We start from the raw sequence: 115,343 nt of genomic DNA, 5'->3' as shown, positions 1-115,343 counted from the left end.
TATTTCTTGTTTCAATTCAAGACCAGTTATATTGCATTCAATGGGAAATTATTAATATGAGCAGGGCGTTTCCCATGCTTTCTAAATTTCAAATAGATAATCAATGAAGAACATGTATGACACTTATTGGGATAATAAATTATCAAAAATTAAACTTTATCATGGGATTGTTGCAGCAGATAACCTTGTATTTCGATGTGAGTGGAAATGGTAACTGAGGATCAACTGCGTTCTGAAAGCATAGGTAAGCTCTTTAAAAGGTTTGTTTTCCCCGCAACCATGGGTATTGTAGTGGCTGGTGTACAAACCATTATCGATGGGTATTTCATAGGTAATGGCGTGGGCAGTCAGGGGCTTGCAGCTGTTACTCTGGCTTTTCCCGCAGTAATGTTAATTGTTGCTGTAGCTGTAATGATGGGCATGGGTTCTTCCAGTCTTGTGGCTCTTGAGCTTGGCAGATCGAACAGGGACAAGGCCAGGAATATAGTAGCCAATGTTTTCCCTCTTGTGTTCGTTGTAGCTGCTGTTATCACAATAGCGGGTCTTGCATTTGGTGACTCCCTTTTAAGTTTGTTCGATGCGCCTGTAGTTGTCCAGGATATGGCGAATGATTACATGAGTGCAGTATTCATAGGTTCTGTGTTCTTCCTGCTTGCCATGACTCTTGACCCACTTGTGAGGAACGATGGTTATCCTACAATCGCCATGAACATCATGGTGATTTCCGTATTGACAAACCTGGTCCTTGACTATGTCTTTGTCATGAAAATGGGTATGGGGGTATCCGGAGCAGCCATTGCAACGGTAATAGCATTCGCTCTGAGTGCGGTTCGTTTGACGTTGCATTTCTTTAGCAGCAAAGCAGGTCTGAAAATGAGCCTTAGGAATTTCAGGTTTGAACCGCGAAGCGTGCTGAAGATATTGGAAAGCGGGCTGCCTTCCTTTGCCATGCAGTTATCGTTATCTGTGCTGTTTTTTGCACACAATTTCGTGCTTTTGAAATATGGTTCGGATGCAGATGTATCAGCTTATGGTATCATAGGTTATTCTTTCTCCATATTCTACATGCTGTTCGAGGGGATAGCTATGGGGATGCAGCCGATTATAGGATTCAATTACGGTGCGGGTCTGTATGACAGGGTGTGCAGAACTCTGAAATTTGCCATGATGACATGTGTTGCTGTGGGTACGTTGGGATTTCTGATCTTCTTCATGTTCCCTGAAAAAGTGGTGCAGTTTTTTACCCCAGGTGATCCTTTTCTACTTGGGGTTACTGTAGATGGCATGAGGATATTCGTGCTTTCTTTGCTTGTACAGGGCGTTGTGGTTGTGAACGCCACATACTACCAGTCCATAAACCGGGTCAGGTCTGCTCTTTTCATCCACCTGGGTAAGATCTTTGTATTCCTGCTACCGCTTTTGTTCACATTGCCCATGATATTCGGGGTCAAAGGTGTGTGGTTCGCAACTCCGGCAGCCGATTACCTGATGTTCTTCATAGTGATGGTCATGTTTGCCGAAGAACTGAAGGAGTTACGAGGAGAGAATAAGATGTGTAGCCGTAAGTAATCTGCTACAAAACGACTTGATCTTAACCAGATTCCGCAATATTAATATGTGAAGTCTCTATTTACAACATATCCTTTTTGTGCGGGGGTTGCCCAGCCAGGTCAAAGGCGCAGGGCTTAGGACCCTGTTTCGTAGGAATTCGTGGGTTCGAATCCCACCCCCCGCATACGAAATTTGGGTTGTAACAATGATCTGAATATAACTGATTTTATTCTTGTAGTGAATTTATGAAGAGTAGTATAATGTGAAACTTGTTTTAGTCCAATTCTCAACTTCAATTTATCATTAATTCTACAAGTTCAACAATACTTATGTAGTCCACATTGATCTATTCTTTCAACAAAATCAGAGTCAATAGCTGATGTTGTGTATATTTCCTTTTTGAATATTTACAAATATTGATCGGAAGGTGAGATTTTGCTGATACAGCTAAAGCTATTTCAACAAACTTTAAGCACTTGTTATGCAAAATACAGTCGTCCCCTTTGTGTTTCAGTGGAAAGTAATACTCAGGAGATTTATCCTTTTTAAATTGTTATGTCGAAATAATATAGAATGTAGCTTTTCTACAGAGCCCCTTTTCAGTAAAGATAAAGACATAGCAAGTCTTGAAAGTTAAATTTAGTATTTCCCGTATACATTTTTCCAGGTATCGGCTATTTTAATGAATTCATCGTAACCGTTGTGTTTGATGAATTCTATTGCCTGCTTGTATTTTGCATACTTATATCCTTTTTTTTCGTAGAACTCAATGATGGTCTGGCATGTTGAAGTGTCCGGGCAATCGGCACAGGAATTATAGTTCTTGCTTATGCAGCATACCTTGATCTTGCATTTAGCCTTAGTGATATCGCGCTTATTGTTTTCATATCCGAGCTTACAGCCCTTACACAGTTGTTCTTTCAATAATTTGCATGTTCCACAATATGCACCACAGCAGCCAATTTCTATCAAAGACATTCATCCCACCACTTACTGTTAGACAATTATTTCTCTTAAACATCTTTCTCCTAAAACTTAACTACTTGCAGGATGCATCTATAGTATTCATCAGAAGGGGTTATTCTACATGCTGTTCGGATTTGGTAAGCCAAATGTTAAAGATATGGAAAAGAACAACGATGTAAAGGGATTGATTGAAGCACTTAGTTACGAAAAAGATGTGCAGGTTCGCAGGGAAGCTGCATATGTTCTAGGAAAGATCAAAGACATCTGTGCTGTTGAACCTCTTATCAAGGCCTTAAACGATGAGGACAATTATGTCCGTCGACAGGCTGTGGATGCACTGGGTAATATTGGGGATACCAGGGCAGTAGAGCCTCTTAATAAATCCCTGAGGGATTCCAATAATTATGTCTGCCAGGGAGCTGCAGATGCACTGAAAAAGATAGGGGATAAGAAGGCTACGCAGTAAATGTTTTTATCCCTTTTACAGGTGATTTCACAGATTGATTATGTTGGTTCAGCAAATTTGTATTTAAGCTTCTCATTATACTGAGCACTTTTATTATGATAAATTCTTGTTAATGTAGCAACAATTCTTCAATTTCTTTTATATCACTGTACACTAGTTATGTCATAGTTTTGCTTCCGCAGTCTTTTTTCTAATCAATGACTCCCATTTTCCATCAATTTTTATTATGTTAATTGTTAACATATCTTTTATTTTTAAATAATATGGGCGCAACCCAAGGCATAAAAGCAAAAAATGCCTCAAATTTTCCATTGAAATTAGGGCTTCAAAATTTATCAACAATATCTTATTTATTTGCATATCGGGAATATGTTTTAGATGAAGGAGGTGCAATCCTTTTCTAATTTTCATTAAAAAAGATGTTTTAATACTTTATCATAGTTGATGAAGCTTTATAATCTACTATTTTTCAAATTAGGGTTATATAGTTGCTTTTTAAATGATTTTAAGCCAGGATACTGGTTATGTCTATCTTTGACTTTATATAGGTCTCTTAAATCAAATTTTATCGATCCAGGTATCAAATTATGTGCAAATTTTGGGTTTAAAATATGCGCAAAAATAGACTTTATTCATTAAAAAAGAAGCAAATTGATATTTTTTTGTATAATATCTTTTTATATTTGCTAAAATGCAAATATGGTGTTATATAACACTCAAATTTAAAATTTGAGCTATTATAAGGTATTAAGATGGTAAGTATCTTTATATATCTAAAATCTAATTCCGAACTTGTGCCAAAACTGGCTGTTGACAAAATAGAGATAAATCAGCAAAAATTGATTTGCAATCTCTATGGGCTGTCATTTCCGAAATAGCAGAATATCAGTAATCTTATATGAAGTCCAAAACAAGTCAAATTAATTTGTTTGTGGATAACCCCAATCTCTTCCGTGAAATAAGATGATTTTCTGCAACAAGATGCCCCTTTGGGCATCTGCCCCACCATAATTTCCACGATGGTGGCAGTCTCTTAGAGATATATGAATAATGAATATTAAATGCTAACAGACTTGTTTGGTGTTAATATTCATGGTATATTGAATCAAAAAAGACAATTTCACTGATTTGTATCTTATTGTTAACAGAAAATATTACGATTTTGTTTCAATAAAATGTAATAATTCAACTGAATGGAAAAAGAGGTGTAAAAGTATATGGTAAAACGTTTCTGTAATAAAGTTCTCGAAAGATTTAGCGCTCACAGGTGGGCTAAATCCCGTCATGTGTTACTAATTGCTTTATTGGTTAGTAGTTGCTTCATTTCATTAAAAACTGCTTCCTCTAAAAAATCTAAACTCTCAAAAACTCAAAATAAAGACCATCATTTCAAAAGAATATCATTTTTCCTAATTGGTCTATCATTTTGCTTCATTTGTTTCTCTATAATTGGTGCCGGTCTATCTTCGGCAGCAACCGTATATGTTGGTACAAGCAGCACAAGTGGAACTGTAAACTACCAATGTGACGGAACAAATGACCATGTTGAAATTAACAAAGCTCTCGCATATATAGACGGCCAGGGTGGCGGTACTGTATATTTGAGAGGTCCTAATACATACTGGATAGACAGCACTCTTAACATCGGTGCTAATACAATACTTACAGGTGACTCTACTGCTGAAATTAAACTAGTTGCAAGTGCAGGATGGTCCAGTGAAGTACCTATGATCGCAAACATAGGTACAGATGGCGATATAACAATCACAGGTTTCACTATAGATGGAAACAGTGCTAATCAGGCTGTATCCCTGGGAGCCGGATATTACAATATGATGCTTTTTGATGGCGGCGACAACATCGAAGTTTCTGATATGCGTCTTGAATGGGGATGCGGTGATGGCTTACAGGTAAGAAAAGCCAGTAGCGTAAAATTCACTAACAATGATGTGTATAAGCTAGGTCATGATGCTCTATATGCTATGGGATGCAGCAATGTCGAATTCGCTTACAACACTGTATTCACAAGAACAAATAGTGCATGCAGGTATTCAGATGGTAATACTGATTCCACTATCCATGATAATCTGATCTATGCGTCCAATTCCGGTGATTCTACAGGTCCTGCAATTCAGATAGGAACATCTGCAACTACAAGTCATGTATTTGATGATATTGAAATCTACAACAATCGCATTCACAGTATCAAAGGTGCAGGTATCTGGATGTCTGCAAATTATCAGGATAATGTGATCCATGCTAAGGATGTGTACATTCACCACAACATCTTCACAAATGTTGGACAATACGCTACAAATACTGGTTTTAGTAATGCTGCCATTGTTTTGGGTGACTTTGACAACACTATCATCGAGAACAACGTATTCGATGATGGTGGACATGCTGCCATAAAGTATTTCCTGAGATCCGGAAGGCGTCAGCAACAGACCCAATTCACAACTTACGTCAGAAACAACATTATTATGAACAGTGATGGTGTTTCTTCAGTTACAGGATCAGGTGTGGGTATATGGAATACCAATCCAACTTACTCTAAGTTTGTAGTCCAGAACAACGACATCTACAACAACAAGAATGGTCAAACATATGGCAGCGGTTTTACGATGAGCAACAACCTTAATGTTGATCCGCTATGTGTTGATTCAACAGATTCAAGTGCTGGTTCCCGGGACTATCACCTAGGGAGCAAAGCAGGTCACTATTCAAGCGGAAAGTGGGTAACAGATTCAGTCTCCAGTACGCTTATAGACGCAGGATATTCAAGTTCATCATACAGTAAGGAACCTTCACCTAATGGTGGAGTTGTCAATATCGGCAGATATGGTAACACTGCACAGGCATCCAAGAGTGGCTCGGCAGTTTCAAATGAGATAGATGCTGAACCAGTTGCAAATGCAGGTTCTGATAAAACCGTTACCTTAGGGTCAACTGTCCTCTTCAGTGCAAATTCTTCCAGTGATGATGTGGGAGTATCTTCCTACTCTTGGGACTTTGATGCATCAAATGGCATCACCTCCGAAGCTACCGGTGTGACAGCCACGAAGAAATTTACAACTGCTGGAACATACACTGTGACTCTTATTGTTACTGATACGAGTAACCAAACAGCCACAGATACGGTGAATGTAGTTGTTAGTGAAACAACAAGCACAACAACACCAACAAATACGACAACGGATACAACTTCAGATGAAACTACCTCTACGGGCAGTTCTGTTTCATACTCTCCTACCTATGACAATAGGTTGCGTTCGGATTCAACTAGTACAGTGCTTTCCACTTCAACCTATCTTGACATTGGAGCGACTTCAGCAACTGCCAGAGATGTAATGTTGTTCGATCTCAGTGACTACGACACTACAGATACAATAACTGCGGCTACACTTTCTCTCTATTGGTATTATCCCGCAAGTAAGACACGTACTTCCGATACTGTAGTTGAGGTCTACAGGCCAGTTGCCTGGGATCCAAAGTACGTGAGCTGGAATAATCGTGCTTCTGGTACTGCCTGGAGTACAGCCGGAGGAAACTGGTATGACAAGAACGGTGCTGCTCAGGGTAGTATACCATACGCAACTCTGACCTTCCCGGCAAGCACAGTGCCTGGCAACAAATATTATGATTTCGATGTCACACAGCTTGTGCAGGAATATGTAAGTGGTACTTACGAGAACACTGGTTTCTTCCTCAAGGCAAAGTCTGAAAGTGGTAATTACATTGCATTCTACAGTGCTGAATCTTCAAACACTGCCATGAGGCCAAAGTTGACTATATCATCTACATCAGGAGGTTCAACTTCCTCTGGTGGGTCAACTACTATAGATAGTGTACCTGTTGCCAATGCTGGCTCTGATATGCCTGCAACAGTGGGTTCAGCTGTCAGTTTTGATGGTAGTGCTTCCACTGATGATGTAGGTATAGCTTCATATTCATGGGACTTTAATGCATCAAACGGTATAACATCTGAAGCTACTGGCGCAACACCAAGTTACACATATGCAGCTGCAGGAACATACACTGTGACTCTTACTGTCACAGACACAAGTGGTCAGACAGCCACAGACACAGTTAATGTAGTCGTTAGTGGAACTACAAGCACAACAACACCAACAAATACAACAACAGATACAACTCCAGATGAAACTACCTCTACGGGCAGTTCTGTTTCATACTCTCCTACCTATGACAATAGGTTGCGTTCCGATTCCGCGAGTACAGTGCTTTCCACTTCAACCTATCTTGACGTTGGAGCAAGTTCATCAACTGCCAGAGATGTAATGTTGTTCGATCTCAGCGATTATGATACCACTGATACAATAACTGCGGCTACACTGTCCCTCTACTGGTATTACCCTGCAGGTAAGACACGTACTTCAGATACTGTACTTGAAGTTTACAGGCCAGTTGCCTGGGATCCAAAGTATGTGAGCTGGAATAACCGTGCTTTTGGCACTGCCTGGAGTACAGCTGGAGGAAACTGGTATGACAAGAACGGTGTTGCTCAGGGTAGTACTCCATATGCAACTCTGACCTTCCCTGCAAGTACAGTACCGGGTAACAAATACTATGACTTCGACGTTACTGATCTTGTGCAGCAGTATGTAAGTGGTACTTACGAAAACACTGGTTTCTTCCTCAAGGCAAAGAGCGAGAGCGGTAATTACATTGCTTTCTACAGTGCTGAATCTTCAAACACTGCCATGAGACCAAAGTTGACTATAACCTCTACATCAGGAGGTTCAACTTCCTCTGGTGGTTCAACTACCCCAGATAGTTCAACTACTACAGATATTGTACCTGTTGCCAATGCTGGTTCTGATATGACTGCTACAGTAGGCTCTGCTGTCAGTTTTGATGGCAGTGCTTCCACTGATGCTGTAGGCATAGCTTCATATTCATGGGACTTTAATGCATTAAATGGGATCACTTCTGAAGCCACTGGCGCAACACCGAGTTACACATATACCGCTGCTGGAACATACACTGCGACTCTTACTGTCACAGATACAGCTGGTCAGACAGCAACCGATACAGTAAATGTGGTCGTGAGTGCAGCAACTTCTGCAGATTCTGTTCCTGTTGCCAATGCCGGCTTAGATAAGACTGCCACAGTAGGTTCTTCTGTTAGCTTCGATGGTAGCTCCTCTACTGACGATAAGGGTATAACCTCTTATTCATGGGACTTTGATTCCTCAAATGGTATCACCGCTGAGGCTGCCGGTGTAACGGCCGCAAAGACATTCTCAACTGCAGGAACGTATATTGTGACTCTTACTGTCACAGATACAGCTGGTCAGACCGCGACAGATACAGTAAATGTAGCTGTCAGTGCAACAACAAGCACAACAACCAATACATCTACTTCTACGGGAACTTCGGTTTCATATTCAGCTGTTTATGACAATAGACTGGCTGAGTCTTCTAAGAGTACAGTATATTCCACTTCCACTTACCTTGATGTTGGAAAGTCCTCTAGTAGTAGCAGGGATGTATTGCTGTTCGATCTAAGTAGTTATAAGACAACCGATACGATATCAAAAGCAACACTTTCTCTGTACTGGTATTATCCCGCAAGTAAGACACGTACCTCTGATACTGTAGTTGAGGTCTACAGGCCTGTTGCGTGGGATCCAAAGTACGTGAGCTGGAATAACCGTGCTTCTGGTACTGCTTGGACTACGGCAGGAGGAAACTGGTATGATAAGAATGGTGTTGCTCAGGGTAGCACACCATACGCAACTGTAACCTTCCCGGCAAGCACAGTGCCTGGCAATAAATACTACGACTTTGATGTCACACAGCTTGTGCAGGAATACATCAGTGGCAAGTACTCTAACACTGGTTTCTTCCTCAAGGCAAAGACTGAGAGTGGTAATTACATTTCCTTCTACAGCACTGAATCCTCAACTACTTCCAGAAGGCCGAAGTTAACCATAACTACGTAAAGTAGAGAGAACATCAGGAGCGGAAATCATTTCGCTCCATCTTTTTTTCTAATTTTGCATTTTTTCATTCCAGTATCTGATGTAGGAAGTGTACACTCCATCTATAGGGAAACAGCAGTAGCTGAAGCAACTGGGGCTACACCAACCCATCCCGGAGAAACAACAGTTTCTTTGTCTGTCCAGGTAAATAGTTGATTGATCGATTAGGTGGACCTGTGCATAGTTGCGTTGCAATTTCGATGCATCTATGCCGCTTTTTTTAGCAAAACCATATTGTAACTTTGCTGACAGAAAAACTGATATTTATAAAATGTTTATGGGTATCGATGAAAAAAGAGGATTTTCTCAATTTAAGGGCATGGTTCCAAAATTATGTCAGATCATTTTATTCGGAAGATACTTTTATTTCACAAAACGTTCTTCTTAAGGAAGATCATAGCATCCGGGTCTGTGAAAATGCGTCTATGATTGCGATCTCAGAAGGAATGGATGAAGAAAACTATTATCTTGCCCTTACCATAGCTCTTCTGCATGATATAGGTCGTTTTGAACAGATCAGCAAGTACAGGACATTTAATGACCGCAGGTCTGAGAATCATGCTCTCTTAGGAGTAAAAATATTAAAATCAGAGGGAATCCTTGCATTTGTATCCCCTGAAGAGCAGGAAATAATTCTCACAGCTATCCAGAATCATAATTTAAGAAACATTTCTGCTGAGCTTGATGGGAAAACTCTCGTTCATGCGAGACTTATCAGGGATGCTGACAAGCTTGATATTTATAAGATATTGGACGATTACTACGTCACAAAGACAAAATCCCCAAACCCTGCTATTGATCATGGGTTACCTGATGTTCCAGTTTATTCTCAACATTTGATACAGGACATTTTTAATAACAGGATTGCAAGCACAGATGGCCTCAACTCTTGCAATGATATGAACCTCACCCGGCTTGCTTGGTTATTTGATCTGAATTTCACTGAAACCTTCAGACTTGTTAAGGAAGGGGGTTATATTGAAAAGATTATAAAATCTCTTCCTCAAAACAGTGAAATAGATGCTGTTCGAGTTCATCTGATTAAATATATGGATTCAAGGTTAGAAAATACATAAATTATGAAGAGGTTTTTTGATCCTCTTCAATACTCAAATTATAGGTATCTTCATTTTTATTCACTATCAATTGCTATCGGTAGACCTTGCTTACTGGCCAAGCTCCCTCCTATGTATGCTAAAGTCCCACAGATCAGTCCAATGAAGACTGTGTGTATTAGCGGATTGCCATAGTATTGCCATAGCACTACTGAGCCGAATGATGCTATCAGGCTGGCCACGAATCCCATGGAAGTGCCGCGCTTCCAGTATATGCCGAATATTAAAGGAACAAACACGCAGCATGCAATGACTCCCATACTTGCAGATACAAGAGGTACTATCATTTGTGGTACATCCAGAGCGAAGAATGCTGCTAAAACGATAATAATAACCCCTACTATCCTTGTCATAAGTAGCACCTGCTTGTCAGGCGTATTCGGACTAAGGAATTTCAGGATATCTGATGTCAGAGCTGTTGTTGTAACCAGTACTATAGCACTCATTGTTGACATAGCAGCAGAGATAGCTGCAAGGAGCACTATACCATCAAATCCGGCAGGAAGTAATGATGTTGCAAGGAACGGCACGAGCCCATCCGGGTTTGTCATGAACGGTGCCAGTTGTTCTGAAGTAAATACTCCATATGCCAGTATACCCAGGGAAAATATACAGAGAGCATAAACTGCGATGGATATAGGGCCATATATGCCAGCAAATCTCACTACTCTTTTGTCTTTGGCAGAGAACAGCATTATTAACAAATCTGGCAGTGCTAAGAGTCCGAGACTTATAGCGAATGCATTTCCAAAGCTCTTTTGCCAGGGGACTGCGTTTCCAGTCATACTCAAGACAGCATCAGGGATGTTATTCCATATCGCCATTCCTTGGCCACTGGAAATAAGTCCGCTATACAGTAGTATAGCACCTACAATCATTATAAGTCCCTGTAAGAAACTTATCCATAGAATTGCAGGCAATCCACCAATTGCATAATAGAGCGCAACGATGACAACTGCTAGTATAAGACCCTGAACATATGTTATTCCCAACAGTCCTTGGAATAGATTTCCACAACCTTTGAAGATAGCAACCAGATATACTGTGTACATCACCAGCATAATCCCGGCAAGCAGTACCTTTCCCTCTTGGGAATTATAGCGGCGCTCCAGCAGTTGAGGTACGGTCTTAGCATCATACTGCTGAGCCATGGTCCAGATCTTTGGAGCTATAAGGAATGCGAGGCAGGCAAATGCTACATGGAAGAAAACTGCCCAGATAACCCAGGGAAGGCCGGCAACGAGTCCAAATCCCCCGCCTCCTAAAAATGAAGCTGCACTAAAATAGGCAGCCATGTAAGCTATACCTATAACAGCAGGATACATCACTTGACGATCTGATACTACAAATCCTGAAAAGGTTCCTTGCTTGAGCTTCAGGGACAGCAAAATGATTGCTATTACATATATTACTAGAAGGATCTGATTAATCATGATCTCTCCTCAATATGAAAAAGAATGTAGTTCCCAGCATAACTACGACTGAAACGATCAGGACAAGGTAAGGAAGAGGCATTAAAATGCACTCCTCGCTTCCCCTTTTTTCGTCTTATATCCAATATTCGAAATGTTATTGCTTATCAACATCAAGTGCTATTTTCCTCCTCTAATGTATTCATCAATACTTAAATGTACAGTAAAGTACATCGTAGCTTAAATATGTTACTATTTGCACCTAGGTATTTTAAAAATACGAGTTAATTACCACTTCTTGTCAAAAATGTGGTCACTTGAATGTAAATTCACCAAAAGATTATGATCTATTTACGATTAAGCTCAATCATATCATCAAAGAAAAGTCATTGTAGTTTAGCAGGAACCAGAGACCAAAGATTGCCAGGAATCCTCCGCAGATATAGAGCACTCTTTCATGGGTACGGACAGATATCAGTTCCTTTCCTTTTGAAAAAGATGAGGACACAGCAACTAGAATTCCTGCATCTGCTATCCAGTGGCCTACTATAAAGGCACTTACAGCCATAATGCCTGTCATATATTCCTGAAGGATGAGAGCACTACCAGCAGTTAACCACCATATTATCAATGTAGGGTTCAATATAGAAGTTAGTATTCCAGCAGATACCGGGCCTGAAGTCATGTCTAATTTAGTGGCTGAAGAAATAATATCCGTTCTGGCTGCATCTTTTGCACTTTTGATTATATAGACTCCAAAGAGGAACATCACCAAGCCACCTATTATGGCTATGTATGAGATCATGCTATCACCGATGATGGATACTGCTCCCAAGAGGATAAGCAGAAATATTCCAAGTTCCACCAGGGCATGACCACTGAATACATAAAGGCCTGATTTCCAACCTTTCTTCAGTGAGATTCCAATGGTTGCAAACATCATGGGTCCGGGTATTAGTGCAGCAGATATGCCTATTGTGAATCCAAGAACCAATGCCTTGATAAGTTCGATTATGCCCATCACCAAAATAAGATCAGATACAGCAAATAGATTGCATGTGATATATATACCATTTGAATGGTTTCATTCCATTCATAAATAATACTGATCATATCTCTCCGGTTCTTATTATATATATTACCAGCCATAATCCAAAGAGCGCAGCCATAAGGAAACCAAATACCCCTAGAAGAGGTACACCCCATATATGAGGTTCCATTTTAGTCTGAACAATCATCGATGAACCAACTATTACGGCAGATATCAGCAAGCTTAAGGAGAGACGATTGCTTGCAGCATTTATATCAGAAGAAATCCTTTTTGCACTTTTAGGTTCGATCTCCAGTTTAATATATCCCTTTTCAGCAACATCTAGTATATGGGAGATTTTGGTGGGTGCTTTTTTGAAGACACGTGACCAGTCTAAAATATGGCTGAAAGTGTTGTGTGCAAGTTTTTCTGGACTCAAACGTTGCTTTATTATCTTTTTGCCATAGGATTCTCCAAGCTCGGTTATATTGAAATTAGGATCCATCATCCTTCCGAATCCTTCCACCGTTAATAGAGCTCTTCCTAGTAAAGCCAGGTTAGAGGGTATCTGGACTTGATGTTTTCTGAGAATGCCTGTTAACTCTTCTATTATTACCTTGGTATCCAGGTCTTTAAGAGGTCTGCCGTAATATTTAGTGCGGAAATATTCAACATCTGTCTTGAGGGACCTAATATCTGCATTGTCTCCTAAATATCCCATATCCTGTAAGGTTTCGACAAAAAAGTCTATATCTCCTTTAGTTATAGCTATAAGCTCATCAATAAGCATATTCCTTGTATCGGTAGATAGGTGCCCTACCAATCCAAAGTCAATTAACGCGATCTTGCCATCATCTTTTATTAACATATTCCCTGGATGCAGGTCTGCATGAAAGAACCCATCCTCAAAGACTTGTTTCATAAATGCATCGCCAATTGTAAGGGATATTTTGCTTCTATCAAATCCCCTCTCGTCTAAAATGTCTAAGCAGCTGCTTTTGACTCCTTCAATGTATTCCAGAGTGAGAACTCGGCTGCTGGTATGAGACCAATATATCTTTGGGATAAATATCTCGGTGTTTTTCCGGAAATTGATTGCAAAATGATCTGTATTTCTGCCTTCCTGGGTGTAATCCATTTCGGCATGAATGCTCCGGGACAGCTCGTCAACGATCTCAAGAGGTCTATATAGCCTCAATTCCGGGATATGCTCCTCTGCAAATCCTGCTATGCTGTACATTATCTCGAGGTCTGATTCGATTACTTCTTTAATGCCCGGGCGTTGAACCTTTACAACAACAACATCCCCATTTTTCAATTTTGCTCGGTGAACTTGTCCGATAGATGCAGCAGCAAGAGTCTTTTCTTCAAAGGAGCCAAACAGATCTTCTATTGGAACTCCAAATTCTTCTTCTATGATCCTCTTTGCTTCTTCATATTCAAATGGTGGAACATCATCCTGGAGTTTTGACAGCTCGGTGGCATATTCCTCTGGTATGAGGTCTTGTCGCATACTTAAAAGCTGGCCCAGCTTAATGTAAGTGGTTCCCAGTTCTTCAAATACCATACGTATTCTGGCAGGTTTTGAAACATGGACTTTTTCTTTCCTTGCTTTCCTTCCTAGCCAGGTACGTATGTCTCTATAATTACTCAAGCCAATTTGGTCAACAATATAACCAAACCCATATTTTCGAAGAACTTCGATTATTCTGCTATATCTTTTAAGCATTGAGTAATAATGGAACCTGTGATATGCCATTGTTCATCGCCTTTTTTATTTCTGGAAAATATTTACCGATAATCGAAGATCATTTTCTAATGAATTGTCCTAATTTTGATTAATATGTTAATGTTGACAAGTTAGATTAATATACATTTTCTTTTTGTAAAAAGTTAAAGTCACTGGCTATTAAAGCCAGTGTTTGCATGCTTAATACAATTTTTAATCATATGTCCGATCTCTTCACTTTCTTCTATTGTGATGCCAATACACTATTCCACATATACTCAATATTATAGAAAGCATTATAAATTTACTAATAACCCCAATCTTATCTTCCGACGAGTTATTCTGGTCTTCTGATGAATTTGTCTCTGTAGAATTGGTAGTTGGTGTAAGACTTTGGTCCAGTGGTTTTATTTCATTTTCATCTGTACCATTTTCTGTATCTGATACTTCGCTCAGTATCTCGGTTGTTATATCTGCTGTACTGATAGCAAAAGGTGAGAAACCGGGTGTTTGTGATTCAAAGTACACATATTGGTTATCTTCATCTGTGTTCGTTGTTTTCAGTTCATTCCATACATCGGCATTATACCTGTAAAGCCTGATGTTTTCTTTGCCAATGTTGTTATTTGCCATCCATTCTTTTGATACTTTAAATCCGATGATAATAGGATCAGCAATATTGCTCTCTGTTGCAAAACCGGTTTTTCCCACCCAGATGTTCATATTCTGGTAGATTGCTCCAGGTGCATTACTTTTGGCAAAAGATGATCTGGTCTTCAATACCTCTACAACTGCTGTTATTTTACCGGAGTTCTTCAGGGGTGTGAACTCTATATACCCAACATTGTTATCTTCTTCAGTGAATTCGTATCTAATGTCTTTATCCATGCTGATGAACACTGTCTTTGAGTCCTTTACCAGTACATTTGCAATGTTCTCACCGCTGGTTCCTCCTCCTCCGCTACCACCACCACTGCTTCTTGAAGAACTGGATGATGTGGTCTCTTCTTCTATCTCCTCTTCTTCGTTAGTTATCAATTGTGATTCATTAGTGGTTGTCGAGTTTCCAGGGTTAAGCACATTTATAGAAACTGTGGAATACATGGTTCCTGCGTTCACTTTTATGTTGGTGATACCTTGTACAAGGGCACTGAAATACCCTGTGGAACTATTGATGCTCGCAACAGTGGAATTGCTGCTTTCCCATGTAAAAGGTACATTAAGAGAATTGTTATTTTCATCTGTTGCCAGAGCTTCGAAAGTTGTATTGTTTCCGGTATAGTAAGTTGTTTGTTGTGGTGTGAAATTAAGAGAACTTATTGCACTGGACGCACCACTAACCACTATAGCGCATGGCTGAGGTCCCATTGATACTGATTCTCCTATCACTTTCACAGTATAGCAGCCCACTTCAGGCTCTTCGACTATTACTTGTTCGACGTTGTTTACCGTATCATCTACTACAATCTCCGTGCCATTAGGCTTCACTACAAGGAGTGTGAGATCATTGACAAGCCCTCCGCCTGCAATCTCAGAACCATAGTAATCAGTCCATACAAGTGTGACTTTTAAAGGATTGGAACTGTTGTTTACATAGTAGTTCTTTTCAATGGCATCTCCCGTTTCCAATTCAACGTTGTCTGCAAAATGTATTGATCCGCTGCTGGGATAGAGGGATTCTTTCAGATTCACCAGTCCCCATCCCTGGTTGTAATCAGGTTGCGCTGTAACGTCATTGCCATATTGCCCAGGTTGCAGGTCAGTGGCACCATTTATCAGCGTGGCCTTTAACAGAGCTGCAGAAGGTGTAATGTTCAAATTATCTACATAGTTTTGCCTTATAAGTGCCAGACTGCCAGCAACAATAGGTGTTGCCATACTGGTACCACCCATGAACATGTAATAATTTCGGCATGTATCACCTACTGGCAGCAGCCCCCATCCAGTTCCGCTTGCTACACTGGAGCGAACAGATATTATATTTGTTGCCGGTGCTACTACATCGGGTTTTATCCTCCCGTCATCTGTAGGCCCTCGGCTGCTGAACGCAGCCATTCCATCCGGATCATTTGATAGGTGGTCCGTACTAATAGGTGGGACTGGATAATCTTCCAGCCAGGAGCCTGTTCCATAGGGGATATCATACCCTGGCGTTGGAACTGATCCATGTGGCCGGTTATTTTCAGTCCCTCCTACGGTGATGCAGTTCTTTGCAGTTCCTGGGTATGAAATGGAATCTAGATCAATTATACCATCCTCATTATTGTCCACTCCACTATTGCCTGCAGCAAAGACTATTAGCATGTCCGGATGTGTCCACATGAACTGGTCTACATCTTTTGAATAGACATTGTATTCCCCATCTCCAGTACCGCCCCAGCTATTGGAATGGATGCGTGCTCCAAGTTCGTAGGCGGGTTCAAATAACGAGCTTACATTATCTCCCGGTATGTCCAATACACCATTTGCATAGGCGATAGCCTGGAAGACTAATTGTGATTCTGGTGCTATGCCTTTATAATGTCCATTGGACCATGATCCATTTCCAAGAGCAGAACCTGCAACATGTGTTCCATGGCCTTGCAGATCTTCTGCGCCATCACCTAATACATCCTGGATTGATATTATTCGTCCATAAAAATCAGGATTCATTGAGGCATCATTGACACCGGTGTCAAGACCAGTATCCGCAATTGCTATGATCTGTCCCAGTCCTGTAAGGTTGTAGTTTTCGGTGACGTAAGTAGCATTTATGATCCCTCTGGATATATCGTTGAATACAACGAATGATTCGTATTCTTCTATCCACTTTACATCTTTAATATTAGAAAGAGCTAATATGTTTGAACTTTCGATATTGATATGTATCCTGTCATTATTTGATTCATCCCGTATCGTTCCTCCCAGTGATATTATTTCCTCTGTTACTTTTTCTTTAACACTATCTTTGTCCGAAGACTCAAATAAGGAGACCATAAGTTCTACAGAGGTGTTTTCTTCCATTTCTATTTGGAGGGATGGATCAATTTTATATTCTGGCAGATATTCGCCTATCCATCTTACCTGATCCAGATTTGAAACTATGGATGCAGTGGATTCATTCATTCTTACGATAAATGCATTGTATGGGACATAGTCAAATAACTGCCCACCAGATTCACAGATATCCTGTTTCCATGTATCTTGGACAGTATCATTGAACTGGACTATATAATATTTGTACTGTTCGGGAGATTCTGTCAATACTCTCATAATATCATCAGCTATATTAACGGAATCTGTTGTTTGAATCGTCCCTGTTTTTAGCATTAGATCAGATCGTTCCTGAGAAGTCCTTTCTATTTTGTTTTCAGATAGGTCGTACTGGACAAGGATGAAATTAGGCTGAGTATCTGTTGCATCCGGATCTGTTATATCTGATACGCTATATCTTCGTTTTTCAAAATTATCTGTATCTGCAACAATCCCCGCAGCTGCACAAAACAGAAGCATGTTCAAAAGTATGATGAAAATTATTTTTTTTGTAATCACTTTAATTCCATTCCTGTGTCTATGCAATACAAGAGTGATATAACTAGAAAAATATATTTACTTTTTCATACTAAAGTATTTTTATATACCATTTTGCGAAAATAATAAATTCATAAAAGGGAGTGATTTGGTAATTGCCATAGTCTCCATCGCAATATGTTGCAAGAATAGCAACATTCTTAACCCAAAAGTAAATCATAAGTACTGAATATTCAGACAGCCCTTATACCACTAATAAAATCAATCACTGATCAGCATGAAACTCTACAGCACTAATCTCCAGGCACCTGAGGTGTCTTTTGAAACTGCTCTTATCGCAGGGCAGGCCCCGGACAAAGGCCTATACCTTCCGAGATCGCTTCCTCCTTTGTCAGAGGCAGATCTTGTGTCCCTGAAAAACAAAACATACCCAGAGGTCGCATTTCATGTATTGAGTAAGGTTCTGGAAGGCGAAATAGATGAGCCTTCCCTTAAAGCAATAACATTCGATGCTTACAACTATGATGTACCACTGGAAAAGTTAAACGACAACACTTACATTATGCGTCTTGACCGTGGTCCTACTGCTTCCTTTAAGGACTTTGCAGCCCGCCTGATGGCAAGGCTCATGCAATATTATCTCAAAAAAGAGAACAAGCAAATAACCATACTTACAGCTACTTCAGGAGATACCGGAAGTGCAGTTGCTCATGCATTCTATGGACTCGATAATGTAAAGGTCATCGTACTTTTCCCAGAGAAGGAGGTCTCAGACCGTCAGAGGAAGCAGATGACCACTCTCCAGAAGAACATTACTGCAATAGCCATAGATGGTAAATTCGACGATTGTCAGGCTATGGTAAAGAAGGCCTTTTCAGATGAAGAACTTAAAAGCCTTAATCTGTCTTCAGCAAATTCCATAAACATTGGACGTCTCATCCCACAGTCTTTGTACTATATTTATGCATATACAAGGCTTTGCAGTTATCCGGAAGAAATTATCTTCTCAATACCATCAGGCAACTTTGGGAATATGATGGGTTGTGTACTGGCAAAGACCATGGGTCTTCCTGTAAAGAAGATAATAGCTTCTGTAAACGAGAACGATGAAGTGCCTTCATTCTTAAGCAGTGGTGAATATCAGAAGATAGTGCCATCTCTTAATTGTCTCTCAAACGCTATGAATGTAGGTCATCCAAGCAACCTTGCGAGGCTTATTGCTATTTATGGTGGGCAAATGGATGAGCAGGGCAATATAAACAAGATACCGGACATGGAAAAGCTAAGAAATGATATTTATTCCAGTTCAGTGACCGATGAAGAAACAAAGTCCACTATGAGGGAAATTCTGGAGGAGTATAGTATCCTTATTGAACCCCACGGTGCTGTCGGAATAAAAGGATTAACTGATTACAGAAACAAAACACAGGATAACACTCTTGCCGTAACTCTTGAAACTGCCCACCCTGCTAAATTCCCTGGGGAAGTTAGGAAAGTCACAGGTATAGATCCTGAACCCCCGCGCAGTCTTAAAGAAATTGAAGAAAAAGAAGAACAGATGGATTTCCTGGACACTGAATACGTTAAATTCAAGGAATATCTTCTGGCAAAGATTAGATAGGCCCTTATAAGGCCTAAGTCTTTTTTACATTTCAAATCTTGTTATTACTCCATGGAGTTTCTCTGGTGGCAGTTTGTAGTACTGGACAAATGAAGGCGTGATTTTCTTTATCATGGAGAATACCTTCCAGACGGGGTTATTGGTAACAATATCCTCTACGCCATAAAATATTGTTTTTTCTTTGATCCCGGCATTTCTTAAAATCTCTGCCACATCTATAACTTCCATGTACCCCATATCTATTTCAAATACTTTTAGTCCCGGGGCCAGTGTTTCTCCAAAGGAACTTCTCACTCCAAAAGGTTCTTCAAGTGAAGTGATAGAAATAATGATGTTATCTTCATAGATTATTTCATTCTCAAACATTGTATGAGGTATATATTGTGGAATAAAACTTATATTTCTTGCAAAGAAAAGAGCTGTACCCTTTATCTTATTCGTGCTTTCATACATTTGCCTGTAAGTTTGCAGAAACTCATTCAAACGCATTGGCTTTAGGGACTGATAAAGCCTTTTTTGACCTGAAGTATATATCATTATCATACTGAATACAGCAGATGCTATAGTTATTGACCAAATACCTCCATGAGGGATCTTGTAGAAGTTTGATATAAGAAACATCAGATCAACAAAGGTTACGAATGATGAAACTATTGCTTTTGTCCAGTCCTTTCTCAGTCCAAATATCATAATCATCATTATACCAGTGATCGCCATACTTCCGGTTACGGTCAGGCCATAAGCAGCAGCAAGTTTTGTTGATTCTTTGAACTCTCGCATCACTAATAGTACAGAAAGCAGCAACAACCAGTTAACCACACTTATGTATATCTGCGATTTTAATTCGTCTGATGTGTAATCAATCTTGAACATGGGGGCTATTCTAGTAGTAATACCCTGGTACACGATAGAGAACATACCACTGATCATTGCCTGGGATGCAATAACGGTGGCAATGATACTCAGGATCAAAAATGGTACGTAAATAAAGTGTGCTTGCTGGTATATCATTTCAAAGAGTATATTATTTGCTCCGGGATTTCTTATTAGAAATGCTCCCTGTCCCAGATAATTTAGCACCAGTGCAACAAATACAAGCCTCCAGGCCTTCATGATGGGTTCTCTTCCCAGGTGACCCATGTCAGCATATAAAGCTTCACCACCTGTGGCACACAGGATCACTTCAGACAATACAAAGAAACCTGCTAATCCGTTGTGTAATAGAAAATCAACGGCATAATAGGGATTAATGGCTTTGATCACAGATGGGGTATAGATAATTGAAGCAACACCTGAAAGGACAAGCAATGAAAACCACAAAACCATAAGGGGTCCAAACATCCATGCTATTTTTTCAGTACCTTTCTTCTGTATTGAAAAAAGAGCTATTGCAATGATCGCTGCAATTACAATAAGGGTGCTTTGGCTTATTGTTTCTAATCCGGGAATTATCCGTATTCCTTCTACTGCACTCAATATACTTATGGCAGGGGTTATTACGCCATCTCCTAAGAGAAAAGAAATACCCACATATGATAGTATCGTTACTATAGTAACTTGTCTGCCTGATTTCAAGAGGGGAACAAGTATTTCTTTTAATACGATCGTTCCTCCTTCACCTTTCTTTCCAAGACTCATAGCAAGCCAGGAGTATTCAATCGTTACAAGTATTATCAGCGTCCAGACGATCAAAGACAGGACCCCAATTACATGAGAATATGTAATGGGTGTCATAAGAAAAATGACTGCAAGCGTATATATAGGACTTGTTCCGATATCCCCAAAAACAAGTCCCATGGAATTAATTATTCCTCTGGTTTCACTGTTATTTAACACAACTGCATCCCCTATTCTTCAAATTGTATTTTTTTCAAAACTCATTTCACACTTTTATTGGCAAAACTACAAACGGAATACCATCCTTGTACAGTCTTCTCTGTGACGCGAATACTGTATAGTTGTGAAGCCATCTAGTCATCACTGAATCATCTGGGAAGACTATCTGTCCGCCAAAGAATACAGCATTGGGATACTTTTCCAAAATGGTTGGAGCCATTTTTGTGATTTCTTCAACAACATCAGTTCCAACTGCCGTAAAACTTTCGGCATGATATCCATAGGATGTGATCAACTTCACATATTTATCTACACCCTCACTAACTTCAGCTTGGAGTTTTTGGATCTCTTCTACTCCTTTGAACACGCCAGCATCTATTACACCAATTTGTATGAACACATAGTTTTTGTAGGTGCGGTCAAACAGTTTGAATATGCTGGATAAAGCCTGAACTCCCAAGCCATTATAACCGTTTACAAGCAGTACCGCAGTTTTCTCCTGCATATCTACTCTAGTGGGTGTATCATTTTTGATGATATCCATACAATGCGGAGACATGATGAACTTGGCATTCAATTCCTTAATAAGCACTGATGCAGAGTCATAATGACTTCTAATAAAGACTACCACTCCTACAAAAGCTGCAATTATAAAGAGGGTAATCCAGCCACCTTCATGGAATTTTACGATGATTACTGACAACAATATCAAAACTGTTAGGATCAAACCTATGCCATTAATGATAAACTTTCTTTTCCATTCTTTTATTTCCTTTTTCACTTTCCACCAATGGCGTACCATTCCTGCCTGAGACAGAATGAACGTTATGAAAACCGCTATACTATAAAGCACGATAAGAAGTTTGACTGAACCCATTGTAAGAGCAATCATGACCAAAGCTGAAATTCCCATTATTAAAACACCATTTTGTGTCACAAGCCTGTCACTCAGAGTTGCAAATCTGGTAGGTACCCATCTATCCAATGCCATGTTTGCAAGTACTCTTGGCCCGTCTAAAAATCCGGTCTGTGCTGCCACAAACAACAACCCAGCTTCCGATATAAGTGTAGCTACGACAAAATAGTGACCTATAGGTCCCCAGGAACTGGTAATATTTTGAAATAGAACAGCGTTAAGAGTTTTTCCCGGTACTGGGGATACACTATATAATATATATGTAATCATCAGTCCTGCTGCCATGAATGCAAGTGAAATTGCCATAAGGCGCATGGTTCTTTTTGCGGTTTTTACTTTAGGGTCTCTCATCACTGGTACCGCATTACTTACAGCTTCAATTCCAGTGTATGTACCTGCACCCATGCTGTAAGAATGCAGGATGATAAAAAGTAGTCCTGATAGGCCTGCTCCTGATAGTACACTTTTGATATCAGTACTTGTAGCATCTATTACTGTTGGTACCGTTGTAATATGGGTAGCAAGACCATATAATATCAGTATAACATGAGCAATTATAAACAGTGCGAATATAGGTAATAGGAATATAACTGATTCTTTTACTCCTCTCAAATTCAATAGGATGATTACCAAAATAACAAAAAATGCGAATTCTAATTTGAATATATGGAAACTGGTTGGCAGGAAGCTCAACATCGCATCTACTCCGCTTGCTATTGAAATGGCAATTGTGAGCACATAATCTATAAGGAGTGCACAGCCGGATATCATGCCGAGAGACGGTGATAACAGCTTACTTGCAACTAAATATCCACCACCTCCAGTGGGGAATAGTTCAATAATCTGGGAGTAGCTTGTGCTTATTACAAAGATAGTCAATATGATGCTTAGTGCTACAAATATAGCAAGATAAAAATGATTTCCCAATGCCAAATATGCTTCTTCTGGACCATATGAGGCCGATGACATTGCATCAGAACCTAAACCAACCCATGCAAAAAGAGCTATCAGTGAAACTTTATGAAAGATATCAGAATCAAAAGGATTGCGCGGTTTTCCGATAATTAAAGTCTTTAAAGACTTTAATCTACTGATTTGTTCTTCGCTATTTTCCATTCTTATTCCACCCATATTGATTTATAATAATCATAAGAAATAAGCAAATCTAATAACTTGATATAAAATCATATTCAAAATACTCTTTCAACACTAAAAAATAATAAAAACTCAAATCCTCTCCATTTATTTTATAACAGCTTGATAATGTGATATAAGAATTAGATTAAAAACAACTTCTCATGAATACGGAATTTAACTAATCATGCTATGATATTAATATGTTATCCTCTTCGCGATTTAATTGATATTGATAACTTTTAGATATCTACAATACCTCTTTTGTATATATGGTAAACAATTCAGCTAAAATAAACTCTTCAAAGGCCGCTTCTGATATCCTGGATGCAATCTCAAGGGTTCTAAATAAAGCCGCTAGCGTTGAAAAACAACCAGTTGATGTTGGCCATGGTACTCTTCTATTTTCCTCAGAAGTACATATGATAGATATGGCATGGCGTTATCCGGAAGAAAGTATCTCACAAATAGCTTCAAGGCTTGGTGTCACTAAAGGTGCAGTTTCCCAAACCGCAAAAAAGCTGGAAGAAAAAGGTTACATTGAGCGTGTTAATCCTGAAGGGGATAAAAAAACAGTATTTCTCAGACTGACAGAAAAAGGAACGGATGCTTTCCTTTGGCATACTGCTTATCACGAAGTTGTTAATCAGGATATGGTTGAGCAAGTATCAAAGTTTTCCTATAAGGATATTGAAAACCTGCTTTCAATTCTGACCCAAATGGAAATTATGCTTGATAATTGTCCTCTGGTCAGAAAACAAATTAGTGCCCAATTCATTAACAAAAAGTCTGATGAATTATAATTTGATGTGATATGATATATTTCAGTATCAATATCACTCTTTAGTGATTTTCTCAACCAGTACCTTATCAATTCTATTGCCGTCCATGTCCACAACTTCATATCGTAGTCTTTTGAGTTCTATGTGGTCTCCTGTCTTTGGTATTCTTTGTAATACGTACATTATCAATCCGGCAATGGTTCGATAATATCCGTCCTCTTCTTCCGGGAATGAATCTACAGACAAGATCTCTTTCAATTTATCAATAGACATATCTCCGTCTATAAGCCAGGAACCATCTTCTCTTACAACTACGGGTGTTTCCACCGGTTCTCCAAGAGACCGGACATCTCCAACAATGGCTTCAAGGATATCATGTAGTGTAATGATTCCTTGGATACCTCCATACTCATCAGTTATCAGGGCAATATGCACTCCCAGCTCCTTGAACAATTCAAGAAGTTTTAGAACTGAGATTGCTTCAGGTACAAATAGTGGGTTTGTTACATTTTCTTTTATATCAACAGTACCCGATTCCACTATTTTTGCCAGGATATCTTTTACGGATACCATGCCTACGATGTTATCCAGATTCTTTTCGTATGCAGGGAAATAAGATCTGCCGCTTATTATCATCTTCTGCAGGTTTTCTTTGACGGTGTCATCCAAGTCGAGAGCGATAATATCGGTACGATATGTCATCAGTGATTCAACTCTCAGATCTCCAATTTCAAGCACACCTTCTATCATGCTCAGCTCTGCCTCTTCAAATACTCCGGCTTCTGTTCCTTCTTCAAGCATGATTTTGATCTCTTCCTCTGTTACCGGTGGCCCTTTGAGCTTCTGAACTCTCATTATTCGAAGAACCGCTTCAGTCGACACACTAAGAATAATAACTAAAGGCCTTGCTAATGTAGAAAGAAAAAGCATAGGTTTTGCAACCTTGGAGGCAATTGCTTCTGCTTTATTAAGCGCGACCTGTTTTGGGACAAGTTCTCCCAGAATGAGAGTAAGATAAGTGATAATAAGTACTACAAAAGTGATACTAAGTGCATTACTGTAAGGAGCAATAAGTGGATAATTTTTAAGGTAGACTGCGAGACCTTCTGCTACTGTGGCTCCACCAAATGCACCGGCAAGGATGCCTACAAGTGTGATCCCTATCTGTATAGTTGAGAGGAATGGGGTTATCTTAGTGGAGAGTTCAAGTGCAGCTGCTGCCCCTGTGTTTCCTTCCTCTGCTAATTGTTTGAGGCGTGGTCTTTTAGATGAAACAAGGGCAAATTCTGACATAGCAAAGATGCCATTGAGTATGATCAAAACAATGATGGTAACTATCTCAAATGTATAAGACATTTCACATGTATATAATCGGGTTATGATTTAAACCTAATTAATTGAACACCGATCAGATACTTTCTATTTTCCTTGTTCCTTTGTTTTCTTCCCAAACTATGAATCTTCATCCTTGATCCTCTCATAATTTTCAGAGGGAAATAGTATAGTAGCTAAACTTAAATAGTTCAGTATCTATACAATGTATACTTACTGATAATGGAGGATAAATGTCACAATACTTGCTTGAGCCAATGGGTCCATCTGACCAGAAAGCTGTTATAGATATTTTTAATCATTATATAGAGAACAGTTTTGCAGCGTATCCGGAACAGAAGGTGCCATATGAGTTCTTTGGCATGTTCCTCGAGATGTGTAAAAACCACTCTTCAGTTACGGTGAAAGATAGTTATGGCACGCTTCTAGGCTTTGGCATGCTTCGTCCTCATAACCCGATGCCAGCCTTTTCTCACACTGTCGAGATCACATATTTTATAAAACCAGAATTTACTGGCAGAGGTCTTGGTGCACAGATGCTGGAATATCTTACTGCCGAAGGAAAAAGACATGGTGTCTCCATTGTTCTTGCAAGCATTTCCTCACTAAACGAGGGCAGTATACGGTTTCATAAAAACCATGGTTTCACAGAATGTGGAAGATTTCAGGGAATTGCTAAGAAAAAAGGTGTATTCTTCGACATTGTCTGGATGCAGAAAGAGATACGATGAAATAAAGTGCAAACCCTTTTCATGGAGACAAGGATTCAACTATGACTTACAGGATTTCTGAAGGGGATAACAAAAGTGAAATCACTTCCCTCTCCTACTTTGCTTTTTACGGCTATTGTTCCGCCATGCATCTCGACAAGTTCTTTTACTAGAGATAGTCCCAGGCCAGTGCCTCCATATTTTCTGTTTATGGAACCGTCTAGCTGTACAAAAGGCTTGAACAATTTGTTCATATCTTCTTCAGCTATTCCTATGCCTGTATCTTTAACCGTTACCTGAAGGTTGTGCTCATTATCTAAACACATATTTACTGAAACTCTTCCGTCATCGGGAGTAAACTTGATCGCATTAGTTATCAAATGATGAAGTATGGTTTTAAATTTGGATATATCTGCATATATCTCTCTTATATTCGATTCGATATTGAATTCTATTGCTATCCTCTTCTTAAAGGCAATTGAACCTGTAATTCGTTTTATATCGGAGATCAGTTCCGGAACGAAAAAAACAGTTGGTTCGAATTTTGCAGATCCGGTTTCAATTTCAGAGATGTATATCAGGGAGTTTACCTGATCCAGAAGACGTGTTCCACCAGTTTTTATAGCCTCCACATATTTTCTTTGCTTTTCAGTGAGCGAGTTCGCATCACCTTCCAGAAGAATGTCAGAGTAACCCAGTACAAGATTTAATGGAGTGCGTAATTCGTGGCTCACATTAGATAAGAACTCGCTTTTTGTACGTGAAGCGTTCTCAGCAAGTAACTTTGCTTCGACCAGAAGTTTTTCATTATTTCTTTTCTCTGTAACATCACGTAAAGTACCAGCGACTTTAGGAGAATTCGTTTCATCATCGTGAAATATGTGGGCATTCAATGACATTACACGTGTATCTCCCGTGCGTGTCACAAATTCATATTCAAAATCATTGATCTGCCCTAAATGCTTTAATTCATCAAAAATATTATTGGATTCTACTGGATTTTTGTGAAATTCTCTTGAATTATGACCTATAACTTCATCTTCGCTGTACATGCCGATTTTTTTCACGGATGGGCTTATATTGATGACCGTTCCATCCATATCAAGTTCAAAATAAACATCATGGATCTCTTCAAAGATTCGGCGATACTTTCGTTCACTTCCCTTCAGTTTTTCTTCTTTTGTTTTATGCTCTAACGCATTAACAAAGATCTCAGTCACAAATTCTAGCATGTTAATAGTGTTATCCGACAAAATTTTACCATAACTCTTGAAATCAACAACAAGGTATCCTTTTAGATCTCCTTGGTACTTCAATGGCAAAATTACCGCAGACTTTGTTCCGGATTTTAGAAAAGTATCCTTTTCAGGACCATCTAAGGTTTGAACATCATGAATTACAATGGTATCCTGTTTATTGATTTTCTCTTTCCACCAGAAGGATAGTTTTTCTGCATCTATCGGTTGCTGATCAAGGCTAGTTTCTATACCTTCTGCACACCATTCATGTGTCTTTCTGAAGTGTCCACTTGCTTTCGATTTCTTGTAAAGGACTAATCTTGAAGCATTGATTAGATTTCCAATTTCCTGAAAGGATAATTCTATCCCCTGATCTGCCTTTTCAGGTTCAAGATCAATAAATCGTTTTGAGATCATTCCAAGCATTTTCTGAACTTTAATCTCATACTCCAATCGTCTTTCAACCTTCAGGCGGGCTATCAAAATACCGATTTGTGCAGCTATCGTCTCAAGTATAATTTTGGAATTATTTTTTAATTCTTTGTGTTTATGTGAACCTAAAATGATTACTGCTCCTACTTCATCTTTACACTTTATAGGTATAATTGCAATAGCTTGGATGCCTTCATAAGTCAGCGTTATTTCCTCTTTCATTTTGAGTAAGATCAGAGTATGCTCTGTATATGGGCTTTCCCTTAAGAGCAAATTCAGCGAAAGAGGACTTTTTAGGAATATGTTTACCTCTTTCTATTAACCCGGGAGGTACACCTTTATGTGCAATAAGATCAAGATCCTCTGTTGTCTCATTCACTATGAATAGTCCTACGGAGTCAACAATATCAAGTTTGAAAGCATAATCTAAAAGAAGATCTAAGCTTTCCTGTATATTGGTCAAGTTGCTTAAAGCAACTGTCACATCATACTGAAAGTGGATGGGGTCTATAGTATCTGTCTCTCTATCGAGAGTTGGATCTTCCATGGGTTTTTATTTACTATATTTGTATATATATCTTTGCAACTTTTCTCAAAACCTTTCTAGAAAATAGTCCAAGTAAAAAGTTATTAGGTGCAATTATGGGGAAAGTATCTTTCTATCAATTGCTCCCTCGCCGCAAGACCTTAATATAGTGCTCATACATAGAAATTCTATTCAAAGAGGGGACAGGATTTTTGCATTGGCGTGACTGGCACTGATAAATATTTATTAAAGATGTGATAGAATGATAATTGTTGTACATACCACAACAGCGAACATAGATGAAGCTAAGATCATTGCTCATGCACTTGTAGGCAAAGGGCTTGCTGCATGTGTTAATATGCACCCTATCACTTCTATCTATGAATGGAATGGAAATTTAGAAGAAGAAGGAGAGGTAGAACTCTCTATAAAGACGACTTCTCAGATGCTGGAAGATGTTAAGAAAACTATACTCTCGATGCATAGTTACGAACTTCCTGCTCTATTATGGTGGCCGGCAGATGCAGAAGAGAAATATGCTCAGTGGATCGTAAACTCGATATCCGATTCTTGTAAATGCTAAAAATACTCCCAACTTAGTTGGGAGCACTCTGAGCTTCATTTTTTATAAATAGAGTACGCGTTGGGAATGGTATTTCAATACCTTCCTTCGCAAACTCTTCATTAATGCTGCTATTGACCATATCTATCAGTTTAATCTTGTCAGCAGGGTTTCTTATCCACATATAAAGTGCAAAGTCAAGGCTTGAGTCTCCATAATTCTCTAATCGAACTGTGGCAGTAGGATCGTCAAGGACCAAGTCTATATCCTGCATTATTGAGTATAATACTTCTCTTACTTTCTCTACATCAGATCCATAAGCAACACCCATAGTCATTTTTACTACCATGATGGACTGTGGAGAAGTATAGTTAATTATCTTACTATTTGCAATTACACTATTTGGTATGATTATCATGTTGTTGTACAGGTTCATTATCCTTGTAGTTCTTATACCCACTTCGTGTACGATTCCAATCTCACCACTCTCTAGTTCTATCCTATCTCCTCTTTTGAAAGGTTGATCAAAGTATATGGATATCCCTCCAAAAAGCTGTGCAATGGAGTCTTGAGCTGCAAATGCCACAGCAATACCTGCTATTCCTGCAGATGCGAACAGTGGTGTGACATTGATGCCCCAAATTAGGTTTAGTATCGCTAGGATTCCTACAAAAACTATAACTATATTCATTATTCCCTTAAATAAGGGCAATAACTCGTCATCTAATTGTGTTTCTGTTTTACTCGTTATATGTGGGAATACTTTCTCAAACAGTATTTTATTTATTCGAATTAAAGCAACAATCCAGATTACAAAGAGTGCAGTGAGACCTAAGCTATCGATTATGTACTCATAATTGTTTGAGAAATTAGTGTAGTGCAGAGAAAAGGCAGTTCCGGTAATAATTACTGTCAAATACAATGGTTTTCTTAGTGCGGCAATAATTAGATCATCAAATTCAAATTTTGTTTTTGAGGCATAGTACATGAAAACGTTCTTAAAAAGGAAATCTATTATTGCAGCAATAATTATTGATGAGAGAAATATGAAGACGGCCATAGCAAGGCGCGACTCAAGTGAACCTGCTGGCGTACCTAACATATTGTTTAGATAAAGGGAAACCGTATCATTCATTCTATTCAATCCTTAATATTAGGACATAAGGGGATTTTATTATTCAAATACTTGTATATTTGGGTACCAAGTTTTCTCCAGGGCTCTCAAATGACTTTAAGTTCCGTCAGTCTCTCTGGCAGATATCTGTCAGTCACGAAATCAAGACCTTTCCCTGCAAAAGCCTGCTGTTCGGCCTTTTTATTGATCTCAAGCTGCAGATTTATTTGCTCTTTCCAGTAATCTGTAGCAAAACGCGGATCACTGAGTTCGCTTCTCAGTGCACTGACATCTTTGTCAGTCAATTTATCCGTAGATAATTCGTATTCCACAATATCTGAGGGCTGAACTCCCACAAACATTGCTCCAGGCGTTGCCATATGTTCGGAAAGGTGTGCACTTTTGATAGCTCCATAAGCTACAGAAGCAAAAATTCGGTATGACCACGGGTCACCATCAGTAAACACCACCACAGGTAAGGATAGCTCCTCACTCATGCGTTTAATGATGCGGCGAGTGGATCTTGCAGGCTGGCCTTTGAGGTGTACAAGTACTGCATTGTACTTCTCATCAAAGCCATTTTCAATAAGCCGGGCATACATACCACCAGTCTCAACAGCTATAATGAAATCAGCATCATGGTCAAGGAACTCTATGTTTTCTACATTGAACGGTATCTGGTACCCGCTTTCTCCAATATCTTCCTGGCAATGTATCGTTCGGTCTCCCCTTTTTGTTTCCTCTCGAATTCGGATGGGTCCGAACATAGTAGCGCCATCTTCTTCAGGACGCATGTGGAAATATTCTCTCTGCAATCCGGTAATTATTTCCAGATCTTCTATGAGCCTGTCACTTTCAGGCTGCTCCCTGAACTTGGCGATATCCCAATTTTCGGAAATGTAATATAATTCTCTTAATGTGGACCCACGGTTCTGAGAAAGATGGTTCTTGACCAAGAAGTCAACTGTATGTACTGCTTTGAGTAATTGAAAAGCTCCCTTTACGGTTTTTGCACTACGTTCACTTTCCCTGTCGCCATACACCCAGACCTCGGAATCGTCATTATATTCTATATTATTCTTTGTCCTGGTAGGCAGGTTTACAGATGGTACTTCTCCATCCATAAACTGCTTATATATTGTATCTGTCAGGCCGTAAAGACGGTTACTTGCAAGCTCATCATGCTCTTTTTTCTGCTGTGATATTTCCTTTGCCATTCAAACCAACCCCTTTATGGCCTTTGCCCCGGTTACAAGCTCTTCATCAAGTCCTTCTACGATCACTTGGGGGTACTTCTCCGCTTCCACATCCGATAGTGTGTCCACAACATAACTTACAGCCTTTGAAGAACCGGTTGGAAGTGACATCTTCCATACGTAATCAAAATCATTGCCCATGGATATGGTCTTAGGTTCCGGTATAGTTTCCCTTATCTTGAAAGGGACCATATCGTGAACAGTACACTCTACAGTTTTGCCTGAAAAGTTTTTGAGCATAATAGAAACCCTTGCACTTCCATCTCCATTGAGGCTTACCTTCCTGCTCACAAGCAAGTTACCCATTATTTTTGCAACAACAGGATTTATATCAGGTACATCTTTATCCAGTGTTTCAGCAAGTTTCTTTGCCATTTTAGGCAGCACCTTGGTTATAATTATTTCTTTCTCTCTGCGTTTTTTCAAGTTTTCCTGCCTGTTCATATACATATTCAGCTTACGGCCGACTTCCTTTACTGCCAGTTCTATCTCTGCCTTTATTTCAGGAATTTCGGCTATAGCGTCTTTTGATTCGGAGGTGAAAGGTACATTCGTTGATGCAACATGGATTAGTATAGCAACAGGTCCCGTTGGCAGTCCTCCACCAGGCTGGTTGAGTCCATACTGTTTCCATTTTATGGATTCTATGGCATGTGTAGTGACACATCCGCCTTGCTGATACAATAGGGGTACTCTGTTGGCAAAGCGCATAATATCTACGCGATCTTCTTTTTGCAGGTCTCCACCGTATGCAAGCCCCACTTCTACCAAAAAAGGATTTCCGGAGTATACTGATGGTGTCCTGCTGGTAGTTGCGATAAAGTCTACGTTAAACTCTTTTTCAAGGCCTTTGTAGATAAGGTTCTCTCCTATGGGAGAAAGACAATCTGTAGGTGGAGCCATTATCTTCACTTTGCCGAAGGCATCCAGAAGTTTTCTTGCTTGATCTCTGTTTATCTCGTGTGGGTCCATCTCCCCATCAAGGCCCGAAGCCTTACAGATTTCTTCTGCTGTAAGATGGCCTATCTTTGAGAAAGAATATCGCAGAAAAGGTGTCAGTTTTTGCCTTTCAGTATACCGGAGCATCTTCATGAGTGTTCCCAGTTCTATCCCATGAGGGTGTGGAAGTATTTCCTTTGCAGCTACCGGTATCTTATCTGTTGCCCTTTCAAACACGATCTCATTTTTATCCGGTTCTATGAGCTTAATACGTGCATGAGGGTTTACTATGGCCGTTGCTTTGAGATACTCGTTTACTGATTGTCTTCTACCTTTTACATAAGAAGCTTCCATTTCCAGTTCAATACGAGTTCCATGATGCCGATCCCAATCAATTATTTCTTCTTTTAGTATCTCGGGCTCGTTGGTACTGGTGTTGATCATCAGTTCGTAGTAATGTGCAGGCTTCCCTTGTCCTATTTTCGAGATGATCTTAGTGGGATGTCCCGAAGTCAGTTGTGCATAGAGCACAGATGCAGATATGCCTATGCCCTGTTGTCCTCTGCTTTGTTTTAGGGCATGGAACCGTGATCCGTAAAGCAGCTTTGCAAATACCTTCGGTATCTGTTCTTTGACTATACCGGGCCCATTGTCTTCAACAATGATCACGACGCTGTCTTTGTCAGATCTTTCGACCTGCACAAGGATATCAGGCAGGATCTCTGCTTCTTCACAGGCATCAAGTGAGTTATCTACAGCTTCCTTTATAGTTGTTATAAGGCTACGGGGAGCTGAGTCAAATCCGAGAATTTGCCTGTTCTTTTCGAAAAATTCAGCTACACTAATTGACTTTTGATTTTTTGCAAGTTCTTCTGCAATTGGAATATCCATCTATTATCATCCTTATTAAAGCAAGTCAGCTAACGGTATAATCAGTATAAAAAGCACATTATATAAATATGCTCTGCACCATATTTACTTGAGCTCTGCGCCAACGATGGTTTGTGTAGCTGTTACAAATTCGTTTTCTCTAATATTATCAACTATATTGTTCAATGTGCTGAGATCTCCAACATCTACGATCACTACAAAATCATATTCTCCAAAAACGTGATATATGTCCTTGATACCTTCAATACGTTGCAATTCATTGTAAGCTGCCCTTTCCTTTCCAGGCAGTACATTTACCATGGTAACTCCAACTACGGTGATACAACATTCCTCCTTTTATATCTCATATCGTTTTCTCATATCTCGAATATGTATACTAAAATCGAGTATCTGAAATGGTTATGAGATGATTTATTATGAAATAGGGGAACCTGAATAAATATAACTCGGTTAAGATGCGGTAGTTATCATGGTGGGTTGAGCAACTTCTTTTTATTATTACTCTTTCACTTCAGTGTCATCTTTAAGTTGAATCTATCTGTTTTTTTTTTCATGAGTAGCGTATTTCAAATCATGGGTATGCTCAATATTTTAGTTCCATTCTAGCAACTGTATTTCTCTGCAAAGAATGATTTAACTTCCAACTTGCTATTCGAAATTGCAAAATAGAGATGTAAAAAGTGGAGCAGAAATACTTAAGTTGTTATTATTAAATGTTTATAGTTAATTTTATATATAATTAGTATAATTATTATCTTAATGAGCGGGTACCTATTCTTTTATAACAACCCCCACTCCCCAGCCCGCTCATTCTCCACTAAAATTTTCAATATTTTTTAATCTCCTACCTTTTCCTTTATCCTTGTTCTCGTTCTCATAGTTTCTTTTCCCCACAGTACCTCATCATTATGATGACAATAATAATAAGGTATATATACGATTAGTACTTATTTGATTACAGAGCGGGATTCTCCTCTTTCTGACAATAACCCCACTCCCCAGCCCGCTCATACTCCACTTTCATATTCCAAAATATTCCATTTTATGCATGAGATGAACTCAAAGACTATTCATTTTTAGGCTTGCTTTATACACTAGCTAAACTTCTAATAGTATAGCATCGAACTCTTCGTGTTTCAAGCTTTATTCTGATCAAAAAAAGTAGAGTTGAAGCTGTAATCTAAACCCAAATAGTCAAAAATCAAATAACGTTTTTTGTGGCTTCACTTGTGGTCTAGTTTTAGTTTCGTTCTTCTGACTAAACTCTATGTTGTTTTCCTTTTCTTCAGTTCCTTTCTGTTCAGCTGTGATTATATCTGCAAGGTTTGTTTGCTTTTTATCTACTGCAGGACTTTGTTTATCGGGAACTCTGAAAAATGTAACCTCAGTTTCTCCTTTATCTTTTCTGAGTTTCTGTGCATCGTCATAAACCTTTTGGATCTTCTTTGTTATTTTCGATGCACCAGTCATGAATATAAGTTCATCCAAATCAAGTTCTAACTCAGCTACAACTGAAGGTGCGTATTCCTGGTCTTCAAGCAATACGCTGTATATACAGGCTATGTCTGTTGCTGCATAACGCATTGATTCATGACAGTGATCTGCAATCTTTGCTGCAATATTGTTACGCATATTTCTTTTAGCCTTTAATTGTCCCATGCGGCGCCACAGGGAAGGTGGGCTGAACTTCACAAAACCACGTTTAGATTGAGACTTCGAAACAACTGTCCCGCCTGTCATGAGTACACTTGCATACCGCCACATAAGGTAATTCTGTCTTTTTTGAACTCTTCCAAGAAACAGGTCTGCCCGTGAAACATATTCATATCCGTTTTTAATCGACTCTGTGATAACTCCTTCTTCTTTGCCTGCATATTGGATCGGAAGATTTTCATCGATCCAGTGGACCAGATCCTCTGGGCTTTCATCAAGACCGTATGTTGCTTCTATAGCAGCTTTCACATCTGTCCCCTTAAATATCCTTTCCATTACCTTGAAGACTGATTCTTTATTATCTCTCTCTGCAGTTGCAATGTCTGAAATGTTGATCTCGCTTCTTCCCATTGCCACTGCCTGTAGATCATTGATGGCACTGCGCAAATCTCCATCTGCATTTTCAGCTATCTTTTCAATGATTCCAACACCGCACATCAAGCCTTCTTTGAAAGCTATCTGTTTTAGAGCCGGTATTATAGAACGTGTCTGCAATGCATTGAATTTGATCTCCAGGACATTCGATCTGACAGAAGATGGAATTCCATAAGCGTCATTAGCGATCAATACTATAGGCTGGCCCGTAGTTTTTATTATATCTCCAATTGCCTTTGCACCGCCACGGTCGCTTGTTCCATGCATGTTATCTGCTTCATCAAGCACTATAAGCCTCTTTGAAGATATGCCATCTAAGGTGCTCATTCTGGAAGCTGAACCTGCAATTCTTTCTATCACATCAGCTGTGCGTTGGTCACTAGCATTTAGTTCTATAGCTTCCCATTGCATATCTATTGCCAATGCATAGGCTGTTGATGTCTTACCAACACCAGCTGGACCATGGAGGAGCACTGCCTTTTGTTCTGGTGTTCCCTCTAGCCACTGCTGAGCCCATGATCTAAGTTGCCCAGTTGCTGCAGGATTTCCCACTACATCAGTAAGGCTTTTCGGCCTGTACTTTTCAGCCCATTCTTTTGCTATGGTCATTTCATCATATCCAATGAAGGGAAACTAATTAATGTTTTCATCCCTTTGTTGGTTTTGCTTGAATTAATAATTGTAGGTACTTTTCATGTCTCTTCTGAACAATACTGACCTTTTGGAGGTTATTCGTAAAAAAGCTATTCAGAACAGGGCTAGGGTAGCTATTGGCATCAGAGATCCCACTAAAAAGATCATTGCAAATGCAGAAGAAGCCAACGATCAGGGTTTTGCAGAAGTTGTGCTGGTTGGTGATGAGCAGGAGATTTCTTCTTTAGGTACTGACCTTGAGATAGTGGGAACCTCTGAACCCGAAAAAGTAATGGTGGATCTTTTGGTTTCAGGTTATGTTGATGCTGCTGTAAGGGGAACAGCTCGGGCATCAAATACTTTGTCATATCTTAAAAAAACTCTTAAAATGGAAAAATTGCATCGTGTGGCTTTGCTTACCACAGCTGATGGTACTCCTTTTTTCATTGCACCAGTGGGGATAGATGAGGGTGAAGACCTCGCTGATAAGATGGAATTTGCAATACTAGGATCAGAGCACATACGCAGGTTTGGGATTGAGCCTGTAATTGGCTTTCTATCAGGGGGCAGAATGGGCGATGTGGGGCGTAACAGCAGGGTGGATCATACGCTGGCAGATGGGGAGTTCCTATCCAATCGTCTGAATGAAATGGGTATAAAAGCAAAACATTACACCATACTCATTGAAGATGCCATCAAAGAAGCAAATTTCATCATTGCTCCAGATGGTATTTCGGGAAACCTTATCTTCCGTACACTTGTCTTTTTGGGATGTGGTGATGGCATGGGAGCACCTGTTCTGATGGACAAATATGTTTTTGTTGATACTTCAAGGGTAGGGGGGCACTACACTAAGGCCATTATGGTCGCCGGTGCGCTCGCCAATATGAACAAAAGCAAGGGGTGAAACGATGAAAGCAGTGCTAATAGAAGCTGATACTATAGCTTCGGCCTGGTCACGGCTGATATATGAAATTTACACGAATGGGGAAGATCACAAACCGGATTATAATACGCTTACCCGCAGATTACATGCTACTGTTGTCATAAACAATGTGGATGTGGATCAGGTAAACTCTTTTGTGCCATTTGGAGAAAATCTCATCAGAAAGTATAAGGAAGAGCTTACTGAAGAATATGCGGATTGGTATGTATCACTTCCGGATGAAGATAGAAGGAAGTTCGATTATTGCTATGCAAAGCAGCTTTTCCGTTATGGTAAAAAAGCTTATAATACTCTTTCTGAGAATGTCAATAATCTCCGGATTGGCTCAAGAAGGCATGTTGGAGTACTATGGGAGAATGAAGTTCACATCCCAAAATTTGAGGATCAGCCATGCTGGATAGCTTACAAGCTTGAATTACTTAATGAAACTGATGTTCGCCTATACATTCTCTACCGTTCATGGGATGCTTTTGGCGGATTCCCTGCAAACCTGCCTGCTATCGTAGAAGGTATCAAAAAAGTCTTCAGGGAAAAGAACTTGCCTTATAGGATCGAGTCATTGATGGCTACGGGATGGGATACTCATATCTATGAAGCTGATCTGCAGGCTGTGGAAAAGATATTAAAAACCGCAGAACTTTGTCCAAGGTGCGGCAATTTAGCTGCAAAACATGCTTTTATATCTACCACAAAAGGAAGAGTCTGTTCACAGTGTAAATCTAAAATGTAAGATCTACAACGGCTTTTCCATCCTGATTAAATATTTTTTGTTTCACTATTCTTTTATTCTGCTTTTTTCAGTTTCAAAAATATACTCTCTTTACTCTCGAGATTATCCTCTATTTACTTCTTTTGGGTTCCAAATCCAAAATATATATCTAGTATTAGTACGTAAATAAGTATAATTTGATAAATATATTAGAGACGGTGTGATGAAAAGATTAACCATCAGCATGTCTGATGCTCTTTTTGATAAACTGAACCAGGTAGAGAACAAGAGCCTATTCATAAGGAAACTGATTGAAGGTGAACTCCTAAAAGGAATCACCTCCTCTTCAGATAGTACTTACGAGAGCCTGGCGGGAGATATAGAGGATTTGCAGCATGAAATACAATCCATTTCTTCAAGGCTCGTTTCGATTGAACATAAGTTCTCGGGTGTACAGCTTCAGTCCACTGGAACAAGTAATCACGAGTCTTTGAATGCTTCTCCTATAACTTCTCCGGCATTCATGCCTGCAGAAAATGTTGTGGAGGTTTCCAGTACCCCAGCTTCATTAAATGCTTCGGTCAATAGTGCAATATGCACTGAAGTTCCTGGCAATGCAAATGAAGTCAATGTAGCTGCTTTTAGCGATGTTGCAGATATTCAGGTCAATCTATTTGGTCAAGATACTGATAAGGTTCTGCCTGTTCATGGTGATGAAGTACATAATGCGCCGTTCCGCAGTGTTGTAAACGTTGGAATACAAGAAGAACAGGTAGCTGGTCTGGCAGATGCAATCGAAAAGTATACCAGCTCGACAGTAATAGCCTCTGATGCGGCAATTCAGAGTAAGGAGTGTCTCTCTTCCTCAGTTAATTATCCCTCTCCTTCGTTTGTTATGCCTGAGCTATCTGAAGTTTCCACTCCGGCTACGAGTCCTTTCACTGTAGCTTCTCCTGAAGTTCCTGCTGTTTCCACTCCTTCTTTTGTTATGCCTGAATTATCTGAAGTTTCCACTCCAGCTACGAGTCCTTTCACTGTAGCTTCTCCTGAAGTTCCTGCTGTTTCCACTCCTTCTTTTGTTATGCCTGAATTATCTGAAGTTTCCACTCCAGCTACGAGTCCTTTTACTGTAGCTTCTCCTGAAGTTCCTGCTGTTTCCACTCCTTCTTTTGTTATGCCAGAGCTTTCAGAAGCTGGAGGGCATTCTGCCCCATCACCTTTTGAGATGCTTCCTGCCATGTCTGTACCTTCGACAGACAACGATATGCAAATGCCTTCATTTGCTGCTACAAATCTGTCAGCTGAAGGAATCCAAATGCAGCCTCCATCCTTTGTGCAGAAGGAAGTCCATCCTCAGTTTCCTTTTGGATCTGCTACTCCCCAGTCACAGGTTCAGAATAATGATAGTTCTAGGGTCAATACAAACAATATGTCCCAGAACGAACGCCTTCAAGGCAATATTCTCATGTACTTGCCTCATGGCGCTCGGATTAAAAGGTCCATCATCAAAGGACTTGTGTCCAAGAAGTTCACCGCAGAAGAAATCGATGCACAGATAAATCTTATGATCTCAAATCGCTCTTTGCTGGTAGAAGTCGAAGATGGGGTAGAATATCTGCTCAGGCCTTAATGTCAGGATATTTGAGTTCATCTATAATTTATGTCAGATCCGGAAAGTCTAGCACCTGCACATTGAATACATATGCCTCTTTTGCTATCAAGGCATCTTGCACATACATTTTTTCCACAAAAGGTGCAAGTATACATTTTTCCGGCCGTGCCGCAGATACTGCAGATCCCTATCAGTTCCATTGTGATATCTATTGCTCTTTCCGCACATAAATTATCATGCTATGTTTCTACAGACTCTTCTTTTGATTCATATTTGAGATATGCCCGATTCTTCGGGTGAGGTTTCCAATTCTTTCTACCCCTTCCTTAATAGTTTTTAGGGCTTGATAATTTGAATCACTTTCAGGCAGATCCATAAGGAGGATCTCAGACCAACCAAGAACTGATTTCAAAGGTTGACTCATTTCCAGGCATATTTTATTGATTTCATCAAGTGCACGCTTATTTTTTTCAGGTTCCAGTATTTCTTCTTTATATGTAAGCATTCTAATACCGGCATTGATTCGGGCCTGAAGTTCATAATTATCAAATGGTTTCGGTATGTAGTCATCTGCTCCAGCTTCCAAACCTTCGGCGATATCCTTTGGATTATTCTTTGATGTCAAAAGGATTATGTAAAAAGCTTCACGTGCTCTTTTTGAACGTAGTTTCCTGCAAAGCTCCGGACCGTTCATTCCAGGCATCATCCAGTCCAGTATCAATAGCCTTGGAGCATTATCTTTTTGCATGATGGCCCATGCTTCATTTCCATCGGCTGCGGTAATAGCCTCATAACCCCACTTATTGATAACTGCCTGCAGCATAGTGCGTGAGGTAAGCCCATCGTCTGCGATTAGTATTTTCATTTCATACCTCTTTGATGCGATCAGTTAAGAGATCGAACTGCTTTTCAATATCTGGCATGATGCTAACAATCTTATTATATTCGCATTCAATTGCAGCTTTCTCCATTTTTGCAGCAGAGCTGCTCAAAGCCATACCACCAATATTGGCTGAAGCTCCTTTTATATTATGTGCATAAGAACTGATATTGTTAAAATCCCTTCTTTCCACGTACATGCTTAACTCTTTCAGGCATTCTGACATTTCTATCAGATAAATTGCTATCAAATGTCTAGCAAAATTCTCATCATCCATGGTTCTTTTAAAAAGGCCTTCTTTGTCAAATATCAATGGTTCTGGATGTGTCTCCAGAATCAAAGATGCTTCTTCAATTTGTGTTTTTTCCATTTATTATCTTCCTTATCTGCTGTTTTGATGACTGTAAAGCAAAAAGATACTTCACATGTATCTGTTCTTAGTTATACATTCATACATTTGTCAATTTATATATTTATTGTGTCTACTTATCGTGCTTCTCTACTTGGCGTTTATGGTACTCCACAATGTAAATCATAACTCCGATTATTTTCAAGAGAGCCCTATAGATAGTAATTTATAACAGGGTACTCCATCTTTAATGTTAATTTTTAAATTAGCACATATAAATCAAAAAAAGAGCTAAATATGTCCCGTAGTCACATAAAACTACAAGGGCTCCTAAGGTTGCTAAGATTTGAACTTCCATTCTCTGCCGGAGTATGCGTAGTAATGGGGCAAATTTTAGCATTGGGAAGATTTGCATCCTTTTCAGAAACCACATTTGGTTTTTTTTCAGTATTTCTTATTTCAGCTTCAATATTGGTATTAAATGACTATTTTGATGTTGAGACGGATAAACTCAATGCACCTCATCGGCCAATCCCTTCAAATGCTGTTACTCCATCAGAAGCTCTGTTGCTATCTATAATTCTCATGCTATGTGGTATCATCCTGAGTTATTTGATTAGTGTTATAGTGTTATTAGTCTCTTTTATTTTATTGATTGTTGGATTTCTCTATAACAGAACATATAAAAAGAGCGGGTTGCCTGGAAATTTAATGGTTAGTTTTTCTGTCGGGATGACCTTTATTTATGGTGGTGTATCTGTCGGATTGCCCTTTAATAATATTGTCTGGATTTTTGGCTTAATTGCCGCATTAATAGATCTGGGAGAAGAAATTGCTGCCGATGCAATGGATGTACAAGGCGATCTTCTTATCAATTCTAATTCACTGGCAATAAAATATGGAAAACAAGTTGCTATCCAAACTAGCTGTTACATTTTCTTTTTTGTTGTTCTGCTGACATCTATTCCTTTTATACTACGGTGGTTACATGTCATTTATTTGGTTCCAATCGCAATAATGGATGCTTCTATTGCTTATTCATCTTTGAGATTATTGGAATCTAATGATAATAAGGACCCAGGAAATAAGGATTTAGGAAGAAAATATATCCGCTGGATTTATTTGGGTGCAACACTTGGGCTGCTGGTTTTTATATCGATGAGGCTTCTTGAATCTTGAAAATAGATAATTAAAAGCCAGGCTGTCGTATGGAACACTAGGCTCAGGAGTGATTTTTTATATTCATATGAGAATTCGAATGTACAATATTACAAGGAATAAAAAATAGATTATAGTGCAGGTTAAATCCCGCACATCATTCAAAAATAGCACCTTTGCTGGCCGAGCTAACAAGTTTTCTGTATCTTGCGAGGTAGCCAGTGACTTTCTTCTCAGGAGCTTTGAACATAGCTTTTCTTTTTGCCAGTTCTTCCTGGGATACTTTGAGGTCAAGTTTTCTTGCAGGGATGTCTATTTCTATAATGTCTCCGTCCTGCACTAGCGCTATGGGTCCACCTTCCTGCGCTTCAGGAGATATATGACCGATACATGGGCCACGTGTACCACCAGAGAATCTGCCATCAGTAACAAGAGCTACTGATTCTATGAGTCCCATTCCTGCAATTGCAGATGTAGGGGAAAGCATTTCCCTCATTCCCGGGCCACCCTTTGGTCCTTCATAGCGAATTACTACGACATCGCCAGCTTTTATTTTACCAGCCATGATGGCTGACATTGCAGTTTCCTCACTGTCAAAGACCTTTGCAGGACCGCTGTGTTTTAGCATCTTTGGACTGACTGCAGCCTGTTTGACCACTGAACCATCCGGTGCAAGACTTCCTTTAAGTACTGCAATTCCACCCTCTTCATGGAAGGGTGAGTCAAGTGTCTTAATGACCTGTGCATTCATCTTTGGATTAAGGACTACAAAGCCATCCAGGTTCTCACCAACAGTTTTTCCTGTAACTGTCATCTGGTCAAGATGTAATTTTGGTCTAAGCTTTTGCATGATAGCCTGTATGCCCCCCGCCCTGTCAAAGTCCAGCATGTAGTTTATGCCTCCGGGCTTCAGAGATGTAATGTGTGGCGTAGTGCGACTAAGCTTATCAAATGAATCTAGTGTCAGCTGCATTCCAAAAGCATGTGCAATGGCAGGCAAATGCAATGTGGTATTTGTGCTTCCTCCTATTGCCATATCAACCATTATAGCATTCTCAAAGGCTTCCATAGTGATTATCTTGCGGGCAGTGAGCCCTTCCTTGACCATTGCTACTATACGCTCACCGGAGGATTTAGCCAGACGTATCTTCTTCGCATCTACTGCGTGTGCTGTGGCACAACCTGGAAGGCTAAGGCCAAGGGCTTCGGTCATGCATGCCATTGTGTTGGCTGTATACATTCCTGCACATGATCCTGCTCCTGAACATGCACATTCCTCAAGTTGCTGGAGCTTATCATCAGCCATTTTCTCTGAGCGACATGCTCCTACTCCTTCAAAGACAGATATTAGGTCTCTGTACTCGTCATCCACGAATCCTGGCATCATTGGACCACCGGTCACAACAATGGTGGGGATATCAAGTCTTCCAGCAGCCATTAGATGTCCAGGGGTTATTTTGTCACATGCCGTTATCATGACCATTGCATCCAGCTGGTGTCCCTGGAGCACAAGTTCAATGGAATCTTCGATAGCTTCACGGCTTGGAAGGGAATATTTCATCCCTTCGTGACCCATTGCTATCCCATCGCAGATACCGATGGTGTGAAACTCAAAAGGAACTCCTCCTGCACTTCTGATGCCGGCCTTTACTGCTTCTGATAACTTGTCCAGATGAATGTGTCCTGGTATCAGTTCGGTCCATGAGTTGACCACTGCAATGAATGGTCTTTCCATTTCGGCATCTGTCAGGCCTGTTGCCCTGAGCAGAGAACGGTTTGGTGCACGTTCAATTCCTTTTTTGGTCTTATCGCTTCTCATATGATAACCTCATGGTATTGGGTTACAAAGTGAGTAGGTTTATGTGCAAGATATATAAATAGGCAACCAGGTTTATGCATGATAATTTTGATGTGGACACAAATCCCCAATAAATGTCTTCCGAGGAATAATGAAAGCACTTATTATTGATGGTTATGTGGATGAACCAGCCTGTTTTGGCGTTCCTCCTTATATTTCTCCCTATATCAGGTATCTTGCAGGAGCAATGAGGGAGCAGGGAATTCATACGCAGGATATATTCTATTCGGCTATTGATAGCATAAGGATCAACCCCAAATATCATGAAAAGATCATCAAGGAAGCAGATCTTGTTGTAGTCATTGCCGGGATGACCGTACCAGGGAAGTACCTTCGCTCCACACCCATAAACTTACAGGAATTGCATAGTATTATCCGAACTGTAACAGGCGAGGTAGTAATAGGTGGACCTATAAGATTGGGTTTTAGTTCGGAAGGTGGGAAAAAGGCATCTATTCTATCCGGGTTGGGAAATGCCTTTTGTTGTAGGGCAGATGTAGAGGCATTTGTATATGATCTGGTCAGGGATGGGAAGTTAACTGATCCTGCAAATGTAATAGAACGTTTAAGGTCAGTTCAGGAGATCGGAAGATGGGGAACTAAAGGAGCTTTCATTATCCGGCAGCATCCGGATTATCCAAATGTGATGTGCGAGCTTGAGACTTACAGGGGTTGTGGGCGTAAAAAGCATTGTTCTTTCTGTACGGAGCCTTTCTATGGAAAGCCGGCTCATCGGCCTGTGGATGATGTAATTCTCGAGGTTCAGGCCCTGTATCAAGAAGGTTCACGGCATTTTCGCATTGGAAGACAACCTGATCTATTATCTTACCAGTCAAACGATAAGGGGGGAGACTTACCTGTTCCAAATCCCGAAGCAATTGAATCTCTTTATATGGGAATAAGGCAGGTAGCACCTGATCTTCAGGTATTGCACATGGATAATGCAAATCCTGCAACAATAGCTGCTTTCCCCGAGGAGAGCAGGCAGATACTGAGTACTATCGTCAAATATCACACATCAGGGGATGTAGCTGCCATGGGTATGGAAAGTGCTGACCCTGGAGTGATAAAAAGAAATGGCCTTAAGGTATCACCGGATGAGATGTTCAGTGCTATAGAACTTATTAATAAAATAGGAGCAAAAAGAGGGGCAAGTGGTATGCCTGAACTTCTTCCGGGTCTTAATTTCGTGCATGGGCTGATGGGGGAAACAAAAGAAACTTTCAGACTCAATTATGATTTTCTAAAAAAGGTACTTGATTCTGGATTGTTGCTTCGCCGAATCAATATCAGGCAGGTTATGGCTTTTGAGGGAACTCCAATGTTTGGGAATGATGCGGCAGTTGCTAAGCATAAGAAAGAATTCCTGCGATATAAGGAGAAAGTGAGGAAGGAGATCGATCTTCCTATGCTGCGCAAACTGGTTCCTGCAGGGACAATCCTTCGAAATGTGTTACTGGAAGTAAATGACGGAAATACAACTTTCGGACGCCAAATGGGTTCTTATCCTTTACTTATTGGTCTTCCCTCAAATCTAGGAATTGGGCAGTACATGGACGTAACTGTAGTTGATCATGGTTTCCGTTCTATTACTGCAATACCCTACCCAATTGATATTAACAACGCAGAACTGGATCTTTTACAAAGAGTTCCTGGTCTGGGTAAGGTAATGGCAGCGAAGATATTCAGGGAAAGGCCTTATATGGACGCTCAGGAACTAATCAGTAAAACAAGTGTGGGTACTGATATCCTTAAATACATACAACTATAGGTTTAAGTTTTTTTATTTGAAAAGTCGTTTGATATAATCAGTATCTTTGATTATTTTCAGGCTTACAAATCCGCCTACTGCAAGGTTCATGTAGAATGTAATCGCTCTCCATGCCACAACAACTATTCCAAGTAATGAAGAGCCTACAAAGAATGAGAATAGTGTCGAAGCACCAAGTTCGGCAACTCCTCCAGCACCTGGTGTAATGGATACTACCATTATAACCATGAGGACAACTTGAGATGCATAGGCTACAAGAGGTTGAAAATGCTGGTTCAATCCAAGGAGGATTACCGGCAGTACCGAAAAGTCCAGTGCCCATACACAAACAGTGCATATCATACCTACTAATATGCCGTATTTTCCTTCTTTTACAAATATTGCAACACTATCGTGCAAGTGTTCAAGTTCTGTATCAACGCGTTCAAGTATTCTGGGCAACATCGCTTCTTTCTTTTTTCCAATTAATGGAGCAAAGCGATTAACAAGAAAATACATGACCTTACGAGTCTGTTTTGGTTTCCAAAGTCCATATATCAATAGTGAAAACAGGCATAGCAGAACGATCTCGCCTATCATAAGGGCCGCATCGATGCTTGCATTTGCGCCACTACTGGCCAATACTCCTCTCATCACATACAGAGCAATCGGGGCAAGTGATAATATGAGGAGTCCATCCATTAATCTTTCTCCAAGGATCACAGCTGTTGCCTTCCCAAGAGGGATAGCCCTTCTATTTAATAAATGAACACGTAAAGGTTCCCCTGCTACTGCTGCAGGAGTGATAGCTGCTATGAACATGCTTGAAGTTACAATTTCGGTAGCATCTTTGATATTAATGTTGTACCCCAAGGCTTCACACATAGACTTGATCCGGATTCCTTGTAGAAATAATGATAAAATATGCAACATCACTGCTAAAATAATGTATTCACTTTTGATCTGAATTATAGCATCAAAAGTACTGGCATCAAAAGTTAATGCTATTGCCAGAACACCTGATATAAAGCTGATGAGCAGCGATATTAATATCCATTTTTTTAATTTGTTCATATTCGCACAGCTCGAAGGCAATATGAAAAAATATTACGGGCAAATGGTAATACTTTCCTTTACCTTGATCCCTTCTTTTATAATTTGCTTTGGCCATATCCTTACGTCAGAATGTACTGTTGCCCCATCACCTATTATCACATCAGGTCCAATAACCGTTCCATTCTCTAAACTGCAGTTGTTTCCGACTACTGTGCGGTTATCTATGATGCTGCCTGACACATTTGTGTTCTTTCCTATGTTCACATCATTAAATATATAGGATGACAATATCCTGGTGTCATCGTCTATTTTGCAATTGGAACCAATGGTTGTGTAGGGTCCTATAAGTACGTTATCTCCGATCACTGTGTTCTCACCTATTACAATAGGTCCTACTATTGCTGAGTTTGACCCTACTGATACATTATGTCCAAGGTGTAGGGGTCCATTGATGCGGGCATCCTTGGTAGTAAAGCGTCCTTCTATCAGAGTTCCGGGAAGTTCTGCAAGCATCCAGCGCTGTGCTTGCCTATAAGCAGCCGGGCTACCCACGTCTGTCCAGTTACCTCTGGCAAGCAATCCATTAATTCTATCTCCTTTTTTAAGGAGCTTTGGGAAAAGGTCACGTGCAAAATCATATGCCTGATTTTCAGGTATCATATCCAGGACATCTGAATCGCACATGTATATGCCTGTACTTGCAAGGTTACTGAATATCTCTCCAGGTCCTGGTTTTTCCAGAAAGCGATGGATCCTGTTATTAACATCCATGTCTGCAATACCAAATTCTCTCGGATCATCGATGGAAAGGAGTGCGATTGTGACTTTAGCATCCGTACGTTCATGGAAGCGATATAATTCTCTAAGGTTCAGGTTAAGCACATGGTCTCCGCCAAGTACAAGGAAAGGTTCGCCTTTCAAGTACTTCTCGGCATTCTTTACACCACCGGCTGTACCAAGCTTTTGGTCTTCATATACATAATCGATATGAACTCCATATATCCTCCCGTCACCTAATTGCTCTTCGATCTTCTCAGCCATATATCCAAGAGTAATTACAATATCAGTAAATCCTTCATCTGCTAAACGTTCAATAAGATGGACCACAGAAGGTTTGTTGAGTATGGGTATGCTTGGTTTAGGCCGTTCGAATGTCAAAGGGCGAAGCCTGGTTCCTTCCCCACCGCACATGATACACGCTTTCATGTATTTTAGGATGCTTTTTTTTACATATATGTTTGCCGGACCTCTTTACTTTTGTATTTACCTTTTAGTTTTTAAATCACTTTAATGTCATTGATATCCTGGACCACAATCTCTGGTTCACCTTGATATTCCTGAACTTCTCCTGTTACGTACACTTTGCTATTTTCAGAAAGAATAGAAGCAACTTCTTGAGCTCCACTATCCTTGGAAACAAATACTTTTGTTCTATCAGAACCATGTTCCACTTCTAATAACAGATGGCCGCCAGTTTTAGTTAAATGTTCAGATATTACAGTACCTTCTAGGTATACTTTATCTCCTGTTTTTGATGAGGTACTATATTCTGGAATCTGTGTTGTATCATTATAAAAGGCAAAATAAGCTATAGATAACGATAAGAGTACCATCATTAATAGTACTATCATTACTTTTTCTTCTTTCTCTATTGTCGACACCTCATATATGCGGATAAATCTATTTTGAATGGAGGTGTATTATAAATAATAAAAAATATATTTGTCGCATCGAATGCCAAATTACTCGAAAAAGAAGGTAGTAAAGTGTTATTCTTTACTAGCTTTCTCGATAGAAACAACTGTAACATCAAATGTTAAATTCTTGCCGGCAAGTGGGGAGTTAAAGTCCAGTGTTACATTGGAATCTGTGATATCCACTATGGTTGCAACTCCCATTAATGTTCCTACCTGTTTACCAATTTCAGGTACTATGCTTGCGTTTTCAAGGTCTGACTTAGGTACAGGAACAAGATATTCTTCATTATATTCTCCATAGGCTTCATCGGGTGATAACTTCAAAGTTTTCTCCTCGCCTACGGTCATATTAAGTACACCATTCTCAAAACCACTGATAAGTTGCCCTGTTCCTACAACAAATGACATGGGTTCATAGGTCCTGTTTGCATCGTATAGTCCTGCTTCCTTTGCAACATCGATCAACGATGTATCAAAAACAGTACCATTATCAAATTTTCCTACATAGTCCACACTAACATTATCGCCTTTTTCCACCATTTTGGATTGGCCATTATCTGTACAACCACTTGAAAAAGCTATTAGCAATATTATAAGGATTAAACCAATTCTCTTCATTCTCTCACCTCATGTAAATTTGGGAGAAGGAAGGGTTAATATGATAAAAAGTTATTTAAAATTCAAGTCTATTTATTTTATATTTATTCTTGTATTGTACCAGGTTTAAATTCAATGAGACAATAATATATAGTGTATAGAGTAATTCGAAAAGAAAACATCTTCAAGGCAGGATATCCATGAGGGCTATTCTTTTTCAGTTGTTATTAATTTCCATTATTTTTTTAATGACGTTTGTAGGCTACTATGTTTTCTTGCCGCAAGGCCACAGGAAAAAGTTTGAGGGATTGAAGAATTTTAAGGATGAAATCACATCTCCACATGTTTATCCTTATCTTATCCTTGCTGGATTTATCTATTTGCTCATGAAATCTCAGGTTATTTTTTCAATGCAGCCTAAGATGGTATATTTTCCGCAGTTGGCACAATATATTATGCTGCTTGAGGGAAGCAAGGTAAGCTATTTCCAGATGGTTATCAATCCAACACTGACATATGTCAGTGCTTTCATATACTTATGCGGCTTCTCGTATCTGTTAATATTTACTTTTCTTTTACTCATACTCACACGACAGTTCAAAGTTTTGCAGGAATTCTCGATTGCTTTTATTTTAATATACCTTACAGCTTTTCCATTTTATATCTTCGCGCCTGTCAAAGTTACGGGTTATTCCCTTCCTAATGTGGTGCCATTGTTGTACAATCTTGATCCTATCGTCAGAGAAGGGTTAAGTGTAGTCGATCCTCTTCTTGACAATTGTTTTCCCAGTCTGCATGCTGCTTTGTCTGTTATGGCAATGCTCATTGTTGTATTCAGAACGGATTTTAAAAGATTCAAGGTATTTGCCGTTTTAGTAACTCTGGCCATCCAGTTTACTATTTTCTATTTAGGCATACACTGGATAACGGATTTTTTAGCTGGTGCACTTCTTGGTTGTCTTAGCTATTATGCTTCCACCAGGTACGGGCAATACATAGCCAATTACATTCCCTTTTTAGGAAGTAAGAATAGTTAAATTTCCCACATCAAAAGGGTCAAGGTACTAGTAAAAAAATGATTGCAACCATAGGCCAGAAAATGACTTGTGGTTGCATTGCTTTTTATTCAAATACATTCTACGAGTTTCATAGTGTATGGACATCAATTATTTTGTTTCTTCATGTATTCATATCCGATAGCAATTATAGCTATCAGGAGGAATGCCATGATGTATGTCCATATCCTTGATTTTCCGTTTTCAGTGCCTTCCAGTCCAATATCTTCTACATTTGTGTTAGTAGTACTATTGTCAATATCATTATTTACTGCCGCAAGGGCCTTTACGGCTGTAATCGCAAATGGAGAAAATCCTGGTGTCCGAGCTTCGAATATGGAATAACTAGTGGTGTTGTTCTCTAATGTGGTGGGTAATACTTCCCATGCGGTACCGTTATACCTCTGCAGTTTTATGTCGTCGGTGGTAATTCCCATTTCTTGCATCCAAGAATTATTCACCTTGAATTTCACCCGTGCATCCTTTATATTATTGGATGTGGCAAAACCAGCTTTACCTACCCATATGTTGATGTATTTACATATAAGTCCTTCGGGGTTGGTGTTGACAAGCTTTGATCTGTTGTTCAGAACTTCTATAGTCGAGGTGATCTCACCAGAGTTCTTCAGGGAATAGAAACTAACTGACAGGATGTCATTACCTGGTCTTGCAAACTCGTAGGTAACATTAGTATTAATCCTTAGATATTGGTTGTTTACGTCTTTCACTGCGACATTTGCGAGGTCTTCAACACTTGTAGCACCGCCGCCTCCGCCACCGCTACTACTTTTGCTGCTACTACTTCCTCCGCTGCTTCCTCCACTGCTGCTTGAAGAGGATGTTGTTAGGCTAATACTTACTGCTTCACCTTTCAATCCATTTTGATTGTAAGGGACCAGTGTGTAGTTGTATGTTGTGGATTTGTTAAGATTGCTATGTACATATGTTGATCCATTTACAGTTGCAAGCAGAGCTCCATTCTGGCTTATTTGTACACTTGTTGTGTCTTCTGAAGCATCCCATTTAAGCGTGATGGAATTAGCTTTAATGTTTGTTCCTGCAACATTTGAAATAACTGGCAGCTTTAGCGTAGTAGCGGCATCACTTACCTGTGCAGTATTTATATTTCCTGAAGTATCAACAGTTTCGATACCTATGGTATGTTCTGCTCCATTAGTAAGCCCAGTTGCGTTATAATAATTGTTGGTAGTAGTTGTAACGAATGCTCCATCAATATATATCCTCACATTACTAAAGTCCGCATCTGCAGGTTTAGTCCATGTCCAGTATATCCAGCTTGCACCAGCATTAGTTTCATGTAAGTTAGTTACAGTTCCGGGAGCTGTCACGTCTCTAATTTTAGTTGTTGCCTGATCGCTTACAACTGTAGGATTGACGTTCCCGTTAGTATCTACAGTTTGAGTACCAATTGTGTGCACTGTTCCTTCAGCAAAACCTGTTGCATTATATAACTGGCTGGTTGTGGTTGTAATAAATGTTCCATCGATGTAAATCATCACATGGCTAAAATCTGTTGTTGGATTAGTCCAAGTCCAGGTTATCCAGTTTGTTCCGGTAGCGCTCTCTCTAAGGTTCGTTACAGACGCAGCTCCAGTTACTTTTGCAGCATCAAATGTTGTTTCAGCTGCTTGTAGGGTAGTTAATGCCTGGCTTATTTGTGTTTGTGTTGCAGTTGTACTGTCAGCAACAACCTGAGCTGTTGCAATTGCTGCCTTAAAAGTATCTATTGCTGTTTGCGGATACTGTCCAATTCCTGTTCCTGCTACTGCAGCTGCCACTTTTGTATTTGCAGCTGTAATGGCTGCTGTCAATGCAGTTTTATCAACGGATGTGATTCTTGCAGCATCAAATGTTGTTTGAGCTGCTTGCAGGGTAGTTACAGCTTGGTTTATCTGTGTTTGTGTTGCAGTGGTACTGTCAGCAACTGCCTGTGCTGCATTTATTGCTGTTTGGAATGTGTCATATGCTGTTTGAGGATATTGCCCCACTTCCACTCCGACAACAGCTGTTGATATCTTTGTATTAGCAGTTGCAATTGCATTTTCCAAGGCAGTTTTATCCAATCCAATAATGTTGATTTTTATAGGCTTATTTATTGTTTCACCATTAGCTTCTGCATAAAATGTAACTTCATAAGGGCTTTCAGCTGCAGCGCCAGCGGCTGGAGTCCAGCTAAAAGTGTTCGAAGCAAAATGAGCTCCATATGGGATTGTTGCTTCATCAACTGTTATTGTGGCATTAATGTTGTCAGTAGCCACAGTAAAACTCAGTAGATCATTCTCAGTTACTGTTTGATCACCAGTTGTAATTGTGAGTGCCGAGCTTACTCCCGTTGTTATCAAAAAAGAAAATAATATAAAAGCGATACAGACCAATTTACTTAACTTAATTTGCATTTTACCATCCACTCCATGATTTATGGAGTAATTATAGTTGTTTTATTGTTCCGTTGTATTTTCATGGTACCTTACATTAAGTTATATTTAAAATTACTCTAAAATTCTAATGATATTAAATATATTTTTTAAAATATACTTAATTTTAAATTGACATATTCTCATATAAAATAAATATTGGTAGAATCGAAGTTGCACTGAATAGTGTCCTTGTATATTTAAAAAATCAAATTCAAAATGAGTTTTATCGATGAGTAATCATCTGCTACTCATCACGTTCAACTTTATTTTAGGAAAAGGATGGGAGTTTTCTCTCCCACTGTTAAGTAGTGTTTGGTTTAGATATTCACTTCTTTTTGTGTGATCCACAAGAACATGAACATGCGTGATGACCTGCTTCTACTTTTTCTGTTTTCTTGGATTCTGTCTTCTTTTGCTCTTTCATTGTCATTCGTTTCACCTCCAATGTTATGCATTTCAAAATAGCATTAATGTGGCTTAACTGGGTTTGGAGTAGAGTGGTAGGATGATTATGTTAAGCCACTATAATGCCAGAAAACATGTTATATAATTAAAATTATATTAATATTGTGCAAATATGGTGCCTTTGCTATAATATCATGCCGTATGGCAGGTTTTTAGTTGAAGCGAACATCTCTCTCAAAAAGGGCTTATTCATTATGAAAATAGAAATCTTATTGATTGTTACAGTATGTACTAGGTTATATTATACATAGAACACAAAAAAGCAGTAACGGCACAGAATTGTAAAAACTTTTTTTATGGACCGGTCGGGAATTGAACCCGAGGCCTCTACCATGCCAAGGTAGCGATCTTCCCCTGATCTACCGGCCCATATTGAGCAACCTTACTTTACATCATTGAAGATAAAGTTATCGCTAGAAATTTCTATTAAATTGTTCTTCCTCTAAAAACAAACAATGTTCTCCAAATTCAAAGCGAAATGTTAAAGTACCTGTATGCGTATTTGGAGTGTCGCGTGATTAAGCACGTTACTTATCCAAATGGGCCCGTAGCTTAGCTCGGTGGAGCGCACGGCTGATAACCGTGAGGTCCTGCGTTCGAATCGCAGCGGGCCCACTACTTCTAATATGCTGAATACAATTTCTCGTTGTTTTGTTTTATGTATTTATATCATATTCTAGTTGAATGTCTTTTTAATAGAAAATTCATTGTTCTCTTGTAAGGTTATATTCTTCTTCACTTTATAAAAAGGTGCTCATAATAATGAGAAAACCATCTACTCTTTTTATATATAAATAATTTGGAATAAACTTATAACTAAACATTGATTATTACCAATATAATATCTAGAAAATAGTACTACAGTATGATGGCACTATAATGTTCTAGAAAACAGCACTACAGTATGGTGATGCTATGAATAACGGAAAAACGGAACAGATTGGTGAACGCGAATTTGAAATGGTGGAACTCTTACGCAAACTGAATATGAACCGTTCAGTTGCCCTTGTTCTTGCTTGTCTTTCAACAGGTGAAGAGGTCACATCAAGGACCATTGAAAAGAAAGCAGGTCTCAGGCAACCTGAAGTAAGTATTGCAATGAGATATCTTTGCGACAACAATTGGATCGAGGTTCGCGAAGAAAAGAAGACAGAAGGTAAAGGAAGGCCTGTAAAGCTCTACAAACTTGTCGTTCCTTTGGACCACATTATTCAGCGGATCGAAACTGATGTAATGTATCAAAAACTGTCAGTGCTTGAAAGCATCGAAAGGCTCAAAAGCCTGACATAAACCTTTTAGTTTAGCTTTTTGTAGTATCTTATCTACAAAAGGCCTTCTTGAACTTGAAGCTGTTCTTTGATCTGACATTTTCATTACTCTATCGAAGATTTTATGATACATCAGGTCATGAAGGAAACGATTTAATTAACTGTAATTAAACATTATATACGGAGTTTTTCTCTTGGGCACTATCAGCGAGAAAATATTTAGCCGGGCATCAGGTAAGGATGCAAAGGCCGATGATTTTGTTATGGCAAAGATAGACTATGCTATGGCGCATGATGGTACAAGTGTACTTGCGGTTCGCGCTTTTAGAGAGATGGGTATTAGTTCTGTGTGGAATCCATCAAAGATCGTAATACCGTTTGATCATCTTGTACCTGCTAACAATGAGAATACAGCTTCGTTGCATTCTGATATTCGTAAATGGATCTCTGAACAGGGAATAGAGCACTTTTATGACGTGGGCAGTGGCATATGTCATCAGGTGTTGCCAGAACAAGGTTTTGCACTTCCAGGCAAACTCATTGTAGGTGCAGATTCTCATTCATGTACCTATGGGGCATTCGGAGCGTTTGGTACTGGTGTTGGTGCAACTGACATGGCTGAAATATTTGCTACGGGAGAGCTTTGGTTCAAGGTTCCCCAGACAATAAAGGTCACAAGTAAAGGTTCCTTGAGAAAATTTGTAACAGCAAAAGACCTGACTCTGCATATAGTTGGTAAAGTAGGTGCAGACGGTGCTACATACAAAGCAATGGAATTCTATGGTCAGACGATTTCCGATCTTTCAATATCTGGCAGAATGACTTTGAGCAATATGGCAATAGAAATGGGTGCCAAGGCCGGCATAGTTCCTGCGGATAAGGTTACCTTTGATTATCTAAAAGGCAGAGCGGCAGATGACTACGAACCGGTATACGCAGATGAAGACGCAACTTATGTGAAGGAGTTTCATATAAACGCTTCAGATATAGAGCCACAGGTTGCTCTCCCTCATCAGGTCGACAATGTGGTGAGTGTATCTGAAGTTCCGGAAACGAAGGTTGATCAGATCTTTATAGGTACCTGCACCAACGGAAGACTCGAAGATCTGGAGCTTGCTGCGAGTATCCTGAAAGGTGAAAAGGTTGCAGTAAGGACAATTATTATTCCCGCTTCTAGAGAAGTGATGAAAGAGGCTTCAATTAACGGTACGCTTACTACACTGCTTGAGGCAGGAGCTACTGTTGGTATGCCTGGGTGTGGACCATGTCTGGGTGGTCATATGGGTGTTATAGCCCAGGGTGAGGTCTGCTTATCTACAGCTAACCGTAATTTCAGAGGACGCATGGGCTCCGGAGGTTATGTTTATCTAGTATCGCCCGCCACAGCTGCAGCCTCAGCTATCAATGGCTGCATCACCGATCCGCGGGAGTTATGAAAGGAAGTGATTTATTGACAGAAAATATCGACAAACATAGGATACACCATCTGATGGAACACTGGATAGAGCATAATGAAAGCCACGTGAAGAGCTTTAATGAGTGGGGCAGGAAGATCGGAGAAGCCGGCTATGCTGAAGTAGCAGAAAAGATCCTCGAAGCTGCCCAGAAAATGGAAGAATGCACACAAAAGCTACAGCAGGCAAAAGATATTCTCTAACAACTGATAAAAAATTGCAGGTTATCCTGCAATATCTTAACGTTCATTTTTCTCTTTATCTGCCAAGTTCTGCATGGGCTCTGGCAAGATGACCTGCCGCTTGAGCTGCGATAAGTGAGATCTCTCCTGCTAGTACTCCTGCAGCAACGATCTCAGCAAATTTCTTAGAATTGGAACCGGCTGGTTCTCCTGGCCCTTGCACACCCAGAAGTTTCAAGCAATCTTTCTGGCTACCTAGTCCAGTACCTCCTCCCACAGTACCCACAGGTAAAGCTGGCATTGTCACTGAACAATAAAGATCACCACTTTTTGTAACTTCGATTGTTGTAATTGCTGTACTACCCTCTACAACATGGGCTGCATCTTGTCCACATGCTAGGAACAACGCTGCTACTATATTGGCGGAATGTGCATTGAATCCGAGAGCTCCGGCCCTTGCAGATCCCAGCAAATTCTTACGGTAATTAACTTCAGCCATCATTTCGGGCCTACATTTAAGCTTTTCTTCCACAATTTTTGCCGGGATGGTGGTATCGGCTATTACTGTTTTTCCTCTGCCTAGTATCGAATTGATGGCTGCTGGTTTTTTGTCTATGCACATGTTGCCGGAAGTTGATAGGGGTATGGCACCAAACTCATCCTGTATGAGGTGTGTAATAGCTTCAGTTGCGATGGTCACCATGTTCATTCCCATAGCATCTTTAGTGTCGAATACGAATCGCAGGTATACTGTATTTCCTGTAACATAGGGTTCTACAGATAATAACTTGCCAAACCTTGTAGTTCCTTCTGCTTTTTCCTTCATCTGAGCAAAGATGTCTGGTCGTCTTATCCAATCTACAAATTCTTTTGCTTGAACTACGTCCTTAAGTTTAAATACCGGTGCTCTGGTCATTCCTTCGTGGAATATGCGCACATTTGCTCCACCTGAGCCGTAGATGGCCGAACATCCTCTATTGGTGCTTGCCACTAGTGCTCCTTCAGTAGTTGCAAGGGGTAAATAGAAATCCCCCTTGGCAAATTCTCCACTTATTTTTACAGGACCTGCTACTCCGAGAGGTATCTGTACAGCACCGATCATATTTTCGATATTGCGCTTTGTTGCTATCGCAGTATCGAGTGTGCAATGCTGTATATTTTCAAATCTGGTTTTAGTGATCTCTTCTAGAGCATTTCTGCGAATGGATATTGCTGAGTCCACTGTTGTTGCCATTTTTTCGATGTTTCGAAAAGATATCTCTCCTGCAACCACTTTTCGAATAATTTCTTTCTCGCTATTTTCGATTTCTTCTATATCTGGCATGATCTTCACCTTTTGTTCTTTGGAATGAGAGTTATATCTTACAAGATTGTGTTACTTATTGGATGGGTATTCGCGGGTTAACTGCGATGCCTACTTTATACTCATCTCCTGAGTTAAAATAATACTATTGCAGTCTCTGCTATTTCTCTATGCACTAGAAAACTGTTTATTTCTTTTGAACAATATTAAGCCTTGCTTTTGCAACGATAAATCATACAGAATGATTCGATGTTAGTCTAATGAATGGATTGTATACTTCTTTAGTCTCTCTTACAACGCAAAACACTATTTTATATATTATAATGCTAAATATATACATGAATTCATTTGAGTCATTGACGATAGCATTAAAAAGTTACAAATGAAATAACAAATGTGCCTAGACTTTCATAGGTGGTTAAATGGTTAACGCAGATATCAAAGAAAGGGTAAATACGGGTATTCCGGGATTGGATGAGATGCTACGTGGCGGATATTTCAAAGGTACGGCAAACGTGGTGTCTGGTGATTCAGGTACAGGAAAGACAATATTTGGAACTCAGTTTATCCTTGAAGGAGCAAAGAAAGGCGAAAAAGTGATGTGTATAATCACTTCTGAGGAATCAAAGTCCATTGTCAGGGAAATGAATACTTCATTTGGCTGGGAATTAGAAGACTATGTTAAGAAAGGTTTGCTAGTCTTTGTCGATATCACAGACCCAAGTCTGAGGTTACAGAAAAGCGTGGAGATAGCACCATCTGAACTAATCAAGAGTTTTAAGAAACTTGTGGAAAGCAAGATCGAAGAACTTAAGCCTACCAGGATATTTATCGATTCTATTGAAGCTCTATTCCTTGCAATTGAATCCAATTATAAGCTAAGGACACTCATAGATGATGTATTTGGCGTATTCCGGAAGCATGATGTTACTTCTGTTATTACAGTAGGAGCTATGTACGGGCTTGATGAAATGGTGGAATACGGAGCCGATTCGGTTATAAAGTTGGGAAGAATTATTGCAGGAAACAACCTTCAACGATCTATCTATGTTATGAAGATGAGGGGTTCCGGAACTATCAACGAAGTTCGTGTTCTCAATATTAGCGATAGTGGTATGCAGGTTCTTGCTCAATCTCCATATCTGGAATAATTTGAATTAGTTTGTGACTCTATCACACTTTTTTTATTTTACTGTCAATGATTATAACACATACCAGTCGTTATCATTGATAACTTCTTCTTTTTCGTCGATATCTTCTACTAATTTACCAAGAGGTTTGCTAATAGCTTCTGCCAGGTCCTGCAAATAGTCTTTCTGATTGAGGCTTCCGTAGATAAAATTCTTAGCTGGTTGGATGTTCTTCTCTATAGTTTCTATTTTTGGAACTATCGTGACAGGTATAGATGTCATTTCAACAGCTTTTTCCATTGCTGTTCTGAAGTCACCTATACAATATGCTATTCTATATTTGTAATTATTTTTTGTTTTTTCAAGGTAACGTGCAATTCTTTCACTTTCCATCTTGATAAAATCACGCTTTATCTTTGACACATTGCATTTTCCCATCATGAATTGATAATCCATGAATGGGTATTGGGTGTCTAGTTCTCGGGGAGTGATGCCACATGTGCCGAATACTACAATATGCACCAGTTCAGGTTCCAGTATTCCAAAAATCAATCTGTCAAATATTTTGTGCGATGGGCTTTCATGATATGGCTTCTTTTTTGCACAGGGTACAAATATGCAGAAATCCCGGACAGGTGGTTGGTACTCAGTCAGTATCCACTCATTTGCACGCTTCATATCCGGATGATATATGATCATTTCTGTATCAAGAGGTTCTGCAGAACGTTCATTCTCTGGTATAATGGGTTTCAAGATATGATGAGTTCAGAGAAACTATATATATAACTATCGATGTTATGGTTTTGTACAAACTGTACAATTGTTTATGCTTTTACGTAGTTTAATAGAGAGGCACACAATGGCAAGTTCCATTCATGAAATGCTCCGGGCAAACTGTAAATGTGATGATGTGGCAAAATGTGTTCTGGGACTGAAGAATCTGGACTTGCTGGCCTATAAAAAGCTCTTCGAGCAAGGTCCCATGACGGCAGAAGAATTGGGTGATTTTTTGCAGAGGGAGCGAAGTACAGCATATCGTTCATTGCAAAATCTTATCGCTGTTGGCCTGGTTTATAGGGAAACAAAGTCTATTCAGATAGGTGGCTATTATTACGAGTACGTTGCCATTCCACCAATGCAGTTCAAGGAAATGCTTAAACAGAATATACACGATTGGTATAATAAAATGGATAGGCTTCTGGATGACTTTGAGGAAGAGCTTTTAGACTCTGCTTCTAAATAAACTTGGGAAATTTATCTTCAATCTGCAAAGATATATTCTAAAAAAATTTACTTTTTAAGAATTGTTGAAGAATGTGAGTTGGAGCAATTGTTTGACGGGAATTTGAGGGGATTTTTGCTCCTTCCATCACATTCTTCTTGTGCAAACCAATTCGTTTTGTAGCCATGTGGAGGGGCTCAAAGCGCACCACCAATGTCATTCCCGTTTTTCATTGTAGGTAATTAGTATAAAGATTATTTCTTATATATTAATATTTCTACACTTCATGACATACTAATCATCATTATGATGAGGTGCTACCAAGGTGTACATTACTTCTCTTTTAATTACTCTTGTAGTGATTCCATGAAGCGCTCAATCCTCTCCAAAGCTTCAGCTATTTGCTCTTTGGAGGTAGCATATGAACATCTTAGGAAACCTTCCCCGGCTGGTCCAAATACATCTCCCGGGATTGTAACAACTTTTTGTTCATGGAGTAATCTCTCTGCGAACTCTTCGGATGTCAGACCTGTGTTTTTCACAGAGGGAAAAGCATAGAATGCACCTTTTGGCTCATAGCACTCGAGGCCTATTTTATTGAGGCCGCTCACTATTAAGTGCCTCCGACGATCATAGTCTCGAACCATCCTCTGCATTTCTTCGTTGCCATTGCGAAGTGCTTCGATGGCTCCAACCTGTGCGGTTATAGGGGCACAAAGCATACAGTACTGATGTATACGCATCATTGCATTTATTATAGGTAATGGGGCGAGTGCATATGCAAGCCTAAATCCTGTCATAGCGTATGCTTTTGAGAATCCATTCAGAAGAATTGTTCTGTCCTTCATGCCATCTATAGTTGCAAAGCACGTATGTCCTCCATTATAGGTAAGACATTCGTATACCTCATCAGATATTACCATTATGTCATGCTCAGCGACTACTCTGGCAATCTCTTCCAGGTCTTTTCTACCCATTATTGCGCCTGTGGGATTATTGGGGTAATTCATAATAACCGCTTTTGTTCTTGGAGTTATGGCATTTTCCAGATCTTCAGCAGTTAGTTTGAACTGGTTCTCCAGTTTTGTGATCACAGGCACTGCCACACCGCCAGCGAACATTACTGATGGGACATAAGCTACGTAGGCAGGCTGGGGTACTATTATCTCGTCACCTGGGTTTGTTATGGCTCTTATGGCCACATCGAGGGCTTCACTGACTCCAGACATAACCAGGATTTCTGAAGCAGGATCATAATGAATGCCATTCTTGTGAGTATATAACTTTGAGATCTCTTCTCTAAGTTCAATCAGCCCATAATTGGAAGTATATGATGTTTTGCCGGTTTCCAAAGAATGTATGCATGCCTCTCTTATATGCCAAGGTGTCACAAAGTCCGGCTCACCAACACCCAGTGATATAACTCCTTCTATTCCGGATGCAAGATCAAAATATTTTCGTATTCCTGATGGGGGAACTCTCGTCATCACATTTGCCACAAATCTCTCTGAATTGCATTTCTTCTGCATGTTCATCCCTGTCCAGGTATTTTATAACTGTTGTTTATGGAGTCACAAGCAAACGATCGATTTCTTCTTGCTCCTGCAGGATAACTCCATCTTCCTTGTATGTTTTTAGTACAAAGTGAGTAGTAGTATGCTGTACCTGTTCTATCGTTGAGATCTTCTCTGCAACGAAGAATGCAACTTCTTTCATTGTCTTTCCCATCACTGTCAGTGAAAGATCATATTGGCCGGATAATAATCTTACTGAGCGTACTTCAGGGAATTTGTATAATCGCTCAGCTATGGCTTGATATCCTCGATTGCGCTCTAATGTCACTTTCAGTTCGATGATTGCATATACATGCTCATCGCCTGCGAGGTCCCAGTCAATAATGGTTCTGTATTTACGGATAACTCCGGCATTCTCTAATTCCTTGATCCTTTTACTGACTTCTTCTACTGGGATTCCGGTCAGGGTTGCAATCTCTTCATGAGTGACCCTGGCATCTTGTTCCAGACATTCTAATATATGCCTTGTTTCAATATCCATCTCATAAGCAACCCCATGAAATTAGAAAAAAGTAAATGTAAAAAAGGAGTGTGCTCAGCTGAGCAGCACTGCGTTGACCACACCATCCTGTCCAGGACGGCTGGTGATTCTGGCATTACCTATGGGGGTACGAATAACTGAACCTTTTGTCAGGATGTTACGTCTGACGTAGTGCTCATTAGCCTCGTTTCCAACCACAGTTTCAATTGTTGTCTTCTGGGTTTTACCACTTGCATCGGTCACGTTGGCTACATCGCACTGGAGGAGTCTGATTTTGCTGTTGCCACCCATTGTGGAAACCAGCTTTATCTTTACATCATCAAGACGTGTGTCAGCCGGCTCGCGTCCAAGTTCGAACTTTCTCTTTGAGCGGTTAGCCTTTATTTTAGCACCTGTGTACTTTCTTCTTGATCTGCCTTGCCATTTCATAATATGTCCTCTTGAATACGTATATAAGTCGGATGATCTCTGTTAAAGTGAGTTTTTCAACTTAATTAGTTATGGACTTACCTTTACTTGAAGGATTGTATAAGAAGTTTTCGAGTGGTACTTAAATGTCATGCCTATTTTCAGCTGGCAGCATGGAAAGAAGAAAATGTGCTGTATGTTCAAATATCCCTTTTTCTCCTTTATCCAAGCTTTAGTCGGCAATCAATAAATATTTCCTCTACTATTTCCCTTTATGCTCCGCATATTATTTCTTGGCACCGGTGGTTCTCTGCCAACACGTAATCGAAATCCATCTGCAATAATGATCAACAGGGAAGGTGAGCTTTTACTTTTTGATTGCGGAGAGGGTACTCAACAGCAGATGATGCGTGCTAAAACTGGAATGAAAGCTCTTACTTCCATTTTCATAACTCATTTCCATGCCGATCACATGCTTGGTATTCCGGGACTTATACAAACAATGTCTTTTTTAGGAAGAGCAGAACCATTGCGCATATACGGTCCACAAAGGGTGAAGGAATTCGTTAAAATCTTCTCTGAACTTGGTTATTACAAACTTCGCTTCGAACTGGAAGCCATAGAGTTAGTTCCCGGAGATGTTGTTGTTAGGGATGGTTATTGTATCCAGGCAATTGAAACAGATCACAGTGTTCCAAGCCTTGGTTATGCACTGCTGGAAGACTCTCTTAGGGGCAGATTTAATCGTGAAAAAGCCATCTCCCTGGGAGTACCCCCGGGTCCGCTATTTTCAAGGCTTCACAGTGGCATGGATGTTGAGGTCAACGGAAGAATGATACGTTCTGAAGATGTTGTTGGGCGAATAAGGCCAGGTCGAAAAATTGTTTACACTGGTGACACCAGACCATGTGATTCTATTCTTAAGGTCAGTATGGGTGCAGATGTTCTGATACATGACAGTACACTTGCCAGCGATCAGGAAGAATGGGCAAAAGAATCAAAGCACTCTACCGCATTTGAAGCAGCCACTCTTGCAAAAGAAGCAGGAGTCGACCATTTGGTACTAACTCATATTAGCTCCAGATACACAGACGATGTTTCTCCTCTTCTAAGAGAAGCTCAGTCTATATTTGAAAATGTTATAATCGCAGAGGATTTAATGGAGATGGATATTCCTCTGAAAAAATAATGGTGAAGGTTAGATTATTGTCCAATCAAGTCTATTATCATTCTTGTCGTAAAGGGAAACTTCCATTGTCCTGTCTTCTAGGGGTATGATTAGCGCTTTCACTCCGATATATAGGACATCTCCTGGTTGGTAGTTGAATAATTCCGGTTTTGTCCTCCCAAAATATACTCTACCTCCGGATTCAATCTCCTCTACGGTGACACCATACCAGTCACCTTTGTTTATTACATTTATTATCTTACATTCAAATCTGTCTGATTCGCTGATATCTTCCATATGATCACTCAAATTAGAGTTTAATAAAAAAGTGGTATCTCTCAGGAATACATCCGGCTATCCATTGTATTGCCATTCTTTTGGAGCAATTTCCCAACAGATTCCTCAAAATACTTTCCTGTTACTTCTTCCGAGTCTTCTATTATCGCCTGATGTAAAGCAGTTTTCAGAACCTTCTCTACAAGATCTCTTCCGGAGAATCCTTTTGACATTGCAGCGATTTTCTTTACATCCAATCCTGTTACTGGTAATGGGAATGTGGATATGTTTGTTTCAAGTATCTTGATTCTCTCTGCCTCATCAGGTAATACAAACTCTATTTCTTCTTCAAATCTGCTTCTTACTGCGGGATCAAGAGCGTTAGTACGATTAGTAGCTCCAATGGTGCAGATACCTTCTCTTTCTACTATCCCGTCCATCTCAGTAAGTAATGCGTTCACTATCTCTACAACATCTCCTCGCAGTTCTTGGTGGCGCCTATCCAAGGCAATAGCATCCAGTTCATCTATAAATATAATACAAGGAGCCATATCTTCAGCTCTGTCATATAGCTGATGTATCTGTCTTGAGCCCTCTCCCACATATTCTCCTATCATTTGTGTAGCTTTTACGGGAATTATGGGTACATTTGCCTTATTGGCAAGAGCTTTTGCAAGCATTGTTTTGCCAGTGCCGGAAGGTCCGAAGAATAACACATTGCGTGGTGCCCACTTGCCGAACTTTTCCGGTTGTTCCAGATACTTCTCGATCAATTTGCACTTCTGTTTGGCATTATTTTGTCCGATAATATCTTCAAAACTAACGTTACTGTGGAATTCTACTGAAGGCGTGGTAGCATTGTCTTCGTGGACAACGATTGAAGTTTCCATACCTATTACTGATTCTGGAGGCTCTACTTCTTTGATTTTGTACGCAAAATCAGGATACATCCTCTTGTCGAATAGATATTCTCCTTTGCGTGCAATATGTCCGTTCCATTGTTCTCTCGCATAAAACTCAAAAACTCTGGCATCCTCTATTTCCGGATAATCGTCCAATATACTGCTTAAAGGGTATCCTATTGGTTCCAAGACTAGAAGCTCTGCAGTTGATTCTACCGGTTCGAATCCATCTTCTCTATTGTTTTTATGGCTTGTGCGCTGCACTGATCTAACTATGCTCTCAACTCTATTCGTTTTCTAGTTGCACATAAAGATACTTAGAGATATTAAACTTACCCTTATTTTGATCGGTCTTTTTTATCTTAACATATTTGTTTAAAGGAGCAAAAATAATATATTTCTTATTAATATAATATATGTCTGGAATTTTAGTCGATTCTTGTCTCAAGGAGCTCTGAAAACGAATGACTACATGGTCAAAGGAATTTTATATAATGGTTTTAGTGTTTATGTTATCTGCAATGCTACCCTATTCAGGGATAAATGTCAATGCAACACTCAAAATCCAATTGATCTTAATATTCTGCGTTTGTATTTTTGTAATCTATATTTCAGTCAATCATTCCTTTAATATATCCAAAATTGCAGATTCTACTATTTCTGAGTCTCCAGCTTCTCTCGCTCCAGGTATTTCCTCTTGTAGTTCCAGATATGAGCTTCCAGAGATTACTTCTCTTCTCTCACCTCTCTCTGGGACTGATGAGGGTATTTTTGATATATTGCGCCTAATTGGTGAATTAACTGATTGTACAAGGTGTTCAGTCTATGAAGTTCAAGTCACCCCCAAGGTAGTTAAAAGAAAATTCTTCTGGGCAAAAAGCGGAGCAGATGGGGGAAAAGACGTATTCCACAATTCCAATATGAAGATGTTTCCATGGATATTTAGCAACATTAAAAATAAAAAATCTATTTATGTTCACGATATCGAGTCTGTTAAGGAAGAAACTCCTGATATAAAATTGTTGCAAACACAGGTAAATAACTCATTTGTTGTGATGCCACTTCTTGATAAGAGTGATGTTTTTGGTTTTATATTCATTGAGGATTCTCAAAAGATCGTTTCATTAGAGAAAGAACCTTATGATCTCATTTTTTTGTCAGAGATATTGAGATTGGCAATAGTGCAGAAAAAATTCCTAGATGAAATTTCATTATTTAAGAATCTTATTAACAGATCAAATGATTACATTATCGTTATAGATCGAAATACTTCTAAGGTAATAGATGTTAATGAGACTCTTTGTGCTCACACAGGGTATTCAAAATCTGAGTTTATTTCCATGGAATCTGAATCTCTAATGGATATAGTAGGTAACTTCTGGAGTGGAGCTTTCTTTGAAACATGTGGAAGCAGTTATCTTGATGTCGATTCCAGTTTTAAGGCAAAAGATGGAACAAAGACTCCCGTAGAAATAAATGTTACTTTTATAGCACATGATGAAAGTGAATATGTTCTTGCAGTTGCCAGGAACATTGTTGAGCGCAAAGAAAGGGAAATGCTGCTACAAAAGATCAGGGACAGGGTGGAACTTGCTCTGAATGGTGCTGATCTGGGTATGTGGGACTGGGATGTAGCTACTGATGAGCTTGTTTTTAATGCACGCTGGGCTGAAATGCTAGGTTATCACGCTGCTAACCTTCCTCCTAATTTCAAAGCGATTGTTAAAATGATCCACGAGCAGGAGAGGGATGAAGTAATTTCTGTTTTCAGAAGTATCAAGCAGCAATCACCATTCTTTGAGGAAGAATTCAGGATTAATACCAGAAATAATGAGTCAAAATGGCTTCTTGTAAGGGGGAAGGCTACAGAGTTTGATGGAGAAGGCAAAGTCTCGAGACTAACAGGGACCGCTATGGATATTACTGAGCGCAAACTCTCAGAAGATCACCTCAAGCAATATGCGGATAAATTACAGCGATCAAATGAAATGAAAGAGCTATTTACGGATATATTACGCCATGATCTGTTAAATCCGGCAGGAGCTATTAAAGGATATACAGAACTACTGCTCGAAATTGAAAACAATGAGCGCAAAAAGACAATGCTTGAAAGGATACAGAAAAGTGATGACAAACTCATTGATATGATCGATACTGCAGCTAAATTCGCTAAACTTGAGTCTCAGGAAGAGCTTGAATTTTCCGTTATGGATCTGGGTGATCTCCTGTGCAATGTAACTGAAAGCTTGCGGCCTATGTTTGAATCTAAGAAAATGGAAGTTATTATGCGTTTCTCTGGCGCTCATAATTCCTCTGTCAATCACATCGTTGAAGAGGTATTCGCTAATTTTCTTACCAATGCAGTGAAGTACAGTTCTGAGAACACATCCATATTCATTGACATATTTGATGATTCTGGTATGTGGAAAGTAGCTGTCAGCGATCAAGGTGAAGGTATTGCAGATGCTGATAAACCTTATGTTTTTGACAGGTTCAAGAGAGTTACAAAGAAAGGTGTAAAGGGTACGGGTCTTGGTCTTGCTATTGTTAAAAGAATAGCTGAATTGCATAAAGGGGACGTGGGTGTCGAGAATAATCCCGATGGTAAGGGTAGCAGATTCTGGATCATGTTGAAAAAAGCCTGAAATGTATTTCAACAACAGGTTTAAGGCAAATACTTCCTATCAGAGTCTAAACTCTTATAGGAGGCATATTTATTCAACTCGATGAAGTAACTATCACAAGGGCAATAGTTGAGGAATATTTCAAGGTATTTTTGGAATACACTGATGTGGATGTAGCACTGGTAGGAGGGGGTCCAGCAAATCTGGTGGCTGCCAGATATCTTGCTCAGAATGGAATAAAAACGGTGATATTTGAGAAGAAATTATCTATTGGGGGTGGAATGTGGGGGGGAGGCATGATGTTTCCACGGATCGTGGTGCAGGAAGAAGCGAGGAGTATCCTGGAAGATTTCGGTATCCATTATAAGGAATATAAGGAAGGATACTATACTGCAAATTCCATCGAAGCTGTGGGGAAATTGATCTCAGGGGCTATTGATGCCGGTGCTCAGATATTCAATCTTGTGGAGGTAGAAGATGTTATGATCCGTGAGGATGACCGGGTATGTGGTCTTGTCATAAATTGGGCTCCTGTGTCAATGGGAAGATTGGCTGTGGATCCGCTTGCTGTTCGTGCAAAGCTTGTGGTTGATGGTACAGGTCATGATTCTATAGTATGCAGCACCGTGCAGCGCAAAGTGCCGGGATCAAAATTCAAAGGAAAGTCCGTGGTTGGAGAAAAACCAATGTGGGCTGATGTTGGCGAGCGCATGGTCGTGGATGCTACGGGTGAAGTTTATCCTGGCCTTTTAGCAGCAGGTATGGCGGCTACTGCGGTTTCAGGATCTCCCAGGATGGGTCCAATTTTCGGGGGTATGATGCTATCCGGTAAAAAGGTTGCTAGTATTGCTCAGGGTCTCCTGAAACATTGAAAATATGTATGAAACTTTGGCCTCGAAGTGGATATCCTTATCCTTTTCTCAGGACTTGAGAAAGGAAAAGTTTATGTAAGAGAGATACATGTATAGGGTGCTCGTGCTAAGGGCACGTGACACCTACTTCGAGCCGGGGTGGGGTAGCGGTTATCCTGTGGCCCTGTGGAGGCTACGATTCGAGTTCGATTCTCGATCCCGGCCCCATTTTTCAAACATTTTATATCTTACAAGTTATAATTCCTTGAAAAGCACTATTTATTTGATTGGTACTATCATCTTGTATAATATGTATTCTCGATGTTGGCTACTTCAGCAATAGGGGGCCATAAAAATAAACCCCTTCGTTAAAAAAAGTTAGGAGAACTCGTCGAGTTTCAGTTGCTTACGAGGGCAGTTTTCTCCTGGAATGTCCAACGGATATTCACTTGTCAGACATGCTAGGCATAGGTTCTCCTTCTCGATGCCTATTGCGTGGACTAATCCTTCTACACTTAAGTATCCCAGTGAATCGGCGTTGATTACAGCTTCAACACCTGCTATTGTTTTATGGGCTGCTATAAGCTCACTTCTCGTACCCATGTCTATTCCAAAATAACAAGGGGCAACTATTGGCGGGCTGCCAATGCGTGCATGTATCTCTTTTGCACCTGCATTCTTCATCATATCAATAATACGCCTGGAAGTAGTTCCACGTACTATGCTGTCATCTATAAGAACTATCTTTTTGCCCTTTATATTCTCTGAAATGGTATTCATCTTGAGACGTACAGCAGTTTCTCGCATTGCCTGTCCCGGAAGGATAAATGTCCTGCCGATATATCGGTTTTTCATAAGTCCTTCGCTATACTTTATATTTGCCTCGTATGAATATCCTATTGCAGAAGTAATTCCCGAGTCTGGCACAGGTGAAACAATATCTGCTTTAGCAGGATGTTCGCGTGCAAGTTCTTGACCTATCTTCTCACGAACATTATATACCAGTTTTCCATTGATTATGGAATCCGGTCGTGCAAAGTAAACGTATTCAAACACACAATGTGCATGATACTTTTCCTTAACCAGTTGATGGCTCTCAAAGTTATCATTTTTGAAAACTATTAGTTCTCCTGGTTCTACTTCTCTGATTAGCTTTCCATTGAGGGTATCTACTGCAACGCTTTCTGAGGCAACAATATATCCTTTATCAAGCTTCCCTATGCATAATGGCTTAAAACCAAGTGGATCGCGGATTGCATACAACTGATCATCAATAAGGATGGCAAGAGAATATGATCCTATAAGCCTTTTTATCACATTGGAAATTGACTGAATCGGGTCATGGCGCAACAGTTCTTTTACAAGAAGATGTGCAATTACTTCAGTATCGGAACTTGTGATGAATATTCGGCCTTCTAATTCTAGTTCATCCCGCAAGGAACTGTAGTTTGCAAGGTTTCCATTATGAGCTATTGCTATGGTTCCGCTCTTATAATTGACTATAAGAGGCTGGCAGTTTTCTATTTTTGAATCTCCGGTTGTAGAATATCTGACGTGACCTACGCCTACGTTGCCCTTTAGTTCCACTAAGTCTTTCTTTACATATACTTCAGGTACAAGTCCCATACCTTTAATGGATTTAATATGCAACCCATCATGTACTGTAATTCCAGTGGACTCTTGCCCCCTGTGTTGCAAGGCATAAAGGGCATAGTATATTTGAAGAGCGGTGGGGTTGTCTGTAGATGCATGGTCCTGCATCACAACGCCCACAACACCACATTCCTCTTTCATCTATACCCCAAAAGAGAAAATAATATTATTTTTAGAATTTGCACTTACGTTCCCATTTGTAACTTCTCATGCGCGGTGTCCTGCCAAAACCACATGCAGTACACTGCTTTGTATGGATGTTAAGTGATACGCTACCGCAGCGCCTGCATGTAACATGTGTGCGCTTTTGTCTTTTTCCCATTGAGGGAGTACCTTTTGACATTTATCTTCACCTTGTTGAACTTTTTCGTCTCTCAATTTGATTATCGTGATAAATACTATCTGCAAGTTTGCCGTATATCAGGTGAACCTCAGACAGTATCATAGGTTAAATATGTTACGGGGATACGTATACTACGTTGTCACCCCTTATTATTACAGTACCGAGTTTTCTGGTCTCGCCCTCTCTTAGCTCCTCAGCTTCCTCAAGAACAAGGTTCATATGTACATCGTAGCCCTGCAAATTTCCTCTGAACTCGCGGGCGCCTTTCAGTCTCACAATAACAGGTGTGTTCAAAGCATTGTTCAGTATATCAAGAGGTCTGTTTCCCATTTAAAGCCGCCTCATCTTAATAAATCAAAGTATTCCTAAATGATATGTATCAACGGAATGATAGCATTATATTGGTCTCCATTGTGTATAGTCAGATATAAAACTATCGAACATAACGTATTATATTGTTGATCCGATTGACAGGGTAAAGCAGCTGTTGACCATAACGTATTTAGGATATTGTCTATATCTCCTGCTATATTCTTTCTCTTCAGTTTTTCATAAAGATATATCAAATGGTGAACATAATGTCTATTACTCCCGTGGTGCTAACGATTGCAGGTTCTGACTCCGGCGGCGGTGCAGGGATTGAAGCAGATATCAAAACCTTTGCAACTTTGGGAGTACATGGCACATGTGCTATAACTTCTGTCACAGCACAAAACACAAAGGGTGTACTCAGTATCTACGATCTGCCTCCTCATATAATCAGTGAACAGATCAATGCGGTATGTTCTGATATGGATGTCAAATGGGCAAAAACAGGTATGCTCTCCTCTGCTGAGATCATTGAAATCGTGTCAAAAGAGGCAAGATCCAATGGTCTATCTCTTGTGGTAGATCCTGTGATGGCAGCAGAAGCTGGTGGCGATCTTTTACGTAAAGATGCAATAAGAGTACTTAAAGAGAAATTGCTTCCCTTAAGTAAGGTCATAACCCCCAACATCTATGAAGCTCGTACGCTTTCAGGAATTGATATTAAAAGCGTGGACGATGCAAAAAAAGCTGCAAAAATAATGGCCGAATCAGGTGTAGATGTTGTAATTGTCACAGGTGGTCATCTGGATGCATCTGATGTTGTATATGAATCTGCTTCAGATAAATTCACTGTAATACCCGGAAAGTTTTTGGAAGGAGGCACCCACGGTTCAGGATGCACCTATGCTGCTTCAATAACCGCATTTTTATCAAAGGGATATTCTATCGTCGAAGCTGCCATGCTTGCCAAATCCTTTGTAGAAATGTCCATTGTCAGCAGTGTTAAAGTAGGTCATGGCGTGGGTCCTGTGAACCAGATAGGTTCGACCCTTAAAAATGCCCATAGGTATGAAACTCTTCATAATACTATTTCAGCTGCCAATATTCTGGTCTCATGTGGTGAATTCGGAAAACTCATTGCAGAAGTAGGTTGCAATATTGCCATGGGCATTCCTGAAGCTTGTGTAGTTGCAGATGTAGCTGGTGTCAGCGGAAGGATAGTGCGTGTAAGGGGTGTGCCTCATATTGCAGGTAATGTGGAATTCGGAGGCAGCAACCATGTGGCAAGAATGGTTCTTGCAGCTATGCGATTTGATCCTTCTATAAGGGCTGCTATTAATCTAAGGTACTCGGAAAAAGTACTACGCATCTGCAGAGATATGGGACTTTCCATTTCTTCTTTTGATAGAGCTGATGAGCCAGATCACGTCAGTACTATGGATTGGGGCGTGACATTTGCAATTGAGAACTCTTGTTCAACTGCTTTGAAAAAAGTACCTGATATCATATATGATGTCGGTGGAGTTGGTAAAGAGCCTATGATAAGGCTATTTGGAAAAAGTGCTGAAGACGTAGCCCGTAAAACAGTTATGATTGCAGAGTTATATTCCGCTAACAGTGATATTGATCTTAATGGCTGATATTAATGGTACTGGCTTTTGATCTAGAATCCATTAATACCTTGAAAGTTTATCTTTTAAATGGATGAGAACATGCAGGATTTTATTATAATTGGACATAAAGCTGTAACTACAGGTGGTTTTTCGCTCAATGATATGCCTGGCTCTGCAGGAAGGATGGATATTCTTTGCAGATGTATCAATTCGGTATTCTTTTTGTCTCATGACATGAGAAGGGACGTACAGGCACACCTGTTACTTCTGGGTGAGCCGAACTCTCCAAGGCTTATACGTTTCAATGGAGATAAACTACGATATCTGAATCCGGATGAAAGAAGTGCAGGTGCTTTGATAAAAAAAGCATTGGAGCTGGACAACATTTCTTCTCATGAAACTCGCTCTACTCCGGGCGTATGGGTACGTGAAGCCGATCTGTGCACTTTGCTGGATGAGTTTGCCAAGGATGATCGCAAGATATTCTATTTCAGGGAAGATGGTAAAGATATAAGGGATAGTTCTGAAGGGATAAAAGATGGTGTTTTTGTTCTTGGTGACCATCTCGGGCTTACGGAAGATGAAGAGCAGCTTGTACTTGGTATGTCTGCAGGTACTATATCCGTCGGCCCGCTCTCATTGCATGCCGATCATTGTATCATCCTTATACATAATGAACTTGATAGGTTTATAGCCAGTAAAATAGAAAGATAACAGTTTTATGCTGGTTTGGCATTAGAAGACCAGATATAAATTCAGAGTGATCAGATGAGTATATTCGATACCGCTAAGATGATAATCCATGAAGGCCCGATCTGCGACAATTGTATGGGAAGGCAGTTCGCAAAGTTGTCAACTGGCCTTACCAATGCCCAGAGGGGCAATAGCCTTAAAGTGGCTCTTTCAATGGAAGGGCACCGTATTCATAAAGAGGAAGGGGACGATTCCCTTCTTCGGGAACTTGCTCCCAGTTGCAGTTCTGTACGCAAGGTGCTAGGATTGAACGGGGAGGACGAGCGTTGCTGGGTATGTCTTGGTTTGTTCAATGATCTGGAAAAGTGGGCAGATCTTGCCGTTGCTGCACTTGAAGGATTCGAATATTCCAGCTTCCTTGTAGGTACCAAAGTGAGTGGTCTTCTTAGTGAAAATGAGGAGATACTCTGGAGCGAATGCGGTATTTCCCATGCTGAGCAGTTGAAGACTGAAATGAACCGAGAAGTGGGAAAGTTAATCGCAGCCAAGACCGGTAAAGCGGTTGAGTTCGAACAGCCAGAAATCGTTGTGATGCTAGATCTTGCTTCCGAAACATTAAGCCTGCAGGTAAAGTCTCTTTATATCCAGGGCCGCTATAAGAAGCTTGTAAGGGGGATTCCTCAAACAAGGTGGCCATGCCGTAATTGCAAGGGACATGGATGTGAAAAGTGTAATTTTACCGGTAAGCAGTACCCGGAGTCTGTGGACGAGCTGATTAAAAAGGATGTAATTGCTGCAGCATGTGCTTCTGACACGGCATTCCATGGGGCAGGACGTGAAGATATTGATGCACTTATGCTTGGCAGTGGCAGACCATTTGTGGTGGAGGCTATCAATCCCAAAGTTCGTACTATTGATTTGGAACAGCTTCAAGAAAATATTAATTCTTATGCATCCGGCAAGGTGGAAGTAAACGGATTGCAGGTTGTATCAAAGGAAATGGTAGAGAAGTTGAAATCTGCTCATGCGGATAAAGTATATAACCTTAAAGTTACATTCACTGACCCAGTTTCAAAGGAAGAACTAATATCAGCACTGGAAAGTCTTTCAGGTGCAGAGATTCAGCAAAGGACACCCCAACGCGTATCTCACAGAAGGGCTGATCTAACCCGAAAAAGGTATGTGCATGCCATAGAACTTTTAGGATTAGAAGCAGATCATGCGATTGTGAGAGTTAGGTGTGAAGGCGGTCTCTATGTCAAGGAGCTTGTGTCCGGTGATGAAGGGCGGACTGTTCCGAGTCTTACCGGTGTGCTAGGTAAACAAGCAAAAGTTACCGAACTTGATGTAGTGAATGTTGATATTTGAACTATTATCCATTAATCACAATACAACGGAGAAGAATTATGTCACATGGTGAGAGACACTGTACAAGGTACAAATTGAAGAAGACTATAAGGGAAAGAGGAATTTCCCCTGTAAGTAAGGCTATTCAGGAATTCGATAACGGGCAGATGGTACACATCGATATCGATCCAAGCGTCCAAAAAGGAATGCCAAACCCTAAGTTCCAGGGAAGCACAGGTAAAGTACTTGGGCAGAGGGGCAGAGCCTATTTATTACAGGTGAGAGACGGGAACTCTATGAAAGAGGTCATTTCTCTTCCACAGCACCTGAAACCTCAAAAGTGATGGTATTCTTATACCTTCACTGGCAACGCTTTAGCTTATTATCGATAGATATATCTTGATGTTTTAGTATATCAGTATATATTTATCGATATAGAGTTCCATATACTGTAGGATACATTAAGAGTGTATTTAGATGATAGTAAAGAACATTCTAAGTGAAGAACTTCTGACAATCTCAGAGGTCAGGGAGATGCTCAATGAGATCATGGAGGAGCGCCTGAGCAGAGAGGAAGAGCTCCGGTATGAGCTACGCAAAGCTATAAACCATGCGGAGATGTTCTCAAGGATGAGCGCCCAGAAGTCAAGGGAACTCGTTAACAAGCTCATGGAGCTGGAAAAGATGAAGCCAGAGATCGCTGTAAGGATAGCTGATCTGGTTCCTCAGAGCAGGGATGAGCTTAGAACCTTGTATGCAAAGGAAAGGTATACACTTTCCGAAGCAGAGCTGGACTCGATATTGGACCTTGTGAGTGAGGCAGTAGAATAGATTTATATTTGAAAATCTCATTTCTATTTTGATTTTGTACGCAATCATTAGCGGTTAGTTTCACGGAAGTGTTTAGTATGATTACTAGGGGAAAATCACCTGATCGAGAGGATTATGCATGGATCATAGATTACCTGCCTTATGGCAGTAGTGTGGATTCCAAGCCTTCCTATCAGAAAAAACCTATCGTTCAGGCTGTAGGAGAAAAACACTTTGTCCTCATGGAACTGGTGCCAAAGGAAAACGCAGTTCCTCAGATCCAGTCGAGGGTTTACATTGGTGAAGGGGACCGTGATATCATCGATCATGTCAAGCACAGGATTAGTTTCAATGAGCTAAGTCATGGGTCTCAGCTGGAGCTTCCATATATACTTGAACAAATAGTGCTTCTCAATGAGCAGCGTTTTGTAGATTTCTTTAATGATGCTCATCCGATCACCAATCGGTTGCATATGCTGGAGCTACTTCCGGGCATTGGAAAGAAACTCATGTGGGCTATCATTGATGAGCGCAAAAAGGGCGAGTTTACAAGTCTTAAGGAACTACATGGAAGAATAGGGAGCCTGCATTCTCCTCAAAAGATCATATCTAACCGTATAATTGAAGAGCTCAAAGATGATAATATCAAATACAGGCTCTTTACCACACCTATGCGTCGTGCTAAGCAAGAATAAAGGGTGAATAGGTCCTTGGTTCGCAGTATCCTGCGCCATTATGGCATATATGGGGGGCAGCATGACCAGCATTTTCTGGTGGATGAGAGGATACTGGACAGGATAGTTGAGTCTGCGAATATTGCTTCAGGGGAAACTGTTCTGGAAATTGGTGCTGGTATAGGTAATCTCACAGAGCGTTTATTGCCCCTTGCAGCTAAAGTGATAGCAATAGAACTTGATCCTAAGCTTATATCTGTGTTGGAAGACCGTTTCAAGGGTGAGGAAAAACTACAGCTTATTCACGGTGACGTTTTGGAGGTAACATTACCTCCTTTTGATAAAGTGGTTGCAAACCTTCCTTATTCTATCTCTTCTGAAATCACATTCAAATTGTTCAAGCATGATTTTAAGTTGGGTATACTTATGTATCAATATGAGTTCGCCCAGCGCATGGTTGCAAAGCCCGGTTCAGGTGACTATAGCAGATTAACAGTTAACACTGCATACTTTGCAGATGCTTCAGTTATAATGAAGGTTCCAAAAGGTGTTTTTTCGCCTCCTCCTCAAGTAGAGTCTGCAGTTGTGAAGATTTGTCCTCGTCCGGCTCCTTTTGCTGTAACTGACAGAGACTTTTTCCTGAAGTTCGTTACGGCTATTTTTACTAAAAGGAGAAAGAAAATAAGAAATGCTATCCTAGAAAGCAATCACATGCTAGGCATAAGGGATGTTAAGCATGTTGTTTCCAAGCTGCCGGAAGATATGGTGGCATTAAGACCCGAGAACCTGGATCCGGAACAACTTGCTGCATTATCCAATATGATTCTTGCACTGCAGCAGGAGGCATGATGCCCTGCATCACTTACCGAAATGCCTGTGTGGAATTTGTGGATGATGTGTATGAGCCGGCAGAAGACTCCTTTCTTCTTGCAGATGCGGCACTTACTTTTGCAAAAAAGGGTTTCAGAATATTGGAAATAGGTACAGGCACAGGTTTTGTTTCTGCGGTAATACAAGCCAACATGGATGTGGATCTTCTCGCTACAGACATAAATCCACATGCAGTGAAATGCGCCTGTAGTAATGGTGTTTCTACCATCAGAGCAGACATGTTCTCTGCTTTCAAGCCAGTTCAGTGTTTTGATATGATCATTTTCAACCCTCCTTATCTTCCCACTTTAGATGACGATAAGGTTCCTGGGTGGCTCAACTATGCTTTTGATGGTGGTGTTGACGGCACGGAACCCCTACGCAGGTTCCTTGAAGGTGTTTGTCTACACCTTTGTGCTACTGGAACCGTTCTAGTATTGGTTTCCTCACTTACGGGTATTGGGCAGACACAGTCGTGGATGCAAGAAGTTGGTCTTGAAACAGAAATAGTGTCAAGAGAAAAGTGTTTTTTTGAAGAGCTGGTAGTACTGAAGGGCACTTTAAAGAGCAAAAATAAGAATGGCAAATGTGTAAAGTGACCTTTAAAGGTCACATAAAAGTATCTATTAATTCATCTATATGTGCCTGATCTTTGGGCCTGCTGATAAGTTTTCCTTCTTTTAGTATACTAAATCCATCTTCAAGGATGGGTTTTTCTTTCTTGTAAAATACCCCTATGGGAATTTTATCTCCCCATTCCAAAGACCTCTCAAAAGCAGTTATCCTATCATCAGGCACGTATCCTTCTTCATCAAGCCTATACACTCTCTCTGCATACCACTTGAATGTGTTCAGTTTATTAAAAGATACGCAAGGTTGCAGTATATCTACGAGTGCAAAACCCCGATGATTAATCGCTTCCTCCAGGATACCTATCAGATGTTCAATATTTCCTGCATATCCTCTTGCCACAAAGGAGCAGTCTAAGGAAATAGCAAGTGCCAGGGGATTGAGCGGCGTATTAAATACTCCATGTGTCTGGACCTTGGTTTTCATGCCCAGCTCACTTGTAGGGGAAGCCTGGCCCTTAGTAAGGCCATATATCTGGTTATCATGCACTATAGCGGTTATGTTTGGATTGCGTCTGATAGCATGTATTATATGATTACCACCCTCGCCATAGGCATCCCCGTCACCTCCGACCGTCAGGACTGTTAACTCATGGTTGGCTATTTTTGCTCCAGTAGCTGGTGGCAGTGTTCTTCCATGCAGCCCATTAAATGTATTGCATTTCATGTAGTGGGGCAGCTTGCCTGCCTGTCCTATGCCGGATACTATCAGAACTTCATGCGGCTCCTTTCCGAGGTTCACCAGTGCTTTCTTGATGGCTTTAAGTATTCCAAAATTACCGCATCCTGGGCACCATTCAGTTTCGAATTCTAGGTAGTCATCTATTGTGACCATCAGATCACCTTCTTTTCATGCAGGGCACGTATTATATATCCGGGTGTGAAGGGCATACCGTCATACCTCAGCAAATTCATGTCAACAGAAATGTCAGCTTCCGTTTTCAATAATTTTGCAAATTGACCAGTTGCATTGCTTTCCACACATACTGTAGTTCCTTTATTCGATATTATGTCCCTTACAGATCCTTTATCTATCGGGAATATATGAGTGAAATGTACAAGGTTTACGCTTTGTCCTTCTTCGTTCAGAAGATCCACAGTCTCTGTAAGGGGGCCATATGATGATCCCCATCCAATAAGAGTAACATCTGCTTCATGAGGTCCATATACTTCAGGGGGCTCCATCTCCATCTTAAGTCCACTAAATTTCCTCATTCTTTTTTCCATCATGATGATACGGTTCTCAGCAGTCTGGTCAATATGTCCTTCTTCGTTGTGCTCATCGCTGTCGGCAACCACCACATGTTTACTCAGGCCAGGTAGAGCACGGGGTGAAATGCCATCAGGAGTAATGGCATAGCGTTTGTATGTTTCCATAGATACAAGTTCGTCATCAGACAACAAGTGTCTGTCAATTGTGATCTTTGAAAGATCGAACCTTTCACATGTGAATTGGGAGTCTGCAAGGTATTGATCACTCATGATGAATACAGGTATCTGGTACTTGTCAGCCAGGTTGAAAGCCTTGGCTGTAAGGTAAAATGCATCATCCGGGGTCTTAGGTGCAAGTATGCACCGTGGAAATTCTCCTTGTGCTGCATGCAATGCGAACAAAAGATCGCCCTGTTCGGTCATTGTAGGTAGCCCTGTGGCAGGTCCCGGGCGCTGGCCAAGGAATATTACTGCAGAAGTCTCAGTCATACCTGCTAGCCCCAAAGCCTCGGCCATCAGGCAGAACCCGCCCCCTGATGTTGTAGTCATGGCTCTGGCACCGGCAAAGGATGCTCCCAGTACCATATTAAGGGCACTGATCTCATCTTCTGCCTGTTCTACTACCACATTGAACCTGTCTGCATGTGCAGCTACATAATTCATAACTCCAGTGGAAGGAGTCATAGGGTAGGAAGCAAGAAATTGCACGCCTGCCGCAAGTGCACCAAGCCCAACAGCATCATTTCCATCAATGAGCATCATATTTGTTTTTTGGTCAGCTTTTTCAAAAGAGTATTTACATTTTCCAGCATAGTTTTCCTGAGCATATTCATAACCAGCTCTTGCAGCTTTTATGTTATTGTTGATTATGTCTTCTCCTTTTTTAGCAAAAGTATCCTTTAGAATATCTTCCAGGAATTTCAAATCCAAACAAAGCAAGCCCAGCACAGCTCCCGTAGCTACAGTGCTTGCATACAGTTTGCTGCCGCCCATATCTTTTGCTATCTGTTGGAATGGTACGTTGAATATCTGTCCGTCATCTTTTGTAACTTTCACTTCTTCTCTGTCTAGCAACGCTACTCCATCATTAAGCTCATCTATGTGCTTTTCAACTGATGCGCTATCCAGTGCTATTAACATGTCCAACTGATCGGAGATTGCTTTGATCGGGCGATCACTTACTCTTATCTGAAAATAATTATGTCCACCACGTACCCGTGATAAATAGTATTGTGTTGAAAAAACGTATAAGCCACTTTTTTGAAAGGTCTTAGATAATGCAAGTCCTATTGTCTGTATGCCTTGTCCGGCTTCTCCTCCCACTCTTATATTTATATCATGGTTCATTTTCTCCTCCCGGCAATATGATTTGTTAGTCCGTAGTTTTTACGATACGGTCTCTGGATAAAATAGTGCAATCTGTAAATATGTGCATCATCTTAAATTAAATCTCGTCTCAAATTTGATTTCTAATGTTCAGTCTATATTTTGCAAGAGATCAAATTATGGGGTATATGCTTTCAAATGTTATTTGTCGAAAAGATGAGCAGCTATATATACTTCTAATTATAATAAACCGTTTATACAAAACAATCTCTTAACTTCGGTGATAGTATGGATCGCGTCCCTACAGGTATAGTAAATCTTGATAAAAAAATAGGTGGAGGTTACCCACGTGGAAAAGGAATACTTTTAACGGGTGTTCCGGGTAGCGGCAAAACTATATTTGGCCTTCATCTGTTGTACCAATCCTGTTCGGATGGTAAGAAATGTGTCCTCATAGCAACCGAAGAGTCTCCGGAAGATTTGCTTGAGCAAGCTGGAATGCTCGGCATGAGGCTAGAACCTTTTTTAGAAAAGGGTTTGCTTACTATTAAACAGATATTGGAACTAAGAGCAGGAGCTGTAGCCAGAGCTGCAAATCTTATAGACGGTTTCAATAACACTGAGATCGATCTCATCGAAGAGTGCAATCTTGATCGGTCATTCAGGCATGATCAAGTAGGTTTTAACATTGGTGAGATAGATCTTGTCGATGTGATCAAATTAGTTCCCGAGGGTACTGATATATTGGTCGTGGATAATCTTGGAGTACTTGCCTTTGGTTTGGATATCAAACAGTTTAGAGACAAATTTGATACTCTTAATCGTCTCTTAGCTTCCAATAAGATAACTGTAGTGTACGTAATGGACGATGCTGCATACCAGATAACTCATCAGGTAGCTGATTATTCAACCCATGGAGCTATAAAACTGTTCATAAAAGAAAATCCCTATACCGGAAAAATGGAACGCTTCCTGAATATTCCCAAAATGCGTAATACATCAATATCGTTGGATTCAATCCTATTTGACATCACAGCTTCAGGAATAGAACTGAAAGGTGCCAAGGGCAAAATAGTAGATATGAGTTAAGATGCAATCCATCGGGTAAAATACAAACTATAAGGTCCTTGCATTGTGCTGTATTATGTTTCAGGACATACAACTTCTTTATAAAAAGAATATATTATTAGTGTTTGAATGAAAAATTCCTACGTTGCAGCAGTACATATCTATGTGAGGTAATAATATGCCAGATGAACCTAAATCAAAAGTGCTTATAGTAGATGATGAGCCCATGAATGTGGAACTCCTTCAGGCATATTTGGGCTCTGAATATGTTACAGTTTCCGCATCAAATGGGAAAGAAGCACTTGAAAAAGTTAATGAAGAAAAACCGGACATTGTGCTGCTGGATATAATGATGCCTGAAATGAACGGTTATGAGGTATGTAAGCTAATTAAAAAGGGTGAAGTTACTAAATTCTTACCTGTAGTCATGGTTACAGCACTCTCTAACAGGGAAGATCGAATAAAGGGTGTAGAGGCTGGTGCTGATGATTTTCTTATAAAACCAGTGGATAAAGTGGAACTCAGTGCAAGAATAAGGTCTCTTCTTAGAATCAAGCACCTTCATAGCAGTTTACAGCAGGAAAAGGATAAACTTGAAATGCAGAACCGCGTGAGATCTGTGCTTACAAGAATAATTCCAACCCTTTTCAAAACAGTACCACTGGAACAAAAGAACATGATCATTCACCAGATGACGTATATGGTAGTTGAATCAATGCTAGAAGATCTAGTGGATAAAGATCTTAATACTAAAAATAATCCTCTTGGAGAATCATGCTGCATGCTGATGAACCAGCTTGGAGGCAGTTTTGAATTCAAACCCAGTCCACAAGATAATGCCTCTTTTTATTTAAAAGGAACCAAATGTCCCTGGGGAGCCCAGGAAGCACAATTGAACCCCATTCTGTGCAATCTTACAAGGGGAGCTTTTGCAAGATTGGCTGAAAGAATAGATGATGAAGTTGCCATAGAAGTGCTTTCAACCATGGGCAATGGCGATGAGGAATGTATTTTCAAGCTTAGCAAGCAAGGATAATTTTTCAATAATAAATAATCTTTACCTGCTCAGTGCAGGTCAAGTATTCTAATAGCAAGATGTGCGGCATTTGCACCATTATCTATTCCCACACTTGCTACAGGCACACCCGGAGGCATCTGAGCAATTGATAATAATGCGTCAAGTCCCATCATTTTTGCACTCACTGGCACTCCTATTACCGGCTTTTTAGTTTTCGACGCAATAACTCCTGGTAATGCAGCAGATAACCCTGCAATTGCAATAAAAACCTTGGCACTGCTTCCTGCAATATATTCATCAAGGGTATCGGGACTACGATGTGCTGAGATTACCTGAATATCATAAGTGTACTTGCTGTCATCCAGTATACTTGTTACACGATTCGCTATGGCACGGTCTGATTCTGACCCCATTATTACTGCTATATCTACCATTTTATACTTCCTCAGGGAAACTTGCCTTTTCCGCTAAGTTCCTGCTGTCTTTCTATACTCATTTCAATGAGTATTTGAAATATAGATTTCACTGGATTTGTATCCAGGTTAAAATCAATAGCATTGTCCACTGCTCTTTCAAGGACTACTTTGTTCTGGTTCTCATCACTAATCGGAAGACCTGCCTTTATTTTAGATTCCAGCACCTTGTCCGCAAGTTCTGTGCGCTTTTTAATGAGGCCAACGATATCTCTGTCTATTTGTTGGATCTCAGTACGTACTTCTTCCAGTGAGCTCATATTTTATCCCAGCCAGTGAGTTTTTTTGCTCTTTTATTATATATCTTAGTACTTATCAGGCTTCCGCTTATCCCAAGCTGGGACCAGCTTTCACGAAGTTTTGGTTCTGATGCCGAGTCCACAAAAGCAACATAAGAAGGCCCTGTACCCGAAAGTGTGACTCCCTTTACCCCAACTTCCAGTGCTCTCATCATTGGTTCAGTATCAAAACCCAGAGCACCACAATAAAGGAATCCATTAAGGGTCATTGCCTCTTCATAGTTTCCCTCTAGGGCCATTTTGTATGCCATATCTACCCAGGGAGCAATTGATCGTGACCTTGCTACGTTCGTTGCCGCACTAAATGACTTTTTATCAGGTGCAAATATGAGTATATCTTTCTCTTTTTCATCTCTGTGTTCCAGTTCTTTCAATTTATTATCTGTAACTACGATTCCGCCAAAAAAAGAAGCACATGCATCGTCAAAGGCACCGGTAATACTAACGCCTACGTCCAAAGCAGCTTGCACTCCTATTTTCACGGCATCAAGGGGATCCATTTCTTCACCTAGGGCATCCAGCGTAGCAAGCACTGTGGCATTAGCTGCTGCACTGCTGCTTTTTAAGCCACTGGCAAGTGGTATTTCACTTTTTGTCTTGACAGAACCATGCATATCTGCGTTGAAATGTTGTAATACCAGTTCCACAGTTCTTTTTATCAACCGTGTATCAGCATCAGGCAGCCCTTCTATACTAGCATCTATGCATCCTTTTCCACCACAAAGTTCCACATCGGCAAATGTTTTTAGGTCCACTGCAAAAGCCGAACCTTTCCAGGTAGCTATTGCATTTACTATTGTGCCCGCACCCAGAGCATATGCATGTCCTGTATAACTCATAGAATCTTTTCCCTTGAACCAGTTTTATCCTTTAATGTTCTCTTTTCGGAACTAAGTATGCATTATGATATTTAAAATATGGTCGAAAAATGAGTTGATTTGTAACCTTCAATCGTGTTAATTCGCGCCGCCCGTACGTGTAGAACAATAATTTTATAACACATACATGTAACTTATAGTAACAATCCTCTGGTAGGATAAAAATATGCTAAGGAATGAAGCAATCCTTGTATTTGCACTACCTTTGGCATCAACAAATAAAGCGTACGTTCTTAAGCGGATCGTATGCATTCTGTGCTGTAACCAGCCACATCCCCTCAGGCATGTTACCTGATCCCAAAAAATGCGATGGCTTGTCAGTTTCAGAACATGAATGATTGAAATTATGCCTTCAGAGGAGGCGATTCTTATTGCATTGGATTTACTATTATCAATGCATACTATAGGCAGGATTACGGAGTAGATCAGATGAATGAAGTAGTGTTTGGAACAAAAGACGACAAGCAACTTATGTACCTTCCAGAGAAGTGCATAGGCTGTGGAACTTGCGTCATGGCATGTCCTAAAGGAATCATTACTATCGGTTCCGTGGGGGCTGTTGCTAGAGGCCTTATTGATAAGGACTATTTGGAAAACGATCCCTCAGGTTGTATCATGTGTGGCATATGTGCCAAGACCTGTCCCACAGGTGCATTGGAGATGAGGCAGGGTGGAAAGTCAATCAATGACAACACCTACGTAAGCTTCTCACTGAAACCAACAACTGTGAATGACAGTTGTGTACACTGTGGATTATGCGAACAGATATGTCCTCAGGGGTGCATAGAAGTAAGGCAGTGGTTGGCATCAGACGGCAGTACGAAAGTTGATGGGGAGACCAAGATCGATAACTCCTGTTGTGTACACTGTGGCTGGTGTGCGTCAGTATGTCCCGTTAATGCTATCACTGTACAGAAACCGTTTGCAGGAACATGGGTAAGGGATGAAAATACCTGTACCGCTTGCCGCTCGTGTGTTGATACATGTCCATGTAATGCTCTTTACAATCCGGAATGGGATGCCGGGGAGAGGGTGGATAAGGTTGCCCAGCGCGCAGATGCCTGTATCTACTGTGGAGCATGTGATATGGCTTGCCCTGTAAATGCTATCACTGTAACTAAGACCCAGATAATCCCTGAGGTTGATAAGAAAGCTATCATTGAGAAAAAGCTACTCAATGTCAAGGCACCCAGGCCCACTCTTACTTCTGTAATTATGACAGATGAAGAAGCTTGTCTTGGTTGCGGCAACTGTGTTATCATGTGTCCTGTGAATGCCCAGGCCAACAAGAACCTTGCTGCAGGTTACCTTAATGAAGTGGAGAGCAAAAAGATCCTCGAAGTCAGGAATGGTACTGTCAAGGTAGTCAATCAGGATGTATGTGGCTCAGATGGTGCATGTATCATGATATGTCCAGTGAACGCCATCTGGTTCGAGAGAAGGGAGTGTTAGATATGGCTGGAACAATTGCAATAAAGAATGGTTATGTGTTCGATCCTCTAAATGAAGTCAAAGGAGAGAGGATGGATGTTTTCATCAGAGACGGAAAGGTTGTAAGAGAGCTTTCTGCATCTGAAATGGATAATGCAAAGGTCATAGATGCCAGTGGTATGACTGTCATGGCGGGTGGTGTGGATTCTCACTCACATGTTGCCGGTGCTAAGGTCAACGCTGGTAGAATGATGAGGCCAGAAGATCATTACAAAGCTTATATGAAGAAGACCCCGATCACCCATTCTGGTTCAGGTTACACGGTTCCTACTGTTTATCTGGGGGGATATGAATATTCCAAGATGGGGTACACCACGGTGTTCGAAGCAGCTGTGCCTCCAATGGAAGCTCGTCACACTCATGAAGAGATGCGTGCAACACCTCTGCTGGACATGGGCGGGTACCTTGTATTGGGGAACAACTGGTTCCTTATGAGGTATATGAAAGAAGGAGACTTCGAAAAGGCAGCAGCATATGTAGCCTGGATGATGAGGACCCATAAGACTTACGGTATAAAATGTGTAAACCCTGCTGGTGTAGAGAACTGGGGCTGGGGAGAGAATGTTCACTCTCTGGACCAAGCCAACATCCACTTTGAGGTCACTCCTACAGACATTATTAAGAACCTGGCAGAGATCAATGAACATCTTGGTTTCCCAATGCCATTGCACCTGCACGCTAACAACCTGGGTCATCCCGGCTGCTGGGAGACCACAAAGGAATCTCTTAAGATACCAAGCAATGTGAAGGCTAAACCTAATGTTGATGTGGAATGGGCAGAAACAAAGATGAATGCAAAGAGGCATGAGTCCGTTTATCTGACACACTGCCAATTCAATGCATTCGGTGGAACCTCCTGGAGAGATTTCGAATCCGGTGTGAAGGGTATAACCGACTATGTTAACAGTGTGGATCATGTTGTCATGGACAGTGGATGTGTACCTTTCGGTGAAGCAACTTGTATGACCGGTGATGGTCCTTCTATACACGATCTAAGTGTACTGACCGGTAACAAGTGGTCTAACACAGATGTAGAGTGTGAATGTGGTTCAGGTATACTTCCATTCACATACCTTAAGACAAACGCTGTACACAGTGTGCAGTGGGCAATGGGTCTGGAAGTGCTGTTGTACGTAAAGGATCCCTGGAAGTCCATCATGACTACTGACAGCCCCAACGGTGGTCCTTTCATAAAGTATCCACTTGTTATGGCATGGCTCATGTCCCTCAAGGCCAGGCAGGATACCATGAGAGAATGTCATAAATGGGCTAACGACAGGAGCGGTATTGGCGGCGAGGAAAGAGAAATGTCCCTTTATGATCTGGCTATCCTAACCCGTGCCAACCCTGCAAGGACCATTGGTATGGCGTACAGGAAAGGAACTCTTGGTGTAGGAGCTGACGGTGATGTGTGTATTTATAACATTGATCCGACAAAGCTCGATGTGAATGACTATGAGTCCTTGATAAGGAACCTGCAGAATTCAGAATATACCATTAAGGATGGAGAGATCGTTGCCCGCCAGGGTGAGATCGTGGCAGTGCCTCAGAAGAGGACCTTCTACGCCGACATCAAGGTACCGGATGCTGATGAAAAACACATGCTTGAAGATGTAAAGGAGTGGTTCAAGTACTACACTCTAGGCTTCTCTAACTATCCAACGCCTGAGAGGTACCTTGCAAATCCAACTCCTATGACCGTGAATCCGTTGAGGTGATTCAATGGCAGAAGTTACACTAAGACCAAAAACTGATATTGATATAATGGTGGAAGCAGAGGTTATCACTCCTGATAATTTCGCCGGCAAGAGTGCAGCAGAGATTGGTGCACTGATCGTATGGCAGGGTCCAAGAGAGTTTCCTCTTTCCAATTTCTTTGACGTACAGGGCAACGGAGGAAGCTCTGCACAGGAAACTACTATCATTGTTGATGGTAATGTTCCAAGAGTTAAGAGGATCGGTCAGCAGATGACTGCTGGAAAAGTAATCATAAAAGGCGATGCAGGAATGCACGTTGGCTCCGCGATGGCTGGTGGGGAGATAGTTGTCGAGGGCGACGCAGAATCCTGGGCAGGCATGGAAATGATAGGTGGCCTGCTTCATATCAAAGGCAACACTAAGGATCACGTAGGATGTGCTTACCGTGGCAGCTGGCATGGTATGACAGGTGGCCGTATTGTTATCGATGGTAATGCAATGAACCAGCTAGGCGGCGGCATCAGCGGCGGAGAGATTATTGTCAATGGTAATGTGGATAATTTCTGTGGTATCCGTGCAAACGGAGGTCTGATTGTTGTTAAGGGCAACGCTTTCAGGACCGTGGGTGCTGAGATGACCAACGGTATCATTGTTGTGGGAGGCCACATTTCCAGATTCACGCCAGGTTTCCAGTACCAGGACGTAGAAAAAGATCTCAAGTTCGGTGACATTGAATGTCCAGGCGAGTACAAGAAATTCGCAGGTGACTATGCAATGCCTCAGAAGGTAAAAGGCATAATGTACGTATCAAGCGAATTCAACGGGGGTCTGTAAAATGGTGTGCATTGAAGCATTGCTTAATACTGGAAGTACTATCGACGAAGGCAGGCTTGCCAAAGGTGGTAGCAAATATACTGACGCATACATAAAGGAATGTGCAGTCTGCTGGCTTAATGAAGTGGATTATGCAGCATTGGGATTCCCTGAGAAGGTAAAGGTCATAAGAAGGGATGGACAGCGTTCAGTTGTAGTATACACCAAATGTACTAACGATATGAGGCCCGGACAGGTTTTCATGCCAAGGGCCATATGGTCCAACGTGGTAGTTGAACCATTGACCTTCTCCACAGGTTCACCTTTGTACAAAGGGAGTCTTGTGACTATAGAGCCTTCTGAAGGTGAAGTGCTTAGTGCGGAAGATGTTGTTCTCAAAGTGTACATGGGAGGTGAATAAAATGGTTGCAAGGAATATTATATGTCCGGTATGTGGTGCATCATGTGATGATGTTGTTGTGGATTTTAAGGGCGATACGATTGATGTCCAGAACGCCTGTAAGATGGGTAATGCCAAGTTCCAGGAAGTTGTGAGCCATCATAGGATAAGGGAACCCATGGTAAGGGAGAACGGTAAGCTGAGGCCTGCAACATGGGACGAAGCTCTGGACAGGGCTGCTCAGATTCTGGCAAATTCCAGAAGACCCTTTTTCTTCATGGGTAGTGAAACATCTATTGAGGCACAGGAAGTTGGTTTGCATATGGGGGAATATCTCGGTGGTGCAGTCGATTCCAATGCTACTATCTGTCACGGGCCTACGGCAATGGGTATCCAGGAAGCTGGAAGGTCAGGAGCTACAGCAGGACAGGCAAAGAACAGGGCTGACATGATCATCTATTGGGGAACAAATCCTCTGGAATCCATGCCCAGGCACATGTCCAGATATGGTGTTTTCCCAAGAGGCTACTGGACTAAGAGGGGCAGGTTCGATCGTACTATCGTTACGGTAGATCCAAGAAAGACTCCAACAACCGCGGCTTCTGATCTGCATGTGCAGCTTAATCCCAATACTGACTATGAGCTGCTGAGTGCATTGTTTACCATTGTCAATGGTAAGAAGCCTCATCCTTCAGTTGAAGAGATAACCGGTATTCCCATCGAAGTTATGGAGCAGGTTGTCACAATGATGAAGGAGTCAAATTTCGTGTCCATCTATGTCGGTCTTGGTGTATCTTCATCTTATGGAAAGCACAGAAATATCGAGATAGCATTGAATCTCGTAAAGGAAATGAACAACTATACCAAGTGTGTTCTGGGTGCACTTAGAGGGCACTGCAACGTGGCAGGTTTCAACCAGCTGGCATCATACCTCTATGGGTATCCATTCGGTCTGGATTTCTCAAGGGGCTACCCGAGGTACAATCCCGGAGAGTATACCTGTGTGGACCTGCTGAGGGAAAAGGATACTGATGCTGTGTTCGTGCTCAGTGCTGACCTTGTGGATCACATTCCTGCAGAAACTGCAGAATATATGGCACAGATACCGACTATATGTATTGACATTGCACCCTGTCCAACTGTCACTGTTTCTGAAGTAGTGTTGCCTGGTGTAATCGATGCAATGGAATGTGACGGTACCTTCTACAGGCTGGATGATGTGCCTGTGTACTTCCAACCATTCACTGAGTCTCCGTTCCCTTACACAAAGAGCAATGAAGACACCATGAAACAGTTGTTTGACAGAGTTAAGAAACTAAAGGAAGCATGAGAGAAAACCAACACGCAAATAGTTCTTCCGGTGAGGAGGGATCAGGAAAGAGGGATGAAGGTTTTGTTCCTCCTTCTCTCTATACTAACATAGCGTGCACGGAGATCTCAGATGTCCAAAGAAAAAGAATAGATGCGGATGTTATTATTGAGGAGGTTTTTGACCTCTTCATCAATGATGTCCATCTTACTACTTTTTATGCAAGTCCCAGGGAACTTGACGAACTTGCAGTTGGATTCATGGTATGTGAAGGTTTCATCGGAAGGGATGATGTCCAAAATATACTTTCTATTAATATAGGTCCCAAAAGGATCGATTGTGAGATCAATATTGATACTTCTCAGCTGTTCAACCTAGGACGCGTGGAGAGGTGTGGTACAACCCTCTTTACTCCCAAGAATCGTCCATTCTTGCCTAAGGATGTGTTTTTCAGCCCCCAAGTAATATTCAACGCAGTGGGGAAACTGAAGGAATGGGGCAATGCCTGGAAAAAGACCGGTGGTGCCCATTCCTCACTGGTATGCAATACTTCAGGCGAGATCCTTGTTTTCTGTGAGGATATCGGACGTTCCTGTTCTGTGGACAAAGCAGTAGGAAAGGCATTGCTAGAAGGCATAGATATTTCCAGGTGTGCTCTTGTCACTACTGGCAGGCTTGCAGGTACTATGGTGTCAAAGGCCATATATTCGGGATTTCCTCTCATGGCGAGTAAAGGTGCTACTGTGAAAGAGGCTGTGTTACTCGCACAGGAAGCAGATCTGACTCTCGTGGGTTTTGTGAGAGAGCCCAATATGTACGTGTATAGTGGCGAATATCGGGTACTATAGGGAAACTTATATTGTTTTTATTCCCTTTTTCCGGGATAAATGCAAAAGAACTATATTTGATTAAAACTTACAACCCTCCGAGTAAGTAACACTTTTAATAGACTTATTGTTACAATTTTTCAAAAAGGTGATATATATGAGTGAAAAGATTGGTATCCTGGCCATAGGCCATGGCAGCAGATTGCCTTACAACAACCAGGTTGTTACAGAGATCGCAGCTATTATTGCTAAAAAACACCCCGAATACGTTGTAAAAGCCGGATTTATGGAAATGAGCACTCCTTCTCTGGAAGAAGCATTACTCTCATTCCAAGGTACTGGTGTGAGTACCATTGTCGCTGTGCCCGTATTCCTTGCATCCGGTGTACATATCACCAAGGATATTCCAGGTATATTGAAGCTGGATCCTGAGACTAAACAGGGTAGCATCAAAATGAATGGACAGCAGGTAAAGATCCTGTACGGCAAGCCCCTTGGAAGCGACGAGCTCATTGCTGATCTGATCTTCAAGAGAGCGCAGGAAGTTCTCTGATCATAGCTGTGTAAGAACACAGCCCTTTCTTTTTGTATAAGTTCTAAAAAGAAGATGTTCAGTTACTGAACATCGTTTTTGCAGATGCCACAAGACCCGGCAGCATGTCCACTGGTATGCTCATGATCATCTCGTCTTCCTTTATTTCTGTGTACTTGCGGCTGCCGCTGCATCCTATGGTTACGCCTGCTTCTCCTGAGAGATATGGATAAGCTACGCCGTCTGCACAAACGCTTTGTTTGCCGGCAAAGCTTGCATTGACTCGTCCGCCGTTCTTGTGTAATAATGCCTGTGACAGTTCCATTACCTGCTTAGGGGTTGTAATGATCAATACTACGTCAGGTTTGAAAGTAGTTTTCTCAAGAGGTGAGTATACTACAGCTTTTACTGAATTTCCTGCTACTCGTGGAACTTTCTCCATAGTGCTCTTCGCAGCATCAAGTGATCCGAAATGATTAAGGTGATAGTACACTTCTCCTGTTTTCAGTTTCTCGCCCATTTCAGTAAGCCCCATTACTGCAGCTCCACCTTTGCACATGTGATCATCAAGTATTGCATAGAATTGAGATCCTTTTCGTCTTGTGTTATCCACCATCTGACAATGTCTTATGTTTTCCCCTATTCTGGGTATATCAGCGGGTAGTTCTTCATCTGCTTTAACAAGATGTACAGCGACAGGTGATGTTTTCAGATGAAGTGTGTCTATAAGTTCTTTTCCTAATTTCTGGATCTCTTCGTTGTTCATGAAATCTTCTCCTCTGTCGATCATAGGTTTTGGTAGGCTGTGTGAATATTGTGCAAAACTGTATATATAGTTTGCCAGGGGGTGATTAAGCTAAGATGTGTAGTTCTGTATGTGCTCCTCTCACATAAAAGGATCTTCAATCATCTTGGATTTTTAAATATAATTTAAAAAGCAGATCCGCAAAAAAAGAAAAAGGCAAGTGACTTAGATACTGATTCCAAGATGGGAAGAGTTTCCCATGACTGATCTTTTGATGATCTGCGCAAGATCGTCCCGATGCACCTCAGTTACAGCAGCAAAGACCGTGAATTCACCATGGTCTGAAATATCGGTGTCGATCACTTCCACTTCTGGATTGTCAAGATAAGATGTCACACTGATTCTCAAAGCTATAGATTCGGTGTGCAGGAACATTTTTAAATGACCCAGAAACTTGGGATTGAGTGCAAGAACCATATTTTTCAGGTCTTTCATAATTGAGGTCGCTGCATTGATCGCAGTATCCGTATCTATTGTGTGTTCTATATGATATGTGTCCGCATAACTGCTGACATTGAAATGGTCGAAGTGGTCGTCATTGGATGCACACATGTTATCCGGGCAATCGTTATCTTCAATATTTATAGCTGAACCTGTGGTGGCTTCCATTCCAAGCCACGACTCTACAGCATTCATAAATTGTATGAGTGCAAGGTCTTTTTCCTTAAACGAAATTGAAAAGATCTCTGCATCTACATTTATGTCCCGGATTACATTCTTTACTGCAGATATTTCCTCTTTTTCCATCAGATCTTTCTTGTTTATCACTATAATGTCGGCATTTTCCATCTGTTTTGTTGCAGCGTACTCTGAATGTTCCATTATATGCCTGAACTTGCTCCCGTCAATCAATGAGATTATCGGGCCCATTGTAACCTCTGGTCCAAAATCCATTTTTTCGATCTGTTCTTTTATTCTGTCAGGGAAAGCAACTCCTGTAGGTTCAATTATGAGTATATCGGGGTTAGATTCGGCCTGTATCAATGCAATATTTCCTTCCAGAGCGTATTTAAGAGTGCAGCAGATGCACCCTCTTGGCATTTCTTTTGAATCCAGCCCGTTTTCACTTATGACCTGCCCGTCAACTCCCACATCTGCTACATCATTGACCAGGACGGCAATAGTATGTCCTCTCTCTTTGAGATACTTTCCTATCTTTACCACAGAAGTGGTTTTCCCACTGCCCAGAAACCCGCTAACGATTAGAATCCTCATATGCTCCTCCTATCCTGTTTTCAGGAAGTTCATACTTTGCAGCTTTCTTTGTCGGTATGGCATTCACATGCAATCTCATTGTTTTTCAGGTCATGATCGTATATGTCATCATAATCCTCTGCCTTGCTGATCTTTTCATGGGACTGGTGTTCATGGTGGTCGTGATCGTGATGATCGTGATCATGGTCGTGGTGGTGATCATGGTCATGTGGCTCATGCAGTCTCAATGACTTGATCTTTTTCTTTTCAAATGCAGATTTGACACTTTCATCCACCAGGTGTACAAGACTGTCCTCCTCCATGCCTGAAACCGCAGTCAGTATCTTAAACCTAGGTGCTATGGCAGATGTTGTCTTAATTACATTTACCTGGGGAGTTTCTGAATATGCAGTAATGCTGATCTTCACGGTTTCGTGAGGAGATTCAAGGAACATTTTAAGGTGGCCTACGAATTCCGGGCTGAACTTTATTATTTCAGACTTTACTCTCTCTGCAATGTCCATTGCGAGCACTTTTGCCATGTCACTATCAATGCTCTCTTCAAGGATCTTGTAATCGTTAGCATAAGATGCAAGTCCAGATGAATCACTGTCATAGTGGGTGTGTTTGTGGTGTATGTGTTCTTCGTGTTCTTGATGATCATGTTCGTGCTCATGAGTTTCTGTTTCGTGTTTGTGTGCGTCTATTGGTTTCGTTTTCTCTATCATTGCTGGCTCAGGCAGGATCATCTTCAATAACTCATTGAAGCCAGGGTCCTCTGGCTTTGAGGACATTTTGAGTACTTTTGCCTTTGGGTTCAATTGCTGTACAGATGCTTCAAGGACTGGGAGTTGCAGATTTTCTATAAGATCTACTTTGTTTATAACCAGGATATCTGCATCTTCTATTTGCCTTATAGCATAGGTCTTCACAGATTTCATAATTGCCTTGAACCTGCTCCCATCAATGAGTGTTGTAAGGGGTGATACTTTTACATTCACTCCCAGGTTCATAAGTTCTATTTCTTTCTTTATCATGTTCGGGAAGGCAATACCCGAGGGTTCGATGATCACAAAGTCCGGGTTGTAGGATTCGCGCAACTCTATCAAAGTTGTTTTCATACTAACCTTTAGTGTGCAACATATGCAGCCGTTGGTGATCTCTTTTGTATCCAATCCATATTTGCTAATCAGGTCTCCGTCTATTCCTATTTCTCCTATTTCGTTGACTATGATTGCAACCTTATGTCCTTTCTCAGCAAGAAACTTTCCAAGGTTTATGACCGTGGTTGTTTTTCCGCTTCCTAAAAATCCTCCAATAACAATAGCATCCATTTTACATTCCGCCTACCAATCAGGTGTAACAATGTATTATCTTTTAGTATATAAATTTACTCAAAAAGTTGGTGTGATGCCAAAATATGTTTGTAATATTTGGTATCTTATACAATCACTATCTATGAAGCTATTTATGTCTTATGTATTTTCTCTGTATTTATATTCTACAGTTCATTTGTCTGCCATTTAATATAAAAGATATTTGGATTTATTTTCAAATACTCGCTTTTTCTTTTATTGGTGGGTTTTGTATCTTTAAGATCTTTATATTCTATTCAGCATCTGTAAGTTCTTTTTTTGGTTCTATTCTTTGTATGGTTGTTACTCTATTTTTACTATTATAATTGTCTACTACTGTAATCAATATTGGGCTTTTACCATTAAAGTTGGTATTAATCAAATAATATGTGCATATGGGGATTTGTTAACTCAATTAAAACATGGAATAACAGCACAGGTAGAGGCAAAAATAATCTTTTGTATAATAAAAGTAGGAAGCCACCATTATAGGTGGCTAGGAAAGCTCAAGCTTTCTGAGAAACATTCAGTACAATCTGATTGTCTTTTACATTCACTACTACAGTTGAGCCTTCTGTAACCTTGCCCGAGACTATGAGCTTGGCAACTTTTGTCTCAACTTCGTTCTGGATGACTCGCTTAAGCGGGCGAGCACCAAAGGTCTCGCTATAACCTGCCCTGCCAAGGTAGCGCTTTGCCTCATCCGTGATCTCCAGGTGTATTCTCTTATCCCGAAGTCTTGCTACGAGGTCTGCTACCTTCAGGTCCACTATGTGGACAAGTTCATCGGGTCTCAGTGCATGGAATATGGCAATCTCATCTATTCGGTTAAGAAACTCAGGTCTGAAATACTTACTCAGTTCACTGAGTGCCTTTGCCTGCAACTGCTCATACCCATGGCCTTCCTTGTGCGATATCTCCGGCATTCCTTGTTCAGGTCTGTAGGTGCCATCCGAGGTTTCCAGGAGTTTTGTCAGGTCACCTGCAAATATGTTCGAGGTCATGATCACAAGTGTGTTCTTAAAGTCCACTGTCCTGCCCTTGGAATCTGTCAGCCGGCCATCGTCCAGTATCTGCAGCATGACATTGAACACATCAGGATGTGCCTTTTCGATCTCATCAAAGAGCACCACTGCATAGGGTCTTCTTCTCACGGCCTCGGTTAGCTGGCCTCCTTCGTCATGACCAATATAACCGGGAGGTGCACCGATCATACGGGCAACCGTATGCTTCTCCATGTATTCGGACATGTCTATCCGGATTATGTTGTTCTCATCATCGAACAGTTCGGCTGCTAGAGCTTTGGCAAGTTCGGTCTTACCTACTCCGGTAGGCCCTAGGAATATAAAACTTCCAATGGGGCGTCTTGGGTCCTTAATTCCAGCATAAGCGCGGATAACGGCATCAGCCACTGCCCTTACAGCTTCTTTCTGACCAATGATCCGCTTGTGCAGGTTCTCTTCAATATGGACGAGTTTCTCACGCTGTCCTTCAAGAAGCTTGGTGACTGGTATCTTTGTCCAGACCGAAACTACTTCTGCAATATCCTCTTCGCCCACTTCTTCGCTTAGCAGCATCTCATCCTGTGTTTTCTTGAGCTCCTCTTCTTCCTGGATATATTGGTGCTGCAGGGGAATAAGTGTACCATACTTCAGTTTTGATGCCAATTCCAGGTTGTTGTCGTTCTCTGCAAGCTCAAGCTGCACTTTTGTATCTTCTATCTGCTGCTTGATAGCATTGAGTCTGGCTATGGTTTCCTTTTCCATATCCCACTTTGCTCTCATTGCATCTGATTCAGCACGGATGTCCGCAAGCTCCTTTTCCAATACTTCAAGACGTTCCTTAGATGCCTCGTCCTTTTCTTTCTTGAGTGCTTCCCTTTCTATCTCAAGTTGCATGATCTTTCGGTCTGCTTCATCAAGCTCAGCAGGCTTGCTATCTATAGCAGTTCTCTTTTTTGCAGCAGCTTCGTCTACAAGATCTATGGCCTTGTCAGGCAGGAACCTGTCTGCTATGTATCTGTGGCTCATGATGGCTGCTGCAACCAGGGCTGAATCCTTCAGACGCACACCATGATGTACTTCATACTTTTCCTTAAGTCCACGCAAGATTGATATTGTGTCCTCTACTGTGGGCTGTTCTACTATTACAGGCAAGAAGCGACGTTCAAGTGCGGCATCCTTCTCGATATACTTGCGGTACTCGTTCAGTGTGGTTGCACCTATACAATGCAGTTCACCACGTGCCAGCATTGGCTTGAGCAGGTTTCCTGCATCCATGGCACCTTCAGTTGCTCCAGCACCTACTATGGTGTGCAGTTCGTCTATGAACAGAATTATCTGTCCTTCCGACTCAGCAACCTCCTTAAGCACCGCCTTAAGTCGCTCCTCAAACTCGCCCCTGAACTTAGCTCCTGCTATGAGCGCTCCCATGTCAAGCGCAATTATGCGTTTGTCCTTCATGGCATCAGGCACGTCTTTCTTTGCAACACGCTGTGCCAGACCTTCTACTATGGCTGTCTTACCAACACCAGCTTCTCCTATCAGTACAGGGTTGTTCTTTCTGCGGCGGGAAAGGATTTCTATGGTACGCCTGATCTCTTGTTCCCTGCCGATCACAGGGTCAAGCTTACCCTGGGATGCCAGTTCAGTAAAATCAATTCCGTATTTCTTTAGTGGTTCCATTGTGTCTTCTGGATTTTCTGAAGTAATGCGTCTGCCTCCTCTTATCTCTTTGATGGCAGCAAGCACACGGTCCTTTGTGATTCCCTCGCCAATGAGTATTTTTCCTGCTACTGAATCTTTTTCCTCTGTAATGGCTATCAGCAGGTGTTCCACACTAACGAACTCGTCCTGCATTTTGCCAGCGGTCTTGTTTGCAGAATCCAGCACTCTCTTGAGTGTCTGGGTCATGTAGACCTGCTCTCCTCCTGGGCCGGATACCTGTGGCAGGCTCGCAAGTTTATCTTCTACCTTTTCAATGACTCTGCCTGGCTCAACATCGAGCTTTTGTAGCAGTGTGGGTACTAGACCTCCACTTTGTTCCAGCATTGCCAGAAGCAGGTGTTCGCAATCTATCTGCTGATTATGGTATCTGGCAGCGATTGTAGTTGAGCCCTGGATCGCTTCCTGGGCTTTCTGAGTGAAACGATTCAAATCCATACTTTTCCCCCTAAATGGTTCAAATCCACATAATCAATGATCTTAATCTATTTTATAAGCGCCGTTTGATTATCGGGTTTTAGTTTCCCACTTCTTCCCAACGCGTGGAAAACTGGCTGCACGGCTGCCAGAAACCAGCATTTGATAAGGATAATCGGGTCATGACTCAAAGGTCATGCCCATGCACCAAACGCAGGTGCAGTAAAAAATATTCCTTTATGCGTTACTCGATGAGTATTTTCTTTTTCTCTTCGAGCTGCAGTTTCAGATATAGACAATTGATCTTTATTTGTTCTATATTAATGAAAAATTAAGGAAGGCGATCAGATTATGATCGCAGCAGTCCTTTCATCTTTCTCGTCATCGAAATCTGCAACCAGTACTTCGGTGGTCAGAACCATACCAGCTATGGAGGCAGCATTCTGCAGTCCACTCCGTACAACCTTTGTGGGGTCTATCACACCGGCCTCAAAGAGGTCTTCGAACACGTCAGTCTTCGCATTGTATCCAAAGTTCGGATTTGCTTCAGTACGAACGCGGGCAACAATCTCAGCGCCTTCCCTGCCTGCATTGATGGCGATCTGGCGCATTGGCTCTTCCAGTGATCTTTTTACGATCATGGCACCGATCTGCTGGTCACCACTTAGTTTCAATCCCTCTACTACAGATGTTGCATGGAACAGTGTGACACCGCCACCTGCAACCACGCCTTCCTCTACAGCGGCCTTGGTAGCGTTCAGGGCATCGTCGATCCTCATCTTCTTCTCCTTAAGTTCGGTCTCAGTGGCTGCACCTACTTTTATTACTGCCACGCCACCGCCAAGCTTTGCCAGGCGCTTCTTGAGCTCTTTCTTCTTGTACTCGGAGTCTGTGAGCTTGACCTGTGACTCAATGAGTCTCATTCTCTGCTCGATGGCATTCTTGTTGCCCTTACCTTCCACGATGGTGGTCTTGTTCTTGTCTACTGTGATCTTCCTTGCATTGCCCAGCATCACGTCGGTAAAGTCCTCAAGCTTCATGCCTTTGTCTTCACTGATAACAGTACCGCCTGTAAGCACTGCTATGTCCTCAAGCATGTCCTTCTGATCATCGCCAAAGCCCGGAGCTTTGACAGCGCATACCTTCAAAGCACCGCGCATGATATTCAGTATAATTCCTGCCTGTGCATCACCTTCAACATCCTTTGCCACTATCAGCAAAGATCTGCCTTCTTTAGCCACCTTTTCCAGCACAGGGATCATCTGGTTCATGGTGCTTATGGTCCTGTCAGTGATTAGGATGTAAGGTTCATCGAATTCACATGTCAGTTTTTCATGATCAGTAGCCATATGCGGAGATACAAACCCTCTCTCAAACTGCATACCCTCCACGACTTCAAGGCTGGTTTCCATGGTCTTGGAATCTTCTACGGTTATCACACCATTGTATCCAACTTTTTCCATGGCGCCTGCAATAAGACCACCGATCTCTTCGTCATTGTTAGCTGATATTGTGGCAACCTGGATGATCTTGGCTTTGTCCTTTACATCCTGGCTCTGTTCTTTGATGTGTTTCACAATTGCTTCAGTGGCTTTTTCTATACCTTTCTTGACTTCAATAGGATTAGCACCTGCTGTAATGTTTCTTATGCCTTCGGTGATAAGGGACTGTGCTAACAGGGTCGCAGTGGTAGTACCGTCGCCTGTGGTGTCCTGAGTCTTGGAAGCTACTTCTTTTACAAGTTTTGCACCAATGTTTTCAAACTTGTCTTTTAGTTCAATCTCTTTTGCAATAGTAACACCATCATTTGTTACCAGGGGGCTGGTAGCTTTGTCCAATACAACGTTGCGCCCTTTTGGACCTAATGTGATCTTCACTGTATTGGCTACCTTGTCAACACCATTCAATAATGATTTGCGTGCGTTCTCATGGAATGTGATCTGTTTAGATGTCATTTCTACACCTCTTTTAGTCTTTATCTATGATTTTCTTTTATTATTGCTTATTTTTCGAGCACAGCAAGCAGATCCTTGAAGTCTACAAAAACGTGTAATTCGCCATCGAGGTCAATTTCGTCGCTCTTGTAACCACCATATATTACATGGTCTCCTTTTTTCACAGGCAGTTCACGTCCATCCTCAAACGTGCCTACAGCGACAATAACTCCTTCTTTCTTCTCCTCTTTGGCTGACTCCGGCAAGTATATGCCACTGTCGGTCTTTTCGGCCTGTTTGACCACTTTTATTAATACTCTCTCTCCAATCGGTTTGATGATCATTGCTGATATCCTCCAATGAAAATATACTGGCTTCCTGCCAGCTTACATGCATCTATATTGTCAATCTCATATATAATCATTTTGTATATTATGTTAATCATCGATGTTATATCGAATTTGTTTGAACAAAACACGGTAATGTATATATAGTGAAAGTTCTATACTTCATATCTATGACTCAGCAGAGCCAGCAAATAGTTCTGATTAGCCTCGAAAAACCCAGGGATGAGAACCTTGAGGATGATATCAGGTGGATATGTGATAGCTTCGGGCTTTCATCCGGTAGGGACACTGAAAGCATGGCTACTAGGATAGTTATGGATATGCTGCGAATGTTGGCTGAGGAAGACAGAGTTACCTCTGAGTCTATAGCTGATAACCTTGATGTAAGGCTAGCGCGTGTGAATCATCATTTGCGTAATCTTATAGACTCAGGCATGATCTACAGGAGAAAGAGGTTACTCTACCTGCGTGGTGGAAGTCTCAAAGCTGCAGTTCAGGAAATGAGAAAGGATTCAGAGCGCATTTTCGATGAACTGGAAGTCATGGCAGAAGAAATTGACAGAAAAATGGGCCTGAAAAACAGGTAATTATGCAGCGTCATTAACAGTGTCACTTTTCTACATCATGCACCCAGAAATCGCCATCTATTGTCAGTTCTTTCTTCCATACAGGCACTTCTGACTTTAGCATTTCCAGAGCATCGGTGAGGGCAACGAACAATTCCTGTCGGTGGGCAGCGGCAACGACTATGTAGACGATATCCTCTCCGGGTCTGATAATACCTGTACGATGGTGCATCCTTACATCCAAAACTCCTTCTCTTTGTATCAGGTCATGGCATATTTTCTGCATTGCTTCCTCCGCAATCTTCTCATATTTCTCGAAATGCAATGCCTTTGTTTCTACTCCTTCGGAGAATTGTCTGACAATGCCGGTAAATGTACCGATACCTCCAGCCTGCTTTATCCTTGAGTCATGTTTTACCTGTTCTATTAATAAGCCTAAGGTAACCCAGTCATTCTGCTGCATCACAAGTTCAGTAAGGGCATCAATGTCCCAGTCTCCTCTTGCGGGTAGTTGGACCACTACATTCTGGATCTCGTCTATATTATCAAGATCTCCAAGTACTATCTTTGGCAGACTGCTGGTCTTAGCACCTTCTACTATGGCAAAATCCATTCCACTGTCAGCAAGAGCATTCAGAGACTCTGTGAGGGAAGGATTGCGCCTTACAAGCACAAGTTCAGTATCAGTTATCGCTGCCACAGCTTCAGCTCCTGCATCGAAGTGTTTGCCTGTGTCAGTGTTCTGTGGGTTGAATCGATGATGGCACATCTGCTTAACAGTACCGACTTTTCCTTTCTTTGAAAGTGCTTTGACAAGCTGTGTGACCAATGTTGTCTTGCCTGTCTTCTTGTAGCCGACCACGCTGATGACTTTCATGTGCATCTCTATGGAAATTAAACCTATTAAATGGAACGTAAGGATAGGCTTCAAGTTTATGGTCATTTCCAGGACAGTTGGGGGAGTTAGCTGGCAATTATATTTAGTTTACTCATATTCTAATTGGTTAGAACACTATATAAGGCATGAACTAGTTTTGCAGGCTATAGGCTATTACAGGTTAAGGATGCACAGTTTAGATATATTTGTATGTCAATATATAATTATAACGTCAACCTAATGTTTTTCAGAAAGCTAAAGGTGCTGAAGTTCTTATGGAATTAGGTGTATTTCTTGTGGGGTTGTTGGCCGGGGTTATGTCCGGTTTGTTCGGTATAGGCGGTGGAATCGTAATGGTTCCTACTTTGATCGCCTTTTTTGGCATGCATATGCTAGATGCCAATGCTGCTTCTTTGGGGGCGATGTTGCTTCCCGTGGGTGTTTTTGGTGTAGTCAATTATTATAAAGCCGGTTTCATTAATATCAAGGAATCATTGTGTATATCATTAGGACTGTTTGCAGGTTCTTTTCTTGGAGCAGAATTGGCTTTAAACATAAATATTGGCTTATTGGTCAAGTTGTATGCTATCTTTTTGTTGTATGTGGCATTGAGTTATTTCAATGTCCCAGGGTTGATTTTTAAGAGAAAAAAAGAAGACTTCTTTGTGGCCAAGAATAATGAACCTCATGCCTATTGGATGTTTATTTTGTTAGGCTTGTTTGCCGGAGTCATTGCCGGTATGTTTGGAAAAGGAGGAGGTGTTATCATTGTGCCGGTATTGATAAGCTTATTTCATTACGATCCTAAAGCAGCAACTGCAACCTCTTTAGCGGCATTGCAATTGCCTGTTGGACTGCCTAGCGTGATAGTGTATGCTGAACAAGGACATTTAAATCTAATTTATGCAGAGTTAATGGCAGTTGGTATTGTGGCCGGAACGTTTTTCGGCTCCAAATTGGCACTAAAACTTTCGGCTCCGTTTTTCAAAAAAATATATGCCCTGTTTTTGCTCGGAGTAGCCTTGTATATGATGATAAAATACATTTAACTGCACAAAATTCTTTTCATAAATTCCTGTGTCTAACGTAAGATTAGACACGTTTACAAATAATGGTACACCACTCAACATAATTATATTTACTATCATTTAATTTAAATTAATATAGAATACTTTATATGGTAATAAGTAATTTTGCAGGCTATGAGCGATTACAGGCTTAGGATGCATGACATTCCTACTGAAGACAGGCCTACTGAACGCTTGCTGAAATATGGTCCTGAGGCCCTGTCCACTGCCGAATTACTGGCGGTGATCCTAAGGACCGGAACGCAGAAAGAAAATGTAGTGAATATGTGCCAGAGAATATTCTCAGAGTACAATGTCAAACAACTGAGTCAGGCGCAAATATCTAAACTTATGCAGATACATGGCATAGGACCCACTAAAGCTGCACAGATAGCCGCTGTGTTCGAGCTTGCGCGCAAACTTGAGCGGCATGTGGATGAACCAAAGCGTAAGATCCGCTCGCCTGCTGATGTGTATTCAATGTTGTATCCGAGTATGAGGGAACAAAAACGTGAGAAACTCGTGGTACTTTACCTTGACACCAAAAATCAGGTAATCAAGGAAGAAGTTATTTCCATCGGAAGTCTCAATTCTAACATCGTGCATCCCAGGGAAGTATTCAAATCCGCACTCATGGAGTCATCAGCATCAGTTATTATTTCACATAACCATCCTTCTGGTGACCCTACACCCAGCAAAGAGGATATAGCGGTCACCGAAAAGCTCGTGCAGGGTGGAAAAATACTGGGTATTGATGTCCTGGACCATGTTATCATCGGCGATGGCAGATATGTAAGCCTCAAGGATGAAGGTATTGTCAGTTGAAGGAAAACAAAACCTTTAAGGTATCTACTATCAATTAAAGACCCAGATGAAAGATATAGAACTCAATGACCCCTATACTACTCCATATAGGGGCATATACGCAGTATGCGATAAAAACAATGAATATGTAGAGATCGTTGAACATTCTAATTGTTATGGCGGTGCTGCATGGTCCAAGTTCCATTATTCACATTCTCCCCTTATTTTGAAGACAAGGTCCATAGGGAATATGATCAGGTACCTTGCCAAGACAGGTACGTCAAAACTTGAACTTAAACCTTCAATTGCCGCTGCTGGCATAGAATCTATTGTTGTGGAAGGGAATGAGGTCCATATCACCTATGCAGGTTTGGGCGGTGGCGGTGTAGGTGCCACTAAGTGTCGGGCCTTTGCACAGGGTGTACTGCGCTGTAACTACAGTGAATCAGGAGGCGGGCGCGCAGCAAAGGGTACAGTTGTTGTTCCTAGAAGAGAGAGGGTGCTCATAGGCATTGATGATACAGATTCCAAGGAAAAGGGAGCTACCTGGACTCTGACTCACAATATCGCCAAAGAACTGGATTGTCCTGAAGCTGTTTATCTTTCACATTCTCTTGTCCAGCTTTTCCCAGTTTCTGCAAGGACGCAGAACTGTGTATCTACAGTGCTGGAGTTTGGATGTGTGGATGAGGATGCAAAAAAAGAGTTGCTTGAAAGCATAAAAGCAGCACTTCTTAAGTACAGTGTTTCCCCACAGACTGGCATGGTGGTGCTCCAGAATTTCAGTGCTCATGATATTTATCCTTACAGCAGGAAGTGCCGCAGTGGTGAGCTTACCCGGGAATATGCGTTGCAGTATGCTAATGACAACGGCGTGGAGATATGGATGAATGGCAATGGTATTATAGGCGCACTGGCCTCTCTTGCGTGGTTCTCAAGGCCGGAAGAATCCGTCAGGATGGATGCTGAGATACATGATCCCTGATGATACATCATTGGATAAGAATGAAATTACTGGTGATCAAGCTCTTTTTCTTTCTTTGATCGACAGCAGCACACGACTTGTAACCGGAGTTGCCGGTTACCCCACAACTGCTTTTATGGAACTGTTGCTTAAGCATGAGCATGAAGGCTACAAGGCCTTCTGGATGACCAATGAAAAAGCTGCCCTTGAAAAAGCTTTAGGTGCATCAGTTACCGGACAGCGCTCTGTGGTTGTTGTTAAGCATGTGGGCATGAATGTGCTAAGTGACCCGCTAATGACTGCGGTCTATCACACAATAGGGGCAGGTGTTGTGATAATTGCTGGCGATGATACTGGAGCAAAGGCCTCCCAGAACGAGCAGGACTCCCGTTTTTATGGAAATCTTGCTGAGGTTGCGCTGTTCGATCCAGCAACTCCTAAGGGGGCATATGATTCAGTTACACGTGCCTTTGAGATATCTGAGCAGGCGAAGGTTCCTGTGATCATCAGGATAACTGACAGGCTGCTTGATAGCAAAGGATCTCTTATAAGGGGTCAGCAGAATGAATCAACTGCCTTTTTTGATAAGTCAATCTGGAAGCTAACCACTAAAGGAAAACATCAGCGATTCCACCGAGAATCCATGCCTTTGCTTGAAGCCGCGGTTAAGACAATTTCTTTGAACAGGCTGAGATTGGGGAATGGTAAAATAGGAATCATCTCATCCGGTTATCTTTCAGTTCTGGTAAATTCAGTACTCTCAGAGTCAAAGCGGGACGATTGTTTTCATTTGTCTCTTCAAATGGTCGCGCCTTTTCCATTTGATATGGTAAGGCACTTCATTGATTCATGTGACACTGTGCTTGTGGTTGAAGAAACTGAACCTTACCTAGAATCCCATATTGCCGTAACCGGAAAAATAAGGGGTAAGATGACTGGCCATATACCATATGGCCAGGTGGAGATCGGGCACATTATCTATGCACTTGATCATCTGGAAGAAAGCAGGATAGAAAAGTATACTGAAGTGCAAACTATAAAGAGCCGGGGTTCGCGGCCATTGTGTCAGGACTGTCCTTTCATGCCTCTTTATAAATGTCTGGCGAACATTGATGTCATGGTTGCCGGGGATATGGGTTGTTCTATACGGGCAGCGCCTGAGCCATTACAAGCTGTTGATACTGGTTTTGCTCTTGGGTCAGCTATTTCTACTGCATGTGGTTTTAAGGATAAGGGAATTGCAGTTATAGGTGATTTTGCGCTTGCACATTCCGGCATAATTGGCTTGATCAATGCCGTAGGTTCACAGGATGATGTTGTTGTAGTCATTTTGCAGAATTGGGTTGCTGCCATGACGGGAGGGCAGGAAGCTCCTGATCTTATGTCTGTTGTAAAGGCATTAGTGCCCGATACTACCGTTGTGGAAATGCCTATATTTACCGCTGAGGCATCAAGTAGGACAGAAATGCAGGTAAGGGATCTTCTCCAATCCAAGCTGGAGCAAAAGGGAGTTTCTGTGATCTATTTGCTGGGGAAATGTACAAAACGATGAGTAGTTATTTTTAAAGGAGGAGGGTGCCTGGCTGTGGTAGGAGGAAGGATTCGGAAAACCCCGTATTAAGGCTAGGTTTTGTGGTGGGCACCCTGAATTATTATATAATAGTTTAAATATATAAACATACTGTTAGATTTATTTTAGATGTTTTTAACTCTAATCTTTATTCTTAATTCTGTATTTTGTTACTTCAGTCCAGTATGGTTAAATAAGATGGTCCGATATTTGGGCCTATAATTCATTTTTTACATCCAGGTGACCTTTTTGAACGGAATACTTGTCAATGACCGGGTTAAAGCGGGTAAGCAGGCTATCAATGAGCTGTACAACTTCGGATATTATGGGCGCCCGAAAGGTGATACGCTAGAGCTCACATTGATTGAAGCTGCATATCTGCATTACAAAAAAAAGCTTGATATTCAGATAGAAGACAGATCCCTGTCATTTGAGGAGTTCTTTACAGAAGCATCAAAGAGGCAGCATTACTTTGATCTAAAGTACATTGTATATAAAGATCTGCGAGAAAGGGGATATTATGTACAGCCTTCAGTTACGGATTTCAGGGTATATCCAAGGGGAGGCCATCCTGGAAAGACTCCGGCAAAATTCTTTGTTCATGTTATTTCGGAGCGCATTCCTTTGTCCCTCAGAGAGCTTCGCACATCTCTGGAAGCTGCACATAATGTGCATAAAACAATGGTACTTGCTATTGTTGATGAGGAGAGTGATATCACTTTCTACGAAATACGGAAAGTTGATCCAAAAGGAGAAGTGAAATCCATTCAGGAAGCTGTAGAGGGTATACACGGAAGGTCTACTTTCCTTGAAGACCGTGTAGTGGTATGGGATAGCGATGTTTCCAGCTCTTTGCATGCTGAAGGTTTCTATGGCCATCCTCTCGATGCGGATCGTCTGCAGTTATCGCTTGTAGAATCGGGTTATCTGCTTAAAATGGATGTACTGGAGGTTGCCGATATGTCCGGTAAATCTTCTATCAGATTTGATGAATTTGCTGCAAAAGCATCTGTTATTGAATCTGAATTCATGCTGAAGTACAGGGTCTATGAGAACCTGAGAGACAGGGGTTTTGTCCCAAAAACTGGTTTCAAGTTCGGAAGCCATTTCAGAGTGTATCATAATTTCAAGTCCGTGGATAAGTTGCCACACTCGGAATATCTTGTCCATTCCATATCCCAAGACTATGTATTCGTGCTTCCGGTGATGTCAAGGGCAGTGCGCCTTGCGAACAGTGTGCGCAAAAGAATGATATATGCAGTACATGATAACGTTCAATGTGCCTACATTGACATCGGTAGGATCAAAATGTAACCGATACGCATGTTCGACATAATTGCTGTGGATATTTCTGGAAGGCATATAGAAAATGGGGAATACTTCATGGTATGTGCAGCTGTATCGTTTTCTGTATCTCCCGACCATATCGATAAAACTCATCAGGTGAATATCCGTCACTTCACAAGCTCTAATGCTCCTGAACTTACTGATGTTGTCGAAATGGTAGAAAAGACCGTGGAAGGACTTAATCCCCAGGCTACGATCGTGATGGAGGCAGGGGATATGTTCAACAAACCTCAGTGGTTGGTTACAGGTATGTTCTCCCGGAATTTCAAATATCAGGAGTCTCTAAGTGAACGCAGGGCCATAGAGCTTGCCCATCATATTTCAGTGAGTTCCAGAAGACTGCTTAAGAGCAGAGGTCCCATTAGTCTTCAATCTAATACAGAGGATTATTCCAAATGAAAAAAGTGATAGTGGTACAAAGAGTTGATCCGGGCAGTGATGAGTTTCAAAATAAGAGGCAGTTTGCTGAACTAAAAGATCTTGCTTATGCTGCCGGTTACTCTGTAGTTGGAGAGGTTATTCAGTCGCGTTATCCCGATAAAAAATACCAGCTGGGTAAGGGAAAGGTGCAGGAGCTTGCATTAGCTGTGGAGTCCTTGACTTCAGAAAAAGTGATCTTTTGCAATGAACTGAGCAGTATGCAGCTGTATCACATCACAGATATATGTAAGTGTGCGGTCATCGACAAGTTCCAGCTCATCCTTGAGATATTTGCGTTGCGTGCTACTACGCGGCGAGCCAAGCTACAGGTGGAGCTAGCAAGGCTTGAATATGAAATACCCAGGGCAAGGATCATTGTCTCGCACCTGAAAAAAGAGGAAAGACCAGGTTTTATGGGATTAGGTAGCTATGAGGATTCATATGAGCAGGATATCAAGGGCAGGATAGCTCGGATCAAGGATGAGCTAAGCCATGTGCAGAGCCATAATGAATCCCTGCGCAGCTTCCGACATGCACACGGTCTTTCCCTGGTGGCTCTTGCAGGCTACACAAATGCCGGAAAAAGTACGCTTTTCAATGTTCTCATGGATGAGGGAGTGGATGTGGCTGACATGCTTTTCACAACACTCTCGCCGGTTGCCCGCTCAATGGATGTCATGGGACGCAAGGTTGTTCTCACTGATACCGTAGGTTTTATAGAGGACTTACCTCATTGGCTCATCGATGCCTTCCGTTCGACCTTGAACGAGATCTTTTTTGCAGATATCATCTTATTGGTAGTGGACGCAAGTGAGCCATTGGATATAATGCATGATAAGCTGCTTACGTGTCATGATACTCTCTGGGAGCAGGTGCATGGTGCATCAATGATCACTGTTATGAACAAAACAGATCTCATCAGCTACGAAGAGCTTAATGAAAAAATGGAAGCTCTTGGGTATCTTGTTCCGAACCCTGTTTTTATCTCTGCGAAGGCCATGCAAGGTCTGGGTGATCTGAAGTGCGCCATAAGAGATAAGCTGCCAGTATGGAAAAGAAAGGAAATATCAATGCCTCTTTCAGAGCACTCAATGTCAGTTCTGTCCTGGCTTTTCAAAGAAGGTGTAGTGCATTCTGTTAAATATACAGATCACATCCTTGTGGATCTGGAGGCAAGGGAAGAGATAATGAATAAGATCGAATCTATGTCGGATGACCAAGCAATTATTTGAATTTTATCACTATTTATACTTTCAATCATCCGTATGCGTTATATTTAAATATCATTGAGTATGTTAGTAAATATGCGAACGGGTCTCTTCTCAAATGTACCACCAATCCTATCCAACCACCCAATACACAACTCCTTTACCCGTTCGCTTGTTTCTTATGCGAGTAATTCATTTTGTTCTTTTCATATAAGTTCTTATTCCTCTAATCTTATGTACCCTTGCGCTTTTTGTTAGATTACAGTACACAGATACCGAGATTTTATAAGGAATCGTCTTTTATCTGGATATATGAAATTCGACCTGCATGTCCACACACGTTTCTCTAAAGACAGTGATGCAGATATTGATGCTATCATCAGCTATGCTGAAAAACATGGTCTTGATGGTTTTGCAGTATGTGATCACGATGTAATCGAGGGTGGTCAATTTTCCGTGAAGAGGGCAGCTAAACTAGGTTCATCCCTTATCGTTATTCCTGGTGTTGAAATAAGCACTTCCGAAGGACATCTGCTTGTGCTGAATATCAAAGAACGTATCGAGCCGGGGCTATCTCCGGTTGAGACAATTAAAAGAGCAAGGGCACAGAATGCAGTAGTAATATTGCCTCATCCTTTTAAGCTTACATCACATGGCATAGGATATGTAGAGGGTCTTGATGTGGATGCCGTGGAGGTTCTAAATTCCCGTTGCCTTACCAATGGTCCTAATAACAAAGCCCGTGCTGCGGCGATTTATGTGGGGCTTCCTCAAGTGGGAGGCAGCGATTGTCATATGCCTGAAATGGTAGGGATGTCATACACTGAGGTCGATGTGCAGGAAAGATCATTGGATGCGGTTCTCGATTCCATAAGGCAGGGAAAGGTAAAACCGGGTGGAGGTAAAACTCCAAAGATATTTGTGCTACGCCAGATGATGGCGAATGCACAAAAAAGAGTAGCTAAACTACTGGGGCTGGGCTAAAGGAAGGTGTGCAAAAGCTTCAAAGCTTCTTTTTCTTTCTCTCCACCGCACTTGTTAACAATATCTTCGTAGAATTTTATCAACTTGAGGTATTTCTCATCACCGTCTATCTTATAGCGTGTGGCATGAATGGTTGCCTCTAGGACAGCATTGAATCCTCTGTTAGGTGCCTTTGGATAGAATGAATTTACATGTCCCCTGAGGGGTTTTAGTTCTGCTATCAATGCTTCAGGAACTATCTTGGTATTAACACATTCAAAGGCTACCCAGCTTTGAGCTTCTTTAAGTACGGGAAATTCTCTTCCGGGTGCAGATATAGTTTCAATATCATCTGGTCCGATCTCGGAAAAAGTGCACTTTACGAACAGTACAGGATCATTTGTCACATTTGCTACAAGGAAGTTCTCAGCCAAAATGTTTTGATATGTCTTGGATCCTTTAAAAAGCCTTATCAGGACCGTGTCCTGCTTTCTGATTATCCCCATAGGGGCAGCATTAGGGGACCAGCCCTGGTGGGTGGTCACAATAGTTTCAGAAATACCTTCAAAGATGCCAAAATCCTCAAGTTTCATTTTGTTACTTTCTGTCAGAATCTCATTCCCCCAAGGAGAGCTATGAAAAGACCGCCTATAATTATGTCCGCAGTAGACCCTGGGTTAATGTTCCTTGCAAGCAGGTCTTCATCAAAGTTGCATATCTCCGGTAATATATTTTCCATATTATATCCAGAGTCTTCTAATTTATAAGTTATTCTCCTTGCCTGTGCAGACACTTCTTCTGCAGTGTGCTTGTCAAATTTTGTTTCAATGAATGTATCTGCATTATCTGCCAGTATTTTGAGGAAAGCATAGACAATAACGTGATTGATCCTGGAGTGACCTGAATGGATAAGTTCTCCATTTTTGCTCATTTCTCTTGCAAGTATCCGGGCACACTGTGAACATCGTTTGAAACCTGATATCCATTCACTTGCGATCAGATCATAAGAACTTGAAATCTCCATTAACTGGAATAGGGTGGTGTTCTTGTCTTTAATTTCTCCAGTAGCTTTTGCATCAGACAGATCGAATTCATCGACCTTGCGCACTTTAACACCAGCAGGTCCAAAGGACATGTACATCTGCACTGCATCTTCAATATCTGTTTCCTTTACCATGCTGAATGCTTCTTTGGTTATGTTGTCGGGCGTTAATTCCTTGTGGGTTCGAATAAGTCTCCCAGCTGCCATTGAAAGTGGAAATAAAAGCAAAAAGGCACCGAAATGTGTGTTTCCTCCCATCTGCCAGGCTGCACTTTCAATTACAGCCTTGTGGATATATTCTCCTATTCCATGCTCCTTTGCAGCAGCTTCTTCAAGCATAGGGTATACTGACACTGAAGAGGTTAAAAAATGCTCAAAAGTGGTTCCTTCGTAATCATGATCTCTATCTATATTCCCAGGTTTCGGATGGGCGGATACTTCCAGCAACATGGCAAGCTGTGCACACCTTGCTACATAGGAAGGGGTTAGTTGTGATGAATTCTTACTGAGTTTTTCTTCTGTTTCTATTTCAGTTTTCATTTGCCGGTAACCTTTGGATGGTCTAGAATATAATCTGCAAGTTCTTTCTTCAGTTTCATGTATTCTGCATCGGAAAGTCCAATAGTTTCTAGGACTCCATCTCTTAATGGACACATTTTTGTGATCTTGCAGCACCATACTAGGCTGCCAAAGCAGGTGCTGTCTCCGTACTCAAGAGGTGTTCCTTTTGCAAATTCCATCTTTATATCAGCGAATTCTTTTGCAGAAAGCCCTATTTTTTTGATATTGGAATGTACTGGACATGGTTTTACAGGGAGGCAGCAGAAAGCAAGGCCACGCAAGTCTCCTTCTCCTCTACATACATGTTTAGGTGAATTGTACCACCCAATCTCATTCTGAAGGAGAGTAACTTCTTTTACAAGGGTTGTTATCAGGGATGGATTTTCAATTACTCCTCTGCCTACAGAAACGATATCTGCACCTCTGGTGAACATTTCTTTTGCAGTTTCAAAGTCAATTATGGAGTTATTACCTATAAGGAGAAGTCTTGTAACATCTCTTATCTTTCTGATAACCTCCATATCAGCACCAGTGCCCTTCTTCATGGCATCAACGTGCAATATGTCCGCACCTGCATTTTCGATAGTTCGAGCCATTTTGACATTATCTATTACGTTGGCACGAACTTTCACTGATACGATGGCTCCGGTTGCCTTTACCTTGCGGATGATATCCTCCAGTTTTGACAGGTCTTTCAATAATGCTTCACCAATGCCTATTTTTGTCATTTCAGGCTGCCGGCAGTGAGCATCTATCTCAATTATGGCATTCGCATTCTTGATCATCCTGGCAGCTTCGATGAGTGGCTCCATAGTGGAACTTCTTACATTGATCGCGATCACACTGTCTGCTCTAATGGACCTCAATTCATTATCTATCAGTTTTAAAGGTTCATCTGAAATGAACTCTTCTCTTCCTCTTTTTACTATTTCGGATGCCGCCTGGTTCGTTGCAGCATCCAGGTTATATCCTCCGAGTATTACAAGTCCTGCATCTTTTGCAAATTCGTTTGCAAACTGGCTGTCTGTTACTCCTCCCATAGGTGCAAGGGCAATGGGATTCTTAAAAGAAAGATTTCCTACCTTTATGTCAAAAAGATCATCAGACACGTTTTTCCCTCTGATTAACGTGATTTTACTAGTCTTGCTCAATAATGGTAAGTTCCTTATTAATATGACGCTAATGTATGAGGCTAATGTTTCTCAGATCAATACGGAATGTTTGATCTCATAAAATGCCTTAATTGAATTGACAGGCTAAGGAGGGCAATTTATATCATGTATTTTAAAACAATGTCCGTCATCATATTCTCACCAGTGTTTCGGAGATTCTGGGGGTCTAATCCCAAAATTCTCGTATGTTACAGCTTCTTATATAATTAATGCTTAAAAAGCAGATTTATCACTATTCATTCTAACTGTTGAATAATTATTGGTATCATTGCCATCTTTCTGCATTTCCAAATAATGTTTTGAAGGAGCAAAATAAAGCATACTTATTTATATTGAAATTAGTATAAAAAACAATGCAATAATAGCCCGCATTTCAAAGCATATTTTCATTTTATGATGCCAATACTTATGCTGGAAAGCGATCAGGAATACTGCTCGGATGTGGTTTAATGGTAGGAAAAATAAAGAGAATGATAGATCAGATCGTCAGCGAAAAAAGTAAACAGGACCCGGCATTGGCTCACAGTGTTAGTGCCAAAATCTGTATGAAAGGTGTTATTCCCAAGAAGTATGATGAAAGTTCTCCCGATGATCCGGTGATCATTGAAAAACTGTTAGGTATTGCAAAAGAGTTAGGCGTGAAGGTTGTAGCTTAAGAGATGATTACATGAGCATTAAAACAGCAAGTTCTAAAAAAGAGTCCGTTATTGAAGCGGTTGCGGAAATAAAAAGTTCGCTAAATGATTCAGGAACTAAAACTGTAGTATTTTTTGCATCGTCCAAATATGATCCTGTTTCCATAAGTTCCAAAATGGCTGCTGCATTCCCCGGAGCAGACGTAATCGGGTGTTCCACATCAGGCGAAATCATAAGTGGCGCAATGCTCAAAGGATCAGTGGTAGCCATGGCTTTTGGTGCTGATATTGTAGAAGATGCCAGAGTTGAGGTTGTAGACAGATTAAAGGATGGTATAAATACAGCCAAAGCGGTGGAGGCATTTGAAAAGCACTATGGAAAGAAGCTCTCCGATATGGATCACAAGAAATACCTGGGATTTGTTCTTGTGGACGGCCTGACCTGTGCAGAAGAGAACCTCATGGATGATATAGGTAATAAGACAAATGTATTTTTCGTAGGTGGTTCTGCAGGAGACGACCTTAAATTTAAGGCTACTCATGTCTATGCAAATGGCAAAGCATATAACGATTCTGCAGTTCTTGCCTTGATCAAGGTAAGGAATGGCTTTGATATAATCAAAACCCAGAGTTTCCACGTGATGAACAAAGAGCTGGTGGCAACCAAGGTCAACGAAGCAACAAGGGAAGTTATGGAATTCAACAACGAACCGGCTGCACTTGCCTACGCAAAGGCTTTGGGAGTCACTGTGAAAGATCTTCCGGGGCATTTCATGCACAATCCTCTGGGGCTCATGGTCGATGACGAACCATTCGTACGTAGTCCGCAGGCAGTTGTAGGAAACAGTATTAAGTTCTACTGCTCCATAAGAGAAGGAATGGAGCTTTCCCTGTTGGAGTCCATGAACATCGTTGAGGAAACTGCAAAAGATATAGAGGAAAAGTTAGCTGAAATCGAACATGTAGCATGTATGGTGAATTTCAACTGTATCCTCAGGACACTTGAACTGGAAAACAAGGGTCAGTGCCAGAAATATGCAGACCTCTTCAAAACGGTTCCCACCATTGGTTTCAGCACATACGGCGAGCAATACGTGGGCCACATCAACCAGACTGCAACCATAGCTGTTTTCAAATGATGCCCATTCGGGCTATTTCCTTTTATTCTATTTCCATTTATACTTTTTTGAGTTTCTTGTGTTCCAATCGCGGCAATAGGGGGTATTGGTGGAATCATAGGCATGCAAAAAACAGCATGTTTTATCTCCCTCGATACGAAGCCAAGTGTAAAGAATGCTGAAAAACAGACAGTGCTTCTCGTCTGGATTTCGGGGTCATAGTACTGATACGTCCGCGTATACCAGCTTATTTAGTCAATCTCAGGAATCTCTTAATTCTGTATACAATACTCTTCTCTCTTCTGGCATGTTCTTTCACTGCACTCGAATAACTGACACTAATCAATTGCTCCACAGTCCCCGAATTGCGATATGTAAGAGAGTATACACCAGTCTCCCTTCGCTTCTGTTCACGTTCATTTTTCTCTTCCTGATCCTTTCTACGGGTTTCAATTGAATAGCCCATGCAACACACCGATAAAAGAAAATGAGTGACGACTATAAAATATTAGTCTATATAGATAACTAAAAACTTATAAGACCATCATTTTTTGCTCGATTAAGGAGCATGTTTCATTATCCTAATATTTGATAACTTTGTCCACATTATTCCAATATCTTCCCCGTTATCCGATAACAATAACATATTTCGATTGAAAATTGATTTCATTTTGCCTTTTAGGGCACTGCCTTCGATTTTGACTTGCACGTTAGGAAAACCGTTTGAATACTGAAAATCTAAATATTCTTCAATGTCTCTTGAAACTCTCCACTTTATCGCAACTGTAATGACAAAAGTTATGAGAGCAGCAGAAAACAGAAAAGTGAGTAATAAAAAACGAGTTCCTTCAAAGTAAATAGAAAATAACGAAAAAATCTCTCTAATATCCATGTTGGAAAATAAGGAGTCGATGTAGTTTGAAGATGGGAAATTTAGAAGTGTGCTAGTAGTGGTCGCATAAAACCACAAAAGAGATACTTCTATAAAAGTGGCTCTTCTATACCATTTTTTACTATCATCAAGCAGTTGTCCCTTATCGAGAGGATGGGGCATCTTGTTGAATTTATTCATTATAATGATAGATATAATAGCCATAATAATTGAGTACGCAACGAGTAAGCAGATAAAATCATAAAATATGATAGTTTTATCCATAATTATAAGCGAGCCAATTATTCCGGTAAATGTTCCCCAAAAAAGCCCTAAAGTGGAGACCCAACGCCATTTTTGTAATTTGACGGTTTCAATGCCATCATTCACTTCATCTATACATTCCTTAACTATCCTGTCTGATTTGAGAAGTGAGTACCACATCTCCCTTTCATTGTTAAGTTTTCCATAGACTACTTTTTCCAACCAACTGATGAGGAATGGCACAAATAGAGTGCTTAGGAGCACCGAGGCAGAAATCACTACATTTATTAATTGTACCATGGAAATACACCGTATTCAAATTCATATACATTTTGAAGATTTTATATCTTATCTCTATAGTTATTTTAGTTATAGAATATCTTCCATCTGAGAGCTTCTGGGACATTCACAGGGGGGCTTACACCTAGCCTTTGTCCTGATCGTTTAACCAGGCGAACCTACGGAACCATAGACCCCGCGAGAAAGCAAGAATTCCTCGATAGGGCAAAATTGAATGTATTTTCCAGCGTATCTGTGGCAGAGGTAGAGCAGGAGGTATGAACACCTCACTCAACCGAGTAAATCCCACAACTCAGGGGTTGTGACATACTGTGACATTCAGGCGCAATTCTATGGAGTGTTATGCTCCTCTTCTTGGCATCGAAGAATCCTGCACAGGAATCTACGAACATTATGCAATCCAATTCGATAGGAAACCGTTCTTATTTCATAATACTGATAACGGTGCACGTTGATGCAACGAATTGAATCTTTATTTATTTTCTTTATCTTTTTATCGCCTGTAAATAAATGCACATAAGCACCATCTTTCAAAACGGTTCCTCCAATTTCAGGTCCATCTGCATCAGTTTCGATTGTGACCACCCGAAACGGAAGATTACTCAGTCCTTCTAAAATAGCAAAAGCTGTCATTATAATGAAGGTTGAAAAAATGATTGCAATGGCATCTGGTGTATTACTATCTATTATTCTTTGTCGAGTGGCAAAAGCTGCAATGCATACAATGAGAATTGAACATGCATGTCTTATCAACAGTGAGTTTTTTTGTTTATCGTTAAAACTCATTGATAACTTCTTGTAAGACTCGAATAAATCTGATAGCTGTAAGAAAATGTAGCCCAGTATCAATGCTAATATCCATAAGTGAGAGGCAGATATAAGATCGATCAACTTGTCATACAAACCGGGTAAATATTCGTGAAGTTCGTCCATGAATTGTTTCAACATCAGATATACAAATATTGGAAACACAACGTGTTGTAGAAGGAACAGTGCACCGTTGGTATAATGGTCGGTTTTGTCCACTTCTGCCGAAGACATTTTATTGTAAAATATCCCGAACCAATAAACGACAAGCCCCATAACTGTAAGAAGCAACGAAGCATTGAGTATGAAAAAATTCCCAGTCAAACTCTCAATTAATCCCATACATTCCCACCCTTAAATGTGAAAAACTCTGTGCTATAGTAAGTGATCTAAATAGAGGCCATCAAATTAGCTCCTTAGATTTCTATTCTAATTTGATGTACTTTTTTAGAATAGCCTTCCAAACGAATTCCTGAGTTTAACTTTATTTTGCAATTCAGTAAGTACCAATAGTTGATAA

The 115,343-nt window shown here is 40.9% G+C and carries 102 protein-coding genes and 4 tRNA genes; 53 read left to right on the top strand and 53 right to left on the bottom strand.

The genetic code is table 11. The features are described 5' to 3' along the window. The first annotated feature begins 207 nt into the window (after window positions 1-207). Window positions 208-1,569 carry an MATE family efflux transporter gene (locus ACC612_RS06640; protein ID WP_371853708.1) on the top strand — a complete coding sequence of 454 codons (1,362 nt, stop codon included), beginning with the start codon at window positions 208-210 and terminating at the stop codon, window positions 1,567-1,569. An 81-nt stretch (window positions 1,570-1,650) separates the two neighbouring features. Beyond that, window positions 1,651-1,735: transfer RNA gene (locus ACC612_RS06635), tRNA-Leu, on the top strand. Window positions 1,736-2,190: 455 nt separating this feature from the next. Here ACC612_RS06635 and ACC612_RS06630 read toward each other — a convergent pair. Beyond that, window positions 2,191-2,529 (bottom strand): DUF3795 domain-containing protein, encoded by a 339-nt coding sequence (locus ACC612_RS06630; protein WP_371853707.1) that lies wholly within the window; start codon window positions 2,527-2,529, stop codon window positions 2,191-2,193. 109 nt (window positions 2,530-2,638) lie between these two features. On the opposite strand from ACC612_RS06630, the gene ACC612_RS06625 reads away from it, so the two are divergent. Further along, window positions 2,639-2,983 (top strand): HEAT repeat domain-containing protein, encoded by a 345-nt coding sequence (locus tag ACC612_RS06625; RefSeq protein ID WP_371853706.1) that lies wholly within the window; start codon window positions 2,639-2,641, stop codon window positions 2,981-2,983. Between the two features lie 162 nt (window positions 2,984-3,145). On the opposite strand, the gene ACC612_RS06620 is transcribed toward ACC612_RS06625, so the two are convergent. Continuing rightward, window positions 3,146-3,394, bottom strand: coding sequence for a hypothetical protein (locus tag ACC612_RS06620; protein WP_371853705.1), 249 nt, complete (start codon window positions 3,392-3,394; stop codon window positions 3,146-3,148). A gap of 806 nt (window positions 3,395-4,200) precedes the next feature. Between ACC612_RS06620 and ACC612_RS06615 the strand changes: the two genes are divergently transcribed. Both ACC612_RS06615 and ACC612_RS06610 read left to right on the top strand, forming a co-directional pair. Continuing rightward, entirely contained in the window at window positions 4,201-8,949 is a 4,749-nt protein-coding gene (locus ACC612_RS06615) for a disaggregatase related repeat-containing protein (protein ID WP_371853704.1), read from the top strand. Window positions 8,950-9,275: 326 nt separating this feature from the next. Continuing rightward, the gene (locus ACC612_RS06610; RefSeq protein ID WP_371853703.1) at window positions 9,276-10,064 is read left to right on the top strand and encodes an HD domain-containing protein; all 789 of its coding nucleotides are present in this window, start codon (window positions 9,276-9,278) and stop codon (window positions 10,062-10,064) included. A 56-nt stretch (window positions 10,065-10,120) separates the two neighbouring features. Here ACC612_RS06610 and ACC612_RS06605 read toward each other — a convergent pair whose 3' ends face one another. The 4 genes from ACC612_RS06605 to ACC612_RS06590 all read right to left on the bottom strand — a co-directional run bounded on the left by ACC612_RS06605 (window position 10,121) and on the right by ACC612_RS06590 (window position 17,766). Then, a complete protein-coding gene (locus tag ACC612_RS06605; RefSeq protein WP_371853702.1) occupies window positions 10,121-11,536 on the bottom strand; it encodes a sodium:solute symporter in 1,416 nt (471 codons plus the stop codon). Window positions 11,537-11,882: 346 nt separating this feature from the next. Beyond that, window positions 11,883-12,536, bottom strand: a complete 654-nt coding sequence (locus ACC612_RS06600) for a LysE family translocator (protein WP_371853701.1) — start codon at window positions 12,534-12,536, stop codon at window positions 11,883-11,885. Between the two features lie 88 nt (window positions 12,537-12,624). Continuing rightward, window positions 12,625-14,304: an ABC1 kinase family protein gene (locus tag ACC612_RS06595; protein ID WP_371853700.1), complete on the bottom strand. Its 1,680-nt coding sequence runs from the start codon at window positions 14,302-14,304 to the stop codon at window positions 12,625-12,627. 204 nt (window positions 14,305-14,508) lie between these two features. Beyond that, window positions 14,509-17,766 carry a PGF-pre-PGF domain-containing protein gene (locus tag ACC612_RS06590; RefSeq protein ID WP_371853699.1) on the bottom strand — a complete coding sequence of 1,086 codons (3,258 nt, stop codon included), beginning with the start codon at window positions 17,764-17,766 and terminating at the stop codon, window positions 14,509-14,511. Window positions 17,767-18,061: 295 nt separating this feature from the next. On the opposite strand from ACC612_RS06590, the gene thrC reads away from it, so the two are divergent. Then, window positions 18,062-19,405, top strand: a complete 1,344-nt coding sequence (gene thrC / locus ACC612_RS06585) for a threonine synthase (protein ID WP_371853698.1) — start codon at window positions 18,062-18,064, stop codon at window positions 19,403-19,405. A gap of 24 nt (window positions 19,406-19,429) precedes the next feature. Here thrC and ACC612_RS06580 read toward each other — a convergent pair whose 3' ends face one another. Both ACC612_RS06580 and ACC612_RS06575 read right to left on the bottom strand, forming a co-directional pair. After that, on the bottom strand, window positions 19,430-21,241 hold the full coding sequence (locus ACC612_RS06580) for a KUP/HAK/KT family potassium transporter (RefSeq protein WP_371853697.1): 1,812 nt from the start codon (window positions 21,239-21,241) through the stop codon (window positions 19,430-19,432). 46 nt (window positions 21,242-21,287) lie between these two features. Beyond that, the gene (locus ACC612_RS06575) at window positions 21,288-23,273 is read right to left on the bottom strand and encodes an APC family permease (RefSeq protein ID WP_371853696.1); all 1,986 of its coding nucleotides are present in this window, start codon (window positions 23,271-23,273) and stop codon (window positions 21,288-21,290) included. A gap of 290 nt (window positions 23,274-23,563) precedes the next feature. Between ACC612_RS06575 and ACC612_RS06570 the strand changes: the two genes are divergently transcribed. Then, on the top strand, window positions 23,564-24,094 hold the full coding sequence (locus ACC612_RS06570) for a MarR family winged helix-turn-helix transcriptional regulator (protein WP_371853695.1): 531 nt from the start codon (window positions 23,564-23,566) through the stop codon (window positions 24,092-24,094). A gap of 33 nt (window positions 24,095-24,127) precedes the next feature. Here ACC612_RS06570 and ACC612_RS06565 read toward each other — a convergent pair whose 3' ends face one another. Next, complete coding sequence (locus ACC612_RS06565) at window positions 24,128-25,429, bottom strand: hemolysin family protein (RefSeq protein ID WP_371853694.1); 1,302 nt, start codon at window positions 25,427-25,429, stop codon at window positions 24,128-24,130. Between the two features lie 209 nt (window positions 25,430-25,638). Here ACC612_RS06565 and ACC612_RS06560 point away from each other — a divergent pair, with 209 nt between their 5' ends. Continuing rightward, a complete protein-coding gene (locus ACC612_RS06560) occupies window positions 25,639-26,136 on the top strand; it encodes an N-acetyltransferase family protein (protein ID WP_371853693.1) in 498 nt (165 codons plus the stop codon). Between the two features lie 35 nt (window positions 26,137-26,171). Here ACC612_RS06560 and ACC612_RS06555 read toward each other — a convergent pair whose 3' ends face one another. Both ACC612_RS06555 and ACC612_RS06550 read right to left on the bottom strand, forming a co-directional pair. Beyond that, window positions 26,172-28,007: an ATP-binding protein gene (locus tag ACC612_RS06555; RefSeq protein ID WP_371853692.1), complete on the bottom strand. Its 1,836-nt coding sequence runs from the start codon at window positions 28,005-28,007 to the stop codon at window positions 26,172-26,174. Next, on the bottom strand, window positions 27,979-28,332 hold the full coding sequence (locus ACC612_RS06550) for a hypothetical protein (protein ID WP_371853691.1): 354 nt from the start codon (window positions 28,330-28,332) through the stop codon (window positions 27,979-27,981). The genes ACC612_RS06555 and ACC612_RS06550 overlap by 29 nt, the downstream gene beginning before the upstream one ends. Before the next feature lie 241 nt (window positions 28,333-28,573). Here ACC612_RS06550 and cutA point away from each other — a divergent pair, with 241 nt between their 5' ends. Beyond that, window positions 28,574-28,894, top strand: coding sequence for a divalent-cation tolerance protein CutA (gene cutA / locus ACC612_RS06545; RefSeq protein WP_371853690.1), 321 nt, complete (start codon window positions 28,574-28,576; stop codon window positions 28,892-28,894). A gap of 13 nt (window positions 28,895-28,907) precedes the next feature. Here the strand turns inward: cutA and ACC612_RS06540 are convergent, their stop codons facing one another. The 5 genes from ACC612_RS06540 to ACC612_RS06520 all read right to left on the bottom strand — a co-directional run bounded on the left by ACC612_RS06540 (window position 28,908) and on the right by ACC612_RS06520 (window position 35,770). Then, complete coding sequence (locus tag ACC612_RS06540) at window positions 28,908-30,008, bottom strand: mechanosensitive ion channel family protein (RefSeq protein WP_371853689.1); 1,101 nt, start codon at window positions 30,006-30,008, stop codon at window positions 28,908-28,910. Between the two features lie 86 nt (window positions 30,009-30,094). Continuing rightward, on the bottom strand, window positions 30,095-31,204 hold the full coding sequence (locus ACC612_RS06535) for a DNA topoisomerase IV subunit A (protein WP_371853688.1): 1,110 nt from the start codon (window positions 31,202-31,204) through the stop codon (window positions 30,095-30,097). After that, the gene (locus ACC612_RS06530) at window positions 31,205-33,073 is read right to left on the bottom strand and encodes a DNA topoisomerase VI subunit B (protein WP_371853687.1); all 1,869 of its coding nucleotides are present in this window, start codon (window positions 33,071-33,073) and stop codon (window positions 31,205-31,207) included. A gap of 84 nt (window positions 33,074-33,157) precedes the next feature. Next, complete coding sequence (locus tag ACC612_RS06525; RefSeq protein ID WP_371853686.1) at window positions 33,158-33,373, bottom strand: Lrp/AsnC ligand binding domain-containing protein; 216 nt, start codon at window positions 33,371-33,373, stop codon at window positions 33,158-33,160. Window positions 33,374-34,267: 894 nt separating this feature from the next. Then, the gene (locus ACC612_RS06520) at window positions 34,268-35,770 is read right to left on the bottom strand and encodes a replication factor C large subunit (RefSeq protein ID WP_371853685.1); all 1,503 of its coding nucleotides are present in this window, start codon (window positions 35,768-35,770) and stop codon (window positions 34,268-34,270) included. Window positions 35,771-35,855: 85 nt separating this feature from the next. On the opposite strand from ACC612_RS06520, the gene mtxX reads away from it, so the two are divergent. From mtxX to ACC612_RS06505, 3 genes are all read left to right on the top strand, one after another. Further along, the gene (mtxX, locus tag ACC612_RS06515; protein ID WP_371853684.1) at window positions 35,856-36,701 is read left to right on the top strand and encodes a methanogenesis marker protein Mmp4/MtxX; all 846 of its coding nucleotides are present in this window, start codon (window positions 35,856-35,858) and stop codon (window positions 36,699-36,701) included. Window positions 36,702-36,705: 4 nt separating this feature from the next. Then, window positions 36,706-37,470: a thymidylate synthase gene (locus ACC612_RS06510; protein WP_371853683.1), complete on the top strand. Its 765-nt coding sequence runs from the start codon at window positions 36,706-36,708 to the stop codon at window positions 37,468-37,470. A gap of 202 nt (window positions 37,471-37,672) precedes the next feature. Further along, the gene (locus ACC612_RS06505) at window positions 37,673-39,079 is read left to right on the top strand and encodes a hypothetical protein (RefSeq protein ID WP_371853682.1); all 1,407 of its coding nucleotides are present in this window, start codon (window positions 37,673-37,675) and stop codon (window positions 39,077-39,079) included. Window positions 39,080-39,308: 229 nt separating this feature from the next. Here the strand turns inward: ACC612_RS06505 and ACC612_RS06500 are convergent, their stop codons facing one another. Then, entirely contained in the window at window positions 39,309-39,926 is a 618-nt protein-coding gene (locus tag ACC612_RS06500) for a PleD family two-component system response regulator (protein WP_371853681.1), read from the bottom strand. Between the two features lies 1 nt (window position 39,927). After that, window positions 39,928-40,311: an Hpt domain-containing protein gene (locus ACC612_RS06495; protein ID WP_371853680.1), complete on the bottom strand. Its 384-nt coding sequence runs from the start codon at window positions 40,309-40,311 to the stop codon at window positions 39,928-39,930. 315 nt (window positions 40,312-40,626) lie between these two features. Here ACC612_RS06495 and ACC612_RS06490 point away from each other — a divergent pair, with 315 nt between their 5' ends. After that, the gene (locus ACC612_RS06490) at window positions 40,627-41,469 is read left to right on the top strand and encodes a UbiA family prenyltransferase (RefSeq protein ID WP_371853679.1); all 843 of its coding nucleotides are present in this window, start codon (window positions 40,627-40,629) and stop codon (window positions 41,467-41,469) included. A 136-nt stretch (window positions 41,470-41,605) separates the two neighbouring features. On the opposite strand, the gene ilvD is transcribed toward ACC612_RS06490, so the two are convergent. After that, window positions 41,606-43,267: a dihydroxy-acid dehydratase gene (gene ilvD, locus ACC612_RS06485; RefSeq protein ID WP_371853678.1), complete on the bottom strand. Its 1,662-nt coding sequence runs from the start codon at window positions 43,265-43,267 to the stop codon at window positions 41,606-41,608. Window positions 43,268-43,397: 130 nt separating this feature from the next. Here ilvD and ACC612_RS06480 point away from each other — a divergent pair, with 130 nt between their 5' ends. Continuing rightward, the gene (locus ACC612_RS06480; RefSeq protein WP_371853677.1) at window positions 43,398-45,077 is read left to right on the top strand and encodes a helix-hairpin-helix domain-containing protein; all 1,680 of its coding nucleotides are present in this window, start codon (window positions 43,398-43,400) and stop codon (window positions 45,075-45,077) included. Between the two features lie 12 nt (window positions 45,078-45,089). On the opposite strand, the gene ACC612_RS06475 is transcribed toward ACC612_RS06480, so the two are convergent. The 4 genes from ACC612_RS06475 to ACC612_RS06460 all read right to left on the bottom strand — a co-directional run bounded on the left by ACC612_RS06475 (window position 45,090) and on the right by ACC612_RS06460 (window position 48,427). Beyond that, on the bottom strand, window positions 45,090-46,130 hold the full coding sequence (locus ACC612_RS06475; RefSeq protein ID WP_371853676.1) for a YbhN family protein: 1,041 nt from the start codon (window positions 46,128-46,130) through the stop codon (window positions 45,090-45,092). Between the two features lie 33 nt (window positions 46,131-46,163). Continuing rightward, complete coding sequence (locus ACC612_RS06470; protein WP_371853675.1) at window positions 46,164-47,318, bottom strand: sugar phosphate nucleotidyltransferase; 1,155 nt, start codon at window positions 47,316-47,318, stop codon at window positions 46,164-46,166. 71 nt (window positions 47,319-47,389) lie between these two features. Then, the gene (locus ACC612_RS06465) at window positions 47,390-47,773 is read right to left on the bottom strand and encodes an OB-fold nucleic acid binding domain-containing protein (RefSeq protein ID WP_371853674.1); all 384 of its coding nucleotides are present in this window, start codon (window positions 47,771-47,773) and stop codon (window positions 47,390-47,392) included. A gap of 108 nt (window positions 47,774-47,881) precedes the next feature. After that, window positions 47,882-48,427, bottom strand: coding sequence for a peptidylprolyl isomerase (locus ACC612_RS06460; RefSeq protein ID WP_371853673.1), 546 nt, complete (start codon window positions 48,425-48,427; stop codon window positions 47,882-47,884). 365 nt (window positions 48,428-48,792) lie between these two features. Between ACC612_RS06460 and ACC612_RS06455 the strand changes: the two genes are divergently transcribed. Beyond that, entirely contained in the window at window positions 48,793-49,443 is a 651-nt protein-coding gene (locus ACC612_RS06455) for a phosphatase PAP2 family protein (protein ID WP_371853672.1), read from the top strand. Between the two features lie 125 nt (window positions 49,444-49,568). Here ACC612_RS06455 and ACC612_RS06450 read toward each other — a convergent pair whose 3' ends face one another. After that, entirely contained in the window at window positions 49,569-51,878 is a 2,310-nt protein-coding gene (locus ACC612_RS06450; protein WP_371853671.1) for a PGF-pre-PGF domain-containing protein, read from the bottom strand. Window positions 51,879-52,661: 783 nt separating this feature from the next. Beyond that, window positions 52,662-52,733, bottom strand: a tRNA-Ala gene (locus ACC612_RS06445). A gap of 172 nt (window positions 52,734-52,905) precedes the next feature. Here ACC612_RS06445 and ACC612_RS06440 point away from each other — a divergent pair. The 4 genes from ACC612_RS06440 (at window position 52,906) to ACC612_RS06425 (ending at window position 55,289) form a co-directional block, all read left to right on the top strand. Continuing rightward, window positions 52,906-52,979: transfer RNA gene (locus tag ACC612_RS06440), tRNA-Ile, on the top strand. Between the two features lie 300 nt (window positions 52,980-53,279). Then, the gene (locus tag ACC612_RS06435) at window positions 53,280-53,654 is read left to right on the top strand and encodes a transcriptional regulator (protein ID WP_371853670.1); all 375 of its coding nucleotides are present in this window, start codon (window positions 53,280-53,282) and stop codon (window positions 53,652-53,654) included. 172 nt (window positions 53,655-53,826) lie between these two features. Next, entirely contained in the window at window positions 53,827-55,068 is a 1,242-nt protein-coding gene (locus tag ACC612_RS06430) for a 3-isopropylmalate dehydratase large subunit (RefSeq protein ID WP_371853669.1), read from the top strand. Further along, complete coding sequence (locus ACC612_RS06425; protein WP_371853668.1) at window positions 55,065-55,289, top strand: hypothetical protein; 225 nt, start codon at window positions 55,065-55,067, stop codon at window positions 55,287-55,289. Before ACC612_RS06430 ends, ACC612_RS06425 begins: the two co-directional genes overlap by 4 nt. Before the next feature lie 55 nt (window positions 55,290-55,344). Here the strand turns inward: ACC612_RS06425 and hmgA are convergent, their stop codons facing one another. Beyond that, a complete protein-coding gene (hmgA, locus tag ACC612_RS06420) occupies window positions 55,345-56,592 on the bottom strand; it encodes a hydroxymethylglutaryl-CoA reductase (NADPH) (protein WP_371853667.1) in 1,248 nt (415 codons plus the stop codon). A 401-nt stretch (window positions 56,593-56,993) separates the two neighbouring features. Between hmgA and ACC612_RS06415 the strand changes: the two genes are divergently transcribed. Further along, window positions 56,994-57,722 carry an RAD55 family ATPase gene (locus ACC612_RS06415; RefSeq protein WP_371853666.1) on the top strand — a complete coding sequence of 243 codons (729 nt, stop codon included), beginning with the start codon at window positions 56,994-56,996 and terminating at the stop codon, window positions 57,720-57,722. A 51-nt stretch (window positions 57,723-57,773) separates the two neighbouring features. Here ACC612_RS06415 and ACC612_RS06410 read toward each other — a convergent pair whose 3' ends face one another. Then, the gene (locus ACC612_RS06410; protein ID WP_371853665.1) at window positions 57,774-58,454 is read right to left on the bottom strand and encodes a DUF5591 domain-containing protein; all 681 of its coding nucleotides are present in this window, start codon (window positions 58,452-58,454) and stop codon (window positions 57,774-57,776) included. Between the two features lie 106 nt (window positions 58,455-58,560). Between ACC612_RS06410 and ACC612_RS06405 the strand changes: the two genes are divergently transcribed. Then, a complete protein-coding gene (locus ACC612_RS06405; protein ID WP_371853664.1) occupies window positions 58,561-58,944 on the top strand; it encodes a helix-turn-helix domain-containing protein in 384 nt (127 codons plus the stop codon). A gap of 326 nt (window positions 58,945-59,270) precedes the next feature. Here the strand turns inward: ACC612_RS06405 and ACC612_RS06400 are convergent, their stop codons facing one another. From ACC612_RS06400 to ACC612_RS06390, 3 genes are read right to left on the bottom strand one after another with little or no spacing between them, the layout of a single operon-like run. Next, complete coding sequence (locus ACC612_RS06400) at window positions 59,271-60,452, bottom strand: aminotransferase class I/II-fold pyridoxal phosphate-dependent enzyme (RefSeq protein ID WP_371853663.1); 1,182 nt, start codon at window positions 60,450-60,452, stop codon at window positions 59,271-59,273. Window positions 60,453-60,486: 34 nt separating this feature from the next. Next, complete coding sequence (locus ACC612_RS06395) at window positions 60,487-60,978, bottom strand: Lrp/AsnC family transcriptional regulator (RefSeq protein ID WP_371853662.1); 492 nt, start codon at window positions 60,976-60,978, stop codon at window positions 60,487-60,489. Between the two features lie 54 nt (window positions 60,979-61,032). Beyond that, entirely contained in the window at window positions 61,033-61,407 is a 375-nt protein-coding gene (locus ACC612_RS06390; protein ID WP_371853661.1) for a 30S ribosomal protein S8e, read from the bottom strand. 253 nt (window positions 61,408-61,660) lie between these two features. Here ACC612_RS06390 and ACC612_RS06385 point away from each other — a divergent pair, with 253 nt between their 5' ends. Next, window positions 61,661-62,575 carry a ribonuclease Z gene (locus tag ACC612_RS06385; protein WP_371853660.1) on the top strand — a complete coding sequence of 305 codons (915 nt, stop codon included), beginning with the start codon at window positions 61,661-61,663 and terminating at the stop codon, window positions 62,573-62,575. A gap of 9 nt (window positions 62,576-62,584) precedes the next feature. On the opposite strand, the gene ACC612_RS06380 is transcribed toward ACC612_RS06385, so the two are convergent. Further along, window positions 62,585-62,851 (bottom strand): hypothetical protein, encoded by a 267-nt coding sequence (locus tag ACC612_RS06380; RefSeq protein WP_371853659.1) that lies wholly within the window; start codon window positions 62,849-62,851, stop codon window positions 62,585-62,587. Between the two features lie 41 nt (window positions 62,852-62,892). Next, complete coding sequence (locus tag ACC612_RS06375) at window positions 62,893-63,996, bottom strand: AAA family ATPase (protein WP_371853658.1); 1,104 nt, start codon at window positions 63,994-63,996, stop codon at window positions 62,893-62,895. A 257-nt stretch (window positions 63,997-64,253) separates the two neighbouring features. Between ACC612_RS06375 and ACC612_RS06370 the strand changes: the two genes are divergently transcribed. From ACC612_RS06370 to ACC612_RS06360, 3 genes are all read left to right on the top strand, one after another. After that, window positions 64,254-66,377 (top strand): ATP-binding protein, encoded by a 2,124-nt coding sequence (locus tag ACC612_RS06370; RefSeq protein ID WP_371853657.1) that lies wholly within the window; start codon window positions 64,254-64,256, stop codon window positions 66,375-66,377. A gap of 71 nt (window positions 66,378-66,448) precedes the next feature. Beyond that, entirely contained in the window at window positions 66,449-67,228 is a 780-nt protein-coding gene (locus ACC612_RS06365) for a sulfide-dependent adenosine diphosphate thiazole synthase (protein WP_371853754.1), read from the top strand. A gap of 132 nt (window positions 67,229-67,360) precedes the next feature. Continuing rightward, window positions 67,361-67,435, top strand: a tRNA-His gene (locus ACC612_RS06360). 150 nt (window positions 67,436-67,585) lie between these two features. On the opposite strand, the gene purF is transcribed toward ACC612_RS06360, so the two are convergent. The 3 genes from purF to ACC612_RS06345 form a co-directional block, all read right to left on the bottom strand. After that, complete coding sequence (gene purF, locus ACC612_RS06355; protein WP_371853656.1) at window positions 67,586-69,001, bottom strand: amidophosphoribosyltransferase; 1,416 nt, start codon at window positions 68,999-69,001, stop codon at window positions 67,586-67,588. A 31-nt stretch (window positions 69,002-69,032) separates the two neighbouring features. Then, a complete protein-coding gene (locus ACC612_RS06350) occupies window positions 69,033-69,203 on the bottom strand; it encodes a 50S ribosomal protein L37e (RefSeq protein WP_321418991.1) in 171 nt (56 codons plus the stop codon). 114 nt (window positions 69,204-69,317) lie between these two features. Continuing rightward, a complete protein-coding gene (locus tag ACC612_RS06345) occupies window positions 69,318-69,533 on the bottom strand; it encodes an LSM domain-containing protein (RefSeq protein WP_015324131.1) in 216 nt (71 codons plus the stop codon). Window positions 69,534-69,781: 248 nt separating this feature from the next. Between ACC612_RS06345 and thiD the strand changes: the two genes are divergently transcribed. The 8 genes from thiD to ACC612_RS06305 all read left to right on the top strand — a co-directional run bounded on the left by thiD (window position 69,782) and on the right by ACC612_RS06305 (window position 76,118). Continuing rightward, entirely contained in the window at window positions 69,782-71,152 is a 1,371-nt protein-coding gene (gene thiD / locus ACC612_RS06340) for a bifunctional hydroxymethylpyrimidine kinase/phosphomethylpyrimidine kinase (RefSeq protein ID WP_371853655.1), read from the top strand. 72 nt (window positions 71,153-71,224) lie between these two features. Continuing rightward, window positions 71,225-71,839, top strand: coding sequence for a tRNA (pseudouridine(54)-N(1))-methyltransferase TrmY (trmY, locus tag ACC612_RS06335; protein ID WP_371853753.1), 615 nt, complete (start codon window positions 71,225-71,227; stop codon window positions 71,837-71,839). Window positions 71,840-71,893: 54 nt separating this feature from the next. After that, complete coding sequence (locus ACC612_RS06330; RefSeq protein ID WP_371853654.1) at window positions 71,894-73,186, top strand: tRNA pseudouridine(54/55) synthase Pus10; 1,293 nt, start codon at window positions 71,894-71,896, stop codon at window positions 73,184-73,186. Between the two features lie 38 nt (window positions 73,187-73,224). Beyond that, a complete protein-coding gene (locus ACC612_RS06325; RefSeq protein ID WP_371853653.1) occupies window positions 73,225-73,509 on the top strand; it encodes a 50S ribosomal protein L21e in 285 nt (94 codons plus the stop codon). Between the two features lie 133 nt (window positions 73,510-73,642). Then, complete coding sequence (locus tag ACC612_RS06320) at window positions 73,643-73,996, top strand: RNA polymerase Rpb4 family protein (RefSeq protein ID WP_371853652.1); 354 nt, start codon at window positions 73,643-73,645, stop codon at window positions 73,994-73,996. Between the two features lie 77 nt (window positions 73,997-74,073). Beyond that, window positions 74,074-74,670, top strand: coding sequence for a DUF655 domain-containing protein (locus ACC612_RS06315; RefSeq protein ID WP_371853651.1), 597 nt, complete (start codon window positions 74,074-74,076; stop codon window positions 74,668-74,670). Window positions 74,671-74,685: 15 nt separating this feature from the next. Continuing rightward, entirely contained in the window at window positions 74,686-75,498 is an 813-nt protein-coding gene (rsmA, locus tag ACC612_RS06310; RefSeq protein ID WP_371853650.1) for a 16S rRNA (adenine(1518)-N(6)/adenine(1519)-N(6))-dimethyltransferase RsmA, read from the top strand. Next, window positions 75,498-76,118: a HemK2/MTQ2 family protein methyltransferase gene (locus ACC612_RS06305; RefSeq protein WP_371853649.1), complete on the top strand. Its 621-nt coding sequence runs from the start codon at window positions 75,498-75,500 to the stop codon at window positions 76,116-76,118. Before rsmA ends, ACC612_RS06305 begins: the two co-directional genes overlap by 1 nt. A gap of 10 nt (window positions 76,119-76,128) precedes the next feature. On the opposite strand, the gene ACC612_RS06300 is transcribed toward ACC612_RS06305, so the two are convergent. Further along, window positions 76,129-76,983: a 2-oxoacid:ferredoxin oxidoreductase subunit beta gene (locus ACC612_RS06300; protein WP_371853648.1), complete on the bottom strand. Its 855-nt coding sequence runs from the start codon at window positions 76,981-76,983 to the stop codon at window positions 76,129-76,131. After that, on the bottom strand, window positions 76,983-78,707 hold the full coding sequence (locus ACC612_RS06295; protein WP_371853647.1) for a 2-oxoacid:acceptor oxidoreductase subunit alpha: 1,725 nt from the start codon (window positions 78,705-78,707) through the stop codon (window positions 76,983-76,985). Before ACC612_RS06295 ends, ACC612_RS06300 begins: the two co-directional genes overlap by 1 nt. 267 nt (window positions 78,708-78,974) lie before the next feature. On the opposite strand from ACC612_RS06295, the gene ACC612_RS06290 reads away from it, so the two are divergent. Further along, window positions 78,975-79,775, top strand: coding sequence for an RAD55 family ATPase (locus ACC612_RS06290; RefSeq protein WP_371853645.1), 801 nt, complete (start codon window positions 78,975-78,977; stop codon window positions 79,773-79,775). Between the two features lie 157 nt (window positions 79,776-79,932). Next, window positions 79,933-80,790 (top strand): methanogen output domain 1-containing protein, encoded by an 858-nt coding sequence (locus tag ACC612_RS06285; RefSeq protein ID WP_371853644.1) that lies wholly within the window; start codon window positions 79,933-79,935, stop codon window positions 80,788-80,790. Window positions 80,791-80,819: 29 nt separating this feature from the next. On the opposite strand, the gene purE is transcribed toward ACC612_RS06285, so the two are convergent. Genes purE through ACC612_RS06270 form a run of 3 tightly spaced genes read right to left on the bottom strand, consistent with a single transcriptional unit; the run spans window position 80,820 to window position 82,383 of the window. Then, window positions 80,820-81,206, bottom strand: a complete 387-nt coding sequence (gene purE / locus ACC612_RS06280; protein WP_371853643.1) for a 5-(carboxyamino)imidazole ribonucleotide mutase — start codon at window positions 81,204-81,206, stop codon at window positions 80,820-80,822. An 11-nt stretch (window positions 81,207-81,217) separates the two neighbouring features. Next, window positions 81,218-81,505: a chorismate mutase gene (locus ACC612_RS06275; RefSeq protein ID WP_371853642.1), complete on the bottom strand. Its 288-nt coding sequence runs from the start codon at window positions 81,503-81,505 to the stop codon at window positions 81,218-81,220. Beyond that, the gene (locus tag ACC612_RS06270; RefSeq protein ID WP_371853641.1) at window positions 81,502-82,383 is read right to left on the bottom strand and encodes a shikimate kinase; all 882 of its coding nucleotides are present in this window, start codon (window positions 82,381-82,383) and stop codon (window positions 81,502-81,504) included. The genes ACC612_RS06275 and ACC612_RS06270 overlap by 4 nt, the downstream gene beginning before the upstream one ends. 468 nt (window positions 82,384-82,851) lie before the next feature. Here ACC612_RS06270 and ACC612_RS06265 point away from each other — a divergent pair, with 468 nt between their 5' ends. The 7 genes from ACC612_RS06265 to cfbA all read left to right on the top strand — a co-directional run bounded on the left by ACC612_RS06265 (window position 82,852) and on the right by cfbA (window position 89,513). Further along, a complete protein-coding gene (locus tag ACC612_RS06265; protein ID WP_371853640.1) occupies window positions 82,852-83,874 on the top strand; it encodes a 4Fe-4S binding protein in 1,023 nt (340 codons plus the stop codon). A 2-nt stretch (window positions 83,875-83,876) separates the two neighbouring features. Next, window positions 83,877-85,631, top strand: a complete 1,755-nt coding sequence (locus tag ACC612_RS06260; protein ID WP_371853639.1) for a formylmethanofuran dehydrogenase subunit A — start codon at window positions 83,877-83,879, stop codon at window positions 85,629-85,631. A 4-nt stretch (window positions 85,632-85,635) separates the two neighbouring features. Beyond that, window positions 85,636-86,445 carry a formylmethanofuran dehydrogenase subunit C gene (locus ACC612_RS06255; RefSeq protein WP_371853638.1) on the top strand — a complete coding sequence of 270 codons (810 nt, stop codon included), beginning with the start codon at window positions 85,636-85,638 and terminating at the stop codon, window positions 86,443-86,445. A 10-nt stretch (window positions 86,446-86,455) separates the two neighbouring features. Beyond that, on the top strand, window positions 86,456-86,845 hold the full coding sequence (locus ACC612_RS06250; RefSeq protein WP_371853752.1) for a molybdopterin dinucleotide binding domain-containing protein: 390 nt from the start codon (window positions 86,456-86,458) through the stop codon (window positions 86,843-86,845). Between the two features lies 1 nt (window position 86,846). Next, on the top strand, window positions 86,847-88,154 hold the full coding sequence (locus tag ACC612_RS06245) for a formylmethanofuran dehydrogenase subunit B (protein WP_371853637.1): 1,308 nt from the start codon (window positions 86,847-86,849) through the stop codon (window positions 88,152-88,154). Further along, entirely contained in the window at window positions 88,151-88,981 is an 831-nt protein-coding gene (gene fdhD, locus ACC612_RS06240) for a formate dehydrogenase accessory sulfurtransferase FdhD (RefSeq protein ID WP_371853636.1), read from the top strand. Before ACC612_RS06245 ends, fdhD begins: the two co-directional genes overlap by 4 nt. A gap of 130 nt (window positions 88,982-89,111) precedes the next feature. Beyond that, window positions 89,112-89,513 carry a sirohydrochlorin nickelochelatase gene (cfbA, locus tag ACC612_RS06235; RefSeq protein ID WP_371853751.1) on the top strand — a complete coding sequence of 134 codons (402 nt, stop codon included), beginning with the start codon at window positions 89,112-89,114 and terminating at the stop codon, window positions 89,511-89,513. 58 nt (window positions 89,514-89,571) lie between these two features. Here the strand turns inward: cfbA and ACC612_RS06230 are convergent, their stop codons facing one another. From ACC612_RS06230 to groES, 6 genes are all read right to left on the bottom strand, one after another. Next, complete coding sequence (locus ACC612_RS06230; RefSeq protein WP_371853635.1) at window positions 89,572-90,258, bottom strand: DUF169 domain-containing protein; 687 nt, start codon at window positions 90,256-90,258, stop codon at window positions 89,572-89,574. Between the two features lie 204 nt (window positions 90,259-90,462). Further along, a complete protein-coding gene (locus tag ACC612_RS06225) occupies window positions 90,463-91,512 on the bottom strand; it encodes a GTP-binding protein (protein ID WP_371853634.1) in 1,050 nt (349 codons plus the stop codon). Between the two features lie 29 nt (window positions 91,513-91,541). Further along, window positions 91,542-92,825: a GTP-binding protein gene (locus ACC612_RS06220; protein ID WP_371853633.1), complete on the bottom strand. Its 1,284-nt coding sequence runs from the start codon at window positions 92,823-92,825 to the stop codon at window positions 91,542-91,544. Between the two features lie 527 nt (window positions 92,826-93,352). Next, window positions 93,353-96,007, bottom strand: coding sequence for an ATP-dependent chaperone ClpB (gene clpB / locus ACC612_RS06215; RefSeq protein WP_371853632.1), 2,655 nt, complete (start codon window positions 96,005-96,007; stop codon window positions 93,353-93,355). A 323-nt stretch (window positions 96,008-96,330) separates the two neighbouring features. Then, window positions 96,331-97,941 (bottom strand): chaperonin GroEL, encoded by a 1,611-nt coding sequence (gene groL / locus ACC612_RS06210; protein WP_371853631.1) that lies wholly within the window; start codon window positions 97,939-97,941, stop codon window positions 96,331-96,333. Window positions 97,942-97,988: 47 nt separating this feature from the next. Next, window positions 97,989-98,264 (bottom strand): co-chaperone GroES, encoded by a 276-nt coding sequence (gene groES, locus ACC612_RS06205; protein WP_371853630.1) that lies wholly within the window; start codon window positions 98,262-98,264, stop codon window positions 97,989-97,991. Window positions 98,265-98,437: 173 nt separating this feature from the next. Here groES and ACC612_RS06200 point away from each other — a divergent pair, with 173 nt between their 5' ends. Beyond that, window positions 98,438-98,854 carry a helix-turn-helix domain-containing protein gene (locus ACC612_RS06200; RefSeq protein ID WP_371853629.1) on the top strand — a complete coding sequence of 139 codons (417 nt, stop codon included), beginning with the start codon at window positions 98,438-98,440 and terminating at the stop codon, window positions 98,852-98,854. 22 nt (window positions 98,855-98,876) lie between these two features. Here the strand turns inward: ACC612_RS06200 and ACC612_RS06195 are convergent, their stop codons facing one another. Then, window positions 98,877-99,710 carry a molybdopterin synthase gene (locus ACC612_RS06195; RefSeq protein WP_371853628.1) on the bottom strand — a complete coding sequence of 278 codons (834 nt, stop codon included), beginning with the start codon at window positions 99,708-99,710 and terminating at the stop codon, window positions 98,877-98,879. 275 nt (window positions 99,711-99,985) lie between these two features. On the opposite strand from ACC612_RS06195, the gene ACC612_RS06190 reads away from it, so the two are divergent. The 8 genes from ACC612_RS06190 (at window position 99,986) to ACC612_RS06155 (ending at window position 108,074) form a co-directional block, all read left to right on the top strand. Then, window positions 99,986-100,759, top strand: a complete 774-nt coding sequence (locus ACC612_RS06190; RefSeq protein ID WP_371853627.1) for a sulfite exporter TauE/SafE family protein — start codon at window positions 99,986-99,988, stop codon at window positions 100,757-100,759. A gap of 153 nt (window positions 100,760-100,912) precedes the next feature. Continuing rightward, window positions 100,913-101,602, top strand: a complete 690-nt coding sequence (radC, locus tag ACC612_RS06185) for a DNA repair protein RadC (RefSeq protein WP_371853626.1) — start codon at window positions 100,913-100,915, stop codon at window positions 101,600-101,602. A 46-nt stretch (window positions 101,603-101,648) separates the two neighbouring features. Next, window positions 101,649-102,566, top strand: a complete 918-nt coding sequence (mmp11, locus tag ACC612_RS06180; protein WP_371853625.1) for a methanogenesis marker protein 11 — start codon at window positions 101,649-101,651, stop codon at window positions 102,564-102,566. Next, window positions 102,556-104,097 (top strand): thiamine pyrophosphate-dependent enzyme, encoded by a 1,542-nt coding sequence (locus ACC612_RS06175; protein ID WP_371853624.1) that lies wholly within the window; start codon window positions 102,556-102,558, stop codon window positions 104,095-104,097. Before mmp11 ends, ACC612_RS06175 begins: the two co-directional genes overlap by 11 nt. A 267-nt stretch (window positions 104,098-104,364) precedes the next feature. After that, window positions 104,365-105,429 (top strand): tRNA-intron lyase, encoded by a 1,065-nt coding sequence (endA, locus tag ACC612_RS06170; RefSeq protein ID WP_371853623.1) that lies wholly within the window; start codon window positions 104,365-104,367, stop codon window positions 105,427-105,429. A 9-nt stretch (window positions 105,430-105,438) separates the two neighbouring features. Continuing rightward, window positions 105,439-105,861: a DUF2209 domain-containing protein gene (locus ACC612_RS06165; protein ID WP_371853622.1), complete on the top strand. Its 423-nt coding sequence runs from the start codon at window positions 105,439-105,441 to the stop codon at window positions 105,859-105,861. Beyond that, entirely contained in the window at window positions 105,858-107,114 is a 1,257-nt protein-coding gene (hflX, locus tag ACC612_RS06160) for a GTPase HflX (protein WP_371853621.1), read from the top strand. The genes ACC612_RS06165 and hflX overlap by 4 nt, the downstream gene beginning before the upstream one ends. A 288-nt stretch (window positions 107,115-107,402) precedes the next feature. Continuing rightward, window positions 107,403-108,074, top strand: a complete 672-nt coding sequence (locus ACC612_RS06155) for a CehA/McbA family metallohydrolase (RefSeq protein ID WP_371853620.1) — start codon at window positions 107,403-107,405, stop codon at window positions 108,072-108,074. Here the strand turns inward: ACC612_RS06155 and ACC612_RS06150 are convergent. From ACC612_RS06150 to ACC612_RS06140, 3 genes are read right to left on the bottom strand one after another with little or no spacing between them, the layout of a single operon-like run. Continuing rightward, window positions 108,071-108,646: a DUF447 domain-containing protein gene (locus ACC612_RS06150; RefSeq protein ID WP_371853619.1), complete on the bottom strand. Its 576-nt coding sequence runs from the start codon at window positions 108,644-108,646 to the stop codon at window positions 108,071-108,073. The two genes, ACC612_RS06155 and ACC612_RS06150, sit on opposite strands and share 4 nt — an antisense overlap. Before the next feature lie 14 nt (window positions 108,647-108,660). Further along, a complete protein-coding gene (locus ACC612_RS06145) occupies window positions 108,661-109,635 on the bottom strand; it encodes a triphosphoribosyl-dephospho-CoA synthase (RefSeq protein ID WP_371853618.1) in 975 nt (324 codons plus the stop codon). Beyond that, entirely contained in the window at window positions 109,632-110,765 is a 1,134-nt protein-coding gene (locus ACC612_RS06140) for a methanogenesis marker 9 domain-containing protein (RefSeq protein ID WP_371853617.1), read from the bottom strand. Before ACC612_RS06140 ends, ACC612_RS06145 begins: the two co-directional genes overlap by 4 nt. A gap of 512 nt (window positions 110,766-111,277) precedes the next feature. Here ACC612_RS06140 and ACC612_RS06135 point away from each other — a divergent pair. Continuing rightward, window positions 111,278-111,484, top strand: a complete 207-nt coding sequence (locus ACC612_RS06135; RefSeq protein ID WP_371853616.1) for a hypothetical protein — start codon at window positions 111,278-111,280, stop codon at window positions 111,482-111,484. An 11-nt stretch (window positions 111,485-111,495) separates the two neighbouring features. Further along, window positions 111,496-112,602, top strand: coding sequence for an FIST signal transduction protein (locus tag ACC612_RS06130; protein WP_371853615.1), 1,107 nt, complete (start codon window positions 111,496-111,498; stop codon window positions 112,600-112,602). A gap of 226 nt (window positions 112,603-112,828) precedes the next feature. Here ACC612_RS06130 and ACC612_RS06125 read toward each other — a convergent pair whose 3' ends face one another. From ACC612_RS06125 to ACC612_RS06115, 3 genes are all read right to left on the bottom strand, one after another. Then, the gene (locus ACC612_RS06125; protein WP_371853614.1) at window positions 112,829-113,047 is read right to left on the bottom strand and encodes a hypothetical protein; all 219 of its coding nucleotides are present in this window, start codon (window positions 113,045-113,047) and stop codon (window positions 112,829-112,831) included. Window positions 113,048-113,140: 93 nt separating this feature from the next. After that, window positions 113,141-114,016, bottom strand: a complete 876-nt coding sequence (locus ACC612_RS06120) for a hypothetical protein (protein WP_371853613.1) — start codon at window positions 114,014-114,016, stop codon at window positions 113,141-113,143. 330 nt (window positions 114,017-114,346) lie between these two features. Next, the gene (locus tag ACC612_RS06115; protein ID WP_371853612.1) at window positions 114,347-115,165 is read right to left on the bottom strand and encodes a hypothetical protein; all 819 of its coding nucleotides are present in this window, start codon (window positions 115,163-115,165) and stop codon (window positions 114,347-114,349) included. Window positions 115,166-115,343 lie beyond the last annotated feature (178 nt).

This window comes from Methanomethylovorans sp. (genome assembly GCF_041447285.1).
Lineage (GTDB): Archaea > Halobacteriota > Methanosarcinia > Methanosarcinales > Methanosarcinaceae > Methanomethylovorans.
Note: the sequence above shows the minus strand (reverse complement) of the source record. Positions and strands in the feature narration are given on the sequence as shown.

Excerpts from the sequence above, each read along its gene's own strand:
- ACC612_RS06640 (WP_371853708.1), top strand. The coding sequence starts at position 208 with ATGGTAACTGAGGATCAACTGCGTTCTGAAAGCATAGGTAAGCTCTTT.
- ACC612_RS06630 (WP_371853707.1), bottom strand. The coding sequence starts at position 2,529 with ATGTCTTTGATAGAAATTGGCTGCTGTGGTGCATATTGTGGAACATGC.
- ACC612_RS06625 (WP_371853706.1), top strand. The coding sequence starts at position 2,639 with ATGCTGTTCGGATTTGGTAAGCCAAATGTTAAAGATATGGAAAAGAAC.
- ACC612_RS06620 (WP_371853705.1), bottom strand. The coding sequence starts at position 3,394 with ATGAAAATTAGAAAAGGATTGCACCTCCTTCATCTAAAACATATTCCC.
- ACC612_RS06615 (WP_371853704.1), top strand. The coding sequence starts at position 4,201 with ATGGTAAAACGTTTCTGTAATAAAGTTCTCGAAAGATTTAGCGCTCAC.
- ACC612_RS06610 (WP_371853703.1), top strand. The coding sequence starts at position 9,276 with ATGAAAAAAGAGGATTTTCTCAATTTAAGGGCATGGTTCCAAAATTAT.
- ACC612_RS06605 (WP_371853702.1), bottom strand. The coding sequence starts at position 11,536 with ATGATTAATCAGATCCTTCTAGTAATATATGTAATAGCAATCATTTTG.
- ACC612_RS06600 (WP_371853701.1), bottom strand. The coding sequence starts at position 12,536 with ATGGGCATAATCGAACTTATCAAGGCATTGGTTCTTGGATTCACAATA.
- ACC612_RS06595 (WP_371853700.1), bottom strand. The coding sequence starts at position 14,304 with ATGGCATATCACAGGTTCCATTATTACTCAATGCTTAAAAGATATAGC.
- ACC612_RS06590 (WP_371853699.1), bottom strand. The coding sequence starts at position 17,766 with ATGCTTCTGTTTTGTGCAGCTGCGGGGATTGTTGCAGATACAGATAAT.
- thrC (WP_371853698.1), top strand. The coding sequence starts at position 18,062 with ATGAAACTCTACAGCACTAATCTCCAGGCACCTGAGGTGTCTTTTGAA.
- ACC612_RS06575 (WP_371853696.1), bottom strand. The coding sequence starts at position 23,273 with ATGGAAAATAGCGAAGAACAAATCAGTAGATTAAAGTCTTTAAAGACT.
- ACC612_RS06570 (WP_371853695.1), top strand. The coding sequence starts at position 23,564 with ATGGTAAACAATTCAGCTAAAATAAACTCTTCAAAGGCCGCTTCTGAT.
- ACC612_RS06565 (WP_371853694.1), bottom strand. The coding sequence starts at position 25,429 with ATGTCTTATACATTTGAGATAGTTACCATCATTGTTTTGATCATACTC.
- ACC612_RS06560 (WP_371853693.1), top strand. The coding sequence starts at position 25,639 with ATGTCACAATACTTGCTTGAGCCAATGGGTCCATCTGACCAGAAAGCT.
- ACC612_RS06555 (WP_371853692.1), bottom strand. The coding sequence starts at position 28,007 with ATGAAAGAGGAAATAACGCTGACTTATGAAGGCATCCAAGCTATTGCA.
- ACC612_RS06550 (WP_371853691.1), bottom strand. The coding sequence starts at position 28,332 with ATGGAAGATCCAACTCTCGATAGAGAGACAGATACTATAGACCCCATC.
- cutA (WP_371853690.1), top strand. The coding sequence starts at position 28,574 with ATGATAATTGTTGTACATACCACAACAGCGAACATAGATGAAGCTAAG.
- ACC612_RS06540 (WP_371853689.1), bottom strand. The coding sequence starts at position 30,008 with ATGAATGATACGGTTTCCCTTTATCTAAACAATATGTTAGGTACGCCA.
- ACC612_RS06535 (WP_371853688.1), bottom strand. The coding sequence starts at position 31,204 with ATGGCAAAGGAAATATCACAGCAGAAAAAAGAGCATGATGAGCTTGCA.
- ACC612_RS06530 (WP_371853687.1), bottom strand. The coding sequence starts at position 33,073 with ATGGATATTCCAATTGCAGAAGAACTTGCAAAAAATCAAAAGTCAATT.
- ACC612_RS06525 (WP_371853686.1), bottom strand. The coding sequence starts at position 33,373 with ATGGTAAATGTACTGCCTGGAAAGGAAAGGGCAGCTTACAATGAATTG.
- ACC612_RS06520 (WP_371853685.1), bottom strand. The coding sequence starts at position 35,770 with ATGACCATAGCAAAAGAATGGGCTGAAAAGTACAGGCCGAAAAGCCTT.
- mtxX (WP_371853684.1), top strand. The coding sequence starts at position 35,856 with ATGTCTCTTCTGAACAATACTGACCTTTTGGAGGTTATTCGTAAAAAA.
- ACC612_RS06510 (WP_371853683.1), top strand. The coding sequence starts at position 36,706 with ATGAAAGCAGTGCTAATAGAAGCTGATACTATAGCTTCGGCCTGGTCA.
- ACC612_RS06505 (WP_371853682.1), top strand. The coding sequence starts at position 37,673 with ATGAAAAGATTAACCATCAGCATGTCTGATGCTCTTTTTGATAAACTG.
- ACC612_RS06500 (WP_371853681.1), bottom strand. The coding sequence starts at position 39,926 with ATGAAAATACTAATCGCAGACGATGGGCTTACCTCACGCACTATGCTG.
- ACC612_RS06495 (WP_371853680.1), bottom strand. The coding sequence starts at position 40,311 with ATGGAAAAAACACAAATTGAAGAAGCATCTTTGATTCTGGAGACACAT.
- ilvD (WP_371853678.1), bottom strand. The coding sequence starts at position 43,267 with ATGAGAAGCGATAAGACCAAAAAAGGAATTGAACGTGCACCAAACCGT.
- ACC612_RS06480 (WP_371853677.1), top strand. The coding sequence starts at position 43,398 with ATGAAAGCACTTATTATTGATGGTTATGTGGATGAACCAGCCTGTTTT.
- ACC612_RS06475 (WP_371853676.1), bottom strand. The coding sequence starts at position 46,130 with ATGAACAAATTAAAAAAATGGATATTAATATCGCTGCTCATCAGCTTT.
- ACC612_RS06470 (WP_371853675.1), bottom strand. The coding sequence starts at position 47,318 with ATGAAAGCGTGTATCATGTGCGGTGGGGAAGGAACCAGGCTTCGCCCT.
- ACC612_RS06460 (WP_371853673.1), bottom strand. The coding sequence starts at position 48,427 with ATGAAGAGAATTGGTTTAATCCTTATAATATTGCTAATAGCTTTTTCA.
- ACC612_RS06455 (WP_371853672.1), top strand. The coding sequence starts at position 48,793 with ATGAAATCTCAGGTTATTTTTTCAATGCAGCCTAAGATGGTATATTTT.
- ACC612_RS06450 (WP_371853671.1), bottom strand. The coding sequence starts at position 51,878 with ATGCAAATTAAGTTAAGTAAATTGGTCTGTATCGCTTTTATATTATTT.
- ACC612_RS06435 (WP_371853670.1), top strand. The coding sequence starts at position 53,280 with ATGAATAACGGAAAAACGGAACAGATTGGTGAACGCGAATTTGAAATG.
- ACC612_RS06425 (WP_371853668.1), top strand. The coding sequence starts at position 55,065 with ATGAAAGGAAGTGATTTATTGACAGAAAATATCGACAAACATAGGATA.
- hmgA (WP_371853667.1), bottom strand. The coding sequence starts at position 56,592 with ATGCCAGATATAGAAGAAATCGAAAATAGCGAGAAAGAAATTATTCGA.
- ACC612_RS06415 (WP_371853666.1), top strand. The coding sequence starts at position 56,994 with ATGGTTAACGCAGATATCAAAGAAAGGGTAAATACGGGTATTCCGGGA.
- ACC612_RS06405 (WP_371853664.1), top strand. The coding sequence starts at position 58,561 with ATGGCAAGTTCCATTCATGAAATGCTCCGGGCAAACTGTAAATGTGAT.
- ACC612_RS06400 (WP_371853663.1), bottom strand. The coding sequence starts at position 60,452 with ATGCAGAAGAAATGCAATTCAGAGAGATTTGTGGCAAATGTGATGACG.
- ACC612_RS06395 (WP_371853662.1), bottom strand. The coding sequence starts at position 60,978 with ATGGATATTGAAACAAGGCATATATTAGAATGTCTGGAACAAGATGCC.
- ACC612_RS06390 (WP_371853661.1), bottom strand. The coding sequence starts at position 61,407 with ATGAAATGGCAAGGCAGATCAAGAAGAAAGTACACAGGTGCTAAAATA.
- ACC612_RS06385 (WP_371853660.1), top strand. The coding sequence starts at position 61,661 with ATGCTCCGCATATTATTTCTTGGCACCGGTGGTTCTCTGCCAACACGT.
- ACC612_RS06380 (WP_371853659.1), bottom strand. The coding sequence starts at position 62,851 with ATGGAAGATATCAGCGAATCAGACAGATTTGAATGTAAGATAATAAAT.
- ACC612_RS06370 (WP_371853657.1), top strand. The coding sequence starts at position 64,254 with ATGCTACCCTATTCAGGGATAAATGTCAATGCAACACTCAAAATCCAA.
- purF (WP_371853656.1), bottom strand. The coding sequence starts at position 69,001 with ATGAAAGAGGAATGTGGTGTTGTGGGCGTTGTGATGCAGGACCATGCA.
- ACC612_RS06350 (WP_321418991.1), bottom strand. The coding sequence starts at position 69,203 with ATGTCAAAAGGTACTCCCTCAATGGGAAAAAGACAAAAGCGCACACAT.
- ACC612_RS06345 (WP_015324131.1), bottom strand. The coding sequence starts at position 69,533 with ATGGGAAACAGACCTCTTGATATACTGAACAATGCTTTGAACACACCT.
- thiD (WP_371853655.1), top strand. The coding sequence starts at position 69,782 with ATGTCTATTACTCCCGTGGTGCTAACGATTGCAGGTTCTGACTCCGGC.
- trmY (WP_371853753.1), top strand. The coding sequence starts at position 71,225 with ATGCAGGATTTTATTATAATTGGACATAAAGCTGTAACTACAGGTGGT.
- ACC612_RS06330 (WP_371853654.1), top strand. The coding sequence starts at position 71,894 with ATGAGTATATTCGATACCGCTAAGATGATAATCCATGAAGGCCCGATC.
- ACC612_RS06325 (WP_371853653.1), top strand. The coding sequence starts at position 73,225 with ATGTCACATGGTGAGAGACACTGTACAAGGTACAAATTGAAGAAGACT.
- ACC612_RS06320 (WP_371853652.1), top strand. The coding sequence starts at position 73,643 with ATGATAGTAAAGAACATTCTAAGTGAAGAACTTCTGACAATCTCAGAG.
- ACC612_RS06315 (WP_371853651.1), top strand. The coding sequence starts at position 74,074 with ATGATTACTAGGGGAAAATCACCTGATCGAGAGGATTATGCATGGATC.
- ACC612_RS06305 (WP_371853649.1), top strand. The coding sequence starts at position 75,498 with ATGCCCTGCATCACTTACCGAAATGCCTGTGTGGAATTTGTGGATGAT.
- ACC612_RS06300 (WP_371853648.1), bottom strand. The coding sequence starts at position 76,983 with ATGGTCACAATAGATGACTACCTAGAATTCGAAACTGAATGGTGCCCA.
- ACC612_RS06295 (WP_371853647.1), bottom strand. The coding sequence starts at position 78,707 with ATGAACCATGATATAAATATAAGAGTGGGAGGAGAAGCCGGACAAGGC.
- ACC612_RS06290 (WP_371853645.1), top strand. The coding sequence starts at position 78,975 with ATGGATCGCGTCCCTACAGGTATAGTAAATCTTGATAAAAAAATAGGT.
- ACC612_RS06285 (WP_371853644.1), top strand. The coding sequence starts at position 79,933 with ATGCCAGATGAACCTAAATCAAAAGTGCTTATAGTAGATGATGAGCCC.
- purE (WP_371853643.1), bottom strand. The coding sequence starts at position 81,206 with ATGGTAGATATAGCAGTAATAATGGGGTCAGAATCAGACCGTGCCATA.
- ACC612_RS06275 (WP_371853642.1), bottom strand. The coding sequence starts at position 81,505 with ATGAGCTCACTGGAAGAAGTACGTACTGAGATCCAACAAATAGACAGA.
- ACC612_RS06270 (WP_371853641.1), bottom strand. The coding sequence starts at position 82,383 with ATGAGTTATACAGGACATGCATATGCTCTGGGTGCGGGCACAATAGTA.
- ACC612_RS06265 (WP_371853640.1), top strand. The coding sequence starts at position 82,852 with ATGAATGAAGTAGTGTTTGGAACAAAAGACGACAAGCAACTTATGTAC.
- ACC612_RS06260 (WP_371853639.1), top strand. The coding sequence starts at position 83,877 with ATGGCTGGAACAATTGCAATAAAGAATGGTTATGTGTTCGATCCTCTA.
- ACC612_RS06255 (WP_371853638.1), top strand. The coding sequence starts at position 85,636 with ATGGCAGAAGTTACACTAAGACCAAAAACTGATATTGATATAATGGTG.
- ACC612_RS06245 (WP_371853637.1), top strand. The coding sequence starts at position 86,847 with ATGGTTGCAAGGAATATTATATGTCCGGTATGTGGTGCATCATGTGAT.
- fdhD (WP_371853636.1), top strand. The coding sequence starts at position 88,151 with ATGAGAGAAAACCAACACGCAAATAGTTCTTCCGGTGAGGAGGGATCA.
- ACC612_RS06230 (WP_371853635.1), bottom strand. The coding sequence starts at position 90,258 with ATGAACAACGAAGAGATCCAGAAATTAGGAAAAGAACTTATAGACACA.
- ACC612_RS06225 (WP_371853634.1), bottom strand. The coding sequence starts at position 91,512 with ATGAGGATTCTAATCGTTAGCGGGTTTCTGGGCAGTGGGAAAACCACT.
- ACC612_RS06220 (WP_371853633.1), bottom strand. The coding sequence starts at position 92,825 with ATGGATGCTATTGTTATTGGAGGATTTTTAGGAAGCGGAAAAACAACC.
- clpB (WP_371853632.1), bottom strand. The coding sequence starts at position 96,007 with ATGGATTTGAATCGTTTCACTCAGAAAGCCCAGGAAGCGATCCAGGGC.
- groL (WP_371853631.1), bottom strand. The coding sequence starts at position 97,941 with ATGACATCTAAACAGATCACATTCCATGAGAACGCACGCAAATCATTA.
- groES (WP_371853630.1), bottom strand. The coding sequence starts at position 98,264 with ATGATCATCAAACCGATTGGAGAGAGAGTATTAATAAAAGTGGTCAAA.
- ACC612_RS06200 (WP_371853629.1), top strand. The coding sequence starts at position 98,438 with ATGACTCAGCAGAGCCAGCAAATAGTTCTGATTAGCCTCGAAAAACCC.
- ACC612_RS06195 (WP_371853628.1), bottom strand. The coding sequence starts at position 99,710 with ATGAAAGTCATCAGCGTGGTCGGCTACAAGAAGACAGGCAAGACAACA.
- ACC612_RS06190 (WP_371853627.1), top strand. The coding sequence starts at position 99,986 with ATGGAATTAGGTGTATTTCTTGTGGGGTTGTTGGCCGGGGTTATGTCC.
- radC (WP_371853626.1), top strand. The coding sequence starts at position 100,913 with ATGAGCGATTACAGGCTTAGGATGCATGACATTCCTACTGAAGACAGG.
- mmp11 (WP_371853625.1), top strand. The coding sequence starts at position 101,649 with ATGAAAGATATAGAACTCAATGACCCCTATACTACTCCATATAGGGGC.
- ACC612_RS06175 (WP_371853624.1), top strand. The coding sequence starts at position 102,556 with ATGATCCCTGATGATACATCATTGGATAAGAATGAAATTACTGGTGAT.
- ACC612_RS06165 (WP_371853622.1), top strand. The coding sequence starts at position 105,439 with ATGTTCGACATAATTGCTGTGGATATTTCTGGAAGGCATATAGAAAAT.
- hflX (WP_371853621.1), top strand. The coding sequence starts at position 105,858 with ATGAAAAAAGTGATAGTGGTACAAAGAGTTGATCCGGGCAGTGATGAG.
- ACC612_RS06155 (WP_371853620.1), top strand. The coding sequence starts at position 107,403 with ATGAAATTCGACCTGCATGTCCACACACGTTTCTCTAAAGACAGTGAT.
- ACC612_RS06150 (WP_371853619.1), bottom strand. The coding sequence starts at position 108,646 with ATGAAACTTGAGGATTTTGGCATCTTTGAAGGTATTTCTGAAACTATT.
- ACC612_RS06145 (WP_371853618.1), bottom strand. The coding sequence starts at position 109,635 with ATGAAAACTGAAATAGAAACAGAAGAAAAACTCAGTAAGAATTCATCA.
- ACC612_RS06135 (WP_371853616.1), top strand. The coding sequence starts at position 111,278 with ATGGTAGGAAAAATAAAGAGAATGATAGATCAGATCGTCAGCGAAAAA.
- ACC612_RS06130 (WP_371853615.1), top strand. The coding sequence starts at position 111,496 with ATGAGCATTAAAACAGCAAGTTCTAAAAAAGAGTCCGTTATTGAAGCG.
- ACC612_RS06125 (WP_371853614.1), bottom strand. The coding sequence starts at position 113,047 with ATGGGCTATTCAATTGAAACCCGTAGAAAGGATCAGGAAGAGAAAAAT.
- ACC612_RS06120 (WP_371853613.1), bottom strand. The coding sequence starts at position 114,016 with ATGGTACAATTAATAAATGTAGTGATTTCTGCCTCGGTGCTCCTAAGC.
- ACC612_RS06115 (WP_371853612.1), bottom strand. The coding sequence starts at position 115,165 with ATGGGATTAATTGAGAGTTTGACTGGGAATTTTTTCATACTCAATGCT.